General features: G+C 43.5%; 90 protein-coding genes (2 of these 90 cut by a window edge). 53 read left to right on the top strand and 37 right to left on the bottom strand.

All coding sequences use genetic code 11. The annotated features are described in order from the left end of the window. Window positions 1–2,091, bottom strand: partial view of a SusC/RagA family TonB-linked outer membrane protein gene (locus DXN04_RS15540; RefSeq protein ID WP_116854261.1) — the 5' portion only. The gene continues 1,167 nt to the left of window position 1, outside the view; only the first 2,091 of its 3,258 coding nucleotides appear in the window; its start codon is at window positions 2,089–2,091; its stop codon lies off the left edge, out of view. Window positions 2,092–2,620: 529 nt separating this feature from the next. Here DXN04_RS15540 and DXN04_RS15535 point away from each other — a divergent pair. Both DXN04_RS15535 and DXN04_RS15530 read left to right on the top strand, forming a co-directional pair. Then, the gene (locus DXN04_RS15535) at window positions 2,621–3,163 is read left to right on the top strand and encodes an RNA polymerase sigma factor (RefSeq protein WP_116854260.1); all 543 of its coding nucleotides are present in this window, start codon (window positions 2,621–2,623) and stop codon (window positions 3,161–3,163) included. A gap of 50 nt (window positions 3,164–3,213) precedes the next feature. Beyond that, window positions 3,214–4,302 carry a FecR family protein gene (locus tag DXN04_RS15530; RefSeq protein WP_116854259.1) on the top strand — a complete coding sequence of 363 codons (1,089 nt, stop codon included), beginning with the start codon at window positions 3,214–3,216 and terminating at the stop codon, window positions 4,300–4,302. Window positions 4,303–4,321: 19 nt separating this feature from the next. Here DXN04_RS15530 and DXN04_RS15525 read toward each other — a convergent pair whose 3' ends face one another. Next, entirely contained in the window at window positions 4,322–7,018 is a 2,697-nt protein-coding gene (locus DXN04_RS15525) for a TonB-dependent receptor (RefSeq protein ID WP_116854258.1), read from the bottom strand. A gap of 127 nt (window positions 7,019–7,145) precedes the next feature. On the opposite strand from DXN04_RS15525, the gene DXN04_RS15520 reads away from it, so the two are divergent. Continuing rightward, window positions 7,146–7,334, top strand: a complete 189-nt coding sequence (locus DXN04_RS15520) for a hypothetical protein (RefSeq protein ID WP_116854257.1) — start codon at window positions 7,146–7,148, stop codon at window positions 7,332–7,334. Window positions 7,335–7,692: 358 nt separating this feature from the next. Here DXN04_RS15520 and DXN04_RS15515 read toward each other — a convergent pair whose 3' ends face one another. Continuing rightward, entirely contained in the window at window positions 7,693–8,040 is a 348-nt protein-coding gene (locus DXN04_RS15515) for a hypothetical protein (RefSeq protein ID WP_116854256.1), read from the bottom strand. Then, window positions 8,037–8,561: a DUF6232 family protein gene (locus tag DXN04_RS15510; protein WP_116854255.1), complete on the bottom strand. Its 525-nt coding sequence runs from the start codon at window positions 8,559–8,561 to the stop codon at window positions 8,037–8,039. The genes DXN04_RS15515 and DXN04_RS15510 overlap by 4 nt, the downstream gene beginning before the upstream one ends. A 446-nt stretch (window positions 8,562–9,007) precedes the next feature. On the opposite strand from DXN04_RS15510, the gene DXN04_RS15505 reads away from it, so the two are divergent. Beyond that, window positions 9,008–11,377, top strand: coding sequence for a glycoside hydrolase family 2 protein (locus DXN04_RS15505; RefSeq protein ID WP_116854254.1), 2,370 nt, complete (start codon window positions 9,008–9,010; stop codon window positions 11,375–11,377). A gap of 349 nt (window positions 11,378–11,726) precedes the next feature. On the opposite strand, the gene DXN04_RS15500 is transcribed toward DXN04_RS15505, so the two are convergent. The 3 genes from DXN04_RS15500 to DXN04_RS15490 are packed head-to-tail and all read right to left on the bottom strand — an operon-like array spanning window position 11,727 to window position 17,634. Continuing rightward, window positions 11,727–13,349 (bottom strand): type I restriction-modification system subunit M, encoded by a 1,623-nt coding sequence (locus DXN04_RS15500; RefSeq protein ID WP_116854253.1) that lies wholly within the window; start codon window positions 13,347–13,349, stop codon window positions 11,727–11,729. Between the two features lie 42 nt (window positions 13,350–13,391). Then, the gene (locus DXN04_RS15495) at window positions 13,392–14,699 is read right to left on the bottom strand and encodes a restriction endonuclease subunit S (RefSeq protein ID WP_199415048.1); all 1,308 of its coding nucleotides are present in this window, start codon (window positions 14,697–14,699) and stop codon (window positions 13,392–13,394) included. Then, window positions 14,662–17,634: a type I restriction endonuclease subunit R gene (locus tag DXN04_RS15490; protein ID WP_116854252.1), complete on the bottom strand. Its 2,973-nt coding sequence runs from the start codon at window positions 17,632–17,634 to the stop codon at window positions 14,662–14,664. Before DXN04_RS15490 ends, DXN04_RS15495 begins: the two co-directional genes overlap by 38 nt. Before the next feature lie 644 nt (window positions 17,635–18,278). On the opposite strand from DXN04_RS15490, the gene DXN04_RS15485 reads away from it, so the two are divergent. The 6 genes from DXN04_RS15485 to DXN04_RS15460 all read left to right on the top strand — a co-directional run bounded on the left by DXN04_RS15485 (window position 18,279) and on the right by DXN04_RS15460 (window position 26,104). Further along, a complete protein-coding gene (locus DXN04_RS15485; protein WP_116854251.1) occupies window positions 18,279–20,648 on the top strand; it encodes a hypothetical protein in 2,370 nt (789 codons plus the stop codon). A 12-nt stretch (window positions 20,649–20,660) separates the two neighbouring features. Beyond that, the gene (locus DXN04_RS15480; protein WP_116854250.1) at window positions 20,661–22,814 is read left to right on the top strand and encodes a hypothetical protein; all 2,154 of its coding nucleotides are present in this window, start codon (window positions 20,661–20,663) and stop codon (window positions 22,812–22,814) included. After that, complete coding sequence (locus tag DXN04_RS15475; protein WP_116854249.1) at window positions 22,804–23,571, top strand: toll/interleukin-1 receptor domain-containing protein; 768 nt, start codon at window positions 22,804–22,806, stop codon at window positions 23,569–23,571. The genes DXN04_RS15480 and DXN04_RS15475 overlap by 11 nt, the downstream gene beginning before the upstream one ends. Before the next feature lie 47 nt (window positions 23,572–23,618). Continuing rightward, a complete protein-coding gene (locus DXN04_RS15470) occupies window positions 23,619–24,893 on the top strand; it encodes a TRAFs-binding domain-containing protein (protein ID WP_116854248.1) in 1,275 nt (424 codons plus the stop codon). Window positions 24,894–24,895: 2 nt separating this feature from the next. Beyond that, the gene (locus tag DXN04_RS15465) at window positions 24,896–25,384 is read left to right on the top strand and encodes a TIR domain-containing protein (protein ID WP_116854247.1); all 489 of its coding nucleotides are present in this window, start codon (window positions 24,896–24,898) and stop codon (window positions 25,382–25,384) included. Between the two features lie 174 nt (window positions 25,385–25,558). Next, on the top strand, window positions 25,559–26,104 hold the full coding sequence (locus tag DXN04_RS15460; RefSeq protein ID WP_116854246.1) for a hypothetical protein: 546 nt from the start codon (window positions 25,559–25,561) through the stop codon (window positions 26,102–26,104). A 62-nt stretch (window positions 26,105–26,166) separates the two neighbouring features. Here the strand turns inward: DXN04_RS15460 and DXN04_RS15455 are convergent, their stop codons facing one another. Beyond that, the gene (locus DXN04_RS15455) at window positions 26,167–29,283 is read right to left on the bottom strand and encodes a serine protease (protein WP_116854245.1); all 3,117 of its coding nucleotides are present in this window, start codon (window positions 29,281–29,283) and stop codon (window positions 26,167–26,169) included. 498 nt (window positions 29,284–29,781) lie between these two features. On the opposite strand from DXN04_RS15455, the gene DXN04_RS15450 reads away from it, so the two are divergent. Beyond that, on the top strand, window positions 29,782–30,510 hold the full coding sequence (locus DXN04_RS15450) for a LuxR C-terminal-related transcriptional regulator (RefSeq protein ID WP_116854244.1): 729 nt from the start codon (window positions 29,782–29,784) through the stop codon (window positions 30,508–30,510). 221 nt (window positions 30,511–30,731) lie between these two features. Here DXN04_RS15450 and DXN04_RS15445 read toward each other — a convergent pair whose 3' ends face one another. The 7 genes from DXN04_RS15445 to DXN04_RS15410 form a co-directional block, all read right to left on the bottom strand. Continuing rightward, entirely contained in the window at window positions 30,732–31,745 is a 1,014-nt protein-coding gene (locus tag DXN04_RS15445; protein WP_199415047.1) for a P-loop NTPase family protein, read from the bottom strand. Window positions 31,746–32,056: 311 nt separating this feature from the next. Further along, complete coding sequence (locus DXN04_RS35780; protein WP_158569034.1) at window positions 32,057–32,215, bottom strand: helix-turn-helix transcriptional regulator; 159 nt, start codon at window positions 32,213–32,215, stop codon at window positions 32,057–32,059. A gap of 396 nt (window positions 32,216–32,611) precedes the next feature. Then, window positions 32,612–33,280: a hypothetical protein gene (locus DXN04_RS15435; RefSeq protein ID WP_116854241.1), complete on the bottom strand. Its 669-nt coding sequence runs from the start codon at window positions 33,278–33,280 to the stop codon at window positions 32,612–32,614. Between the two features lie 167 nt (window positions 33,281–33,447). Next, the gene (locus DXN04_RS15430; protein WP_116854240.1) at window positions 33,448–33,759 is read right to left on the bottom strand and encodes a DUF6804 family protein; all 312 of its coding nucleotides are present in this window, start codon (window positions 33,757–33,759) and stop codon (window positions 33,448–33,450) included. A gap of 37 nt (window positions 33,760–33,796) precedes the next feature. Next, window positions 33,797–34,453 carry a response regulator gene (locus DXN04_RS15425; protein WP_116854239.1) on the bottom strand — a complete coding sequence of 219 codons (657 nt, stop codon included), beginning with the start codon at window positions 34,451–34,453 and terminating at the stop codon, window positions 33,797–33,799. Continuing rightward, on the bottom strand, window positions 34,450–35,268 hold the full coding sequence (locus DXN04_RS15420) for a sensor histidine kinase (RefSeq protein ID WP_116854238.1): 819 nt from the start codon (window positions 35,266–35,268) through the stop codon (window positions 34,450–34,452). Before DXN04_RS15420 ends, DXN04_RS15425 begins: the two co-directional genes overlap by 4 nt. A 653-nt stretch (window positions 35,269–35,921) precedes the next feature. Continuing rightward, window positions 35,922–36,386, bottom strand: coding sequence for a hypothetical protein (locus DXN04_RS15410; protein WP_116854236.1), 465 nt, complete (start codon window positions 36,384–36,386; stop codon window positions 35,922–35,924). A gap of 247 nt (window positions 36,387–36,633) precedes the next feature. On the opposite strand from DXN04_RS15410, the gene DXN04_RS15405 reads away from it, so the two are divergent. The 14 genes from DXN04_RS15405 to DXN04_RS15340 all read left to right on the top strand — a co-directional run bounded on the left by DXN04_RS15405 (window position 36,634) and on the right by DXN04_RS15340 (window position 49,740). Continuing rightward, on the top strand, window positions 36,634–37,572 hold the full coding sequence (locus tag DXN04_RS15405; protein ID WP_116854235.1) for a caspase family protein: 939 nt from the start codon (window positions 36,634–36,636) through the stop codon (window positions 37,570–37,572). After that, the gene (locus DXN04_RS15400) at window positions 37,569–38,615 is read left to right on the top strand and encodes an SUMF1/EgtB/PvdO family nonheme iron enzyme (RefSeq protein ID WP_116854234.1); all 1,047 of its coding nucleotides are present in this window, start codon (window positions 37,569–37,571) and stop codon (window positions 38,613–38,615) included. Before DXN04_RS15405 ends, DXN04_RS15400 begins: the two co-directional genes overlap by 4 nt. Before the next feature lie 110 nt (window positions 38,616–38,725). Continuing rightward, window positions 38,726–38,899 (top strand): hypothetical protein, encoded by a 174-nt coding sequence (locus DXN04_RS34795; RefSeq protein WP_158569033.1) that lies wholly within the window; start codon window positions 38,726–38,728, stop codon window positions 38,897–38,899. A gap of 17 nt (window positions 38,900–38,916) precedes the next feature. Continuing rightward, on the top strand, window positions 38,917–40,011 hold the full coding sequence (locus DXN04_RS15395; RefSeq protein ID WP_116854233.1) for a DUF4236 domain-containing protein: 1,095 nt from the start codon (window positions 38,917–38,919) through the stop codon (window positions 40,009–40,011). Window positions 40,012–40,335: 324 nt separating this feature from the next. Then, a complete protein-coding gene (locus DXN04_RS15390) occupies window positions 40,336–41,565 on the top strand; it encodes a PepSY-associated TM helix domain-containing protein (protein ID WP_116854232.1) in 1,230 nt (409 codons plus the stop codon). Between the two features lie 436 nt (window positions 41,566–42,001). After that, the gene (locus tag DXN04_RS15385; protein WP_116854231.1) at window positions 42,002–43,630 is read left to right on the top strand and encodes a M28 family metallopeptidase; all 1,629 of its coding nucleotides are present in this window, start codon (window positions 42,002–42,004) and stop codon (window positions 43,628–43,630) included. Window positions 43,631–43,854: 224 nt separating this feature from the next. Beyond that, window positions 43,855–44,091, top strand: a complete 237-nt coding sequence (locus tag DXN04_RS15380) for a DUF7683 domain-containing protein (RefSeq protein ID WP_116854230.1) — start codon at window positions 43,855–43,857, stop codon at window positions 44,089–44,091. Between the two features lie 93 nt (window positions 44,092–44,184). After that, window positions 44,185–44,499 (top strand): hypothetical protein, encoded by a 315-nt coding sequence (locus DXN04_RS15375; protein WP_147319939.1) that lies wholly within the window; start codon window positions 44,185–44,187, stop codon window positions 44,497–44,499. 762 nt (window positions 44,500–45,261) lie between these two features. After that, window positions 45,262–45,771, top strand: a complete 510-nt coding sequence (locus tag DXN04_RS15365; protein ID WP_116854227.1) for a hypothetical protein — start codon at window positions 45,262–45,264, stop codon at window positions 45,769–45,771. A 429-nt stretch (window positions 45,772–46,200) separates the two neighbouring features. After that, a complete protein-coding gene (locus tag DXN04_RS15360) occupies window positions 46,201–46,686 on the top strand; it encodes a hypothetical protein (RefSeq protein WP_116854226.1) in 486 nt (161 codons plus the stop codon). Between the two features lie 67 nt (window positions 46,687–46,753). Continuing rightward, a complete protein-coding gene (locus DXN04_RS15355; protein ID WP_116854225.1) occupies window positions 46,754–47,374 on the top strand; it encodes a hypothetical protein in 621 nt (206 codons plus the stop codon). Window position 47,375: 1 nt separating this feature from the next. Next, window positions 47,376–48,377: a hypothetical protein gene (locus tag DXN04_RS15350; protein WP_116854224.1), complete on the top strand. Its 1,002-nt coding sequence runs from the start codon at window positions 47,376–47,378 to the stop codon at window positions 48,375–48,377. Window positions 48,378–48,805: 428 nt separating this feature from the next. After that, the gene (locus DXN04_RS15345; RefSeq protein ID WP_116854223.1) at window positions 48,806–49,261 is read left to right on the top strand and encodes a hypothetical protein; all 456 of its coding nucleotides are present in this window, start codon (window positions 48,806–48,808) and stop codon (window positions 49,259–49,261) included. Window positions 49,262–49,263: 2 nt separating this feature from the next. Continuing rightward, complete coding sequence (locus DXN04_RS15340; RefSeq protein WP_147319938.1) at window positions 49,264–49,740, top strand: hypothetical protein; 477 nt, start codon at window positions 49,264–49,266, stop codon at window positions 49,738–49,740. A gap of 274 nt (window positions 49,741–50,014) precedes the next feature. Here the strand turns inward: DXN04_RS15340 and DXN04_RS15335 are convergent, their stop codons facing one another. The 9 genes from DXN04_RS15335 to dnaA all read right to left on the bottom strand — a co-directional run bounded on the left by DXN04_RS15335 (window position 50,015) and on the right by dnaA (window position 63,796). Beyond that, entirely contained in the window at window positions 50,015–51,871 is a 1,857-nt protein-coding gene (locus tag DXN04_RS15335; RefSeq protein WP_116854221.1) for a glycoside hydrolase family 2 protein, read from the bottom strand. Between the two features lie 305 nt (window positions 51,872–52,176). Continuing rightward, complete coding sequence (locus DXN04_RS15330; RefSeq protein ID WP_116854220.1) at window positions 52,177–52,845, bottom strand: DUF6928 family protein; 669 nt, start codon at window positions 52,843–52,845, stop codon at window positions 52,177–52,179. 4 nt (window positions 52,846–52,849) lie between these two features. Next, window positions 52,850–53,266: a DUF3828 domain-containing protein gene (locus tag DXN04_RS15325; protein WP_116854219.1), complete on the bottom strand. Its 417-nt coding sequence runs from the start codon at window positions 53,264–53,266 to the stop codon at window positions 52,850–52,852. Between the two features lie 200 nt (window positions 53,267–53,466). Next, window positions 53,467–55,371 carry an alkaline phosphatase gene (locus DXN04_RS15320; protein WP_116854218.1) on the bottom strand — a complete coding sequence of 635 codons (1,905 nt, stop codon included), beginning with the start codon at window positions 55,369–55,371 and terminating at the stop codon, window positions 53,467–53,469. A 61-nt stretch (window positions 55,372–55,432) separates the two neighbouring features. Then, window positions 55,433–56,935 carry a RagB/SusD family nutrient uptake outer membrane protein gene (locus DXN04_RS15315; protein WP_116854217.1) on the bottom strand — a complete coding sequence of 501 codons (1,503 nt, stop codon included), beginning with the start codon at window positions 56,933–56,935 and terminating at the stop codon, window positions 55,433–55,435. A 23-nt stretch (window positions 56,936–56,958) separates the two neighbouring features. Continuing rightward, on the bottom strand, window positions 56,959–60,351 hold the full coding sequence (locus tag DXN04_RS15310; RefSeq protein ID WP_116854216.1) for a SusC/RagA family TonB-linked outer membrane protein: 3,393 nt from the start codon (window positions 60,349–60,351) through the stop codon (window positions 56,959–56,961). A 173-nt stretch (window positions 60,352–60,524) separates the two neighbouring features. Further along, window positions 60,525–61,445, bottom strand: a complete 921-nt coding sequence (locus DXN04_RS15305; protein WP_116854215.1) for a FecR family protein — start codon at window positions 61,443–61,445, stop codon at window positions 60,525–60,527. Window positions 61,446–61,500: 55 nt separating this feature from the next. After that, window positions 61,501–62,046: an RNA polymerase sigma-70 factor gene (locus tag DXN04_RS15300; protein WP_158569032.1), complete on the bottom strand. Its 546-nt coding sequence runs from the start codon at window positions 62,044–62,046 to the stop codon at window positions 61,501–61,503. A 316-nt stretch (window positions 62,047–62,362) separates the two neighbouring features. After that, window positions 62,363–63,796, bottom strand: coding sequence for a chromosomal replication initiator protein DnaA (gene dnaA, locus DXN04_RS15290; protein ID WP_116854212.1), 1,434 nt, complete (start codon window positions 63,794–63,796; stop codon window positions 62,363–62,365). A 671-nt stretch (window positions 63,797–64,467) separates the two neighbouring features. Here dnaA and DXN04_RS15285 point away from each other — a divergent pair. The 4 genes from DXN04_RS15285 to DXN04_RS15270 all read left to right on the top strand — a co-directional run bounded on the left by DXN04_RS15285 (window position 64,468) and on the right by DXN04_RS15270 (window position 69,027). Next, window positions 64,468–64,857: a DUF3127 domain-containing protein gene (locus tag DXN04_RS15285; protein ID WP_116854211.1), complete on the top strand. Its 390-nt coding sequence runs from the start codon at window positions 64,468–64,470 to the stop codon at window positions 64,855–64,857. Between the two features lie 324 nt (window positions 64,858–65,181). Next, window positions 65,182–66,744 carry an NAD(P)/FAD-dependent oxidoreductase gene (locus tag DXN04_RS15280; protein ID WP_116854210.1) on the top strand — a complete coding sequence of 521 codons (1,563 nt, stop codon included), beginning with the start codon at window positions 65,182–65,184 and terminating at the stop codon, window positions 66,742–66,744. A gap of 67 nt (window positions 66,745–66,811) precedes the next feature. Then, window positions 66,812–68,338, top strand: coding sequence for a sensor histidine kinase (locus DXN04_RS15275; protein WP_116854209.1), 1,527 nt, complete (start codon window positions 66,812–66,814; stop codon window positions 68,336–68,338). Further along, a complete protein-coding gene (locus DXN04_RS15270) occupies window positions 68,335–69,027 on the top strand; it encodes a LytR/AlgR family response regulator transcription factor (RefSeq protein ID WP_116854208.1) in 693 nt (230 codons plus the stop codon). The genes DXN04_RS15275 and DXN04_RS15270 overlap by 4 nt, the downstream gene beginning before the upstream one ends. Before the next feature lie 114 nt (window positions 69,028–69,141). Here DXN04_RS15270 and DXN04_RS15265 read toward each other — a convergent pair whose 3' ends face one another. The 3 genes from DXN04_RS15265 to DXN04_RS15255 all read right to left on the bottom strand — a co-directional run bounded on the left by DXN04_RS15265 (window position 69,142) and on the right by DXN04_RS15255 (window position 75,301). After that, window positions 69,142–70,608, bottom strand: a complete 1,467-nt coding sequence (locus tag DXN04_RS15265; protein ID WP_116854207.1) for an RICIN domain-containing protein — start codon at window positions 70,606–70,608, stop codon at window positions 69,142–69,144. A 100-nt stretch (window positions 70,609–70,708) separates the two neighbouring features. After that, window positions 70,709–72,262, bottom strand: a complete 1,554-nt coding sequence (locus DXN04_RS15260) for a RagB/SusD family nutrient uptake outer membrane protein (RefSeq protein WP_116854206.1) — start codon at window positions 72,260–72,262, stop codon at window positions 70,709–70,711. Window positions 72,263–72,274: 12 nt separating this feature from the next. Next, window positions 72,275–75,301 (bottom strand): SusC/RagA family TonB-linked outer membrane protein, encoded by a 3,027-nt coding sequence (locus DXN04_RS15255; protein ID WP_116854205.1) that lies wholly within the window; start codon window positions 75,299–75,301, stop codon window positions 72,275–72,277. 464 nt (window positions 75,302–75,765) lie between these two features. On the opposite strand from DXN04_RS15255, the gene DXN04_RS15250 reads away from it, so the two are divergent. Both DXN04_RS15250 and DXN04_RS15245 read left to right on the top strand, forming a co-directional pair. Then, window positions 75,766–76,686: an ABC transporter ATP-binding protein gene (locus DXN04_RS15250; RefSeq protein WP_116854204.1), complete on the top strand. Its 921-nt coding sequence runs from the start codon at window positions 75,766–75,768 to the stop codon at window positions 76,684–76,686. Between the two features lie 4 nt (window positions 76,687–76,690). Next, a complete protein-coding gene (locus DXN04_RS15245; protein ID WP_116854203.1) occupies window positions 76,691–77,971 on the top strand; it encodes an ABC transporter permease in 1,281 nt (426 codons plus the stop codon). Window positions 77,972–78,021: 50 nt separating this feature from the next. Here DXN04_RS15245 and DXN04_RS15240 read toward each other — a convergent pair whose 3' ends face one another. Both DXN04_RS15240 and DXN04_RS15235 read right to left on the bottom strand, forming a co-directional pair. Beyond that, window positions 78,022–78,963, bottom strand: coding sequence for an NAD(P)H-dependent flavin oxidoreductase (locus DXN04_RS15240; RefSeq protein ID WP_116854202.1), 942 nt, complete (start codon window positions 78,961–78,963; stop codon window positions 78,022–78,024). Window positions 78,964–79,152: 189 nt separating this feature from the next. Further along, complete coding sequence (locus DXN04_RS15235) at window positions 79,153–80,145, bottom strand: sugar phosphate nucleotidyltransferase (RefSeq protein ID WP_116854338.1); 993 nt, start codon at window positions 80,143–80,145, stop codon at window positions 79,153–79,155. 235 nt (window positions 80,146–80,380) lie between these two features. Between DXN04_RS15235 and DXN04_RS15230 the strand changes: the two genes are divergently transcribed. Continuing rightward, on the top strand, window positions 80,381–81,658 hold the full coding sequence (locus DXN04_RS15230; RefSeq protein ID WP_116854201.1) for a serine hydroxymethyltransferase: 1,278 nt from the start codon (window positions 80,381–80,383) through the stop codon (window positions 81,656–81,658). 136 nt (window positions 81,659–81,794) lie between these two features. On the opposite strand, the gene DXN04_RS15225 is transcribed toward DXN04_RS15230, so the two are convergent. Next, a complete protein-coding gene (locus DXN04_RS15225; protein ID WP_116854200.1) occupies window positions 81,795–82,838 on the bottom strand; it encodes a hypothetical protein in 1,044 nt (347 codons plus the stop codon). A gap of 254 nt (window positions 82,839–83,092) precedes the next feature. On the opposite strand from DXN04_RS15225, the gene DXN04_RS15220 reads away from it, so the two are divergent. From DXN04_RS15220 to DXN04_RS15205, 4 genes are read left to right on the top strand one after another with little or no spacing between them, the layout of a single operon-like run. Then, window positions 83,093–83,923 carry an ABC transporter ATP-binding protein gene (locus DXN04_RS15220; RefSeq protein ID WP_116854199.1) on the top strand — a complete coding sequence of 277 codons (831 nt, stop codon included), beginning with the start codon at window positions 83,093–83,095 and terminating at the stop codon, window positions 83,921–83,923. An 8-nt stretch (window positions 83,924–83,931) separates the two neighbouring features. Further along, window positions 83,932–84,753: a hypothetical protein gene (locus tag DXN04_RS15215; RefSeq protein ID WP_147319937.1), complete on the top strand. Its 822-nt coding sequence runs from the start codon at window positions 83,932–83,934 to the stop codon at window positions 84,751–84,753. An 11-nt stretch (window positions 84,754–84,764) separates the two neighbouring features. Continuing rightward, on the top strand, window positions 84,765–85,136 hold the full coding sequence (locus DXN04_RS15210) for a GntR family transcriptional regulator (protein ID WP_116854197.1): 372 nt from the start codon (window positions 84,765–84,767) through the stop codon (window positions 85,134–85,136). Between the two features lie 15 nt (window positions 85,137–85,151). Further along, window positions 85,152–85,841, top strand: coding sequence for a hypothetical protein (locus DXN04_RS15205; protein WP_147319936.1), 690 nt, complete (start codon window positions 85,152–85,154; stop codon window positions 85,839–85,841). A 74-nt stretch (window positions 85,842–85,915) separates the two neighbouring features. Here DXN04_RS15205 and DXN04_RS15200 read toward each other — a convergent pair whose 3' ends face one another. From DXN04_RS15200 to deoC, 3 genes are read right to left on the bottom strand one after another with little or no spacing between them, the layout of a single operon-like run. Beyond that, window positions 85,916–87,091: a M20 metallopeptidase family protein gene (locus DXN04_RS15200; RefSeq protein WP_116854195.1), complete on the bottom strand. Its 1,176-nt coding sequence runs from the start codon at window positions 87,089–87,091 to the stop codon at window positions 85,916–85,918. Further along, window positions 87,075–87,521 carry an SPOR domain-containing protein gene (locus DXN04_RS15195; RefSeq protein WP_116854194.1) on the bottom strand — a complete coding sequence of 149 codons (447 nt, stop codon included), beginning with the start codon at window positions 87,519–87,521 and terminating at the stop codon, window positions 87,075–87,077. Before DXN04_RS15195 ends, DXN04_RS15200 begins: the two co-directional genes overlap by 17 nt. 29 nt (window positions 87,522–87,550) lie before the next feature. Beyond that, window positions 87,551–88,243 (bottom strand): deoxyribose-phosphate aldolase, encoded by a 693-nt coding sequence (deoC, locus tag DXN04_RS15190; RefSeq protein WP_116854193.1) that lies wholly within the window; start codon window positions 88,241–88,243, stop codon window positions 87,551–87,553. Window positions 88,244–88,428: 185 nt separating this feature from the next. Here deoC and DXN04_RS15185 point away from each other — a divergent pair, with 185 nt between their 5' ends. Genes DXN04_RS15185 through DXN04_RS15175 form a run of 3 tightly spaced genes read left to right on the top strand, consistent with a single transcriptional unit; the run spans window position 88,429 to window position 89,507 of the window. Then, the gene (locus DXN04_RS15185; protein ID WP_116854192.1) at window positions 88,429–88,620 is read left to right on the top strand and encodes a hypothetical protein; all 192 of its coding nucleotides are present in this window, start codon (window positions 88,429–88,431) and stop codon (window positions 88,618–88,620) included. Between the two features lie 50 nt (window positions 88,621–88,670). After that, on the top strand, window positions 88,671–88,862 hold the full coding sequence (locus tag DXN04_RS15180; RefSeq protein ID WP_116854191.1) for a hypothetical protein: 192 nt from the start codon (window positions 88,671–88,673) through the stop codon (window positions 88,860–88,862). A gap of 15 nt (window positions 88,863–88,877) precedes the next feature. Further along, window positions 88,878–89,507: a hypothetical protein gene (locus DXN04_RS15175; RefSeq protein ID WP_116854190.1), complete on the top strand. Its 630-nt coding sequence runs from the start codon at window positions 88,878–88,880 to the stop codon at window positions 89,505–89,507. Between the two features lie 68 nt (window positions 89,508–89,575). On the opposite strand, the gene secA is transcribed toward DXN04_RS15175, so the two are convergent. Together secA and DXN04_RS15165 are read right to left on the bottom strand one after the other, a co-directional pair. Next, entirely contained in the window at window positions 89,576–92,923 is a 3,348-nt protein-coding gene (gene secA, locus DXN04_RS15170) for a preprotein translocase subunit SecA (RefSeq protein WP_116854189.1), read from the bottom strand. 216 nt (window positions 92,924–93,139) lie between these two features. Beyond that, the gene (locus DXN04_RS15165; RefSeq protein ID WP_116854188.1) at window positions 93,140–93,763 is read right to left on the bottom strand and encodes a DUF4253 domain-containing protein; all 624 of its coding nucleotides are present in this window, start codon (window positions 93,761–93,763) and stop codon (window positions 93,140–93,142) included. 598 nt (window positions 93,764–94,361) lie between these two features. Between DXN04_RS15165 and DXN04_RS15160 the strand changes: the two genes are divergently transcribed. The 7 genes from DXN04_RS15160 to DXN04_RS15130 all read left to right on the top strand — a co-directional run bounded on the left by DXN04_RS15160 (window position 94,362) and on the right by DXN04_RS15130 (window position 102,909). Further along, on the top strand, window positions 94,362–95,525 hold the full coding sequence (locus tag DXN04_RS15160; protein WP_116854187.1) for a Gfo/Idh/MocA family protein: 1,164 nt from the start codon (window positions 94,362–94,364) through the stop codon (window positions 95,523–95,525). 6 nt (window positions 95,526–95,531) lie between these two features. Beyond that, complete coding sequence (locus tag DXN04_RS15155) at window positions 95,532–96,587, top strand: sugar phosphate isomerase/epimerase family protein (RefSeq protein WP_116854186.1); 1,056 nt, start codon at window positions 95,532–95,534, stop codon at window positions 96,585–96,587. A gap of 105 nt (window positions 96,588–96,692) precedes the next feature. Continuing rightward, a complete protein-coding gene (locus tag DXN04_RS15150; protein ID WP_116854337.1) occupies window positions 96,693–97,109 on the top strand; it encodes a c-type cytochrome in 417 nt (138 codons plus the stop codon). Between the two features lie 161 nt (window positions 97,110–97,270). Continuing rightward, window positions 97,271–97,975: a 3-keto-disaccharide hydrolase gene (locus tag DXN04_RS15145; RefSeq protein ID WP_116854185.1), complete on the top strand. Its 705-nt coding sequence runs from the start codon at window positions 97,271–97,273 to the stop codon at window positions 97,973–97,975. Between the two features lie 5 nt (window positions 97,976–97,980). Then, complete coding sequence (locus tag DXN04_RS15140; RefSeq protein WP_116854184.1) at window positions 97,981–98,754, top strand: ThuA domain-containing protein; 774 nt, start codon at window positions 97,981–97,983, stop codon at window positions 98,752–98,754. 137 nt (window positions 98,755–98,891) lie between these two features. Beyond that, window positions 98,892–102,287, top strand: coding sequence for a ThuA domain-containing protein (locus DXN04_RS15135; RefSeq protein WP_116854183.1), 3,396 nt, complete (start codon window positions 98,892–98,894; stop codon window positions 102,285–102,287). Between the two features lie 70 nt (window positions 102,288–102,357). Further along, the gene (locus DXN04_RS15130; RefSeq protein ID WP_116854182.1) at window positions 102,358–102,909 is read left to right on the top strand and encodes a hypothetical protein; all 552 of its coding nucleotides are present in this window, start codon (window positions 102,358–102,360) and stop codon (window positions 102,907–102,909) included. A gap of 83 nt (window positions 102,910–102,992) precedes the next feature. On the opposite strand, the gene DXN04_RS15125 is transcribed toward DXN04_RS15130, so the two are convergent. Then, window positions 102,993–103,373 (bottom strand): transmembrane 220 family protein, encoded by a 381-nt coding sequence (locus tag DXN04_RS15125; protein ID WP_116854181.1) that lies wholly within the window; start codon window positions 103,371–103,373, stop codon window positions 102,993–102,995. 203 nt (window positions 103,374–103,576) lie between these two features. Between DXN04_RS15125 and DXN04_RS15120 the strand changes: the two genes are divergently transcribed. From DXN04_RS15120 to DXN04_RS15085, 7 genes are all read left to right on the top strand, one after another. Beyond that, window positions 103,577–104,977, top strand: a complete 1,401-nt coding sequence (locus tag DXN04_RS15120) for an RtcB family protein (protein WP_116854180.1) — start codon at window positions 103,577–103,579, stop codon at window positions 104,975–104,977. Window positions 104,978–104,980: 3 nt separating this feature from the next. After that, window positions 104,981–105,592 carry a peptide chain release factor H gene (gene prfH / locus DXN04_RS15115; protein WP_116854179.1) on the top strand — a complete coding sequence of 204 codons (612 nt, stop codon included), beginning with the start codon at window positions 104,981–104,983 and terminating at the stop codon, window positions 105,590–105,592. A 579-nt stretch (window positions 105,593–106,171) separates the two neighbouring features. Beyond that, entirely contained in the window at window positions 106,172–109,417 is a 3,246-nt protein-coding gene (locus DXN04_RS15105; protein ID WP_116854177.1) for a SusC/RagA family TonB-linked outer membrane protein, read from the top strand. A 21-nt stretch (window positions 109,418–109,438) separates the two neighbouring features. Beyond that, window positions 109,439–111,223, top strand: coding sequence for a RagB/SusD family nutrient uptake outer membrane protein (locus DXN04_RS15100; RefSeq protein WP_116854176.1), 1,785 nt, complete (start codon window positions 109,439–109,441; stop codon window positions 111,221–111,223). Window positions 111,224–111,353: 130 nt separating this feature from the next. Beyond that, entirely contained in the window at window positions 111,354–112,793 is a 1,440-nt protein-coding gene (locus DXN04_RS15095; protein ID WP_116854175.1) for an FG-GAP repeat domain-containing protein, read from the top strand. A gap of 421 nt (window positions 112,794–113,214) precedes the next feature. Beyond that, on the top strand, window positions 113,215–114,093 hold the full coding sequence (locus DXN04_RS15090; RefSeq protein WP_116854174.1) for an EboA domain-containing protein: 879 nt from the start codon (window positions 113,215–113,217) through the stop codon (window positions 114,091–114,093). 210 nt (window positions 114,094–114,303) lie between these two features. Beyond that, entirely contained in the window at window positions 114,304–115,287 is a 984-nt protein-coding gene (locus tag DXN04_RS15085) for a TatD family hydrolase (protein ID WP_116854173.1), read from the top strand. Here DXN04_RS15085 and DXN04_RS34790 read toward each other — a convergent pair. Continuing rightward, window positions 115,284–115,343 carry the 3' portion of a hypothetical protein gene (locus DXN04_RS34790; protein ID WP_158569031.1) on the bottom strand. The gene runs 105 nt beyond the window's last position, so the window shows 60 of its 165 coding nt (coding positions 106–165); the start codon falls outside the window, past its right edge; its stop codon occupies window positions 115,284–115,286. The genes DXN04_RS15085 and DXN04_RS34790 overlap by 4 nt on opposite strands.

Genomic DNA, 115,343 nt, shown 5'->3' with positions numbered 1-115,343 from the left:
ACCGAACCGGCTGCTGCCATCTCTCCGGGCCGTGAGGTTGACAAGATATTTACCTTTCAGGTTGTAGGTGGCTCTGCCAAAAAATGCCTGGTATCTGTAATCAATGATATTAGTATACGAGGTAACAGATGTCGCAAATGCTGCAGCTGTAATGAGTTCATCATTCGGGAAGCCGGAAGCCAATATCCTGCTTTGGTCGGTTAAGGTTTTTTGAATGGTGCTACCTAAGAGGAAATCGATCTTACTGTTATTGATATTGAAAGAATAGTTCAACTGCGGTTCGATAATCCATGTCGTGGTGGATGTGTTGCCAAATGTAGCTGAAGCAACTGGAAAGAGGTTGGGATTTTGCGCTTTGACGGGGTTGGTAAACAATTGATTCACTTGCAGGAAATTGAAACCACCATTTACTTTCAGGTCCAGGCCCGGAATGATATTATATTTTAAATTAGCAGAACTGATCAGGTTATTGGTAACTGTTTTATTCTTACTGACCAGGTATGCTAAGGGATTATTGAAGGTGCCGCCTTTTTCTGACCAGCTTAATCTGCCCAGGCTATCGTAGAGTGATGGATTGTTGGGCAGTAACATAATAAGGTTGGTCAGGTCCAGGGTGGGCAATTCGTTTTTGTCGTTGGTATATGAAGTATTTAAGGAGGCGGAAAACTTATTGTTGCCCGAACGGTGCGTTAAATTAAAATAGCCGCCTCCACGGTTATCAGCAAGGCTGGTGGGATAGACGGTTGTTTGATGGTTATAATTTGCTCCAATTAAAAATTGGGTGTTTTCATTTCCTCCTGATAAGGTAATATTGCCGTTGGTGATATGAGACGTGTTACCAATTAATTCTTTTTGCCAGTCTGTATACCTTGTGGTATCCCACAGTAACAAATCTCTGGCAGCTGCTCCTGATGGAGTAAGGCCATCATTTTTATAGGCTTCCCGGCGCATTTGAAGGTATTGGGGCGTATTGAGCATTTTTATCATGTTGGTCACATGGCCTATACCGGAATAGATATTTGCATCTACTTTTGTGCGGCCGGCATGGCCTTTTTTGGTGGTGATCAGCACAACACCATTTGCACCCCTGCTCCCGTAAATAGCGGTGGCATCTGCATCTTTCAATATTTCTATAGATTCAATGTCCGCCGGATTGATACTGGCGAAGGGGCTTTGACCACCATTTGCGCTCAAGAGGGTAACCTCCTGTGCACCGGCATAGCTATTAGAAAACGGTACGCCATCGATAAGAAACAGGGGCGCACTACCTTGTGAAATGGAGTTATTACCCCTGATTTGGATATTTACAGCACCACCTGCGTTTCCATTACTTTGAGTGATGACCATACCTGAAACTCTCCCTTCCAGTGCGGCTAAGGGGTTGCTGACAGGTTGCGTTTCGATTTCCTCGGCTTTTACTTTGGCAACCGTACCTGTATTCACGCGTTGGGTGGTGGTGCCGTAGGCGATGACAACAGTTTCATCAAGTTTGTTTTCTGCGATGGAGAGTGTGATGTTTATTGTTTTATTCCCACCGAGAAAGATTTCCTTAGTTAAATATCCAGTATAAGTAACGATGAGCTTATCATCCGGGCGGGCTCCCCTGATAGAGAAGCGACCATTCAAATCGGTGATGGCACCTCTGCCGGAGCCCTTGATGGCAACTGAAGCCCCTATCAGGGCATTGTTGTTGACATCGGTAACATGACCGGAAATATTGAAGGAGGTGTCGGAAGGAGAAATGGGTTGCTTATCCGTTTGTTGATTTTTCCTGATAGCAATCACATTAGTACTTACGTCAGTCCAGGCTAAACCGCGGGAATCCAATAGCTCATGAAAAAGGTCGGAAATTGGTTTGTTTTGAACCTGAACAGTCACATGTGTAAAAGTGTTGAGATCTTCGTCCTGGAAATAAATAATGATACCAGTTAATTTTGTGATTTGTCGAATGATGTAGGATAAAGATGCATTTTTGACATTCATTGTGACAGCTGTAGGGTTTCTGTTTGTCTGCGCCTTTGCTGGCAGACTTACAGAAATCGTCAAGACAAGGTAAAGGCAGACCAGGCTCGGTTTGAGATGTTTGGACATAATAGTACAGCGATTTTTGTTCTAAAATGGTTGATCAGAATTGGCTAATATAACCCTGGTGCAATTGATGTTGCTTGCTGGCTATGATTAGGCATATACAGTCAAACCGGCATTATTGCCGGTGAATTTTGGTTGTACTAACGTGTGTCTTTTTAAAGGCAATCGGGAATTATCTTGTAGATAACATTCTTTGAAAGGCATGGTTTATAATACCTTCACATGACTTTTGTCCCCTCTAGCTTTTTAAAGTAAATTTTTATAAAAAAGTAACCTGCCGGTGTAAAATTTATTTTTTGTGAAATGTTTGAGTATTAAAACTCATATATATTAATTATTGTATTGCTATAAATTCTGTTTCAATTATTAGTTTTGTTTTTTGGGATGGTTTAAAAATCTTAACTTAAGAATAATATTATTCGTTTCGGGGTGCAATTAATCTTCAAGTAGATTTTCCTTCTAAAATTACCATTTTGAATTGTGTCTGCCATTAGGCAGTCAATGAAAATCTATTATATATCGGGTATATGTTATGGAAGTTAGCAATCAGGAGGATTTCTTATTAAATAGGTTAAAGCAACATGATGAGGCTGCTTTAAAAGAGCTGGTATGTTTATATCAGCCGGCGATGATATTGGAGGCGTATTATATATTGAAAGATTTCCAGGAGGCGGAGGATATTGTTCAGGAAGTATGGATCCGGTTTTGGCAGCTTCGTGCTACCATAGAATTAAAGCCTTCTCTTGCCGCCTATTTGCAAAGGGCTACCCGTAATGAGAGCATTATTTATCTGAAAAAGAAAAATGTGCGGGCTAAGCGTCAGGCACAATATGATTATTTCCTGGAGCCAAGTATTCGTTTACAGCCTTTCGAAAATGAAGAGCTGGGTAAGCGTTTACACCATGCTATTAATGCAATACCACCTGCTGCACGTAAATCATTTATCCTATCTTATCTGGATGATAAAAATCAGAAAGCGATCGCAACCGAACAGAATATCAGTTTACAGGTAGTGAAAAATAATATCAGCAAAGCCCTGAAGATTTTGCGACAGGTATTGCATACCTCGAAATAAGCGTTTGAAGCACATTACTTTTTCAATTGTTTTTACTTATTAATGATGATATGGACGATAAACAGGAGGAAATACGTCAGCTGGTCTTTAAGGAGATGCTTGGTACCATTACGGTAGCCGAGAAAGAATTATTATATGCGGAGTTGGGTAGAAATGCAATGGCGAGAAAAATGTGGGAGGAGATGAACACCCCGGAGGTAAGGGAATACCTCGCAAGGAATAGTGCTGCAGATTTTGCAGAAAGGGTATTGGATAAGGTGAGGGATCATCGCAAAAGGAGTATTTGGAAAGGTGTTGCTGTGGCTGCCATCATGTTTGGATTTATTGCAGGTACGGTGTGGTTGCTTGGTGGAAAAAAACAGGAGAGTATCAGTTTAAATAAAGTTCAATTGCTGTTACCTGGAGGACAACGGGTTGCATTGGAAGAGGCCCGGGGAGATGTCAGTGCAGGAGGTGTACGCATTAATAATAGTCATAAACGCATGAGTTATCAAACGGCTGCGGAATTGAATAATCAGTTTGCTGTGCTGTATGTGCCTTCGGGCAAGGATTATACCATTACTTTATCAGATGGAACGGTGGTACAATTGAATGCAGCGAGTAAGTTGCGATTTCCTTTGAATTTTGGTAATCAGTCCAGGGAAATATTTGTAGAAGGAGAAGCATATTTAGAAGTTAAAAAGGATGCAAAGCGGCCTTTTACTGTACACTTGCCGGCATCCAATATACAAGTTTTGGGAACTGCCTTTAATGTAAATACATATGATAATAAGAAGGAGAAGGTTGCGTTGGTGGAGGGGGCTGTAAGGCTGGTAAGCAAGCAGGATAGTGTGCTTTTGAACCCTGGTGAAGAAGCTGTAGCCGATGGGCAGATTAGCGTGGAGAGGTTCGATGAGTATGAGACACTGAGTTGGAGGGAAGGGAAGTTTGTGATGAATAATGTAAGGATGGCAGATGTATGTAAGGTAATCCCAAGGTTGTTTGGAGTGGAAATGGCGATGGATAATAAGGAAGTAGGAGAGAAGCGTTTTTCTGGTTTGATAGATAGAAATCGCCCGGTAGAAGAATTGATGAAGGGGCTGACGGCAACGAATGGGATTGATTATTATTGGCAGGATGGGATGGTGCATATAAGGTGAAATAATATAAACAGGTAAATTATCCTTCTTTTTCTTTACCTGCTGGGTAGTTCTTAAAGAACCAGGTAAAGCTCAGCATCATATAAGGTTGTAAAATTGTTTGTCGAACGTCTTCTATATAGTTATCAACTGTATTTCTGGTGATGCTTACATTTTGATGCACCAGGTCGTAAGCATATAATTTAATTAAAGCTTGTTTCTGTTTGAATACCCCTTTGGAAATATAACCATTAAGAAGGGCAGTATTGTTGTTGTAACCTTCAGCACGCCCTCTGTTCACGATATAACGAAGATCATTACCAATCATGAACCCTCCGGGTAGATAAATACTGTAATTAAATAACAGGTTATAATTGAGGTAATTAGTATTGCTTGTGGATAAAGCTCCATACCGACTGCCATTATAGGTTACCTGCAGCGCAGTGGATAATTCCAGCAGTGATTTATACCTGTAATTAAAATTGACAGTTTGATTCAGGCTGATAATATGCGTATAGGATTTGATATTTTCCTTATCAATATTCGTGAATGTGATGTCTTTATTATAAGAAACACCAGATGACAGATTAAGTGTAGAATGGATAGATTTAATGGGCAGGCTATTAGTGATAAACCCATTAAAACCCAATGCGCCGTTTGCATTTACAGGGATAGTATATTGATGCCCTGTGCTATCATACCAGTTTATATTTACAATCTTATTCCTGATAATTTCAGTATTCAAACCCATGAAAATTCCACGGAAAGTCGTTCTGTTCATGGCATTATAGCCCAAACTTAAGTTATGCCGGAAACCTGGTTTAAGATCCGGATTCCCTTGCTGGATAAGCAGGGAATTTGCCAGGTTGGGCAAGGGCTGTAATTGTTGCGCAGTAGGGGTGATGGTACTGCCCTCATACGATAAACGGAGGTTTTTCTCTTTTGATAATGCAATATTCAAACTTGCGCTTGGGAACAGGTTGAGGAAGTGCTTATGAAATGACGGCAAATTGCTGTTTTCATTATTTGTATTGTTCAACTGGGCGTTTAGACCGATAGTATAATCATACCCTTGTTTATTGGTGCGTAAGTTGATACCTGCTGATTGAATACCAGCATGATTTTTTGAGATATTGCTAAGGCTATCGTTGGAATGGATATATTTTCCTGAGATAGAATCGATATCGTATGTGTTATTTATAATATTATTCCGTTGCTGGTTCCAGGCATAGAATAATTGAAAAAAGCGATCTTTTGATAAGGGTGTGGTGTAACTCAGGCGTACTTGGATATTGTTATTGGTATTATTGGTTTTTGTTAATCTATTATAAGTGGATAAAGAGTCCAATATCAGGTAATGATCTTCGGTTTGAAAAGTGTTTTTACCTATGCTTTGATTGTGTTGTATAGAGAAATCAGCACTAAACGTCTGCCCCTTCTTCTTAAATCGTTTTCTATAAAGACCATGAACGTTGATACTGGGAGCTGACTCGCTACTGGTATTCAATGCCTGTCCGGAGATGCTGGTATCTTTATATTTATTGAGAGACTCATATTTATTGTTCTGGATATTATCACTTTTATTAAAAGACAATTCAGGGTTAATCAGCAAAGACTGCGACTCATCCAATTTATAATTCAGCCGGGTATGCAGCGCATGGCTAACGCTATGATTGCTGGTATTATTCTGTTGGTTGTAATACCAGGTAGTATCCGGAAGAAATGTCTGCCTGAAATTGGTACTATTATTTTGAGCATGGTTATCCACAACATCATAACTTACATCCAGTTTTAATCTCTTTTTATCCTCCATGTTATAGTTGACCGCGCCGGACCTGCTATTAGATAACCCGTTCCCAGGTTGCATACCGGCACGGGTATTCCCGGGATTAAAGTTCCGATCGTTTAAATTATTGCCATTAGCAACGGCGGATAAGCGGTCTTGCTCATTAAAACTATTCACATTGCCACTGATCGCATAACGGTCATTAGTCCCAAAACCTGCGGAAGTAGCAGCCGTCGTACCCCGCCGCCGGTTCTTTTTGAGGGTGATATTGATGATTTTTTCATGGTTGCCATCATCAAAACCGGTAAACTGTGCCTGGTCGGATTTGGCATCGATCAATTGAATTTTATCAATAATTTCTGCAGGTAGGTTCTGGGTGCTGAAGGAAGTATTGTTCCCAAAGAATGGTTTGCCATCTACGAGGATTCTTTTCACGGTTTCCTCCTGGGCGGTGATTTTGCCATTGGGATCGATGGAAACACCCGGAACATGTTTCAGCAGTTCTTCCACAACGGCGTTCGGCCTTGTTTTAACAGCATTAGCATTAAATTCTAATGTGTCTTTCTTAAGGGTAATAGGAGGAATGGATTGTTTAACTTCAATTGTATTGAGCGTAATGGATTTATTCCTGATAAGGATTTTACCGAGGCTAAGGGGTGATTGTGATACCTGGATGGGGGCATGATAAGCCTGGTATCCTGTGAGGGATATATAGAGCTGGTAGTTTCCCGAAGGCAGCTCCTTCAAATTGAAGATGCCTTGCTGATCGGAAAAGGAAGTTGCGATCGCCTTATTGTCTTTTAAAATATAAATAGTAGCGTCCTGCACTGGTTTGCCAGTGGCAGAATCAGCTACTATACCGTGTACGGCTTGTTTCTGGGCTAGGGACAATAAGGGGAAAAGTAGCAAAAATAAGATGAGCTGAAAGATCCTTTTAGGGATTTTCATCATTATTGAGACCTGTTTAATTGGTGGCTAATTGCAGAGAAGGGAAGTCTGTAACATAAATGGATGATATTTTTTCGATAAGAGGGAGAGTATTACATTTGATATTCACACAATCAAAACTGGAAATTTTATGCCCTCAAAAGCAGTATTTATAGACCATGATGAAAACGAGATGGAATGGTATATAAATAATACCGGATTATTACAGATGGAAGTCAGTTCAGAAATAGATACGCCAGGTCATGCGTTGATGACTTTGGATAAGTTGGATGTGCAGAAATTGATAAAGATGTTGACGGAGATAGAGAAGGATATGTAGGTGTAAGATCGTCTGAAATAAGAACAGCAACAGTTGCCTGTTGCTGTTCTATAATGAATCGTTGAGCGAGAAACGGTGAAAACCAATTATACTACGGGCAAATAATTATTACTTTGTTATCTGGAATCAAATGTAATATAAAATGTTTATTGTAATAAGTATTTAACATGAGATTAACCGGAAGTATGCCCCAGGTGCATTAGCTTCGTGATCGAAATTGATGTTTACTTTCGAATTCAATAAAGACAGTTTATCCCCTAATTGTTACATTCAATTAGGTTGTAATTGAAGCAGACTTTTCCAGGTCTGCTAAATTTTTTGTTCATTGCCTGGAACGCAATTGTGCTGTGAGAGGAACTTACTGCGTAATGATACTCGCTACTACATTCACCCCAATATCACGGGCCAGGTTGAATACCCAGGTGCCTAATTTCTTCAGGTGTGTAGTCATGGCAGGACCGTCTTCATTCCTGGCCGCATCTTCCGCATGAATAACGGCGGATAAGGCAATGATCTGCTCATCATTTTGCGGGGCCGTATACAAAGCATTTTTAAGCTTTTGAAGTTCCTCTAATATAATAGGGTAGTCATATTTTTCTTTTGATGTGCTGACAGGTCCGTAATTGACAGCACCTCTGCCCATTGCGCCAATGGCGGAGTTATGTACGCTTATTTTATCCCCCATGATGATGTCATTCTTTTTCATGATACCTCTGGATTATTATTAAAAGATCCCATTTTTTCAATGGTAGAATTGTTGGCTTCATATTTATCTCCATTGATGTGATCGCCAAAGACTATCTTATCACTTTGGAAGGTGACAGTAGTATTGACAGGGGTGTCACTGGTCATAGCCTGGGAAATACGGCGATGTACTTCAAAGATCCCTGCCTTGTCTTTGCTGCTTAAGACATGTTGGGAGCCTGAGTTCATTTCAATAAACAAGGCATATAATTTAGGTATAAAATATTCATAAATGCCATAACCGACAATGGCCCCTGCCACCAGGTAAAGCAAGGTGATTTTATATGTAAAAGTGACCAGGAAGATAATACCGGCGATAATCATAGCGGGAATCGTCACCCGTTTACGGCGGATCACTTCATGTGTAGAAAACCTGCTGACATTTCTTAACTGGATCGTGGTGCCGTAAAACGTAAGCGTTTGATTCGTGAAAATTAATGAGCCTAAGTAGGGTGAGTTTGGGTTATTGCTGTTAGAACGCATGCGGTGTGCTTTTAGGTTAAAAAATAAAGATGTTGGTACATTCAATTTACGGCAATTAATTTAATCAGGTATGGCAGAGTATGTTAGTCTATTTTGTAAATAAACTGTAAACAAAGAAAGGAGACAGTAACACCGAAGATGTTACTGCTCCTTTTTACGTTGAGCTGTTGGGGGTGCTGATATGCTTTTAATGGATCAAGGGCTGGGGTTATAATATTTTCATTCTTATTGCGCAATGGAACAACCTGTAATATAAATAGCTGAGTATTTTTTTAGAATGTTAGCTTCTCATCCTTTTTGCAACTATATAATAATGATCAGCTGGTGATGGAGAATATTATTCTTTAACCTCGGGTTAACGGATTTCCGTGATATACTATCCTAACTTCGCCAGCCTTCATATTATTTACTTAATTATTTAAGATCCCAAACTTGATAACCAGTTTATGAAGAGCTTATTTTCAACAGTAGCTTTTAGTGCGCTCTTTGCTATCCATGCGGATGCGCAGGATGTATATAAGATGCAGCCAGTGGCCATTCAGACCCGCTGGGCAAAGGAAGTATCACCCACAAATGCTTTAAAGGAGTATCCACGACCACAGCTGGTAAGAGCGCAGTGGCAGAACCTGAACGGCCTCTGGTCGTATGCTATTACAGCGAAAGATGCAGCTATGCCTGGAACATGGGACGGGCAGATCTTAGTACCTTATCCTTTGGAATCGGCGTTGTCTGGCGTGAAGAAGGCATTACAGCCAGACCAGTTACTCTGGTATAAGAAAACGATTGCAAAACCGGCAGGTGAGAAAATATTACTGCATTTTGGTGCAGTAGATTTTCAGGCGACCATCTTTGTAAATGGAAAAGAGGTAGGTAGTCATAGTGGCGGGTATGAAGCTTTCACCATCGATATTACCAACGCATTAAAGACCGGGGATAATGAGCTGGTCGTAAAAGTATATGATCCCACAGATCAGGGTGTAGGACCTCATGGCAAGCAGGTCCTGCATCCAGCTAGTATTTATTATACACCCACCTCCGGAATCTGGCAGACGGTATGGTTAGAGGCCGTACCCAAGACTTATATTGAAGGCCTGGTATTGACACCGGATATTGACAAAGGTGTGCTTTATGTAAAGGTAAACGCCCCCGCAGGTAGTGCAGTGGAGCTTACCGCGCTGGATGGATCCCAGGTAGTGGGCAAAGTAAAAGGTAAGGCGGGTGCTGTATTGGCCCTGCCGGTGAAGAATGCGAAGTTATGGTCACCGGAAAAGCCGTTTTTATATGACCTGGTAGTTCGGCTGAAAGGAGATGAGGTGAAGAGTTACTTTGGCATGAGGAAGGTCTCTTTGGGGAAAGATGAGAAGGGATTTGTAAGGATCTTTTTGAACAACAAACCCTATTTTAACTTAGGTACCCTGGACCAGGGCTTTTGGCCGGATGGTTTATATACCGCTCCTACGGATGAAGCTTTGAAATTTGATATTGAGGCGATCAAGGCAATGGGCTTTAATACGATCCGTAAGCATATTAAAGTGGAACCAGCCCGTTGGTATTATCATGCGGATAAGATCGGGATGCTGGTATGGCAGGATTTTGTAAATCCGAACCAGGGACTGCCGGAAGGGGCGAAGCCTGAGTTTGAAAAGGAGAGTAAGGAGATATTGGAGCAGTTGCATAATGCGCCGAGTATTGTGACCTGGGTGCTATTTAATGAGCAGTGGGGTAGTTATGACCAGGAGCGACTCACGAAGTGGGTGAAACAAACAGATCCGAGCAGGTTGGTGAATGGGCATACGGGAGAGTATATCTTTATTAATGAAAATGAGATTAAGTCAGGGAAGGATAATTGGGTAGCGAGTGATATCGTCGATTTACATTCTTATCCTAACCCGATGAATGCACCGGCGCAGGAAGGGATGGCAAGGGTAGTAGGAGAGTTTGGCGGTATTGGGGTGTTTATTCCGGATCATCAGTGGAATCCATTGAATGCGTGGGGGTATATTCAGGAGAAACCGGCCGCTTTGCAGAGTAAGTTTGCGATCATGGCGCAGCATCTGAGATTGCTGCAGCAGGATGGCTTGAGTGCTTCTATCTATACACAGCCTTTTGATGTGGAAGGAGAGCAGAATGGGTTGATGACGTATGATAGGGAAGTGGTGAAGATCCCTTTTGAGGCGTTGAGGAAGATTCATGGGCCGTTGAATACTTCTCTTGCTACGGAAGTAGTGCCACCCGTGGTGGCGCAGAATGCGGATTTGACGGAGCCGGCGGAGTTGTATGCAAGGATGCTGGAGGAGTATATTAATGGAAAGAGAGAGCGGGCGTTTTTGTTGAAACTGGCGATGGCTGCGAAGCAGGTGGGGGATGCGCCAGGGGCGGATATGGCAGGAAATGCGTATATAGCGGGGTTGAAGGAGCCATTGAGTGAGGAGGATATCAGGATTGTGGGGCAGTTTGCGAAGAGTTCGAAGGATGCGGGGTTTGGGTTGATGAGGCAACATCCGGAGGAGTTTAAGAAGGTGTTGGGAGAAAGGCAGTACCAGGTGAATATGATGAATATGGTGTTTAAAGGGGTGATGGAGCCGATGATGAAGGAGCATAAGGATTGGAGTGAGATAGAGCGTGTGATGAAGGGGTATGGTGCGCCAGGGGAGGAGATGTATTTGAGGGCGAAGACGGTGTCGTCGCTGAATGCGAAGGATTGGGCGGTGTATGTGCCGGCTGCGGAGGAGTATTTGAGGAAGTATGGGGAGGGGATGAAGGAGGAGGAGAAGAGTATGTTTATGGGGGCGTTGGAGCAGGCGAGGAAGAATTAGGGTATTCGTTAGTTGTTGAAGATAGGGCAGGCTTCCGGGAGGGGGCCTGCTTTTTTATTATGATTCGTTAACGATATAAGAAATTGTCTTGGACTACTCCCATCTTGAATATTGTTTCATTTCATTATATCAAGATGACCTCCTACACTATATCCTGCATCCAGTAAAACCGCATATTGCAAGAAGATTTGTTTAATAGTAATAAGTTCATCTAATTTAATTAGATAGAGGTATTATCATGCGGATTTTACATAGAAAGTTGGTTTCCTATTTCAATTATATTATATAAAAGAGGCATCTTCTAACGGTAAGATGCCCCTTTAATTTTTTTTGGTTCATAAAAATCATCCTATATCAAAGGCAAGCCTAACTCCTTCAAAAACGCATTATGCTTACCTGCTGCCTCATCTGCTTTTTTCCTTATCGCCACTATTTGCTTGTTCACCTCCATAAGATCTACAATCTCCTCCTCCATAGCAGTACTCACATACCTTGATATATTAAGGTTATACCCGTTCTTCTCAATTTCAGCCATTGAAACCTTTTTGGAATAGCGATCCTGGTCATTCCGTTTTTTATAAGTGTCAATAATTTTTTGAATATCGTTTGGTTCTCCACCTTCTCCATTGCGCAGACGATTTTGTTTCTTCCCTTTTTCGTAATATTCAGCTGCATTGATAAATAATACATCATCAAATTTCTTGCATTTCTTCAATACGATTATACATACGGGGATGCCAGTTGAGAAAAATAAGTTAGCAGGTAAACCTATTATTGTATCAATATGACCATCCTTCAGCAGTTTAGTCCTGATACGTTGTTCGGCACCGCCGCGGAACAATACACCAAGGGGTAGAATAATAGCCATTGTCCCCTCTTTGCTCAGAAAATGAAAGCCATGGAGAAGAAAGGCGAAGTCTGCCGCCGATTTAGGGGCAACCCCATGACTTTTGAATCGGAAATCATTCGCTAATGTATCGCTGGGATCCCAGCGGAAGCTGAATGGAGGATTCGCAACAATAGCATCAAATTCCAGCTTTTTAGCTGGATTCATTTCGTTTAGAATATCCCAGTCATTCTTAAGTGAATCGCCGTGATGTATTTCAAATTCTGTATCCTTTACACCATGCAGCAACATATTCATACGTGCCAGGTTGTAAGTCGTGATGTTAGTCTCCTGTCCGTAAATTTTCCCTATTCCATTTGCACCCATCTGGCGGCGTACATTTAAGAGCAAGGAGCCGGAACCACAGGCAAAATCCAGTACTTTATCTAACTTTTTCTTTTTACCCAGCCCTGGATTCTGACTATCGAGAGTTACTATTTCTGAGAGTACGGTAGAGATTTGTTGAGGTGTATAAAACTCGCCTGCTTTTTTACCACTACCTGCAGCAAATTGGCCAATCAGGTATTCATATGCATCGCCGAGTGTATCTATGTCAGTTGAAAACTTTGCTATTCCTTCTGCTATTTTCTGGAGAATGATACAAAGTCTTGCATTGCGGTCCGGATAACTCCTGCCTAATTTTTCAGAGTCGAGATTGATCTCGGAGAATAGGCCCTGGAAATTACTTTCAAAGGACTGGTTTTCTATGTATTTAAAGCCTTTTTGAAGGGTTAATAACAAATCTTTGTCCTGTTTGCGCGCGAGTTCTGAAATATTGCTCCATAAAAACTGAGGCTCGATCACATAGTGCACTTTTCGACGCATTTGCTTTTCAAATGCTTCTATATCAGCGGAGTTTGCGGCGTACCAAATGCTAAGGGGGCTAAGTCTTTCCTCGTTTTTCAATACAGGATAGTCTGCACCCAATTCCCTCTTTGCTGCTACTTCATAGTTGTCAGACAGGTAACGTAAAAAAAGGAAGGATAACATGTAATCCCTGAAATCATCAGCATTCATATTGCCACGCAGTTCATCTGCAATTGCCCAAAGCGTGTTACCTAATTGTTGTTGTGCTAATCCCGTCATAATTATGTTGTTTCTGCTCTTTACATGAAAAGGAATGGTATATTAAAAAGGAAATAATTGCTGCACAAGTCCTTTCTTATGCAGTTTCAGTGCTTCAATTTTTTCTGTTTGTACGGATATCTCTTCGTCCATGGAAGAAAGACAATCTGCAATCTTTTGTTGTTCTGGCAGGGAGGGGAAAGTCACCGTAAGAGTTAGCAGATCCTTTGTGTAGATGGCTGCAACACTTGTTGTTCCGGTAGCCATACTTCTTAATGAGGAAATGGTACTTTGCGTATTGAAGAAGTAATTCATAAAGACATTTGAGGCGATATAATCTTTATGAAAGCTTAGCCGCAATAAGTTAGAATTATATAATGCAACAGGAAGCTCGTTCTTCCATATTGCAACCTTTCCCACCAGCTCTAAGGTATTTCTTGTATTGAATAGAAGATCATTGTTCTTTAGAATATCCTCTTTGTTGTATGCTGATTCATTTGGTAAATATTGGAGCTTTTTTACATTCATTTGCCCCCTTTCTAAATTACCCATTTTGATAACAGGCATCCCTGAAATAGCGTCGGAATTTTCATAATTTCCTCCTAATCTTCCTTCAACAAGAATCTCGTGAAGCGATTTTTCATTCCATTCCTCACTGTCCTTAAACTCCGGAAACCGCATTAGAGGGGCCATTTCACCAGGAAGGGGAAAAAGATTTTGCATGAGCCCTTTTTTGTAGGCTTTGAGTGCTCCCAGGTGTTCGGTTTCTGCTGTTATTAAGTTATCTAATGATGAAAGGCAATCTGCAATTTTTTGTTGTTCTTCCGGATGAGGATAAGGTAATGGCATCTCCATAAAAACAGTTGGAGTAATGCTCATCCTATCAAATCTTGCTCCTGTATTAGAGACAGCATGCAGGTATTTATGCCAGGCGGTAGTCTTAAAATATTGCTCAAAAAAGTCGTTATTGTTATTACTGAATCTAAATACGGTGTAAAGCGGAGACATGACCCCCATTGCTATTTTGTTCCTTGAGATAGGGCCAACTGGTGCAGCTGTTGATATACGTGGATTATACACATAATCGCCGTAATCCACAATATAATACCCTTCCAAATTGCTTTTATTCGCAATATCTTTATCAAAATAATCCCTTTGATCTACGATGCCGTCAGCTGCTGAATTGGTCAGAACGCGGCTGATATTGTTTAACTTATTTTTTTTTGTAACAAGTTTTGCTATTTTGGAAAGTTTTGTTTCTTCCCAATGTGGAAAAGGCTGGTTATTGGATAAGCTGAAACGCAATTCAGGCTCCATGCCTATTTTTTTCTCTTTACTCATAAACAGATAATCCTGATATTTCGTGGCCATTGGCCAATTTTTTTAATTGCGGCGCTAAGTCTTCCATGAGCGCCAGTTCTTTCTTACCCCTCTCTTTCCAGCCGAGTTCCAGCGGAGCCAGAAGCTCATTCAGTTGCTCATCGTTAAAGATCATTCTGTTAATGACATTATCAGTAAAATCTTTTAATGCTTTTATTTCCAGTCCGTGCTTTTGTGCAATCGTGGCTAACTCAATATGATGTTTTTCATCTTTGAAAGATTCATAGCCTGCCTTAATCTCTTTTTCAGAAAGAACTTTTCCTGATTCCAAACTATTTATATAGTCTGCAATATCGTTGCGTTCTTCCATCAGGTTGGAGCTACTACCCATCAAGTTAATCAACTGTTCGCGGCTCATTTTCTGTTTAGAAGGTTCTTTCTGTGTATACTTTGCAATCAACGACATAATGTAATCATAATCTATTACAGCGGAAGCAAATAATACAAATTCAAAATCAAGTTGCTGTACTTCAGGACTTGCAGCATCGCCTTCTTTACTTTGTTTTTCTTTCAATCTTTTTGCGGTATCAAGGTACGCGCTTTTAAAAGATCGCAGGTCCTCTGTCGCCAGCAATTGCTCTATCTTCTCCTTATTTTCTGTTTCAAGGTCAGTATATTGATCTAGCTGGGTCTTTAATCTCTGTACTTCTTTAAAGTGGTTGATGAACTCTGCTCTTGCTGTGTCTCCTTTCAGATTGTGGACTTCTTCCGGCGCGCATTTCAGTCCACGACTTTGCATAAACTGTCCTAAAGCAATTACAGCTTTCTCGTATTTGGCAATTACTACCGGAGCAGCATCCACGAGCCAGATTTCCCTGGCTTTACCCGTTTCTTCACCTGAGAATAATGCAATAGCTTCTTCTACGGCCTTCTGTTGGTTGCGGAAGTCCAGTATATTTCCATATGGTTTACTGTCATTCAGGATACGGTTGGTTCGTGAAAATGCCTGTATAAGTCCATGGTACCTCAGATTTTTGTCTACATACAGGGTGTTGAGATACTTGGAATCAAAACCTGTCAATAGCATATCAACTACTATCACAATATCTATCTTCTCCGCATGTGGCAGATCTGCATTTGAATATTGCTGGTCCTTTATACGTTTTTGTACATCCTGGTAATACGAGTCAAATTCATTAATGCTATGATTCGTTTTATATTGCAAATTGTATTCTCCGATAATCTCTTTTAAGGCACGTTTCTTTTCATCTGGTGCCACCTCATTATCTGCTTTTTCCTGGGGCAGATCTTCCTGTATCTGTTTTACATCGGGATTACCCTCGGCTGGTGGAGAAAATACACAGGCAATATTTAAAGGAATGAAATTTTCATCTTCCTTTTTCCGCTGTGCTTGTGTTTTTTTAAAGAGCCGGAAGTATTCTATTGCACTATTAATTGATTCCGTTGCTAAAATCGCATTAAAACGACGTGAGTTTGTCGCACCATTATGCTTATTCAATATAGCTTCTACTACAGCCTGCTGTGCAATCACCTCGCCAGCGCCAGGTATACAATTGCCTGTACCCTTAAAATATTCGATGTGAAAACGCAGTACGTTCCTGTCTTCAATCGCATGGGTAATTGTATAGGGGTTCAGGCGATTCTTAAATATATCTTCTGTGGTCTGGTAAGAGGCCTGTTTCCCGTCAATTTTTGTATATGCAGCATTTTGTTCAAATATGGGTGTACCCGTAAATCCAAAAAGCTGCGCATTGGGGAAAAACTGTTTAATGGCCTTATGGTTTTCACCAAACTGAGACCGATGACATTCGTCAAAAATGAAAACCAGGCGTTTTTTGCTTAGTGGTGCCAGTTTTTCTATGTAGTTCCTGCGATTATCAGGATCAAGTGCAAGACCGAGTTTCTGAATAGTTGTTACGATTACCTTATTCGCATAGTCATCTGAAAGCATGCGTTGAACCAGGGTTTCTGTATCAGTATTTTCTTCTACACAACCCTCCTGGAATTTATTAAACTCCTGACGTGTTTGACGATCAAGATCTTTTCGATCTACTACGAATAAACATTTTTCTATATCAGGATTATCTTTTAGTAGTGTCGATGCTTTGAAAGAGGTAAGTGTTTTACCGCTGCCGGTAGTATGCCATATATATCCATTACCCCGGTTTTGGTGAATGCTGTTAACAATTCCTTCTACCGCATAGATCTGGTAGGGGCGCATTACCAATAGTTTTTGCTCACTTTCTACCAGCACCATGTAGCGGCTGATCATTTCTCCCAATTTACACTTTGCCAGGAATCGTTCAGAGAATTCATTCAGATGAGTGATTTTCCTGTTATCCTCGCTAGCCCACTGGTAAACTGGCAGAAATTGTTCGTCCGCATTAAAACTAAAGTGCTGGTTACGGTTATTAGCAAAATAGTATGTATTTGAACGATTACTTACTATAAATAGCTGCATAAAGCAGAGCAATGTATTATTGTAGCCATTCCCTGGTTCATTTTTATAGTCTACAATTTGCTGTATGGCTCTGCGAGGACTGATTTCCAGCGTCTTTAGCTCAATCTGCACAATGGGAAGTCCATTAATCAGAATTAAAACATCGTAACGTTGATTACTATTTTCAGTGTTTATTCTTAATTGATTGATAACTTCAAACTCATTTTTGCACCAATCTTTAATATTTACCAGTGTGTACTGAAGTGAGGAACCGTCTTCACGCTGAAAGGTATTACGTTGGCGCAGGATCTTTGACGCAATAAACACGTCGGAATTGATAATTTCATCCCGCAGGCGGACAAATTCCGAATTCGTTAATTGGACTCCATTTAAGGTATTAAATTTTTCGCGAAAGTTTGCCTCCAGCGATTTCCTGTCCCGGATGTCGTTGCGATAGGTATATTTTAAATCGGTCAAAAGCTCAACGAATCCCTTTTCTAATTTTGATTCAGCAACACTTGACATTATTAACAGCTATTTGGGTCTTATAAATAGATAAAGTCTGAGTGCATTCGCAGTATTATTCCTGAATACGCAACTTTGTATATTAAAATTTATCAATATGAATTTAGTTGCATTACAACTTGTGAAATTACAATATATATCGTGTAATATCAAAATAGGATATTGTAGAATCAACCAGCGTACATTGTCCTTGACATAAGCATGACAATATTGGATTTTTCACTGCTTTACCATTTTGTTAGCATAAAAAAACAGGATTTTTCCCCTGCCCCAAATCCCATCTTACTCCCATTTGCTCCCTAAATTTGATATCAATTCTTCCACCCCCAAAAAATAATAACTATGACAATAGTCACTTACTCCCCAACTGTTAACGTCTCATTAATTTCCCCCTCATCCCCATGTTACCAACATACACCGAAGTGCAATTATTACCTGCCTTCTGAACATCAAAGAATTATTTAGTATCTATCAATATCATAAATACAAATGATTTCTTATACTTCCGGAGGCCTACCACCCTTCCTACATACCGAGCACCTAATCACAATCCTAATTTATCCATTTCTAAATGGTCAGGAGCTGCTATCTCCATCCCGATAATTTAGCAAACTCTTAATAACCATTTGTTAACAATCACAGGCATGAGCAACACTAACGACGCACCATCAACACCAATAGAGAAGATTGTTGAAACGCCCCCAAAGGATTACATCAGCAAATCCCTGGTATCCCGGCAGTCTCCATCCACCGACCAGATTTCATTCGAAAAGATCCTCGAAAGAGTCGTTGTAGACAATTCCTTCATTTGGCATGAAAACAGGCAACATACTGAATACATCATCCAGCGCCTCAAAGAAAAAAGAGTCCTGTTTATCCGTGCCCCTGAAAGCTATTGGCTGCGGCATGCCGCACTGAGATTAGCTACCGTACTAAATAGTAGTATTAATAGGTTATGGCCTAATTGTGACGGCGTATACAGGTTGAATGGTACGGAGAAATTTGCTTTCTCCTGCTGGGAAAAACAGGAATTTGAGAAGACGAAGCTGATCATCGTTCCCCGGAAACATACCGCTGAGTACCTGGATAGATTGCTAAACACCGATTGGGATACCGCCCACCATACATGGCTCTCCAGTCTGCATAAAGCGAATATCTGCCTGGTCATTCCCGTTCCTAATAACGAAGGTTTTAATAATTATTTTAATACCGCAGAAGATCTATTGAGGACTGAATATGCAGTCTGGGATCTGCAGGTCATCTCGCTTGAATTAACCCGGCTTCATTACAACCAGGGACTCAGCTTCTACGAAGAGCTTAAAATAACTTCATCATACAATGCATGTAATATCAATAGCCTCTTACGTCACCTGGCAGCCATTGGAGAGGCAGATAATGGTTTTGATGAATTTAAGATACAGGTCACAGACGCAATTGTTAATTATAATAAGGTCCGGGACGAAGATGAACAACACATTATTCAGCTCCTAAAAGAAAAAGACTCCTTAAAGGTTATCATCATTTTTATTGCTGCATTTTTTGAAAACATCACCATCGGGGATTTCCAATTATTAGTCACTCTTATGATTGGGAATAGAGAAATCCCTCCTGCTCATAAGGATGAAAACAGGCCAGCCTCTGTAAAGCTCTATAAAGATATATGGTCCGATTTCCTGCAGGTTGAAATATACAGAGAGGATTGCAGGTTACAGACCTTCGTTGAAAATAATATTACTTATGTACGTTTTAGAAGCAATGACCTGGCTGGTAGAATACAGCAATATTTCCTGACAGAGAATAGAATGATGTTTTCCCTGTTGTATAAAGACCTTTCTTCGAACGATATCTTATTTAATAATTCATTAAGTAAAGACTTTTATCCATCGCTTGTTAAAGTAATTTTGACAAATGCCTCCCAGAATATTACTGACCATGATGAACTTTGGCTGGTAGATCTCCTGAGGAAACAAGCCATTGTAATGCATGCAAATGCATCTAATGCCGATTCTGTCAATGATATTTTGGATGCCGTTCATCCGGATATTGTAGCCCGGTATGTTGAATTTGTCCAGCAGCGACTGGTCCTATTAATGCAGCATATGCTGATGCGGAAGGAGGAGAAATTTACCCATATCATTAATGAGTTTTTCCGCCTGTTATTGGACAACCTGGATAAAAAGGACCTCGCCATTAAGTTAGCGATCCGCTTGTACAATGAATTGAAAGACCGCGAGAAATTTTCGGCTACCCAGGTCTTTACTTATTTCAGACAGGCGCTGAATGAGAGTGAAGAAGAGGAGCGTTTCCTGATCTATGATCAGATGCACTACAATTTCGATAAACAGGATATGTATCAAAAAACTGATGCATGGATTAAAGACCCTATTGATCAGAAGCTTAATAAGCATTCACGACAATATGCATGGTTATTCAGGTTAGACTACTGCATCCTGTCATTCCATGAATATATCACAAAAGGTGCAGATGCAGAGGATAGGTACAACCTGTATACCCCTACTTTGGAAGGAGAACCTTTTACACGTTCATTTATTCAGCTCTTAGAAGATATATGTAATAAGGAATGCCTGGAAAGCTGGTACGAGTTATTAAACTTTAAGCAATTGTTCCTCGGACGGTTTAAGATATTGGAAAGCATTATTACAGGCGAACAGCAGCTCATCGGCAGGGATGAAGAAAAGATGTGTACAGTGATCACCCTGGCTGCCGATATCTATGAAAACTGGTTTTACATCATCTCCACCTGCAATACAGATGAAACATTGAGAGCCAGCAAGCAGCAGGAATTCGGCAAGGAACTGCGTAATGTTTTATCGAAAGATCACCTTGTGGAAATTAAATCTTATTGGTTAGAAAAGAACGATGATATATATGAGAAGACCATTTTATCGCTTGGGAAAATACCCGGAAATATAAGGGAGGACAAGATCCGTTTTGAAAAGTTAAAGACCAGGAGAGAAAAGTTAAAGGACTTATTGGTGAATGTTAATGCATAAAAAGATATTCTTATGAATAAAATAAATTACCATTTAGAAACCATAAAAGTAGAAGGATTTGACAAGTTGATTTGTGAAGTTGTGCAGGAAAGTAAGGTACCCGAGCGTTCATTGAGTGATCAAATAATTGTGAGCTACGATCGTGGTAATAAGAAAGCTGTTGTTTATAAGAAAAAGCTATGGGATAAATGGTTGCCTGCAAGAGAAAAGTACCTGATTGATACCTTTGAACAGGTAACAAAAAAGCAGGCATGCAAATTTGAATCTACTGAGTATGGGGATGTGGAAGTGGAGTTTTGTCATAAAATGAAGGTCATACCCGGTAAGGAGACGCTCTTTACTACGAAGATGGTAGGTAGGAATAATCCACAGGTGACTATCTCCCAGGAATTAAACAGCATCATGACTGAACTGATTCAACACCATGCCGGCGAAATTTATGCTAATCCGGAATCCCTCAGGTCGCTGGTTAAGACGAGTATGGCTACACTTGGGGACAACCTGGGCCTTGAAATCCTCACTACACTTACTTTGCTCACAAAGATCCATGTGCCCAAATCACAGGAGATCTCTGAAACAAAAGCCCGGGTACAACCTAAGAATTACAATGGATATGTGAACCTGAATTTTGAGTTAACCCTGGTGCCTGACGGATCACCGCAAAAAGAGTTGTTGGCATCCCAGGCTTTTAAACAGCAGGAAGAATTTGAGACGATTTTAGTCGCCTCGTTAAAGTCATATATCAGTGCGCAGGTCACTTATAACGACCTGATCCAACAGATCAATGATAAAGTCAGGACCGACCTTATTCAACATTGGAACGAGGAATTGAGCCGGGCTAATAAAGCATGGAAAATTGGAGATGTAACGCTTGAATTGCCTGATGCCATACCACAACATTACAGGAAAGACCAGCTGGAGGTAGGGGCTACCCTGAATAACGCCGAAATCCTGCTGAAAAATACATTGACGCTAAACCTGGAAAACCCCGAGAAGTTTAAGCTTTCACGTATCAATGATATGGAAGAATGGGTGAAGGGTAAGCTGCAACAAGCTACCCAGAGCGTAGTTTCAAACCTGACTTACGCCGAACTGATCTATCAGTTCAGGAATTTGTCGAATAGGATTTGCGAGCGTTTTGGACAGGATACAAAGGACATCGGGTACCAGATTAATAGTTTCCTGATTTCAGATTTGCTGGATGCAACAAAGCTGGATGTTCAGTTGCTGATCGATGAGCAGGATGCAATGTTCACCACACAGATTAAAGATATCGTGAGACTTTCACTCACTATCAATGGTCGGATCAGGGATTTAAACAATGATACATGGCAGTCACAGTTGAGGCCGGATTCTATTCCTTCGGAAATGATTAAGACGGGAGTGATTAAATTTTTGTCGGATAAAATTGCTGCTTTTTCCAGTGATAACTTTTACGATGACTTTAACAGCATCAATTTTAAAAGAAATATTGAGTCAACACTGAAAGACTATCTCAAAAAGACATTTAACGTGGACGAAAATGTGAATATCAATTTATTGATAGGTCATACCGCACTTACAGAAAGACTCAATACGCTTAGCAGGGGCTTTAAGCAAGTTACCCTGTCTTTTTTGGATGGGGAGGCAGAGTTCAGGGTGTATTACCAGATTACAGGGGTAGACTCCCACCTGTTTGGTGCCTTTGCGGGGAATAACTTCCCGGATATTGAAGACGAGTTAAATAGGATCAATGAGTCATTGGAGATTTGCCTTTATGAGCATATCAACCTCCAGGTGGAAAGACTAAAAAATGGTGCTAAGGCTGCACAGTATATTAAGAGTAAAGCGGAAGAAGCTGGTATCCGGTGGATCAAAGAGCGTTTCTACCTCAATATTCAAATTATCCAGGTGAAACAGGTCAAGAATACATTTAGTAATGCAGGTAGCCATATCTGGACACAGGTATGGGAGGACGATATGGAGCGCATCAAGGAGCGTATTTATGAACTGAAAAAGAAATTGTTTAATGCCAAAGACGGACTTTATACGCCTGAAGAAATTGCGCTGTGGAAAAAGGAATTGGAAGAATTAATGCTACAGTTTATCCCGACATATAATGAACCGGAAGCGGAGCCTGTAACAATATTGTTGACCGAACCTAAAGATATTGCTCATGATGCATGATGAACTCCTGGAGGATCTTAAAACAAAAAGTAGAGACAGTTGGCACGTCTCATTGTTATTATATGACTTTATCAATGAGAAAAAGTTGTATGACAATGGGATGGTTGAGCAGGCCTATTGGGATAATTATCTCACAGAGATAACCGGTAGATTGAAGCAATTGGAAAAGGATGCTTACGAATCCAATGAGGCTGTTGCCAGTCGGCGGATCTTCATCTCTTATAGTTGGAAGGACCGGGAGATGGCAGAGAAGATCTATAATTACCTGCGGAATTATAAGGTAAATACTTTCTGGGATGTGATTTCGATGGAAGCAGGAGAGGAAATAGAAAACCGGTTGGAGTTGGAAATACAGTCAGCGGAGTTTTTTTTGATTATTGTGTCTGAAAATAGTCTTCGATCTTCCTGGGTGAATAAAGAGGCGATGATGGCGCGGATGAATATTGAAAATGGCCTGGGTTCCAGAATCATACCAATTGTTATAGAAGAGCGATTTTATGATAATGATGATTCTTTAGTTAAGGATATCCTGGATTATTTTGATGAGAAGATAAGCCGGCAGTCAAGGTGGATGAAGGAAAGGATTGATAAAGATTCAGGGGAGGATATATTTCTGTCACAGCGGGCTGAATACAAATTACAGCGGGATAATTTTTGGAAGATCATGAAGACATTAAAAGAGCGGGCTACCGTGAGATTGACTGATGGGCATTTTGAGTCCGGGATGCAGCGGATCATACACCTCTTCAATAAATAGATAATTGCGAAAACTCACTATAAGATTAACCTCTAATAATTATCATTATGAATAACGAAGCATTGAAACAGGGAACCGTGGAAAAAACCTGTTTCGTCATCATAGGCTTTGGAAAGAAAATGGATCATGCCAATGGCCGGGAGATAGACCTGGATAAAACTTATAAGTATATCATCGAACCCGTATTTAAGAAGTTAGGTTTCTTTTGTTTTCGTGCGTGTGACATCGCACATAGCGGAGTAATTGATCAGCCAATGTATGATAATATCCTGAAAGCAGATTTTGTGGTGGCTGACCTGACTACCTTCAACCCTAATGTACTGTATGAATTAGGTGTCAGACATGCTGTGAGAAAGCATACCACTATTGTGATTTCTGATGATAAGAATGTATTACCATTCGATCTGAGCCATGTGAATATTGATAAATATCAACACATGGGTAATGGTATTGACCATGGAGAAGTAACCCGGTTCTGTGATTACCTGGAAGAAAAAGTAAGGCAATTGATGGCCGCACCGGCAGTGGATAGTCCATTGTATGCCTTGTATCCCAGTTTGCAGGTGCCGGTGTTTACACCGAAAGAAGTGAATGAAATCAAGGAGAATATCAAGGAGATTGGTTCCTTGTCTGACTACATTACCATGGCAGAAGATTTCAAGCGTTCGAAAGATTATACTGCTGCTATAAAAGTATTAAGGCAGGCGAAGAAATTGAACCAGGACAATGTGCTTGTAACACAAAGACTGGCGCTATGTACGTATAAGTCGGAATTGCCGGATGCGAAGCAGGCATTGGAAGACGCAGCAAAGATCCTGGAGGAATTACATCCGGATACATCTACAGACCTGGAGACACTAGGATTGTGTGGTGCCATTAATAAGCGCCTGTATGCTGTGACGGGGGAGATGGAGTACCTGAACAAGGCAGCCTGGTTTTACGACAAAGGGTTTTATATAGGTAGCGACTATTATAATGGTATAAATGCGGCTTATATATTTAATGTGCTGGCGAACCTGGAACAGGACTTTTATGAATCGAATGCGCATTTTGGCAATGCGAGGAAGATCAGGAAGCGGGTGATTGAGATTTGTAAAGGACTGATGGCTGATGAGAAATGGGAGGGCAGGGAGGATAAGGAGTGGGTATATCTTACTATGGCAGAGGCGTATGTGGGTTTGGATGAGCCAGGGGTAGAAGAGGAATGGTTAGAGAAGGTGAGGAAGGTGGCGAACGGGGAGTTTAGTATGCAGTCTTATTTGGAGCAAAGGGCGAAGTTGCAGAAGGAGTTGGATCAGTTTAAAAACAAGATAATACTTTAACTATGGCAAGGAAGGTATTTTTTAGCTTTCATTATGGTAATGATGTGAGCAGGGCGATGGTCGTTCGTAATAGTGGGATGACGAAGAATGGTATCCAGGAGGCTGGGTTTATTGATCATGCTGATTTCATGAAGTTGGAGAAGACGGGGGATGCTGCTATTAAAAGGTGGATTAATGAGCAGTTGGATGGATCTACTGTGACGGCGGTGTTGATTGGGGCGGATACTTTAGAAAGGCCATATGTACAGTATGAGATAAGGGAAAGTTATAAGCGGGGGAATGCCATTATTGGGATCTTTATTGATGGAATTAAAGATTTGAATGGTTATACATCTTCCAGATGTAGTGTGTTCGGATTGAAGATAGGTGAGAAAGATGGGCAGGATGTCTATTTTTCTGGTGTGCCGGTTTACAGTTGGACGGATGATAATGGGTATGAGAATCTGGGTAAGTGGGTGGAGGATGCGGCAATTAAAGCAGGAAAGAAGTAATTGGGTGTGGAGAAAAGGTCAGCGTCTTTTAAGGTGTCGACAATACGGATGTGATGGATGAATTGGTGAAAGAAAGGATCCGGGTACTGAGGCAGGTATTCATATAAATCAGGCAAGCCAGATCAATAGCATATTTTTTATAGTTATGATGATTTTTTCATCTATCTTTTGACCATGAAAAAACTGCCTTTCTTCATTTTAATAATACTTATCAGTTTTCAATGTAAAAATGCTAAACCATCTGAAAATCAAGCAACTGTTGATTCCAATAAAATCGAGCAAGCTGTTTCAGGCCCAGCGCCCGTGGTTCAACAACCGCAGGTTGAACCAACTGCACCAACCTCACCTAAAACCTTTAGTGATACCGCTGTCATTATTACCGACACTACCACTATTGAAATAGGCCCCGTGAAAAAGTACGGTGTCGATGAGGATGCTGATAAGCAATACCTATCAAGATGTAAGAAATGGAATCTTGATTCAGCGACCATAGATAAACTGCTAAGGAATATGGAACCCCTGGATGGCATAGGCTGGGATTTAGCCTATAGCCACCTGGATTGTAAGTTATATTCAAAGGTTAAGATAAGTGGCAAGTCTTATCTGCTGGAAATTAATGCAGGATCCTGGTTAGAACTAACTACTAAAGATACAACGTACCTATTTATCCCTAAAGACAGATCATTTGATAAATATTTCATTCTACACGTAGGCGAGTAAAAATAATCGGGTGTCTCATTAATAAAACAGGACACCCGATTTATTAAACTGTTAAACCCAATTTAAACCTTGACCAGCGCTTTCATCTGCTCATCATTTGCCAGGTCATGATATATTGATAAATTTTTCTTCTTACACTTCTTCAACACCGCATCATAAAACTGATCAGATTCCTTCAATGTCAACAATATCGTTGGTTTGATCAACTCCAGAATCTTAGCTTCATCTGTAATGATTTCCATATTCAGCACAAGAACCACTAAATTACACAGCTGCCGTTCCGGTAAGTTCTCAAATCCCCACATAATCCATTTTATCTTATCCGCACGTTTTTGTTTGTTTTTCTCTTCCCGGCAGAGGTATATTAAAGTATGATACCAGGAATGCATATTCCTGTTCAATAAAACAGGTATCATGGCTAATAAAGTTTGATAGGCTGCTGAAGAGGGAGCGAGGATATAGAGGCCTAATACCAGGCTCCTGGTAAAGTGAGTGTCAAAGTCAGAGCCGCGCTGGATGAGAGCTGCCAGATGATTGGCCAGGATGCGGTTTTGCACCTCGTTCTTTCCAAATTGAAACAGGATGGGAATACATTCTTTTCTTACCGGGTAGTCTCTACCATATTTAATATACTTGACGAGCATAGGCACCATTAGTTCAAAGATGCCATCCTGTGTCACATAAGCGCCCAATTCTTTTGAGAGCCTATCAGGCACTTTCCCTTCTTTGAACAGGAAGAGTATTTCATTGATCATTTCTTTCCGGTATTCCGGAATCCTCAATAACCAAATTGTCATATCCACCTTCTTTTCATTAGCAGGTAAACGTTTGTACACATTGAGCAGGATCGGCGGCAGACTTTTGGAATAGGCATCTATATCCTCAAAAACAAGTTTTTTAGTACCTCTTTGTTGACTCAGTTCCTCGTAGACCTGTTCTACCAGGGATTCTTTTGCTATTAAGATCAGCGAAATCATCACTTTTATGATCATCGCCTGCGTGGGCGTATCCTGTATCCATGGATTGAAAGGGATTTTATGCGGACTGTATTGTTGGTAAATGATGATACATGCAATGATATTGATCATACTTATCTCCTGGTCCTTGCAGTCGTATAGCCATTCAGTGATGTGTGCTATAGTCTTTCCGGGGTCAGTAAACAGGTATCTCCCAAGGGCTAATTTGGTTGGCCGTCCGGATGGCTGGGCAAGGTATATATGTTTTTCATGGAAGTTATTACTGAGATATGACATGATTTCTGATGGCTGGAGTTTTTCGTTGGATAGGCAGATTTTGAATAGTTTCAATTGATTAGGAAAAGAGAGGTGCGAATTGTAAATAACTGGTCCCATCCTAATATCGAAGATGTACCCATTAGTAAGGAGAACGGTGAAGGATTCTATGATAGTAAAGTATTTATCGGGATAAGATAGATGTCTTACGATATCAGCAAATATGACGGTGGCATTGAAATAATGATGATCGCTTTTCAAAATATAGATCAGCAGCTTATTTAGGGTGTGTGAAAGGTCTTGTCCTAAGAAGGATTTTTTGGCAATGAGCCATGGAAGACCTCCTCTTAGTGTGGCAGTGCTGACAGGTATTAATTGTTCCCAGTCGATGTCGGTATCTGCAGGGAATGTTTCGCCGATGAGGAAATCTGCTAACCAGTTCTGAGTGATCCTGATACCATTGACGGATTCAATAAAAAGATTTTCGTGGATAAGAATGGAAGCCAGCTGCGGATAATCTTTCAGGAAGTGCTGGTATGCTTCCATAGAGAGCCAGTAGTCGTTGCTTGTAACAAAGTGTTTTGCGATATCAATTAAGAGAGAATGAATGAGGGATGATGATACCTGTGTACGTGCTGCTATGGCGGTACATTTTCTTGATAACCAGGTAGCCAGCAAAGGATAGTCATCGAGTGGAGCGGATAGTTGCTGGCCGCCGAGGTCATAATGAAGGCGCAATAACAGGGGCTGATTGAGCCTGGAGATCTTACTGAATTTTTCAGGTAGCTGGTAGGCTATGATAGCTTGTTTCATTTGTTTGCCGGTGAAGCCATCTATCAGGAAACCGTTTTGGAAAGTAGGTGTATCAGTGCCTGTGATGATCAGTTTTAAACCCATACCTCTTACCCAGCGGATAGATCTGGTAAACCAGTCATCGAATACTTTAGGGGAAGTGCGTGGTATTTTATTCAATCCATCGATAACGATCAGGCATTTCTCAGGATGTTGATATAGAAGGTTCATGACATCATCGATAGTGATGGTATCATGGGGATGAGTGATTAATGTCTGGGTGATATACGCTTTTATTTTGGCGGGTAGGCTGGAGAGTCGCGGGTCGAGGTCCTGGCCGGCAATAAATAAGGTGCATAATTTCCCGGTGAAAATTGGTAGCTCACGGATCAGGTAGTTTGTTTTGCCGATACCACTTTCCCCGAGGAGACAACAGACACGAGCCGATTGTTCCTTAAAATTATTCAGTACAGACTCAATTCTGGGTTCATTGCAGAAGTTGTTGGGTAAGAGTATTTTTTGTTCAGTCAGATTTCTGACGGCGCGACGTACTTGTGAGTTGCAGAATGTTTTTAATTCCCTGTATTTAGGATCGGGTTCTTCGGAGCAGTATTTATCTGAAAGATATTGAAAGAGTAGCTGAAGTTGTGCTGATTTTGGGGTGGCCTGAAAGATTGCCAGACTGGGTAAATTCCTGTAGTTGGCAACAGATAACATGCCGACTGCCATGATGGTGCCGGTACTTGTAATGGGAAGGCCGTGAGACGATGGTGGATGAGAGGGATTGGTAACTTTATGTAACAGGATGTCTTCAAATTCAAAGGCGGAATGATTCACGTTGATAACCGTCATTTCTTTTCCTATATACGTTGTTATAGGAAGTGGGAGGAATGTAGGTGTCGCTGTAGGAACCTGGAGAATGGCGATGTCAGAAAATTCTGCACCGTATTGGGTGTGATAATCGTCTATTGTTGCAATGAATTCATTTCCATCGTGATCGCGGATGCGGATCGGGGTGAGATGTACGATGGTGTGATAACAGGTGATGGCGGTTCCATGTGGGTCGATGTAGAAACCGTAGCCTATGATTTCGTTATCGGGATTGAGGATGGAAATAATAGACTGCTCAATGTGGGCTGCATGTGGGTTTGACATAGGTCCTGGGTGAATAGGTTGAGGGAATGGGTTATTCGTGTATCTGTACACGGGTCTGTTATCAAATTAAGATTTTTTATTGAATAATTGTGGGGGTGCTGTTGAAAAATAGCGGATGCTGATTATCTGTCCCGTCGTATCGTAAACGTTGCATAAGACATGGTTATCTGAGCACGTCATCTTGTAAACATTGCAAAGGACATGGTAATCAACGAAGAATACTGTGGTACATTGCGTGGTATCGCTACTTCAGTGTAAAAAGGAGATTACTATTCTTAGTAGTATTTGGGTCCAGTGGTAAGGGCAAGCGAAGGTTTATTGCCTGCCCTGTACCTGGCACTAGAAAAGTTGTAGTACTAAAGGGGTTAATGATATTGGGGTCTCTAAAGAAATGGTTGAAAGGTTCCGCAAAAATAACCCGGTTTTTATCGGTTGTCAACTGCGAAATTCCGCAGTTTGGGAAGGAAATGCTTAAATTAGAGGAATTAAAAATTTGTCATGTCTAATCCCGGGGAGTTTTCCAGATCTATGATCACAGCTTTGCCTGCAGATTTGAACAGTGAACAGGCGATGAGTTTAAGACGTACCATACAAAGGTTTCCTGAGGAAGCAATATATGTGTATTCCTTTAAGGAGAACAGGATGGTGTATGCTGATGGGTGGGAAGAAGTGTTGGGATATGATGATAGTGAGATCAATATGCTGAGTATTGTGGATATCACTACGCCGGAGTATAAACCGTTTTCATTTGAGTTGAATGATAAGGCGTTGATGTTTATTATGAGTCGGTCGGAGGAGTTGGAGAAGTATAGTTTTACGATAGAGTTGAAGAAGCTGCATAAGAATGGGAAGGCGGTGCCTTTGATTGTGCGGGTGGGGGTGTTTAAGTCAGAGAATGGGCGGGTGACGGAGATTATTGGGAGGAACCAGGTGAGTTATCGGTTGAAGTTGGGGAAGGTGATGCAGTATGCGGCGTATGGGCCGGAGAAGGCGGAGTTTGAGGAGGAGTTGAATAAGAATTTGTTTCATTATTATGCGATTTCGAATAAGGAGAAGGAGGCGTTGGGGATGTTGGCGCAGGGGAAGTCGTTTAAGGAGATTGCGCATGAGTTGAATGTGACGCAGTCGGCGATAGAGAAAAGGATTATTCCGTTGTATAAGAGATTTAATGTGAAGAGTTTGACGCATTTGGTGACGTTTGCGTATGAGAATCATATATTGCCGTGAAGGATTACATGTTCATTTGCGGCAGGTAAATAAGTAGTTAGACTTATTGTCATGAAGGATTACATCTTCTGCTGCGGCAGTTAAATAGCAGCTACACTTATTGTTGTAAATGATTACATCTTCTGCTGCGGCAGGTAAATAGCAGCTACACTTATTGCCATAATGGATTACATCTCCGCCTGTGGCAGGTAAATAGCAACTACACTTATTGTTGTAAAGAATTACATTTTTGCCTGCGGCAGGTAAACAGCACTTACACTTTCTGTTGATACCCCGATATTATGGAGCATTTGTTGCCATTCAGGGTAGGTTGTATCATCCCCCAGGATCCAGATTACATTTTTATTTTTTAATGCGCGGCGGTTATCCTCGCTGTGCATGAAGTGCTCGAATTGCTGTGCGGTCACGATATCTTTAGGAATAGGTTGTCCGGGGTTGATATCGTCGATAACCAGGAGGGATGTCGTGCGCCATGTCCAGCCGTTTGGTTCTTCATTTAGAATTTCTTCGTCTGAGAGAGCAAAGAGGGTGTAGAGTTTCATGGCGGTGGTATAGAGACAGGCTTTGTGTTTGATGGCTGATTCGGTAGCCAGGCCGATGCCGAGGGCGGTTTTGCCGCTGCCTTTGCCGCCGAAGATAAATAGGTGTTTGCCGGTGATGGTGTCGGGGTGGACGGTGGCATTGAGGAAGGAGTAGACTTTTTCTTTGTCAGCCTCTTTGATGGAAAGGTTCCATTGACTGAGGCGGAATTGGGTGGGGAGGCAGGCTTGCTGGAGGTACATTTTGGTAGGGTACCAGTAGCAGATGGGGTAGATGAGTATGATGGTGATGATAGAGATGTTCATGAGGGTGTGGTGGCCCAGGAGGAGGCTGGCGGCGAAAGCACCGAGCCAGAAGAAGCAGAGGTCCGTGAAGGTGTCGAAGGCGATGTTGCCCCAGGTAGGAGGGAAGGTGTATTTTTTATGTGAGGGGACATATAGTGCTTTGGATTCGGTGTGTTTTTGTAGTAATAGGGGGCCTAAGAAGTTGTATGTTTCAAAGAGTGTCCAGGCGATGGCCACGATCCAGGGGGCGTTGTGGTGGGGAATTAATAAAGTAGGGATGAAGCCAAGGGAGAAATGCCCGAATTGGTTGGCTAGCCAGGTGTAGGTGAGGGTGACGCCGCGGTAGGAGTCTTTGCCAATCAGATCGGCTTTGAGTTGTTTGAAGATGTTGAGTAGGGAAATGTGGTGCATAATGGGTAGGGAGTTAGTGTTGTGATGTTCGATTTGCTAGTTAGTGAATATTAGGGAAAAATTTGTTAATGGGTGGTTAATATTAGAGGATGATAGTTATGTTAAGCCATTGAGAGAGCTTGTCGTATTATTAAGTTACCATAAAAGATAGGAGGTGTTTAGTAAGCGCCTTTCATTTTATATTATTGACTTTTTCGGTTCAATACACTATTGACATAATGTCGGCTCAGCTTTATGGTAATTATGACCAGTTTCTCAGTAAGATAAATAAAATGCAATTAAATTAGTTGGATCCCTATTGCTGTTTCTATTTAAGTAATTGTCTGTACGGTAAAGTTCTCCTTACCTTTTAAGATTTCACTTACTTGTTGTGATGACACGCCTAATTTTTCTGCCAATAATTTTTGAGAGATATTTTTGTCGCGTAACCCTTCTAATATTCTTACAACAATTGCCTGTGAATGTTTCAACCAATCCTGGTTGTTTTTTCTAAAAAGGGCTTTCTCCTTCCATGTTGATGGCTGAGCCCCAGTAACTGCATCTAGTTTTTTTGTAAGTCCATAGGTATGGATTTAAAATTGTGGCCATTTAAAAGGTTATCATCGCGTAAGAATACTTTTCCGAAATTAAGGATTGTTATGCGCAAATAGCGCAATAGCAGGTAAGAATTATTGAATACTATCTCAATCGGCGAAGCAAAGGTAGAAACGTGGACTTGATGTGGAGCTGGATTTCGGATCTATTTTAAAATATTGAAATTGGAAACGCAATAACTGTTTGTCCACAGTGTTCATGCTGAGGTTAATAATACATATTTCAATAGGGATTTTTTTGCTACCAATTATTCCTTGTATGACAAACAGCGATCATTCTAAAAGAACTATCAATGGCATCGCAGGTACATTATCATATACATAACATGATTCAACAGGCCTCCTACAAACCGCCTGTGTCTCCTCCACTGCAATGACCACTGCGCTGTCATTTACACACAACGTTGTAATCAATGTCCCTGTCCCAGGTACACATGCACAAAGTTCCGCACCTTCAAATTTTTGAGAAGTATCAATATTGATCTCAGCTGTATTGCTACCTATCACCTTCCTGGATTGTAAATCAATACGGACAGCGATTAATTTGATGGATAAATGCCGAATGCCTTTTGGAAAGGCCTGTGCCGGAATGCGTAATACGCCATTATTCCCTGGTACTGGTAATTTGGAGAAATGTGATGAAGTACGTTTCGATTTATTGAATTGCAAGCCTATGAGGGTATTAAGATCGACACCCGCAGAGGGAATGAGCAACCTGGTAACCCTGTTCACATGCCCCCCATCACCCCTTATCCCCAATGCCTTTCTTATAAATGCCCCTGTACGGCTAGCCTGTCCAAAGCGCTGTGCAGCCCGTTTCATATTGGGAGTATGCCGAATCCCATCAGGGCGATTTCGAAAGTAATGCTTCCCATTCCGCCTGAAACCAGTTAACTCCCCCAACCTGCCAGTGAATGTCAGTATCGAAGTTTGCTTTGCCATAAAAAAATAATTGGTAAGGGATAAATGTAATTATCCTTTACCAATAATATTTGTAGGCCAATTATAGAAATTGCAAGCCAGCCTTATAGCTGTATTGAATAATAACTAAGAGCAAGTTAAAGCAGACATGAAAAACTGTTAATAAACCAGCCCGCTTTTTCGAAAAATTAAATAACTTCTTCCTCCTCCAATTTCCCCCACTTAAATACCTTTACTAAAAACACAATCCCAAAGAAAATATCAAACATGATCCACCCGGCATTCATGTAATAAGTGGCAGGAATAAATGGATTATACAACACTATCGACACCAGGAATAAAACAAAAAATGCATTTTGCAGCTTCTGGTAACTATCATACAGCAGGTATAATGCACATGCCGGCACGATGTAATGCATCTTCTCAAAATGTTGGATATCCAATTTGAAAATAGCTGGCAATAAGAATAGGGCGGGGATTAACGCAGTCAATCTTCTCATAGTGTATAAGGGTTTGCTGCGAAGATATAATATAAAATTATAATTCTACCAATCCGTGTTTGACCGCATATAATGCCAGTGTGACCCTTGTTTTTACCCCCAATTTCTTGAATAGTGCTTCCCTATAACCATCAATAGTTTTTACACTTAGATTCATCTTATCCGCTATCTGCTGATAGGTAAGATCAGTGGTGGCCCACTTTATAAACTCCCGCTCATTCTCTGATAAATGCACTTTATTTCCCGACCGCTCCAGCCCATTTAAATTCTGCTGCAATACCTCGGAAGCGGCTTCGGAATAATAAAAGCCATTAGCAGCGATTGTCTCGAGGGCCGCCTGGAGTTCTTCTACCTCTATATCTTTGTGGATATAGCCACGTACGCCCATGCGCAGCATACGTAGGATCGCCGACTCGGATTCCAGCATCGTCATCACCAGTACTTTTACATCTCCATGGGTGCGTTGTAGCCACTCCACCGCCTCAAAGCCATCTACTTCCGGCATATCAATATCCATCAAAATGATATCCGGAAATGGTGGTGTCACCATTTTATCTTTGAACTGGTTGCCATTATCCGCTTCGAAAAGGATATGATACCGCTGTTGCGTATCGCCCATATTAATCAACCTGATCAGGCCTTTGCGGAACAGGTTATGATCATCTACCAGTGCAATATTGATCTTATTTATCATTGAATAGATTTAAGAATCTGAGGTTGTGGAATTTTTATGATCACCATCGTACCAGTGCCATTCCGGCTTGTTATCAGCAACTCTGCATTGATCAGCGAAGCCCGCTTATTCATATTCAGCAGACCGGTACTTTGTTTCTCACCACTGTTATCCAGCGCATCCTGTACATTGAAGCCTGTGCCATTGTCTGCAAGGACAAGCGCAAACTCATCCCTGGAAAAATTGATGGAAGCTGTGACTTCAGAGGCCTTTGCATATTTGACAATATTGTTCAGCACTTCCTGGCACAGGCGGAACAGAATGATCTCATGCTCGGGTAAGATGCGGTATTCTTCACCTGCCTTTGTGATCACGACTTCATATTTCTTTGTTTTAGCAAGGCGATTCAGTTCATTCTCCAATGCTTTGACAAAGCCGATGTGGATAATGTGATCTGTATTGAGATTGGCGGAGAGTGCTTTGAGTTCACTCATCAATTGCTTTGCCAGTGATTTTGTCTCAATAATGTTTTCTCTCTGATCGACTGGTGTTTGTGGCAGGATCTCCTGCAAATTGATATTGATCAAAGATACCAGATGACTAAAATTAGCATGCAGTTCTTTGCTGATATGATCCAATGTCTGTTCCTGGATAGCCAGTCTTGATTGTAAAAGTACCTGGTTAAATGCTTCACGCATTTCAAGAATTTCCTGTTGATGTCGGAATTTCTTTTTCTGATATAGAAATAAAAAATACACGACGGAGGTACAGAGTCCTAATACAACAAGGGTGGATATGACAAGCGTCAGAGAGGTTGTGAGTATTGAGGTTTCCATAAAAAGCTAATTAGATAACAGGAGCACAATAAGAAGTTAAGGGCTTCATTGATGGGAAAAAAGTAGACTGTCAGCCGATAGTTTTGAAGGTTAAAAAAGCCCAGGTTGATTAAGAATGGCAATGACACGGCATGATAAAAGAAAAGGCCGATGACCATCCAGAACAAGGGCTCTTTTTGAATGGCGATAATGCCGGGCTCCTGCAATAATTGTCGGAAATACAACAGGCATAATGTGATGATACAAATATGGGTTAGAATCATACTATAGGTATTAAACTGGAGTGGCCCATGGATAAGGACGTAGTCCAGTAAACCAAACAAAAAGATGATGCCGCCAATGAGCGGGATAAGTTTGTGTTGATAGAGTGTCAGATTAAAGATCATTGCCAGCAATCCAAAGCGGAGAATGAGAAAGAAATTGTAGATCCAGAAATTATTTTGTGAATAATTGAAGGATCCCCAATGGTATAATTCCCATTTCCACGCAAGGGCTGCTACTTCTGTGAAAAGAGATAAGAGCAGCATCCATGCATATAGTCTATATGGCCTAGGCCATTTTTGTCTGAATGCTCTCAGACTAAAAATGGCGCTAAGCAGTAGTGGAATGAGATATAAAAACCTATGATTTAACAATCTGTACATGTATGGATCTTATTTTGGACCACCATCATTGCAGAATGGAGGACATGGTGAGCCCAGGTTAAAGTCCCTGACAATTGGGTCTTCGCCCGGGAAAAGGATGATGTCTCTTTCCTGTGCAGAACGTTCTGCGAAGTCTGGTTCGTTTTCCAGAATTACATTGGTGTGGGTGATAGTGCCGCCGACAACCGCTTCCCTTGTAGTGTTGAATAAGAGGCAGGTCTGCCCTTCGTACTGATGGCCTTGTTCATACATACCAAAGCTGATACGGATGCCATCGCCATTAGCGAATTCTATTTCTTCCAGCAATTTTACGAAATGTTCCTTTGAATACCATACGGAACAGGTGTCTGGTTTGCCGAGGGCCTGTGTGAGGAGAGGGTGTTTTTGTGTCTTAAAACTGTTGATTCTTTCATTGGTAATAGTTTGTCCCACATAGAAGAAAGGTAGGGGCTTTACTGTGCAATGCTGTTGCATAATGAATAAATTTTTTGGTGTTAAGGAAAAATATGCTTGTTGTAAACCGTTTACGGTTGCGAAGCTATCGTTTCCTTAGCCTTCAAAAATCAACGGAAATCAAATAGGGGAAAAATCCTCTTTTCAGGGAGGGAATTAGCCCCCGGGTTTAAAAAAGGGGATTTTTCCCCTGTGGTACAGGTTTTTTCCTAATGGTATTATAACAACCTTTGGGGAGAAATGTTGAATCCCTTAAATCCCTTTTTACATGAGAAGAGCATTGGTTGTCGGTATTAATGATTATCCAGGTGCGAGATTGTATGGCTGTGTGAATGATGCGACTAATATTGCGCAATTATTAAGTTCCAATGAAGACGAGTCCCCGAATTTTGAGGTCATGCTGATGGTACAGGATCAGCGGAAGCCGGTGTTAAGAGCCCGCTTGCTGGAGTTGTTCAGCGGGGACGATGAGATGCATTTATTTTACTTTTCAGGACATGGTTTGGTCAATGAGATGGGTGGATACATTGTTACGGTGGATTGCCAGCGGAACGATGAGGGGATTTCTATGGATGATATTCTTACGATGGCGAGTTTGTCGAAGGCGAGGCAGAAGGTGATTATATTGGATTGTTGTCATGCGGGGGCGATGGGGGCACCGGCTTTGATGGGGAATGGTACGGCCGTGTTGGGACAGGGAGTAGTGGTGCTGGCTTCGAGCAGGGATACGGAGACATCGAAGGAGGTAGCGGGGATGGGGGTGTTTACGAATTTGTTGTTGAAGGCCTTGCGGGGTGGTGCGGCGGATATTGTGGGTGGGGTAACGGCGGGGAGTATTTATAATTATGTGGATAGAGGATTGGGGGGATGGCAGCAAAGGCCGATGTTTAAGGCGAATATAGCCAGGTCTATGAATTTGAGGAGGGTGAAGCCGGTGTTGGATGTAGGGGAGTTGAGGAAACTAAGGGTATATTTCCCGGCGATGGAGGATGAGAAGCAGTTGGATCCGAGTTATGAGTATACGGCAAAGGAGGCGGTGGAGGAGAATGTGAAGGTGTTTAAGGCCTTGCGGGTGATGCAGGGACTGGGATTGGTGGAGACGATCGGGGAGGAGTATATGTATTTTGTGGCGATGAATAGTGGAAGGTGTAGGTTGACACCGTTGGGAATGTATTATTGGCAGATGATTAAAGAGGGGAGGATATGAGGAAGTATGATGTGGCTATTTCGGTGGCGGAGGAGGATACGTTAGTGGCGGATTTAATTGCGGAGCAGTTAAAGAGATTACATGTACGGTATTACTATTATAAAGATGAGAGAGGGAATTGGGGGCAACATTTGATTGACCTGACCAGAGATGTGTACGGTAAGCAGACGAAGTATGTATTGTTGATAACGGGTAAGAATTGTGTGAACAAGTATTGGTCGGGAATGGAGCGTCAGACGGCTTTGTCTAAATTGGCAAAGGGGAATGTGCTGCAATTAAGATTGGATGATACCCGGATTGATGGATTATCGACGGATATTATTTATAAGGATTGGAAGGATAATCCGGAGGAGATAGCGAAGTTGCTGAAGGAGAAAGTGGTGAGGATGAGGCGTGTGGTGAGAGGAAGGTTTTTAAGAATATGTACGGTATTGGGAATTTTTGGGGTGACAGTATTCCTGTGGTATTGGATTTATATGTGTTGGGTGCAAATGCATATGCTTAGGCAGCAGTATGTGTCCGTGCCAGGGCCCGGGAAAACATTTTTTATTAGTAATGTTGAAGTGACAGTGGCTGCTTACAGGAAGTATTGTATGCGTACGGGTAAGGTGTTTCCTGAGCAGCCCTTCAACTCTGTTGACTCTATGCCTGTGCGAAATGTGACATGGGAAGAGGCGAAAGCGTATTGTGAATATGAGAAAGGTAGGTTGCCCAATGAGTTGGAATGGACGATGGCTGCGCTGGCAGGGAAGAGTACAATATATAGTGGCGGTACATCGGCAGCTGAGGTGGCGGTGTATCACAGGGTGAAGCCTTGTTTTGTGGGGCGTAAGAAAGCGAATGATCTTGGTATATACGATATGAGTGGGAATGTAGCGGAGTGGTGTGAGGATTGGGCAGATTCGGCGAAGACGATGAAGTTGGTGAAGGGAGGTGGGTATGATAGTGAGGTGGGAGAGCTGGCTGTGAGTAGCAGGCGGGAGGAGCGGCCGGAGGCGCGTTTGAAGGATGTGGGTTTTAGGGTAGTGAAAGATCTGCAGTAATAAGTTTTAGTTGACAGTATTTATTTATAACTGGTTCTATTTATCTTTATTTAGTTCTATTTATCCCCAAAGTATTTTTTATCCCTCAATGTTTTAAAATAAAATCTACAATGAAAAGACTACTATTCTGTACTGCATTACTGGTATCTATGTTGGCCTGCAATATGATAGACTGTACTTATAATGGGCATAAGTTGTATAAAGGCACAAGGGGAGGATGTTATTACCTGAATAAGAATGGGAATAAGACCTATGTAGACCGGTCTTATTGTGATTGTAAGTAACCCTTAATTTTATTTTTATGGCCTGGTCCTATCGAAAACGAATCAAAATCATTCCCGGTGTTCATTTAAATATCAGCAGAAAAGGCATTAGTACAAACATCGGGGTCAAAGGTGCGAGTGTTACTTTTGGACATGATGCTACTTATGTAAATACCGTATCGGGCAGACATAAAGTACCACCGCCAAGACCTGTGAAGTCTGTGGCTTCACCTGCTGTTGTTACATTGCCCCAGGGAAATATCTTTAGCATTGCTCCTGCTGAAATTACGAACCAGGACATGCAGGGTGTGAAAGAGGCTATCTTATCCGCACATCAGCAACGCAGAGAATTAAATCATGACCTGCAGCAGATAAAGCTTGCGTTGAAAGGTTCCCAATCCCAACTTACGCTTAGTTATGTTTTTTTGTATGGTTTGATTGTGCCATCTATCGCAAAGAAAATCAAAGAAAGAATTGCAGCGCAGAAGATGGCTATTGAGGAGATCAACCAGGAGTTGGAGAAGAGCAGGATGGAGTTGGATATTTCTTTTGATGCTGATATCCTGCAGAAATATGAAGCGGTAAAAGCGGCGTTTGTTCAACTTTCTCATTCAAAGAAGATCTGGGATGTGACCAGTGCAATGCAGGAGAACAGAAGGGTTACACGTTCGGCTGCTTCTACAGTTGTGGATAAGCGGGAGGTGAGAATAGGGATTCAATCTATTGAAGATATTTATGCGAATGTGGAACCACTTTGGTTTAAGAATGCAAATGGGGCTGACTTGTATTTCTATCCGGGCTTTATCATCATGTACGATACAAAAGACCGGTTCGGTATTATCGATATGAAGGAGTTACAGTTTAATTTCCTGCCGGTCAGGTTCATTGAAAGAGGGGTCGTACCATCAGATGCTAAGGTCATAGATTATACCTGGGATAAGGTCAATAAGAATGGGGCACCGGATAAGCGGTTTCGGGATAACTTCCAGATCCCGATTGTGAGATATGGTGCTATTACATTGCGAACGGCCGCCGGGGTGAATGAGGAATATGAGTTTAGCAATTATGAAGCTGCGGAATTGTTTAGTGAGGCTTTTATCGATTTCCAGAAGGTAATAAAAGGGGGATATTGATCCTCCTTTTTTTTGAATATAGTTTTCATCCCCTTTGGTGAATACCCTCTTTCTTGAATGTTGTTGTTCTGAAAATAGCTTCATCCCCATTGGTGAATACCCTCTTTCTTGAATGTTTTGTTTTACTGAAAATAGTTTCATCCCCATTGGTGAATACCCTCTTTCATAAATGTTTGGTTTTTGGGGAGATTAGTGAGTGGATAAATTTCCCTTTCCCGTAAAATAATTTCCCGATCCGTCTCGGTCATTCCCCTGTTATTCTCCAATTTTGCTAGCGTGGTTAACCATAACCATTTCTATATCAACTGATAAGGGCGAAGCAACATGAATAAACAAACTCAGCCAACAGGGAAAAAGGGGAAATCGTGGCGGGCAAAACTCAATGCCTGGCTACATTTATGGCTTGGATTAGCATCCGGGATTGTTGTGTTTATTGTAAGCGTGACGGGTTGTTTGTTCACTTTTCAGAAAGAGATTTCTGAATGGGTACACCATGATATCATGTTTGTACAGCCTCAGCAGAAAGCGACCCTGCCTATCAGCACCCTCATGGATAATGCGCAGCGCGCCATGGGGCCGGAGAAAAAGATCAATTACATTACGACTTTCACCGATAAGGACAGGGCCTGGGAGTTTATGGCTTATCAGGCCGGGGATCCGAAGGCGATCACATATTTTGGTGGGGTGAAGCATTATGAAGCCGTATTCATGAACCCTTATACCGGTCAGCTGGTTGGGCACCATGACTTTAAATATGACTTTTTTGCTATTGTGAAAATGATCCACTGGAGTCTCTTGCTGAATGGTGATATCGGTCAGCAGATTGTAGGGTGGAGCGTGTTCGTGTTTGTAATATTGTTGATAACCGGTCTGATCCTGTGGTGGCCAAAGAAATGGACGAAAGCCACAAGGGACCAGAGCTTTAAAGTGAAGTGGAAAGCGAGTTTTAAGAGAGTCAATTACGACCTGCACAATGTACTGGGTTTTTATGCCATGGCGATAGCCCTGGTATTGGCATTGACAGGGATGGTGTGGTCTTTTAAATGGTTTCAGAATACGGTGTATGTAGTGGCTTCCAGGAGTATTACACCACCGGCGCATAAGAATGGAGCCTCTGATACCACCCTGGTAGGTACGCCACAGAAGGGATTGGATATTGCGTTTGAAACTGTGAGGAGGGATATGCCTGCGGTTAGGAGGATTGGACTGAGTGCACCGGATACCGGGAAAGCAGCAGTGGTGTATATGTCGGCGTATTGGGGGAATGAAGTGTATTATGACAGAGATGATTTGCAGTTCGATAAGTATAATGGGAAAATGCTGGCGAGGGTGACGAAAAAGGATAGGAATGCAGGGGAGAAATTGATCGGGATGAATTATGATATACATGTGGGTGCGATAGGTGGAATCCCTGGGAAAATTATTGCTTTTATTGTAAGCCTGATTTGTGCGAGCTTGCCGGTGACGGGTTTTATCGTTTGGTGGGGGAAAGGGAAAAAGAAGGAGAAGAAGAAGATGGTGAAGGCGGCGAAAGTGGAGCCGGTGGTGGTGTAGAGAGTATGGCAGGAGGGGGGAAAGAAGGGGAAAAATAAAGTGGTTGTGGATTAATAGAGCAGGGTTGAAGTAGCGGAGTGATAAAGAGGGGCTGATGTAGTGGAGTGATAAAGTGTTAGTAGATTAATAATAAAGGAGGGTTGAAATAGCGGAGTGATAAAGAGGGGCTGAGGTAGTGGAGTGATAAAGTGTTAGTAGATTAATAAAGGGGAGTTGAATGTAGCAGGGTAATAAAGTGGTAGTAGATTAATAAGCAGGGTTGAATGTAGTGGAATAATATAGAAAAGTTGAAAGTAGCGGAGTATATAGCATTTCCTGCCGCAGTACAATATTATCATATATAATTATTATAAAGGGTCCTGTATATAACAGGGCCCTTTTCTATTAAAAGTGCCTTATCTTAGTCCGCAAAAGCAAATCTAAAACGTTAGGCTGCATGAAATATTTCTATCGTATAATCCCCCTGATAGGCCTTTTTGCTTGTCATGGAGCAGGGCAGAAGCAAGCGGCTACAGATTCCATAGCCATTAAAAGCATAGACTCAGCTAGTATTGCCCGTGACATCACTGTATTATCTTCTGATGTCTTTCAGGGACGGAAACCCTTCACTATCGGCGAAGACAAGACCATCAAATACCTGGAAGAGCGTTTCTCGGAAATCGGTTTACAACCAGGGAATGGGGATAGCTATTTCCAGGAAGTGCCTATGGTGGAGATCATCTCCAAGCCAAATGGGCCTATGGTGATCAAGGGAAAGACGGGGAGTGTGAGTTTGCCATACCTGGATGAATATGTGATTGCTACCCGCAGGGTAAAAGAGAAGGTGAATGTGGATAACTCTGAACTGGTATTTGCCGGTTTCGGAATTGATGCACCTGAATATAAATGGAATGACTATGAAGGGCTGGATGTAAAAGGGAAGACGGTAGTTGTAATGGTGAATGATCCTGGGTTTTATGACAGCACATTATTCAAGGGTAAGACGATGACTTACTACGGTCGCTGGACGTATAAATTTGAAGAGGCTGCACGGAAAGGTGCTACCGGTGTGATTATCATTCATGATGATCTGGCTGCCAGTTATCACTGGACGGTGGTGAGGAGCGGTTGGTCTAAGCCAAGACTCGATCTGCAGACGGCTGATGATAATATGTCGAGAGCTGCGATAGAGGGATGGATTACGGCAGAATCTGCAAAGAAGGTTTTTGAGTTGGCGGGGGTATCTCCAGATGTTATGGAGAAGGCGAAGCATCCGGGATTTAAGGCGGTGCCGCTGGGTGTGACGACCAGTATGGAGATTACGAATAAGATTAAGAAGTCTACTTCTCATAATGTCATTGCACAGTTGCCGGGTACTGACAGGAAAAATGAATACATTATTTACTCTGCGCACTGGGATCACCTGGGCGTAGGCGAGGTAATCAAAGGGGATTCTATCTATAATGGTGCGGCGGATAATGCAAGTGGTACGGCGGCTTTGTTAAGTCTGGCAACGGCTTTCAAAAAACTGCCGCAGGCACCCAAGAGGTCTGTGCTGTTTATTGCTTTGACCGGGGAAGAGCAGGGATTGTTGGGGTCTGAGTATTATGCAACGCATCCTTTGTTTCCAGTGAAGTCTACAGTAGCGGATATTAATATGGATGTGATGAATACTTTTGGCCGGACTACGGATATTACCATCATTGGAAAGGGACAGTCTGAGCTGGATGATTATGCGGAGAAGGCGGCGAAGAAGCAGGGCAGGACGATAATTCCGGAGGCGAATCCTTCAGGAGGATGGTTCTTCCGTTCTGATCATTTTAATTTTGCGAAGGTGGGGATTCCTTCATTGTATCCTGGGGCCGGGGAACATTCGTTGTTGCATGATTCTGCGTGGGTGCCGAATCATAGGGCGTATTATGGAAGGGAGAGGTATCATTCACCATTTGATCAGTTTGATGATACGTGGGAATTGTCAGGGATGGTGGAGGATATAAGGTTTTTGTTTGATGTGGGGGTAACGTTGGCGAATGAGGAGCGGTTCCCGGAGTGGAGGAAGAGTTCGGAGTTTAGGAGTAAGCGGTAGTGTAGGGGAAGGAAGGAATGTTTGGAATTGGAAGGTGATAGTGGAAGTAAAGGTGAGGTTAGGAGATAAAGGCGATGTTTAGAGTGAAAGGTGATGTTAAGACCTAAAAGCTTATGTTTCCGTTGTAAAAGACAATGTTTGCAACTAAAAGATAATAAATTGCAGCCGGCTTTTAATTGGGCCGGCTGTTTTAATTTTAATGTGTACCGATTAAATTTATTCATATGGAAAGAACGATTGCCTATTATTTGAAAGGGACAGAGGATTTTGTGAGTGAGTACCTTGTAGAACTGGATGTAGCTGAGATCAGCAAAATTTGGGAAGCGGAAGAAGGGGATCCGGAATACCTGAATATTTACCCGGTGGAGGAAGCGCAGAAAGCGGCGGTGGAGAAGTTGTTGGGAGAGAAGCTGGAGCTGAATAAGTATGATTATTACCTGGAGACGCATCAGGAGGGATAAGTACTTTATTAGTAAAGCATAAGGAGGTTTACAAGACCTCCTTTATATTACCTAATGGACCCGATAGCAATATGGGATGAAAAATTCCATATTATGAAAACAGAGGTATCGATTGCAGGAAGAGGATTAGAAAGACTATACCAATTCCTGGAAGATAATGGAATAGAAGCTGATGTAAAGTATCACTTTAATCACTGGTTCTTATCTGCTGAAATAGCGGCTGTTAAGTTATGCGGAGATAGGGAGGAGATTATTGCTATCCTTTTGGATTATTATGAAGAGAGAAAGGGGAAGGATGTGGAGGTGACGATTAATAATGAAGAAACGGTTTCTTTTAAGGGGAAGGATATTGCTGCTATCAGGCAGGAGTTGAATGTGAGTAAGCAGGAGTTGGCTGAGAGTATGTAATAGTTGGCTGTAAGAGGCAGAAGTTGAATGTAAGCAGGCTGAGTTGAAGGTGAGTAAACAGGCGTTGGTTGTGAGTATGTAGTAGTTGACTGTAAGAGGCAGGAGTTGAATGTGAGTAAGCAGGAGTTGGTTGTGGGTATGTAATAGTTGGCTGTAAGCTGACAGAAGTTGACTGTAAGCAGGCAGGAGTTGAATGTGAGTAAGCAGGAGTTGGTTGTGAGTATGTAGTAGTTGGCTGTAAACAGACAGTAGTTGGCTGTAAGAGGCAGAAAGTTGAAGGTAAGTAAACAGGAGTTATTAACAACCTGTTGAACACCTTGTTGATATGATGCACCCCAATATATTCAATGAACCTTTTTCCCGGTTCGAAGCAGTAGTTTGTTACCTGTTTTACTAAAAATTTATATATGGGCGGGCATGGAGTTGGGATGATTCCTTTCCTGGTAGCTTCTTTTTTAATGCCTTTCAGTTGTTTGGAAGGTTTTAGGAGATTGGAGATTGCGATTGGATTGGGTATTGACATTACCAGGGCGGCGCTTATATTATCGATCACTGCCTTATTGTGGTTTGATAGAAAATCGATAATCCGGAATAATTAGGTAGAAGGAGGATTGTATATCCTGTAATTATGTTTTATCTTGTATGAAGGGGAGGGGATAATACCTATGTTTGTTATAGCGGTAATGACTATACCTTATTGGATAATGCTTTATCAAATTCAGGATTGGTAGTGGGGAATGCAACCTGATTAAATTCATACTTATGGAGCAGTCAACTATTTTCGGGGGACAGTTTGAAACGGAGTTGCTAATACGCAGGCGAGATCTCATGTCTGTGTTGTTTAAAATCTATCTCTGTATTGGTTTTTTATTTTTCTTATTCTGCATGGGGAGCCTGATCTTCTTGCTTTTAGGGCGGAAAGGTGAATTTAGAATATACCAGCTAAGGGACCCGCAGGAAATGATTAGGATTTTCCTTGGTTTAATATTATTGATGGTAGGTGCTTTTATTTCATCTGCTTCATTGTGGTGGGAGAAGAAGTGGGCTGTGCAGGTTAATTTGATTTTATTGGGCGCGTATTTCCTGATGCAGATAGGGAATTTTTTTTATTTGTTGTATACGAGTGGCCTTTCTTTGATAAATACTGCAGGATTATTTGTTGTGGGTTTGGGAGTACCTTATTGGATACTGTTGTTTAGAATTCGGCATCGTTGGGAGAATGAGGCTGTGTCGAAGAAGGAGTTGGAGGCGAAAGGCATGTCTAACAAATAATAATTATGCTCGCTATTAAAAAGGAATGATACCCAGTCAATAGCAATTATGCTCGCTATTAAAAAGGAATGATACCCAGTCAATAGCAATTATGCTCGCTATTAAATAGAAATGATACCCATTCAATAGCAATATGCTCGCTGTTAAATAGAAATGATACCCATTCAATAGCAATATGCTCGCTGTTAAATAGTAATGATACCCAATCAATAGCAATTTATGCTCGCTATTAAATAGCAATGATACCCAGTCAATAGCAATTATGCTCGCTGTTAAATAGCAATGATACCCCAGTCAAATAATAATTATGCTCACTATCAAATAGCAATGATTCCCCTATCAAAGCAATTATGTTCCCTAACCATATAACAATGATACCCCCTATGAAATAGCTATTGTATTGCGTATATTTGCAATATAATAATACCTATGGAGCAACCAACTATTTTCGAGGAATCATTCGGGACGGAATTGCTTATACGCCGTCGGAGCCTCCTGCCTGTTTTTCTTAAAGTGTATATCTGGATTGGGATTGTCATTTCCATCTTATTTTTTATAGCTGTTCTGATAGGATTAGGATTTTCGGCAGCGGTGCTCAGGAGGGAAAGCGTTGCTGGCTGGGGCTATGGTATTGCTGGTTTGGCTAGTATGGCCTTTTTATTTTCCGGGGTTATATTTTCAAATACTGCTACGCTTTGGTTTGAGTTGAAATGGGCGATCCGTTTTAACTGGGTCATGGGAGCGATATGGGGTGTGCTTTTGTTGCTGGGATTATTTATGCGGACTACGGGGATTGGATCGTTTTTGATAGTGGCGTTGACGATTCCTTATTGGGTGATGATATATAAAATCCAGTATCAGTGGGAGAATGAAGGCGTTTCAAAGAGGGAGCTGAATAAGAAGAGTATACAATAAATTACCGGCCCCTAAAAGGCAGTCACTTTACCACAACAATACCTAACCGATTACATTGTCTTATACCATGAATGCACAATTTATCTATCTGCTCGTTTTTATCTTAGGAGTCGTAATGGCCGTCTGGATGCAAAAGCGTTTCTGTATTCTTTGCGATGCCAGTAGTATAGACCCTAAACCATTTAGTTATGCCAGATTACAATTACTCTGGTGGACCTTTATTATCCTGGTGTCTTTCATCAGTATTCTTGCTGCGACAGGAAAGATGCCTACTTTCGATACTTCTACCTTATTACTCCTGGGTATCGGAGCGCTGACTACCGCCTCTGCACGTATTGTAGATGTGGCAGATGATAACAAATACAAAGAAGCTGTAACTGAAGCTACTGCTGAGGATGAGGCTACACCGCCAAAAAACTCCAAAGATATGAAGAGTGAAGGTTTCTGGCTGGATATCCTGTCAGATAAAACAGGCATTAGTATTCCACGTTTTCAGGCGGTGGTGTTCAACCTGTTTTTCGGGATCTGGTTTATCTGGAGAACGGTGATTAATCTGCATCAGGCAGGCTTTGGTTCTTCTGATGAAGTGATCGATAAAATTATGCCTATCATACCACTCAATAATCTCATTTTATTAGGCATCAGTGCAGGTACTTATGTGGCGCTGAAGTCGTCCGAAAATAAGTAGTATGAAGTCATTACCGGAAAGACAGCTGGAGTTTTTGCAGTTGCTGAAGAAACAGCCCCGGTGGATTACGGGTCCTTTGCACATGCGGGGGATCAATGACTTGCTGGCTTACCTGGTGATGGATCTGGGTGGGGCAGTGAGTGTTGTGCATTTTTCCCTGGAAGAGGAGAATCAGCTGACCATGGTGGCGAAGAAGGTAGATGCGCTGTCATTTGAGGAGCGAATGCATGAGCAGGAGAAAATCTTTTTCCATCTCATGTTGATTGCGCTTTGTGAGGCGGTGACGGTTAGGGTGGATCACTTTTTGTTGCAGGCATTTCAGGGGGAGTGTACGTATAGTGTACTGGAGGATTCTACAAGGGGAGAGCTAACGACGAAGTTTAAATTCAGGAGGGATATTTTGGGGGAGTATGAGCTGGACTTTGCATCGTTGAGTTATGGAGCACAGCAGTTGGCTTATCTTACGCCGGGGTTGAAAGTGTTGATGGAGCAAGGATATGGGGAGCGGCAGCGGAATGTGTATTGTTATCCCAAGGGAGTGTTGGATTTTATGGATTATGAGTTGAACCTGAAGGGGAGTTTTTATCAGTATACGTTTTCGAGGCAATATGTGGAGGAGGTGGTGGATGGGTATCATTATCGTATTGGGATTTGTTTTGGAAGTACAGGGCAGTTCAGGACGTTTACGAATTATAGGGAGTTGAAGCGTGGAGGGGCGATTGAGGAGGGGGTATTGAAAGGGTTGATGATGGGGATTCAGGAGGTGGCGAGGAGGGAGGATATAGAGATTATTATTGGAAAGAGTTTATTGCTAAAAAGGTTATATTGTATTGCGGCGGTGGCGGGGAAGGAGTTTAGTTTTATTGAGCGAGAGGCACCTGATCATGTGTTGGATATGCCAGAGTTGGAAGAGGTGGTGAGTAGGGTTGTGTATGAGGCGGTGTTGGAGTTGGAGGATAGTGAGAGTGTGGGGATGGTGAAATTGTTTAAGAGGCAGGTGTAGAAATAAGAAGCAGGTGTAGAAATGAGTGGAAGGTAGAGATATAAGTGGCAGGTATAGAAGTGAGTGGCCGGTATAGAAATGAGTGACAAGTGTAGAAATGATTGGCAGGCATCGAAGTGAGCGGCAAGTGTAGAAATGAGTGGAAGGTATAGAAATGTGTGGCAGGCATGGAAGTGAGTGGCAAGTGTAGAAATGATTGGCAGGCATGGAAGTAAGTGGCAAGTGTAGAAATTAGTGGCAGGCATAGAAGTAAGTGGCAAGTGTAGAAATTAGTGGCAGGCATAGAAATGAGTGACAGGTATAAAAATGAGTTGCAGGTATAGAAATGAGTGAGGAGAGTAATGGTTGAAGGAGGTGTTTCGAAAGAATGCAATGTAAGTTGGCTTGGATTGAAGCAGTGCCAGCAATTAAGACGTAATAAAGCAACGATGGAACAGAACACCATTTTCGATAAAGCCTTTGAGGAAGAAATCAGCATACGCAGACGCGACCTTATGTCTATATGGTTAAAGATCTATGTATGGGGTGGAATGATTATCGGTGCTGCTATGGTGATCACATTGATTGCAACCATTTGTTATTTATGGAGTACCGAGGGGACGAACGGCACCTGGATAACTTACCTGTCTTATGTGTTTTTTCTGGTAGTGATTTTATCATTCTTTTTGAAACACTACCTGATGTGGATGGAAGCAAAGCAGGCAATCGTGTGGAATATTATTATTGGCATACTCTGGTTTGTTATCGTTCAATTTATTTTGTGGATGAACTTTATGAGTTTGTTAGTTTTGTTGGAAGTATTAATCCCAATCCCTTACTGGATCATGTTGTTTCGTATTAAATATAAATGGGAGCATGTAGCTGTAGCGGGGAGAAAAAAATGAATATGCAGGAAGAGAGTATTTTTGATAAAGAGTTTGAAAGATCGCTTTTAGTGCGGCGGAAAAAGATAATGCCCTTCTTGTTGAAGGTGTACATCTGGATGGGGATAGCATTGGGAATTGTACTGGGTTTGATATTGTTTCCTTCGATTCCTGATAAGGAACAGCCGGGTATTGCGTTTTATTTATCTGCTCTTGGATTTGCTATTGCGATGGTAGGTTTGTATATCCTGAAGTATGTTTTATTATTACTGGAGGTTAAGTCTGCAATCAGGTGGAATTGGTGGGTAGGTGGCTTTTGGAATTTGTTTTTGATATTGGTGTTTGTGAATGCCGAGCCTGATTATTATATATATATTATTGTACAGTTGGTTGTGAGTGTCCCTTATTGGGTGATGTTATTTAAGATGCAAAGAAAGTGGGAGCACGAGGCGGTTTCCCGGAGAAGGTTCAAATTTAATTTTAATGAACAGAAGAATTAAGGAGTGCTTTTACCAGGCAGTTTTATTATAGTCAGTAATGTATTATTGATCGCTTTTACCAGAAAGTTTTATTGCAGATAGTAATGAATCATTAATTGCTTTTACCAGGCAGTTTTATTGCAGTCAGTAATGAATCATTGATCGTTTTTACCAGGCAGTTTTTATTATAGTCAGTAATGAATCATTGATCGCTTTTACCAGGCAATTTTATTGCAGATAGTAATGAATCATTGATCATTTTTACCAGGCAGTTTTATTTGCAGATAGTAATGAGTTATTGACCGCTTTTACCAGGCAGTTTTATTGAAGATAGTAATGAATCATTGATCGCTTTTACCAATGGTACAGGTATTTTGACCACTTTTCTATCATAAGTGATTAACCCATTTTCTTCTCTTTCTACATCAAAAGGTTGTGTATAAATAGCCCCTGACAAACCCGCCTTTTCATACAAATACAATAATTGCATGAGTGCCTGGTAATAATCAGGAAAATCCGCACGGGTGATATCGAGATAACTATAAGATTTTGACGGATCCCAGCGATGCCCCTCTATACTTACACCCAGCCCGCCCCATTCGCCGAGTACTGCCGCTTTTTGAGGGAGTGCGGGGCCAATGGAAGGACCAGGATATTTATGGACATCTACAAAATCACTTCCTTCCCACATGATGGAAGGATAACCTGCATTGTATTCATCCATATTGGCACCGGAATGGGCGTTGAGCAGGCGACCGGGATTGTATTTTTTTAGTTGGGTGGCGAGGCGTAACTGGTCGTAAGCACCCCAGCCTTCATTGAATAATGTCCAGACGATGATGGAGGGAAAGTTGTACAATTGCTGTAACAGTTTGGGGCTTTCATCTTCAAATGCACTGGCATCCGCCGCCGTGAAACCTGCCGGTGGGATGAGGTCCTGCCATACGAGCATGCCGAGTTTGTCGCAGTAGTAATACCATCGGTCGGGTTCGATTTTGATGTGTTTGCGGATGGTGTTGAAGCCCATTTGTTTGATGATCCTGATGTCATAAGCGAGGGCGCTGTCAGTAGGGGCGGTGTAGATGCCGTCAGGCCAGTAGCCCTGGTCGAGGACACCGAGGTTAAATGTGTAGTGGTGATTGAGGTAGATGCGGGGATGGCCGGATGGGTCTTTTTCTAAGCTAATCTTGCGCATGGCAAAATAGCTGGTGATGCTGTCGGTGACTATGCCGTTTTGTAGTAGGCGGATGGTAAGGGGGTAAAGGTATGGATCTTCGGGGCTCCAGGCGTGAGGAGAGGGGATGTGAAGCGTAAGGGTGTCGGATGCAAGACTGTCGGAATTAGGTAAAGCATTTTTATCGAAGCTGCTATTAGCAATTAAATTGTTGGAAATTGCCTGAAGAGTATATTGGCCACCAGTAGATGACAGCGATACTTTAATCTTTAGCTCACCTGCATCCAGATCCGGCGTAAGTGTGAAACCGGCAATGTAAGTATCGGGTACTGTTTCTAACCATACGGTTTGCCAAATGCCGCTGCAGGCCGTGTACAATATTCTTCCTGGATATAGACTTTGTTTGCCATGAGGATTGTTGCCCTGGGAGGTAGGGTCGTAGACGCTGACGAGCAGTTCATTGTTGCCAGGTTGAAGAAAAGAGGTAATATCATAGGAGAAGTGATGATAGCCGCCAAGGTGTGAGCCGAGGAGCTGGCCATTCAGGTATACGGTCGCTTTCCAGTCGATGGCACCGAAATGAAGAAGGGTGCGTTGTGTTAGATTAGCAGAACGATGTGGTTGAAAGGTGGTATGGTACCAGAGGCGCTGTTTGGGCAGCAGGGCTTGTTGTACGCCTGAGAGCGCGGATTCTATGGGAAATGGAACCAGGATTTTTCCCTGGTAACTGGTAGGAGCCGTTGCGTCCCAGTTGGTGATAGCGTAATCCCAGAGGCCGTTGAGGTTCTGCCATTCGCTGCGAACCATTTGAGGGCGTGGGTATTCAGGGAGTGGGTGAATGGGGGAGACTTGTGAGGCCCAGGGAGATTGAATGGGGATTGACTGCATGTGCCAGGCAGAGATGGGGCGGGCTTTGACATGCAGGAAGGTGTTGTAAATGAGCAGGAGGGTTAAAATTTGGAGGATCCTGGGTTTCATTGAAGGTAAATATAGGGGATGGGTTGAGGGAGGAGTTAGGAGATAGGAGAATTTATTGGTAGATAATGACAGTTTTATGTATGGATACTGCTGCGATTTTTGATGATGAGTTTTTGTCCGACCTGAAAGTCAGAAGAGGGCAATGATGCCGATAACATTGAAAGTATATTTCTGATTAGTAGTAGTTTTGAGGGGTATTTAGAAAAAAGTGCGGGTACCATTGAGATTTGTTATGTGAGGGTCGTTATGGTACCCTTTAGAGTTTGCCAGATTTTCCACGATGGTTTTTAGTACCCTTTAGATGTTTACCAGATTTTCCACCATGGTTTTTTAGTAGTAAGTGTGGATGTGGATAAAGGTTTTTTTACTGAGCCAGGTTTAGGCGTTTCAAATCCCATTAGGTTAAATTCAAAAATTCCATCATCCTCAAAAAGATTCACACCAGTGTACCTTTTATATATTTCAGCGACAAAATTTTCACCTACCTGGCATTCTTCATAAGGCTCTTTACCATCTAAATAGTACATTCTTTTTTCACCTTCCAGCTTAGATTTTGATAAGAGTGCAAGTTCTTCCTGCAATGGCTCACCGAAGTCAATGATAGTACCTTCATCTGCATTTCCACATCTTACTCGAATCTTTTCTCCGTTCTTTATGAGCGCATATCCCCAGTGGTTTACGCCGCTATGCAATTGCATTGTACAAATTTCAGAAGCTGGGAACAAGGCCGTGAGTACCTGTTCATATTTTGATAATTCTTTACTGAAGGAAAGCTCAGTGATTTGCCAGGAAGAAATGACCAGATGCTGGTGGTATATACCAACGAAGATCTGTTGTTCTTTAGGGTAGATCGCTACATCATATGGTTCGTCCCCGGTTTTTTTAAATTGTTCAATACCCAGTTCTTGTAGAAGCTTTTCAGCATCGACAGTGGTGACATTACTGATGATTAATGAAGCAGTTTTCCATCCCATGATATTAGCTTTTAAATCCGCTGATTTTGTATTTGTTTCCTTCTTTTGTTACAAAGAGTCTTACAAATCTTCTTTTCTTTTCGAAGTTATCGAAAAATGATACATTATATAAGTTAGGCGTTTTAGCATCTTTTTCGATACGAATTGTTTTTAGCCAATCCTGATCTGCATCTTGTGCATTTACATAAGGATCGCAATCCATTTCTTCCTGTATTCGTGGTAAAGAAGCAATTAACTTAGCCGTACTATATTTTTTCTGAATTTTTTCTGAAGCAGCAATTCCATCCATTTCAAATGTAGAAATATATGCCTTATAGAAATTCGACAACATTAGTTTAGCACTGTCTGTTTGCGCGTGTGCTACCTTAGCAAATAACAATACATGCAGCGAGAATAGGTAGAGAATATTTTTAATTTTCATGGGGTAAATTTACTTAAATGCTGTTTAATAAATTTGAAGCCGGTGTTAAATAAACAAGCCGCCCAAAATGAGCGGCTTGCTATCAATGATTTGATAATATCAGTGTTTAGGACTCTTGTGCATCTGAAATTTTACGCCCGGTCAGGTGCTGCCTGTTTAGGTTAATGAATGGGACCTGCCATTATAGGAGCCCTTTGTTTTTATTTCAGTAAATCAACTATCTTCTTAAAGATCTCGGTATTCTCATACACCCCTCTAAACAATAATGAATTCGGCCCATATGCAAATACTGGTACCATCACGGCTGTATGATCATTTGTACTAAAATGACCGTCTACCTGCCCTTTTGCAATATCACCATCTAAAAGAGACAATCCCCCTGTTTCATGATCAGCAGTAACAATCACCAGCGTATGCCCATCTTCATCTGCAAATTTCATAGCCTCACCTATGGCTTTGTCAAAGTCCATCATCTCAGCTACTACATAAGGTACCCTGTTAGCATGGCCACCATAGTCTATTTGCGCACCTTCCGCCATAATAAAAAAGCCTTTCTTATTTTCATTCAGGGTACGGATTGTTTTGGTCAATGCTTTTGTCAGGAACTCACCGCGACCTTTTTCCATTGACAGCTCTGCCTGGGTAGTCAGGTTGATATATTTTGAAGATTGAATGGTATCGAGGTCTGCTAAGTTCGTGGTAAAGCTGTAACCTTTCTCTTTTAACAATGCAGGCAGATCCATCTTATCGGCACGGGCATTGAAATGACGAGGTGCACCACCGATTAATACTGATACAGGGCTTTGGAGGAAATCCTTTGCAATAGCATCTTCATAGCTTCTATCCTGTGCATGGGCATAGAATGCAGCCGGCGTAGCATCTGTGATATCACCGGCGCTGATGATGCCTGATACATATCCTTTGGGCGCGATGATATCAGGAATAGCTGGCATTGCAACGCCTGTGGCATCTACACCTATATAGCGGTTATTGGTTTTCTTGCCGGATGCCATGGCGGTACCGCCGGCAGCAGAATCGGTAATATAGCTATCCGCAGAGTAGGTTTTAGAGAAGCCGATGTTCAGCATCTCTAATAGGTTCAGCTGACCGCGGTTGCCTGTGAAGCCGGAGTAGATCTGGGTCAGTCCCATCCCATCACCAATCAGCAGGATCACTTTATTGATGGTGATCAGGCTATCGTTATTCACATATTTTGCCTGGTAAATAGTGTGTGGCAATGCATCGCCATTGAACTCAACATTCTTACGGTTGGAGAGGAAGTCAGCGATTGCTTCTACCTTGTCCGTATTGATATAGTTCACACCCATGTTCATGAATGTCTTCCAGGTATTTGGATTATCAGGGGTATCCCAGAAACGAACTTTTTTACCAAGTGTATGTACGCTATCGATCCAGTGTTGAATGCGGTCATGTTCAGGCTTTACGATGATCCCTTTCCCGTTCCACTGGGTAAAGTTTTTCAGGTCAGTACTGTACATGGGAATACGTTTGACAGCATCGGCAGGATAATGCCCTTCACGCTTGCCATCGAATAAAATATAGGAGGGGTAGGTGTGCCAGAGTTTAGGATCGGGCTGATTGCCGCTGATCACGATCTGGATAGTAGGATTGTTGGTAATAGCGGGATACTTAGCCAGGATCTTGATGAGCGCTGTCATCGTGGCGATGCTGTCTGTTTTAAAATCGATCAGGAGCTGGAGTGTGTCGGTGGAATTTGGATAAGCGGTACCCTTATTCTTTTTAATGTTGTTTTGTAGGGGAATGAGGTAGAGGGATTCGAGTGTGCGGTCAGCAGTCAGTTCTTTTGACTCGTGGGCCACCCAGAGGGAGTTGTTTTGGGTGTATACATCGGCTTCGATGCTACCGAAGTGACGGGTGTAAGCGGAGAGGAAGGGAATGGGTTGTTCGTAGTCGTTGTGGGAGTGGGCGTTGATGGGCGTGTAGGTATAAGTCTTGGGATTAGATTTGGTTTTAGAGCTGGTGTTAGTATTAGTGTTAGTGTTAATGTTGGTCTGGGCCTGCGCCTGGGTTTCCTGGGTTTCGAAGGTTGCAAAAAGCAGTGAAGCTAAAAGTAGTTTTTTCATTGATAAAAGTTTGAAGATCCCGCTCCCCTGCATGGGAAGCGGAATCATATAATTTAAAGATTTATTCCCATCCGGCATTCTGGGTGACTACCCCATTGCTGCTCGTTACTTCGGTTCTTGGTACCGGCCATACATTGTGTACGGAAGGGTTGAAGTTACGTGCAGGCCATACTACAGCACCTGAATAACCGTGCAGTGGTTGTGCATAAGCTGCTTTTGCATCACCCCATCTTACCAGGTCTTCGTGACGGTTTGCCCATTCACCTGCCAGTTCTGAACGACGTTGTTTTTTCAGTTCGGTCATGTCAGCATTTGTTACGCTTGACAAGCCAGCACGGTTACGGATCATGTTGATCTCCACATCTGCATTCTTACCCTGCATCAGTTTTGCTTCTGCTTTGATCAGAATCACTTCTGCATAGCGGATCAGTGGCAGGTTCAGGTCAGTGGTTGGATGATCACCGTTCGGGCTCACGTGTGTCTTGTTAGCATAGGAGAATGGCTCCATATACTTGCGGAACTGATAACCAGACAAGCTGTTTGTAGAAGCATAGGTCCTGGCTTCACCGAAGTAAGTAAAGGCATCTCCTGGTTTCAGGATAGTGGCTTCTCTGCGTTTGTCACCTGCTTCGTAGGAGTCATACAGCTCTTTGGTTGGCATATAATAGCCCCAGCCGTTGTATTCCCCCCATCCTTTGTTCTCCAGCATTACACCTGGCAGAATGCTACCCCAGCCACTTGGTGACTGAGAGTTTGAATATACAGACCAAATATATTCACTGGTCCAGTTATTAGCAATAGTAAATACATCAGCGAAATTTGCCAGCAATGCATGCTTGCCACTGTTGATCACGGAGTCAGCGTATTTTTCTGCATTTGCATAGTCCTTTTTGTAGAGGTACATTTTGCTCAGGAATGCCCATGCCGCTGTCTTGTGAGGACGGCCATACTCAGTAGTTGCGTAGGTGTCGAAGTAAGGGAGGTGGTTAGCTGCCTGTTGCAATTCTTTTGCAACATAGTCATATACCACGTCTACATTGGCAGCACGGGGAATAGGAGCATCGCCTATTGTGCTGTCGCGGTTTACGATAGGTACACCTGCGCGTGCATCGCCGTAAGTGTAAGCCAGTTCGAAGTACATGAGGCCACTGAAGAAGTAGGCTTCACCGAGGATCCGGTTTTTCAGGGATTCATTCATGTCGATACCGGGTACGTGTTTGATCACATCGTTTGCACGTTTGATCACGATGTAACGCATTTTCCACTGGCCTTCGGTGTAGGAGCCACCGATAAAGCTGCTGTTGAAGTTCTTGATGTTGTCACCTTCTGCTTTTACACGACCGGTTACCATGTCGTCACTGGCGTTGATGAACCACCAGTAGCCACGGCCATAGAAGTTTTCGTCGTCGAACTCGGAGTACATGGCGTTTGCACCGGAGAGCGCGTCGTTCTCATTTTGCCAGAAGTTACCACTGGTAGGGGTACCTGCCGGGGTGATGTCCAGCTTTTTGTTACAAGCCGCGAGCAGAACGATGGATAATGATAAAGATATAAGACGTTTCATTATTGTTGTATTAGTTGCCTTGATTAGAAGTTTACGTTTAAGCCCAATAAAAAGCTCCTTGATTGTGGATAACGTGCTACGTCGATACCGTAGTTATCCATACCTACTTCAGGATCATATCCTTTGTATTTGGTAAAAGTGAGCAGGTTGTTTGCAGTAGCGTAAACACGTACAGCACCGATCTTCGCCATGTTAGTGAGGCGAACAGGCAGCGTATAACCAAGCGTTACGTTTTTGATACGGAGATAAGAACCATCTTCGATATACCAGTCAGATGTATTACCATAGTTACCATTCAGGTCGGTAGAGATAATACGTGTTACATCGGTATTGGTGTGAGTTGGTGTCCATGCATCCAGGATACCTCTCAGCATGTTGTAGTTAGTACCGATGCTTGGGTTCATGTTTGTATACTTCAGTGCATTGAAGATCTTGTTTCCATGTACACCCTGTGCAAAGATGTTCAGGTCAAAACCTTTGTAGTTTGCATTCAGGCTCAGGCCATATGTGAAGCCAGGGTAGAAGCTACCTACGATCTGACGGTCATTGTTGTCAATTTTGCCATCGTGGTTGTTGTCTACGAACTTACGGTCACCAGGTTTTGCGTTAGGCTGGATCTTGGTAACACCATCAGGTCCCAGGTAGTTATCAATTTCCTGCTGTGTCTGGAAGATACCTGCAGTCTTGATCACGTTGAAGGAATATTGTGGATTACCTACCCGTGTTACCAGTGGAGTCAATGAACTACGGATGTTGGTAGCGCCTACGCTTACTACTTCGTTCAGACCAGATTGGAGTGACAACAGTTTGTTGGTTACTTTGGTCATGGTACCACCTACGCTGTAGGTAAAGTCTTTACCAAGGGAACCGTTATAAGTAAGACCCAGTTCAATACCTTTATCGCGTGCCTGACCCATGTTCTTGTACATACCTGTGCTCACACCAGCGGTGCTTGGTGGGTTCACCTGCAGGATCATGTTGTCAGTGGTTTTGATGAAATAGTCAGCCGTTAATGACAGGGCATTTTTGAAGAAGGCGAGGTCCGCACCGAAGTTAGCTTGTTTGGACTGTGCCCATTTCAGGTTTGGATTAGACAGTGCATCTTCAGCAAGACCTGTAGAGAGGGTACCTTCAGCACCTGTGTAAACTGATACAGAAGTCAGGTTTACGTTGATGGCATTGGTAGGAAGGCTACCCAGGTTACCCAGTACACCGTAGCTGGCACGGAGTTTCGCGATGCTCAGCCAGTCGATGTTCTTCAGGAAGTTTTCGTTGGTCAATACCCAGCCGCCAGATACGGAGTAGTAGTTTGCATAGCGGTTCTGTGGTGCTACACGGGAACTACCATCACGACGACCCAGTACGGTGAAGAGGTATTTGCTGTTGTAGTCATAGTTCACACGAGCCAGGAAAGATTCAACGGCATCTTCCTGGATACCGCTGCTTGGTTTGATCCATGCACCGGCATTGTCGAAATAACGATATACATCACGCTCATCGCTGAATGAGTTTGCAGTAGCGATCAGGTATTTGTAGGTATGATGTTGATAAGTGTAACCTGCTACAGCATTTATGTTATGCAGACCGAAACGGTGTGTATAGTTTAGTGTTTGTTCTGAGAGGATATCGGAGTAATCTTCTACAGTTTCAACCAGTGAGTTGTTGCTGTTGATCTTACCGATTTCCAGTGCGCGGGTGGTGAAGGTTTTCTGATCGCTGAAAGACTTTGTCACGCTGAAGTTGGATCGGAATGTCAGGTCTTTGGTCAGGGTTACTTCAGCATACGGGTTGATGTTGATCCTGTTCACCGGCGTTTTAGAATCCAGGCGCATCAGGGTAGCAACCGGGTTGGCGAGGTCACCATAAGAACCTGCATAAGCAGCTGGCAGACCGCTGAAGGCACCGGTGGCAGTATAAGGTGTCACGTTACGGGGGTAACCCAGTGCGGTGAAGATAACGCCAGTATAGGGGCTGGTGGTGTTAGCACCGTTACCATTGCTGTAAGTATAGTTCATGTTTTCACCGACTTTCAGCCATGGTTTGATCTGTGCATCGCTGTTCAGGCGGAAGGTATAACGCTCACTGTTTGTGTTCAGGAGGATCCCATCGTTCTTGCGGTAGCCGAAGCCCATATAGTAATGGTTTTTTTCAGTACCACCGTTTGCACTGATGTTATAATCCTGTGTTTTACCGGTACGGAAAATAGCATCCTGCCAGTCGGTACGGGTGATTTGTCCATCAGGATAGATCGTAGGATTGAAGGCATCGGCGCGGTTGATACCAGCAGCATCGTAAGCCTGGTTTTCAACGTCTGCAAATTCTTTTGCAGTCAGTACGTCGAGTTTTTTAGCAGCCCACTGCCAGCCGGTTTTAGCATCTACGTTGATCACCGCTGTACCTGCTTTACCTTTCTTGGTAGTGATGAGGATCACACCGCCAGATGCACGTGCACCGTAGATAGCGGCAGATGCATCTTTCAGTACGTTCATAGATTCGATATCGTTGGGGTTGATAGGGCCACCGGTATAGATGGAACCATCTACTACATACAATGGTTCTTCACCGTTGATACCACCGAGACCACGGATATAAACTGTAGGTTTCGCGGTAGGATCGCCACCGTTGTTAGATACGATTACGCCGGCAGCTTTACCTTGCAGGGCTTCGGTAACATCGTTCAGGGAGCGGGAAGAGAGTTTATCCAGTTGAACGTCGGCAACGGCACCGGAGACGGTGGCTTTGCGCTGGGTACCATAACCTACCACTACGAGTTGGTTGAGGTTGAGGCTGTTTTCCTGTAATACGATGTTGAAGCTGCGTTCAGCACCAACGTTTATTTCTGCTGATTTGTAACCAATCATTGTTACAGTGATGGTTGCATTTTCAGGGACGTTTAATTTGAAGTGACCACTGGGATCGGTATGGGTACCATTGGTTGTACCTTTTACGAAAACGGTGGCACCGATGAGGGGGCCATTGTTGTCAGACACGGTACCGGTGATGGTGATGTCGGCGGCAGCTTTCTGCTGGAGGCTATTGCTAGTGCGGGCCAGGGTAGCAGTGCTGTCATAGATTAAGATGGTGTTGTAGCGTTCTTCGAATTTTAAGGAAGACTGGCTGAGGAGGTCCTGGAGGATGGCTACTACAGCGGTTTTGCGGTAGGTGTTAGCGTGAACCTGGACTTTCCTGAGTGCATCTTCATCGTAGGCAAGACTGATCTGAGCGGCCGATTCCAGTTGTTTGAGTGCAGCGGAGAGGCTGCCTTGTTGAACCTGGAAGCGTTGTAGCATTTTGTGCAGTTCCTGCCTGGTGGTGGATGGCCGGGCCATGGCAGAGGTAACCAGCAGTAGCAGGGCCATTGTGGCTGCGAATGCGTGTTTGACGCGGGTTGAGAAAAGTGCTTTGTCTGTGTGCATATATAGTGTTTGTTAAGGCAATAGTTTGTGTGTGATGGATAGATTTTTTTGTGATGCGAATAATTTGATTGTATGGTAGTAGTTGTATTTTTTAGGCAATACTTTTCCCTACTGGTGTAAGACACCGGTTTAAATTGATCGATAGTAATGATTTTTGTTGCTACAGCTTCATGCTACTCAATGCTCAGTTGATCCTGCTGTAGTTTGAAATGAACTTTTGGTTTATACGATATTTTCTCCACCACTTCCAGGAGTGCCGGTAAAGGCATTTTGTCAGAGATACGGAGATTATAGCTCCCTTTCCGGGTATCCAGTTTTGTACTGGCAGTGATGCCGTAATGTTCCCTGATAGCGAGTATCAGGTCATAGAGGGAAGCGTTGCGCAGGATGGTTTCTCCTTTTGTCCATGCTAAGAGATCGGCGGAGGAGACAACATCCCTGCTCACGGTTCCTTTGTTGCAGGTAAGGCGTTGATCTGGTTCCAGCACTGTTTTGCGGGCACCGCTTTGTACGCTTACTTTACCTGTGGCGACTGCGATACGGGATACCTTGTTATTGTATTCGGCTATAAACGAGGTGCCGAGTACGGTGGTGCGCACACCGCTGGCATCGGATACAATAAATGGTTGGGCAGGATTGGTCCTGACATCGAAGAAGGCTTTTCCTTCTTTTAATATTACTTTCCTTGAGCTATTATATTGCAAGGTGCTGTAGGCACCGAGATATACGACAGAGCTATCTGGCAGCCATAATTTTTGGATCCGGTGGCCGGTGTTGCTGATGGTGTGCCAGTCAGCCGCCAGTTGTGATTTTTGCTGGCGTGGCCAGAGGAGCCAGGTGCCTACTATTAGCGGGACCAGGGCAGCTGCGGCTTTGAGCCAGGTATAGCGTTTTTTGTGTGTTGTGAGGACAGGGATCTCTTCCATCATAGAGCGGCGGATGGCTTCCATGTCAGTAGCATTAAGGGGAGCTACTTCGTTGGAGGCATCAGCTTCGAGGGCATCGAGCCAGTCAAAGAGAAGTTGTTCTTCTTCTTTGGTGCAGGTGCCCTGCTGGTATTTTTTTAGGAGTGATGAAAGGTCGTTTTTGTCCATTTGATAGTAAGACACGGAAGATGGGGGGAGTAACTATTGGGGAGGGAATTTTTTTTTATTCTACAATAAAAACGTGTTTGATGCGCTGGAGGGCGGTATTGAGTTGGTTGCGGATGGTTTGCGGACTGGAGCCGAGTTTGATCGCTATTTCAGCGACAGTCAGGTTTTCGATCCTGTTCATGTAAAAGACTTCCTTCATGCGTTCGGGAAGCCGGTTAATAGACAGCATGAGTTGTTGTTCGGTTTCTTTGAGGTGGAGTTGTTCGTGGGCGGGGTTTGCGTGGTGGTTGTTGGCTACCTGTTGGAAGGTGTCGACATGTTTTTGATAAAGGTTTTCATCGCGCATAGCGTTGAGGAGGCGGTGTTTGAGGGCGGTGCGGAGGTAGGGGAGGATGGCGGTAACTGCCGGGAGGGAGGCGTGTTTTTCCCAGAGGTGTATGAACACACTTTGGACCGCGTCCTGTGCCGTGGCCGGATCGCGGGTGATTCTGCAGGCGTAGGTGAAGAGGTCCTGCCAGTGCAGCTCGAAGAGCTGACGGAAAGCGTCTTCATTACCTGAACGGATAGAATCCCAGTGTGTATGTTGACAATCTCTTGGCATAAGGTGAACTAATAGGTGCAAAGGTATTGGTTGTTCCTTATGGTGTTTAATTATCAAATTGTTAAGCGGAGGCTGCTGATCATAGTTCTTCATCTGCTGATCATAGATACCGTCTTTTGTTCATCGATGGATCTCTGGTTGATGTTTACTGTTTCATTGAACAGATTATTTGTTTGATGGTTGATTACTGGTCCACTATTATACAGGCGAAAATTATAACGGGAATAAGATATAAAATCCATTTCATAAATGAAGATAAAAAAAAATCCCAGGCTTTTACTGCCTGGGAAATAATAAGGTTCATATAGGGGCTTCATTACATCGCAGCCAGCTGCACTTTTTGTTGCAGTTCGATAACGTTGTCGCGGAAAGTATTATCGGTATCCATCAGGTCTTTCACTGTCTGGCAGGAGTGGATCACAGTGGTGTGGTCGCGTCCGCCGAAGTGTTCGCCGATAGTTTTTAATGAGTTCTTGGTAAAAGACTTTGCGAGGTACATTGTGATTTGTCTGGCCTGTACGATTTCACGTTTACGTGTTTTCTGCAGGAGCTTATCATAAGGTACATCAAAGTATTCGCAAACCATTTTCTGGATGCTTTCGATGGTAATTTCTTTTGAAGAAGTTTTAACGAAAGATTTCAGTACTCGTTTAGCGAGTTCAAGATCGATTTCTTTTCTGTTGAGAGAAGATTGTGCGAGGAGGGAGATGAGTGCACCTTCCAGTTCGCGTACGTTGCTTTGGATATTATATGCAACATACTTGACTACTTCTTTCGGCATTTCGAGGCCATCGTTCTTCATCTTCATTTCGAGGATTTCCATACGTGTCTCGAAGTCCGGCATTTGCATGTCGGCGCTCAGGCCCCAGCGGAAGCGGCTCAGTAATCTTTCCTGCAGGCCATCCAGATCTTTGGGTGACTTATCGGATGTTAATATGAGTTGCTTACCGGATTGATGCAGGTGGTTGAAGATAGCGAAGAACGCATCCTGTGTTTTTTCTGCACGGGCAAAGAACTGTATGTCATCTACGATCAGCACATCGATGAGCTGGTAGAAGTGAATGAAGTCATTGATGATACTATTCTTAGAGTGATCAATGAACTGATTGATGAATTTCTCAGCGCTTACATACAGCACTGCTTTGTTGGGATGAAGGCGTTTTACTTCATTACCGATTGCCTGCGCCAGATGCGTTTTCCCCAAACCAACAGATCCATATATAACTAATGGGTTGAAAGATGTACCACCTGGTTTTTCAGAAACTGTTTTACCAGCTCTGCGTGCCACGCGATTACAATCGCCTTCGATGTAAGCATCGAAAGTGTAATGTGGATTCAGCTGTGAGTCTATCTGTACGCGTTTGATACCCGGTATCACGAAAGGGTTCTTTACCGGATTTTGTATCGTAAGCGGAAAATCTACTTCGCTGTCTTTCTTGGCCTTGGTGAACTGCCCGGGCATGTTCACAGTTTTAGGATGTTGATGGGGTGTTCCGTTCTCAACTACTATGCGATACTCCAGCCTCGCTTCTTTTCCCAGTTCACGCTTGATTGTCTTGCCTAATAATCCAACGTAATGTTCCTCGAGATATTCATAAAAGAACTGACTAGGTACTTGAATCGTTAAAACATTGTTTTCAAGCTGGATCGGTTTAATAGGTTCAAACCAGGTTTTAAATGGCTGCCATTCCACAATATCCCTAATTATATTAAGACACCTTTCCCAAACTTGTTCGCAAGTTTTATTCATTGAGCTATTGTAAATTAATGTTGTTTGAATTAAGGATTGTTTCTCGAATTTTAAATTTTCCAACGTGGGGAGTTGAAAAATTTTCAGACAGGGCAACGAATATCTGCACAAATTGTTGAAAAAAAAAATTTTTCTACCCTTGTTTTATACCGCCCAACACCAGTATCGTTACCTTGTTTTTATTGTATTTTTTTCTGTTATCACGCACGGTTTCCCGACGCAAAAACGTCATTAAAATTAATACCACACTTCTTTGATATCCAGGATATTCCAGTTGACATTAACATGTTTGTCATAGATATGTGTTAGCGAGTGATAAAATAATATTGTACAGAGAACTAATGTCGGGTAATAGCCATCTTTTATGGTGTAGCCCGATGTTAATAATTCCGTACGGGCGTGCAAAACTATGTTAGTAATTGTAATTAAAAAAATGTGGTTAAGTTTATCAAATACCATGCAAATTTCTTAATATCCGCGCAAGCGAGCGCGAAGGGGCCAGACTAATGAAATCTTACCTGTAAAAGGCTCGCAGCCAGACTATAGAGGTAAACGCCACCCGATTAAATCCAGACTATACAGATAAACAGTGGCAGACTAAATTTTATTGCGTGTGATTGAAGCTAAAAAACCTATCTTTGACCTCTTGAAAAAAAGTTAAATTTAATTATATGAGTTTTGAAATAACCGGAAAACTGATCGTGAAATATAATACGATGCAACGTAGCGAAACCTTTAAGACACGGGAGTTCGTTATTGAAAAGTCTGACGATATCAATGGCCGCGTTATAAACAACTATATCAAGTTCCAGGCGGTACAGGACAGAACAGCTATCGTAGACCGCTTTAATGAAGGTGAAACTGTAAAAGTTTACTTCAATATCAGAGGTACACGTTGGGAAAAAGATGGTCGTGTCAATTATATCACCAACCTGGATGCATGGCGCATGGAATCAGTAGTAGCGGGCGCTCCAGGCCAGGATGCAATGCCTAACTACAACACTTCCCAGGAAATGTCTTCCCCGGGTGGTGCAGGAGCGGCTGATGATCTGCCTTTCTAATCTGACAATAACAACTCATTAACAAAAAATAGTGAAACGGGTACCTGTGTGAACGGGTACCCGTTACTTTTCAGCAGTAAAATATCCCGGAATTCAGGGAGCTATAAAATTTAGAGACGCTTTTTTTCTGAAAACAAGTTTTCATGCCGGTTGGTATATTCCCTCTTTCATGAATGTTTTATACCTTAAGGTTGCTCGATGGGTCCGTATGACTGGCTTTATTTTTATTCCTTAAAGTTGCCCGATGGGGCCTTATGGCTGGCTTTCATTCAGGAATAGCGTCCATACCAAAATGTTTTAGGATAATTACCTAACCTGACGATCATGATTGAACAAGTATCTTTGAAGTTATTGCCATCTCAGGCAGATAACGAACGTGCTATCACGCAAGCAGCCGCTGCAGCACTCAGTGTTTCCCCAAATGCTATCACAGGCTTTCATGTACTGAAACGCTCTATTGACGCACGTTCCAAACAGGTGTATTTCATGCTGACCCTCAAGGTGTTTGTGAATGAGCCATTCCACGAGCGGGAGAAATTCATACCAATATATGAGAGTTTAGCACCAGCAGCACCTGTTGCTATCGTGATCGGTGCAGGGCCTGCAGGACTCTTTGCCGCACTACACCTTATTGAAGCAGGTATCAAACCCATCGTACTGGAAAGAGGAAAAGATGTCAGGTCAAGAAGGCGTGACCTTGCAGCCCTTAATAAGACAGGCGTGGTAAACCCTGATTCCAACTATTGTTTCGGCGAAGGCGGTGCGGGTACTTACTCTGATGGCAAGCTCTATACACGTTCTAATAAGAGAGGTGATATCAATCGTATTCTCAGCATCTTTGTCCATTTTGGTGCGACTGAAAAAATATTATACGAAGCCCATCCACATATAGGTACTAACAAGCTGCCGCACATCATTGTAGCGATGCGGGAGCAGATCATTAACAGCGGTGGTGAAGTGCACTTTGATCAGAAGGTGACTGACTTTATTATTAAAGATAATCATATCAGGGGCGTGAAAACCGCTTCCGGTGCAACTTTCGATGCCTCACAGGTGATACTGGCCACAGGTCATTCTGCCCGCGACATCTTCCGCTTATTGCATGATAAACAAATTCTCATCAGTGCAAAACCTTTTGCATTGGGAGTACGGGTAGAACATCCGCAGGAACTCATTGACAGTGCACAGTATCATTGTGCTGTGAGAGGAGAACATTTGCCACCGGCGAGTTATAGCCTGGTAGAACAGGTTGATGGCCGTGGTGTGTTTTCATTCTGTATGTGCCCCGGTGGCATCATTGCGCCTGCTGCTACTGATCCCGGTGAACTGGTGGTGAATGGCTGGTCTCCATCCAAGAGAGATAACCCTTTTGCAAATTCAGGAATGGTGGTGACGGTGGATGAGAGTGACTTTGAACTCTTTGCCGACAAAGGTCCACTGGCTGCCATGTACTTTCAACAGATGGTGGAGCAACAGGCATTTCAGGCAGGTGGGGGACACTTTGTGGCGCCGGCGCAACGCATGACGGATTTTGTCCACAACAAAGTTTCTACAACTTTACCCGCTTGTTCTTATGTACCAGGTGTGAAAAGTACTCATCTGAAGGAGGTGTTACCACCCAGTGTACATACAAGATTATCACAGGCTTTCATTGCTTTTGGCAAGAAGATGAAAGGCTATTATACCAATGATGCGATCCTGGTAGCGACTGAATCACGCACTTCTTCGCCGGTTCGTATTCCCAGGAATGATGAAGACCTGATGCACCCGCAGATCAAAGGATTGTATCCATGTGGTGAAGGAGCTGGTTATGCGGGAGGTATTGTCTCTGCTGCGATGGATGGAGAACGTGTAGCAGCCCGCATTATTGGATTTTATCACGGATAGTGGTATTTTGATCACATATATTTAATTAGTGCAGAGGGGATAACTATCATTGCTGAAAGTTTTTTCCATGAATAAGATCAGAAGAACTGAGTTCGGGATTGCTAGCGGCATTTTCCTGTTGCTCCTGTTTTCATTGCTTTACAAGAGTATAGCTTATAATGTTTTTGACTTGCAGCGTGACTATGGCTGGAAGTTCGCACGTTATCACCAGGTGTTTGATTACTATAAACATTACCTGTTCCCTTTATTAGCACAAATTGCTATTGTATACTTTTCTTTTGTGCTTGTGCATGGTGTGCTTGTACCCCGGTTTTATGAGAAACAAAGGTATCTGCTGGGGGGATTGTTGTCATTTCCTGTCATGATGATCTTGTTTGTCACCATTTGGGTGTCTGATACCTGGTTGTATGGATACCTGTTTGGGGTATACAAAACTGTGCGGGGTGTACATACACATTGTGCGAAGTCTGCTTTCCTACTGACGATCTTTTATGTCGTGTTATACCTTATTTATTATGCAGGCAGGTACCTTTTTTTACAATATGCGTATGAGCGGATGGTAAATAAGCCCTGGTTCAGGCAGTCATTAATCGATGGTACTGTAATAGCCGGGATTATAGCGTTTTGGATCATGCTCACCATGAGTGGGGACAGGGGATTTTCGATCATGATTTTTTGTGTCGGGATCTTTTGTGGGTTTATGTACTTTGTAGCGATGCACAGGTTGTATCCACGATACCTGGTGCACAAGAATAAGAAGATCTTATTCCAGGAAGCAGCGGGCTTCTGGGCAATTTCATTGGTATGGATGCTGGTGGTAGGACTACAGGCGCGGTATAATAGTGGTGGCATGTATGCTGCAGGTGTGGTTACTTCAACACTGGTAACGGTAATTGCTATTCTGCCTGCTGCCTGGTGGATCTTTACTGCCAGGAATACAAGAGCTTCGACATTGATGGGCTTGCGACAAGCATTGACGCATACGGAAGCAGGGCTGGATTTTTTACGCTGGCAGATCAATCCGCATTTCTTATTTAATGCACTCAATACATTGTATGGGACAGCTTTGCAGGAGCAGGCTACGGCAACAGGGCAGGGTATTCAGCAATTAGGAGATATGATGCGGTTTATGTTGCATGATAATACACTGGAGAGCATTCCTTTGGAGAAAGAAATTGCTTACCTGCAGAACTACATCGCTTTGCAGCGACTGCGTACGCAGGGTACACCAGATATTATCATCGATGTAAATATAGATGAAGCTTTATGTGAGCATAACATTGCACCTATGTTGCTGATCCCGTTTGTAGAGAATGCGTTTAAGTATGGGATCAGTCAGCGGAATAAGTCCAGGATAAATTTATCCTTGTCTTGTACGAATGATAAGATCTATTTTGATGTGTACAATAGTATTCATGCGAACAAGAGTGTGGAGATTGAAAATGAGAGTATGGGTATAGGGATCAATAATGTAAGACAGCGGTTGAATTTGCTGTATCCGGGCAAGCATGATCTGAATATACGTGAGACGGGGACAGAGTTTTTTGTACATCTGACATTGGTAGTGGATGAACCTAAAAATGATGTGATATGAGACTGACAGCGATTGCGATTGATGATGAACAGGTAGCGCTGTCTGTGATTCGTACGCATGCACAACAGGTAGAGTTCCTGGATATGCAGGGGTATTTTACAGATCCGTTTGCAGCGTTGGCTTATCTTGAAAAGGAGCCGGTGGATCTGATTTTTTTGGATATAAAGATGCCGGATATATCGGGATTGGAATTGATGACTACGCTGCCGGGTGGGCCCCTGGTGATCTTTACCACGGCATATAGTGAACATGCGGTGCAGAGTTTCGAGCTGGATGCGGTGGATTATTTGCTGAAACCATTTTCGGAAGAAAGGTTCCTGAAGGCTTGTAATAAGGCGAAGGGATTACTGGAGATGATGGAGAAAAGTGCACGGGCGGATGCGCCGAACTATGTGATGGTGAAGAGTGGATATGAGCAGTATAAGATTTTGCTGAGGGATATATTGTACCTGGAGAGTGCGGGGAATTATATTTCATTTGTGACGAAGGAGAAGAAGGTGTTGTCGAGGTTGTCGATGCAGGAGGCATTGGCATTGTTGCCACAGGCCTTGTTTACCAGGGTGCATCGGAGTTTTATAGTGGCGAATGAGAAGGTGACGCGGGCGGATAGGAGTAGTTTATATGTGGGAGAGTTGGTAGTGCCGATAGGTGCGGCGTATGCAGAGGCGGTGAGCCAGGTACTGAAGTAAAGGTTTGTTATTGGCAGGAGGGTGACAGCTAATTTAGTTAAGAATATATAGCTCTTGGGGAGAGCTATATATTCTTATTTTTTTTGTGGGCATTCAGTCCTTGAAGATGTATGATTATAACTGGATAAATTTCCACTGCTGGTTGTAGCTGGAGCCGCCGGCCCATTGTTGCAGGGATGAACCGTTGGTCGTCTGCCCACCGGTATCGAGGCATTTACCAGTCACCAGGTTAACCACTTTATAATAACCATCGCCGGTAGCAACAAATGTCCATCGTTGGCTATTATTTGAAAAACTTAGTGCTTTTTGTAGCACAGCAGAACCATCGCTGGTATTGCTACCTACGTCCAGACAATTCTTCCCGGTTACGCAACTCAGGGTATAATAACCATCAGTATAACTTACATTCCATTGCTGGTTGGCACTTGATCCATCCTGCCATTGTGCTACACTGGCCCCATCTGTTGTACTACCAAGATTATCGAGCATCAGGTTGCTTGCCCGGTTTTGCAGTTTAAATCTGCCATCAGCGATTGGGCCTCTCCATTTTGGTGATGCAGTAAGGCCCCATGACCATCTGAACATATTGGCGCAACCAGGATTTACTTCCACCAGGTTACTATTGGCTGAGAACCAGCGGTAGGTATCAATATCATTGACACCTGACCAGGCGATAGTGCCTATCATATTATCTTTTGAATAAGTCAGGGCTCCTGTCAGGAATGCCTGGTCTTCGTATACACCGGTATCCCACTGCCACCAGAAGCTGACTTTACGAAATGTTTCAACGCCCACTTCTGTGATGACTGTCCTGGAAGCGTATGATCCCACTTTCCCGGATACAATGTTGTAGTAACTTGACCATACATTATAAGATCCATAAAACCACCAGTAACAATGGAGGCCGAGATACTGACTGGTTAAGCGGCTATCATTACCTACAGAGATCACTTCTCCTGCATATCCTGTTCCATCCAGGATACATTTCCAGGAAGCGGCATTCAGCTGGTTTAAAAAATTAGCATACAAATTACAAAGATCAGTGCTGGAATAATCTACAGGTTCATTGATCGGTTCATACAGTACGGCAGCATTGTTCTTATAAACAGTATCTACTTTTTTCCACATGGTATACCATTGTGTGCTGTCAGGAACATGATGTACGCCTTCAGGCCAATAGCAGAGGATGACCTTACAACCTTCGGTCACGATGGCGTTGATAGCCGCCTGGTATACAGGCCAATAAGAAGTACTGCTGGCAGTAAGCGGCGTAATAGGCATTCGTATGGTAGTACCGCCGGCCTGCTTTAAAGAATCGGCAATTCGTTTTGCTACGGCCGCAGCATTTGCTGCCGTAATGGTAGCGGAGAGTCCGCTTGGTGTAACCACTCTTGAGGGTGCTTCATTGCCATTAGGATCCGCCCAGTTAATTCCCCGCAAACTATTTGTATTTGCCGGCGTGGTGGCAGTTACGGCAGCGAGGGAAGAAGCCTGGATCTTTTCGGGCATCAATTCCTTTTTTGAACAGGAAGTGAAGATAGTTAGTAAACAAAGGAGCAGAATAATTGGGTTTCTTTTCATAACGGAGATATTTGGGTTTGATTATAAAATTCATGTGGAACAAACTATTCAGCAGTGATCCGGGTGTTATATGTCCCGGATCACTGTGTTGCCAGGGTTATTAATATCCTGGATTATTAGGAAGCAAATTCTTATTGATATCTATATCAGCCTGAGGGATGGGCCACAACCATCCTTTTGATGCATTGAACGTTCTGGTTTCGATCTTTATTTGTTTAAAGGTCCATGTAGCGGGGCTGGCAGGGTTTGACAGCAGTGCTTTGTCATAACCATATACGTCATGCACAAGGGATTCATCTTTCCATCTGAGCATATCCCCATAGCGGGTCCCTTCGTTGTAAAACTCAACTCTTCTTTCGTGCCTTACAATATTCCTGAGCTGGGACTGATTCAAGCCGGTACCTTCAACGGATTCTACATTGGGCATATTTACCCGGGCTCTTACTTTATCGATCAGTGTATAAATTTCCTGGTCAGTGCTACCGGATTCGATGAGTGCTTCAGCCTTCATCAGGTAGATATCTGCATAGCGCATCAGGATAGTGTTAAGCGAGCAGTTGTTGACATCGGCAATGCCCAGTGCGGCATATTTGCGGGGTCTTGCGCCACATGGCACCTGGTCTACAGCAGGTATGAATGTAGATGACCCGAATGATGAACCCGGCAATACTACTGAAGCAGCCAAACGGGGATCGCGGTTTTTAAAAGGATCCTGGTCATTATAGCCTGAATTGGCATCGGTAATTGGCAGCCCGTTTGTCATGTAATAGGAGTTGATCAGGTCAGCAGTCACGTTTGCAGTAGGCCAGCTGCTGAGTGATAAAGCGGATGTAGGCCATGGCTGTGACTGTGTAGTAGGAATGTACTGGATATCAAAAATCACTTCTACATTATTTTCGTGTGCCTCATCAAACAAGGTCCCATAGTCTGAAAATAAGCTGTAGGCACCCAGGTCGATCACATCCTGGGCTGCCTGTGCAGCTTCGGCCCATTTCTCGTTATAGAGCAGGATTTTCGCTTTATAAGCAAGTGCTGCACCTTTTGTAGCACGACCTACATCAGTTCCGGAGTAGCTAATGGGCAGGTCGGTGGCTGCATCATTCAGATCAGCAAGGATCTGTGTAAGCACATCGCTTTTAGCAGTTCTTGATACGTAAGCTTCTGACAATGCCAGCACTTTAGTAATAAGTGGCACATCTCCGAAATAGGTGATCAGGTCGGCATAAGCGTATCCTCTAAGAAATTTTGCTTCAGCGGACATCTGTGTTTTTACTGTTTCACTTACTGATGCATTGCTGATGTCCTGGAGAAATTCGTTTGCCCTGGAGATGATGGTAAAATCCATGGTCCATTTAGTATTGGGGGCCCAGCTGGAAGTATTGGTGAGCCATTCCCCGACTTCCCTGGATCCCTGCCAGGAGTCCTGGCAGTAACCATTATCAGACATAAAATCGAACTGGTAAAAATGGGAAGGTGTTGCATTCGGCTGAATAGCATTATAGATGCCCATCAATGCCTGTTTACATTGCGACTCGTTTTGATAGAATGTAGCGGGAGAAAGCCTGTCCTTAGGTGTTTTATCAAGAAGATCTTTCTTACAACCCAGGATAGACAAAGCAAAGAAGAAAAGAGTTATTATATATATGTTTTTCATGAACTGCCCTTTTTAAAAGTTAACACTTGCACCCATTGTCATAATACGAACCTGTGGGAAAGCCTGCGCCCTGGTTTGATCAACTGTCTGCTCCGGATCAAAGCCTTTGAATTTTGTGATTGTAAAAGCGTTTTGCACGTTTCCATAGATCCGGAGTGAGCTGATACCTGCTCTGGAGAGAATCCTGGGGCTAACAGAGTAGCCCAGTTCAATATTTTTCATGCGCAGGTATGAAGCATTTTCCATGTAAAAAGAAGAATGGATATTATTTCGTGCGCCATCTAAAGTAAGCCGTGGCAGTGTATTGGATGGATTTTCAGGTGTCCATCTTTTCAGCCACCAGTCGCCCATATTTGCAAATCCGCTGAATGGAGTAGCAATTTCATAATAGGTATATCCCTGGATGCCCTGCACGCCCTGTAAGAACATACTGAGGTCAAATCCTTTGTACTCCATATTCACATTGAAACCATAAGTCAGCTTAGGAAACTGATTTCCGATGATGGTGCGGTCATTATTCATGTCCACTACTTTATCACCATTCAGGTCTTTATACTTGATATCACCTGGTTGTGCGGTGTAGTTGGATACCTGTACCACTCCAGGTTTCAGTGTATAGTTACGTTCGGCATAAGGGATGGACTGATCGCTGTTATTTTGCCAGGTAAAGTCTGATATCTGGTAAATACCGTCCATTTTGTAGCCGTAGAATGAATTGATGGCTGCACCGGTCTTAATGGCCTTGGGAGAAGTCAGTTGTTCGGCAACATCCATTTTTACAATCTTATTTACCATATGGGAGGCGTTGATGGTAGCCCTTAATTTGAACCCGTTAGAAAAGGTCGTTCTATAGGTGATGGCGGCTTCGATACCTTTGTTTTGTACTTCGCCTGCATTGGCATAGGGTGCTGATTGTGCCATCGTGAGTGGTATGGACTGGGTGAGCAGCAGATCCTTTGTCCTCTTGTCGAAATAATCGGCAGTGATTTCAAAGTTTTTCTTCAGGTACATATCGATACCAAAGTCAAGTTGCTGGGCTGTTTCCCAGGTGAGGTTTTTATTGGTCATGGCAGTAACGGCTACGCCAGAATACAAAGTACCACCCAGTGAATAGTTTTGTCCGGATGTGAGGATATCACTTCCATTGTAATAATTGCTGATGTTCTGGTTGCCCAGGCGGCCCCAGGAAGCCCGAAGTTTAAGCAGGTCGATCCAGGTCAGGTTTTGCATAAAGCTCTCTTTTGAGATGACCCATCCTGCGGAGAAAGAGGGGAATGTGCCCCAGCGGTGTTCTTTTGCAAACCTGGAGGAGCCATCTTTCCTGATGTTAGCTTCAAAGAGGTATTTCCCGTCAAAGACATAATTCAGGCGGCCAAAATAGGAGCGCAGGCCCAGGTCGTAACTGCCCGCATTATTTGTTTGGGTAGAAGGATCGCCGAGGTTGAGCACACGTTGTGTATTATTAACAAATCCTGAACGGTAAGCGCTTTCCCAATCGTAGGTAAATTCTTCTTCAGAATAACCGGCCAGTAAGTTAAACTCATGTTTGCCCAGCACTTTGTTGTATTTCAACAAGGAGGTCAGCAAGGATTGCACGTCCGTTTCGTTCGTCACATTCAGATTGGAGACCAGGTTGGTTGTGGTGCCGCTTTCATTGTATAATGAAACATTTGCGTGAAATGCATTGGCTTTGGAAGTCATTACATTATAACCGTAAGTGACCTGGGCACTCAGTCCATCGATTATTTTGTATTCAGCTTCCACCTGGCCGTTGAAATTGTATCGTTTTGTCAAAGAGGTGCTACCTTCTTTAATTTCCCCATAGTAGTTTCGTTCACCGTTCACAGACACCCATTGTCCGGCGGCGTTTCGCAAAGGGTGAATAGGGGCAAGTGTTGCATACCATTCTGCACTCCACAGGTCTGTCGGTTCATTTTTTACACCCAGGTTGCCGGCTAACTTTCCTGAGAACCGGAGCCGTTTGTTTTTCAGGAAATAGGCATCAATATTGGACCTGAAATCTGTTTTCTTGTAACTGGTGCCTACCAGGATACCATCCTGATTCAGGCGGCCCAGCATAAATGCATAGTTCACATTATCGTTTCCCCCGGAGATGCTGAGTCGGTGATTTTGAATATTGGCATTGCCATAGTACACTTTGAAATAGTTGATATCCGGATACATTACATCATCGTGGGCGGCGTATTTGGCGATGACATCATCTGTATATTTGGCTGTTCCGCCGGAATTGACGGATGCTTCATTATAAAGTGTGGTATAATCTACAGCGTTCAAAACATGTGGCAGGCGGGTAGGGTTTTGCGAACCATAATAGGCTGTGTAATTCACCCGTAATTTACCTGCAACGCCTTTTTTAGTGGTGATCAGGATAACACCGTTGGCAGCCCTGTTACCATAGATAGCGGAAGAAGCGGCATCCTTTAAAACGGAGATGGATTGTATATCATTGGCATTGACATCATTGATCTTACCTGGAAAGCCATCAATTAAAACCAGGGGTGTATTGTCGCCAAATGTACCTACCCCACGGATATCGAGGACAGCGCCATCATCGCCGGGTTTCCCGGAGCTTTGCAAAGCGTATACCCCTGCTACGGTACCCTGCAAGGCCTGACCGGGATTGGTCAATGGCCGGCTCTCCATGTCTTCCATTTTAACAACACCAACTGCACCTGTCAGGTTTGCTTTTTTCTGTGTACCATAGCCTACCACCACTACTTCGTTCACATTCTGGCTGGCAGACATCAGCGATACAGTCATGGTACTGTTGCCATTTGCCGGGATCTCCCTTGTAAGAAAAGAGATATGATTGAATACCAGGGTATCGCCGGTAGCTGCCGTCAGGGTGAACTGACCTTTACTATCAGTTACTGTTCCCTGGCTGGAGTGTTTAATTCTGACTGTCACCCCAGGTAATGGGTCCGTACCGGAAACCACCTTGCCAGTAATCTTCGATTGCTGGGCAAAAAGTGTCATGTACGGAAATAGGAAAAGAAAGATGCTTAGAAATCTTTTCATAACGAGAATTTGTTTAAGTAGGTTAAAATGAAATAGTAAGTCCCCCGAATTATTGAGCCCAGAATATATAGGGACGGTTACAAAGCAAGGATTAAATTCATTGGTAGGAACAGGGGTAATTCGTATAAAATGGGGGGTAAAATCATTTATTTTTTCAGGTCCTGTATGTGCTCTTTTTTAGGGGGTTCTTTAAGTGTCTTGATTTTCATGTCTAAATGACAATTAAAGATGATGAATCTCTTTTTTGGTGAGTATGGGGTGTTTTGGATTGAAAATTATACGGGAAAAATAACAGGTCAATTTTGAATTTTAACTAAAGGCAAAATTAAGCAGTTTACGGCAGAGTTTTTTTACAGCAGTATCAGCTAAATGAATTATTTTATTTTTTCATATACATGAGGAAGGATAAATTTGTTATCTAAGCCAGTCGGATTTTTTGTAATTTACTTCCGTAATTTAGAATTATGGGCTTGCTCGAAGTTAGAAATTTACGTAAAGATTATGCCTCGCATACAGCTGTAGATGATATTAGTTTTGTTATCCCCGAGGGTAGCATCTTTGGGCTGCTTGGACCCAATGGCGCAGGAAAAACCACCCTGCTCCGAATGATCACCGGCATTTTTTATCCTGACAAGGGAGATATACTTTTCAAAGGCAAACCTTTCAACCCGGAAAATGATGTGCATTCCATCGGCTATATGCCGGAGGAAAGGGGGCTGTACAAAAAAATGAAGGTAGGAGAACAAGCGCTTTACCTTGCGCAGCTCAAAGGCATGACGGAAAAGGAAGCCAAAGAAAAGATCAAATATTGGTTCGATAAGTTTGATATCAACGCATGGTATAATAAGAAAGTGGAGGAGTTGAGTAAAGGCATGCAACAAAAGGTGCAATTCATTTCCACCATTATTCATGAGCCATCGTTGTTAATACTGGATGAGCCCTTCTCAGGCTTAGATCCGATTAACTCTAACCTGATTAAGCAGGAGATCTTTGACCTGGCATTGAACGGTACCACTATCATCTTCTCTACCCACCGTATGGAACAGGTAGAAGAGATCTGTGACCGCATCATGCTGGTGAATAAGGGGAAGAAGATCCTTGATGGAGAAGTGAAACAGATCAGGCACGATTTCAAACAAGACCTGTTCCGGATAGGACTGGCCAGAGTACCTAACTTTGCAGAAGTAATGACCTATCATTTTACGATTGTCTCACAGGAAGAGAGCGGTTACATTGTGAAGCTCACTGAAGGTAGTACGACAAATGATATACTGGCGCATTTTATCCGGCAGGAAATCCCTATTACATCCTTCCAGGAGATTCTACCGAGTATCAATGAAGTGTTTATACAGCAGGTACAGCAAATAGAAGAACCAATTAATTAATCCTATGAACAAAATCTGGCTCATCATCAAAAGAGAGTTCACTTTCCGCGTGCGCAAGCGGTCTTTTCTCGTTGTCACCCTGTTGGTGCCGCTGTTCTTTGCGGCTATGATTGTAGTGCCGGTGCTGATAGCGACCAGTGCTAACGAAGAACAGCGGATAGCGGTGATAGATGATAGTCATTTGTTTCTGAATAAACTGCCTGATGAGAAAGGGATTTATTTTAAGTTCCTGACGGAGACGGCGATTGATACTTTCAGTAAGCATTATGAGGAATATGGTTATTCTGGTGTGTTGTATATTCCTGCGATTGATATAAACAGGCCTTTGGGCATCACTTATTATAGTGGTGGTCAGCCGGGGCTGGGGGTAGAAAGTCATCTGAACAGGTACCTGAATAACAGGATTGAAGAGGTGCGGATGGAGAAGGCGAATATTGATATCTCACAGATCAAAGGGTTTAAATCTGATATCAGTATTGACTTTAGATCCGGGAAGGAAGAGAAGAAGGGGAGTTCTGTGATAGCTTATGCAGTAGGGTATTCCAGCGGGTTTATTATTTATATTATCCTGATGTTTTTTGGGATGTCGGTGATGAGAGGGGTGATGGAAGAGAAGGTGAATCGTGTGGCGGAGGTGATGGTATCGAGTGTGAAACCGTTTCAGCTGATGATGGGAAAGATTGTAGGGATTGCAGGTGTAGGTTTGTTACAGTTTTGTATCTGGGTAGTGTTGATAAGTATGTTGCGTTTGGTGATCCCTTCGGAGATAATGAATAGTGCGGCGCAGAATAATGGGAGTAGTAATGCGGCGATGATAGAGGCGGCATCACATGTAAGGTATGTGATGGATAGTATTAACTGGGGATTGATTATTAGTTGTTTTATATTTTATTTCCTGGGTGGATATTTGTTTTATGCGGCATTGTTTGCGGCGGTGGGGAGCCTGGTAAATGAAGATCCTACGGATGTGCAGGGCTTGACTTTCCCGATTACATTGCCGATTATTATTGGGATTATGGTGATGATTGCAGCCGTGCAGCATCCGAATAGTCAGATGGCGTTTTGGGGAAGTATCATTCCGTTTACCTCACCGATGGTGATGATGGCAAGGATACCGTATGGAGTGCCGGGGACGGTGCCTATCTGGCAGTTAGGTTTGTCGATGGGATTGTTGATAATTGGGTTCCTGGCGACGACCTGGATGGCGGGGAAGATTTATAGAACGGGAATCCTGATGTATGGAAAGAAGATAACGTGGAAAGAGGCGATAAAGTGGATAAGATAATATTAAAAAAGGCCGCTCACCTGAGCGGCCTTTTTTATGTGTTGAATCTTTTATGTATTTAACCAGAGTTCTTTTTTAGTAGCCTGGAATTCATCCCATATTTCAGCGACTACATCTGCCGCAGGCATGATCTTATCAATGATGGCGCTGACCTGTCCAACTTCCAGTTCACCTTCTGCCATATCACCTTCGAACATTCCTTTTTTAGCACGACCTCTGCCTAGGAGTGTTTTCAGGGATTCATTGTCAGCACCACTATCTTCGGCTGCTTTGACATTGTTGAAAAATTCGTTTTTCAGCAACCTGACAGGTGTGAGTTTCTTCATGGACAGGAGGGTATCACCTTCTTTCGCAGCAAGTATAGCTTGTTTGAAATGATCATGAGAAGAAGCCTCGGGAGTAGCAATGAAGCGGCTACCTACCTGTACGCCACTGGCACCGAGAGCGAAGGCTGCTGTCATGGCTCTGCCTGTGGCAATACCGCCGGCAGCGATGACCGGAATTTTTACGGCCTGGCATACGCTGGGGATTAATACCATGGTGGTAGTTTCTTCCCTGCCATTGTGCCCACCTGCTTCAAAGCCTTCTGCTACTATAGCGTCTACGCCGGCAGCTTCGCTTTTGAGTGCGAAGGCAGCACTGGCAACTACGTGGACGACCTTAATACCTTCTGCTTTCAGGATGGAGGTCCAGGTTTTTGGATTGCCTGCGGAGGTGAAGACGATGGGTACTTTGTTGGCAATAATGATCTTAACGTGCTCCTCGATGTTAGGGTAGAGGAGGGGGAGGTTTACGCCAAAAGGTTTGTCAGTCGCCTGTTTGCATTTGGTGATGTGTTCCTGTAAGACATCAGGATACATGCTGCCTGCACCGAGGAGGCCCAGGCCACCGGCATTGCTCACGGCGCTGGCCAGTCGCCAGCCACTGGCCCAGATCATACCGGCTTGTATGATAGGGTATTCTATATGAAAGAGTTGAGAGATACGGTTCATGGCCGTAAATGTAAGGAGCTTATCTTAAACGGAAGGTGATGAGCATCAGGACAGAACAATTTCTGTGTTCTTCAAAATTTTCAGGACCCCGGATAACAGTGAAGGGATCATTACTATCGCCTGGTTGTTCCAGGTAGTATTAATCTCTCAGGGCCAGGAAGGAAAGATCACTGCCGTTTAGTGCGCATTTCATCCCAGGTCAATCTCTGTATTATCACCGATGTTCAGGCTTTGACTGAGTCCCCGGATATTCGCATCGCTCCCGATCAGGGAAGACTTCAGCACCACTTCGTACAGGTTACTGTAAGAACCGATGATAGAATCCTTGACGATAGAGTAATTGATCACGGTATTATCACCGATTGCGACATTGGGTCCGATAATAGAATTTTTGATATTGCAACCTTCGCCAATACTTACGGGAGGAATGATAATGGCATTCTCGTAAGGAAGCATGGGATTGGCGGGTACTTTATATTTACTGAGTAAGATAGCATTTGTTTCCAACAGGGTCTCCTTGCGGCCGCAGTCGAACCAGTTACTCACTTTGAAGGGGGTAAACTGCACCCCGTGTTCGATCATGCATTGCAGGGCATCGGTGAGCTGGAACTCATCATGTGAGCGTCTGTGTTCAGTCATATTTCTTTCCAGGCAATCAAACAGCTGGTCGGTTTCTTTGATTTTGTAGATCCCTACCAGGGCCAGGTTCGATTTTGGGATCTGTGGTTTTTCCACGACCCGCATGATATCTCCGGCATCATTCAGTTCGGCTACGCCAAAACTGCGGGGATCATCTACTTTCTTGAGGCCCAGTTGCGAGACGGGGGAGGCGATGAGTTCCCTGATATTTCCTTCACAGATGGTATCGCCCAGTACGATGAGTATTTCATCGTCACCCACTACTTTTTTGGTAAGCAGGATGGCGTGGCCGGTACCTTCGCGTACGTTTTGCTGTACGAAGTGACAGGTGAGGTGAGGATATTTCTTCTGCACATAGTGCTGGATTTTTTCTCCCAGGTAACCGATAACGAAGACGAATTCGGTGATGCCTGCTTCCTCCAGCTGATCAATAATAATACTGAGAATTGTTTTGCCCGCGAGCGGGATTAACGCTTTAGGCTGAGTATATGTATGTGGACGTAGCTTGGTGCCAGCACCGGCTACAGGTATAATGGCCTTCATGTACCGCAGCGATTTGATGTTTTTTAGTCTACCGAGGGCGTGAAGGTAGAACAAAATTTATAAATAGAATAGTAGAAAAGCCCCTACACAGGGAGGAATGCACTGTATGCAGTGCCTAAGCAGTTGAATTAACTGGCATAAACAGGTTTTATAGAAAAAAGTTCTAGTATATGTTAAAATTGAACTATTGACAATCCATAAAATCGATTAACTTTGTCGCAAATTTTCAATGTAAATGCAAAGAGATCAGCAAATATTTAATATCATCGGCCAGGAGCTGGAGCGTCAGCGTCATGGTATAGAATTGATTGCATCGGAGAACTTTACCAGCTTGCAGGTAATACAGGCAATGGGTACTGTACTGACTAACAAATATGCAGAAGGTTATCCCGGACGTAGATATTATGGTGGCTGTGAAATTGTAGACCTGAGTGAACAGCTGGCTATTGACAGGGCGAAAGAGATCTTTGGTGTGGAGTACGTAAACGTACAGCCTCACTCTGGTGCGCAGGCGAATGCTGCCGTATTGCTGGCGATTCTGAAACCAGGTGATAAGATCCTGGGTCTGGATTTGAGCATGGGTGGTCACCTGACACACGGTTCTCCTGTAAACTTTTCTGGTAAACTGTACCAGCCTTTCTCTTATGGAGTGAACAAGGAGACTGGTCTGATCGAGTATGATAAGATGGAAGAGATTGCGCTGAAAGAGAAGCCACAGGTGATAATTTGTGGAGCTTCTGCTTACAGCCGTGACTGGGATTACAAACGCATCCGTGCGATCGCTGACCAGGTAGGTGCTTTTGTAATGGCAGATATTGCACACCCTGCTGGTTTAATTGCGAAAGGGCTGTTGAACTCTCCGTTTGAACATTGTCATTTCGTAACGACTACTACCCATAAGACATTGCGTGGACCTCGTGGTGGTATGATTATGCTGGGTAAAGATTTTGAAAATCCGTTTGGTCTGAAGACACCGAAGGGGGAGATCCGTATGATGAGCAATCTGATTGATACAGCGGTGTTCCCTGGTATTCAGGGTGGTCCGTTGGAGCATGTGATTGCTGCGAAGGCGGTATCTTTCTTTGAGATTTTGTCTGACGATTATACAGTGTATGCTAAGCAGATCATCAAGAATGCACAGGCGATGTCTAAGGCGTTGGTTGAAAAAGGTTACCAGATTGTATCTGGAGGTACTGATAACCACCTGATGCTGATTGATCTGCGTAATAAGAATATTTCCGGTAAGAAGGCTGAGCAGGTGTTGGTGAAGGCGGATATTACGGTGAATAAGAATATGGTGCCATTTGATGATAAGTCTGCGTTTGTGACATCAGGTATTCGTGTGGGTGTTCCTGCGATTACTACCCGTGGTTTGAAGGAAGAGCATATGGGCCAGGTGGTATCATGGATTGATGAGTTGCTGATGGATGCGGATAATGAGGCGAAGATTGCGTCAGTGAGAGGGGCGGTGAATGAGTTTATGAAGCAGTTCCCGTTGTATCCGGAGTTGTAGGATGAATGTGAATTAAAATGTTGTATAGTGAGAAAGCCTCCTGTTTGGGAGGCTTTTTCTATGAGTTTGATATTGACCTGCGGCAGCAAGGAAATAAGGCTTTTATTCGGCTGGGGCCGTGGGTTGGGAATTGCTTCTACTCCTTCATTGATTTTGCAAAATTCCGGATGTCTTCATTGCGGATTTTCCGAAACCCAACAATTGATTTCCCCATTTTAGGAATCAGCGAGTATCCCCATGCCTGAAACATTTCATCACTGATATCCGTGTGGCAAAGCGGCATCCCATTAACAGGATCTATGACCACCGGTACATGTACTTCCATGCTAGGGGTATTTTTGTCAAAAGTAGAAAACACACCTGCAGGTACATAGGCCATCACTGTTCCGGCAAATCCATCTTTCCTGAAAAGCCCTTCCAGGTCTTCGTAGTTGACGTATTTGATGGGATAAGGATAATCGGTGCCTGCTTTCCCTTTTTCAAAATCATCATCCAGCCAGTTATTGCAAAGGATCAGGGTCCTGTCTTTCAGGAAGATCGCATTGTGCTTACTGGTGGATTGCATCATGGCTTTGGCTGCTTTATCATCCACATGTTCAGAAAACACATAGGTGGATAGGCGGATGCCTACGGCCAGGTCCAGGAAATCAGGGAACCGTTCCGACATATTCTGGATATAGAATGGTCGTGTTACATCATTTTCAATGAAGTACATGTTAATGACCGGTACACTCAGATCTTTCGCATCACTTTTCCACACAAGATCAGATGTAAATGTTTGTGCGGACTTGGCATAATGGCTTTTACTGGGTTTCACATGCAGCGATTGACAATCCATTACGATGTAGCTTCTATCGTTCTTTTTGCGGAGCTTTTCGACTTCTTTTTCTGTTCTCTGTTCAATTGTAGCTGTGACTCCATCGACGTTCCAGAATTGTCTGACAACTTCAGGGAAATCCAGGTTTAACTGTTTAATGGCTTGCTTATACTCTTCTGCTTCTGCATGGCTATGGCGACGTAGTTGTTTTAGAATACTCTTATCAGGGACTTCTTTTACTACGATAATTTTAGTCCGTTTTTTCAATTTCTCCAGGTCTTTTGATTTTACGAACTGTGCGGAGGCCACGAATGCAGTTAACAAGAGGCTTAAACTAAGCAAGGCGGATATGGTACCTTTCATAGGGAATAGTTTTAATTTAAACCACGGTGGCAAATATAATTTATTAAAAATTCCTAATGTGTAGAAATGCCGCTACAAATATTTTTTTAACATTTTGGCAGGCCAGCTGGGTTTTAATGAGGGGAAAGTGTGGTCCAGCTGCATTGGTGGCTGAAAAACGCATTATTAAAAATTCTCTTATTGAAATTTGGAATTATCATTTGCTTCTCTATCTTTGTAGTGTACTAGGTAAGTAGTACACTAAATCACTTAATATGATCACTATCCAAAATCTACATTTCCACTACAAAAAGGGTAGGCCATTGTTTGAGGGGTTGAATTTAGAGTTGGAAGCGGGCCACGTTTACGGCTTGCTGGGCAAAAACGGGGCGGGGAAATCCAGTTTGCTGAAACAGATTGCCGGTTTGCTTTTTCCCAGGCTTGGGACATGTAAAGTAATGGGCTACGAATCCAGGCTTCGTCAGCCATCGTTTCTCAGTAACCTTTTCCTGGTGCCTGAAGAGTTTTACCTGCCACAGGTAAGTATTGACCGTTATGTGAAGACCTATGCTCCTTTTTATCCCAATTTCGATGAGAAAGCATTTCAGCAGTACCTGGATGAGTTCCAGGTGCCCCGAAATCAAAAGCTCACAGAGATGAGTTATGGTCAAAAGAAAAAGGTTATCATCAGTTTTGGCTTGGCTACCAATACAAAATGCCTGATCATGGATGAACCTACGAATGGCCTGGATATCCCGTCCAAGAGCCAGTTTCGCAAAGTTATTGCTGCCGCGGTGAATGAAGAGAAATGCATTGTGATTTCTACGCACCAGGTGAGGGATCTGGATAACCTGATTGATAATATAGTGGTGATTGATAATCATAAGATTATTTTCAAGCAGGATGTGGAAACGGTGACAGAACGACTGAGTTTCAGGAGTGTGAAACAACTGGAGGATGCGGAGAATGTGGTGTTTTCCGAAAGTTCTGTGCTGGGGCATGCTGTGATTACTGAAAATGCGGGTGGTACACCAGGCAGGTTAGATATGGAACTGCTCTTTAATGCCGTGCTGGAGCCATCCGGACGGATTAACCAACTCTTTTAATTTCCTTTATGCAAACGAGTAATGTATTTCATGCGCCGAGGTTTGGGGCGTATTTTAAAAAGCATATTGTTGATAATCTGAGATTGTATCTGATGTCGATGGTGGTATTGGTAGGTGTGTTGATTGCTATAGGGTTGATTGGTGTTTTTACCACCAGTAAAAGAGAAATTATTGACGCGAACTTTGTTTTCCCTTTTTACGGCATTCTTTTGTTTGGTGCGGGTTTGATCTTTGCCGGATTTTCATTTATTCAATTAGGTGATAAGTCCAGAGGCATTGATTATTTGCTGTTGCCAGCTTCGCATCTGGAAAAATTTCTTACTACGCTGTTGATTACTACGGTCGGATTTTTACTGGTGTATCATATTGCCTTTTCTGCAGCTACGTTCATTGGTGCGGGGATTGTATCCTTATCAAGGGGAAAACATACGATTAATGGTTATTTCCCTGATGATTTAAAAAATGATATGACGCAGCTTTACCACTGGTGGTTTATGGCGCAGGGTATCATACTGTTGGGATCTGCATACTTCCCTAAATACAGTGTAATAAAAACCTTGTTCGCTGTATTCATTATTGTTTTGCTGATTGGAATAGTAAATATTGCGTTTATGAGCATTTTATTCCATGGTCATTTAATGCATTGGGCAGCATCAGCACCATTCTTTGGAGTTGCGATTGTTGAACATCAGCAAGTGGAAACCTATCGTTCCGTATTTCTGGAGTCTCCGAAATGGATGCGGGATGTGCTGTATTTCTTTTGGAGGTTTATTCTCCCACCCGCATTGTGGGTGTTGGCGTATTTCAGGTTAAAGGATAAGGAGATTTAAATTTTTAACTCATGGAATTTAAAGAATCACAGGCTATATACCTGCAGATTGCGGATTATATATGCGAACAGATCCTGTTGGATAAGTGGAAGGCTGATGACAGGCTGCCATCCGTTAGGGAGCTGGCTGTGCAGACGGAAGTCAATCCCAATACGGTGATGCGTACATGCGAATATTTACAGCAATATGAGATCATCTATAATAAAAGAGGGATTGGGTATTTCGTGGCATCGGATGCGATGAAGCGGATAAAGCAGCTGAAGAAAGAGCGGTTCATGGAGAATGAGTTGCCGCAGTTCTTTCGGAATCTCTACTTGCTGGATATTGAGCTGGATGAGCTGAAGACGCATTATGAGAAGTATAAGCGTTCACATTTCAGGTAATTAAATTTTACAATTATGAAGACTAGTATAAAAATGTTGCTTGGTTTTGCTGGCATCGTATTGTTCCTGGTGCTGGCATCTGATGTAGTGTTGTGGGCGTATTTTAAGAAGGGGATCAATGGGGACGGGACGGTGTTGCGGTTCCCGAAGAAGGGAGAAGACTTATATAATGAGAAGAGGTTTGCTTTACATCCCTTCAAGGCGATTGTGATCAATACTGATGACATACAGATTGTGTATGGTAAGGACAATGACAGTATAGGTATTAGGGAAGCGGATGGTCAGGTTAGTGCCAATTATTATAAGCTGGCAGGAGATACTTTATACATCCTGCCTGTACCTGGTGGCGGAATTTCAGTGTATTGCAAGGAGGTTCAGTATATCAAAATTGCAAAGGATAGTGTGCGTTTGAATGTCATTGATTTAAAACAACCTACGTTGGAGCTTACAGCTATGAATGATTGCTATGTGGATATGACAGGAATAGAAGTAAAGAACTTCACCTATAAAGGTGGCAGTAATAACAGGGTTGTAGCTTATCTGAAAGGGAAATTGGATAACGTAGATATGCAATTAGGTGAATATGGAAGTGTAAACCTGCAGGATATAGCGATTAAAAATTTTGCTCTTAAAGCAGATAAGATGCGGGAATTTTCGTTGGACGAAATAGTATTGTTGAATTTAACGCAGTTTAAAAGAAATTAGATCTGACAATTGATTTTGTTATAAGCAAAGCCATGTTGATAGAGCCCGCTTTTCGGCGGGCTCTTTATATTTTGTTAGATCTGTGTCGCTAAATAAGCCATCGTTCCAATTCCAGTCTCAATCGCGCGTTCATCGATATCAAATGTAGGTGTATGCACACCGGATGTGATACCTCTTGCTGCATTGCCTGTTCCTAAGCGGAAGAAACAAGCCGGGATGATCTGGCTGTAAAAGGCGAAGTCCTCAGCCCCCATTCTCACTTCGGTATCCTGTACATTTTCCTGTCCAAGATATTCTCCGGCTAAGGTCCTGGAGCGTTCGGTTACTTCTTCGTTATTATACAGGCAGGGATAACCTACCAATATATCAATTTCGATCTCTGCGCCCATAGCATGTGCTAATTCAGTCGCCTGTTTTTTGATGATCTCATGGGCTTTAAAGCGCCAGGTTTCATCCATGGCTCTGAATGTACCCATCAGCTTTACTTCGCTGGGGATAACATTGGTCGTATATCCGCCATTGAAAGCACAAATACTGAGTACAGAAGGAGAGAAAGGATTATTGTTACGGCTGATGACCTGTTGTAAGCTCACGACCAGGTGTGATGCCACCAGGATGGTATCGGTGGTGAGGTGAGGTTGTGCAGCGTGACCGCCTTTGCCTTTGATGGTGATATAGATTTCATCGGCACTTGCCATGTACTGACCGGCACGGAAACCCAGTAAGCCGGCTTCCATAGATGGCTGTACGTGCATACCGAGGATGGCATCGGGGCGTGGATTTTCCAGTGCGCCGTCTTTGATCATAAGACTGGCTCCGCCAGGGTGTTTTTCTTCACCAGGCTGGAAGAGGATCTTGATCGTGCCTTCAAATTCATCTTTCAGCTCCTGGAGGATGCGGGTCGCACCCAATACGCAGGTAGTATGTACATCATGGCCACAGGCGTGCATCACACCGGTATTCAATGATTTGTAAGGTACATCGTTTGCTTCTGTGATGGGGAGGGCATCGATATCGGCACGGAGTGCGATGGTTTTTTTAGAAGGATTTTTGCCTTCGATGATCGCTACGATACCGGTTCCGGCTATGCCGGCAGTATATTTCACCCCGAAAGTATCCAGTTGTTGCTGAATGTACTTTGACGTTTCAAATTCCTGGAAGGACAGTTCGGGATTTGCGTGAATATGTCTTCTGATAGCAATGAACTCAGGCGCGTACTTGTGCGCGAGTTCTTTAATACGATTCTTCATTCCCTGCTTCTTTCTCTGGTTGTAGATTAATAATAGCAGGTACGACGAATACGCCGCCAGTGAAGCTGGAAGATAATTTTTCTCTCAGGTCGGCCGCTTCATCCCGGGTTTTGAAATCACCTACGCGTACTTTGAAATAGGGTGCCTGGTAGTCCAGGTAAGTACGGTAGTCAGGGTAGAGTTGCATGACCCTGGCTTTCATGTCGGTTGCTTCATTTCTCTTGTTGGTAGAAATGACCTGTACCCTGAAACCCGGTTGGTTACGGATAGCGAGGGTATTAATATAGATCTGTTTTTTGATCAGCAGGTCGAGCCGGCTGTCTTTTACCACTTTCACACCGCCAGTGTTGGCAGCGGTAAGGGTATTGTCCTGAGCGGAAGCGAGGGTGCCGATCAGTAATCCGGATAATAATATGATTATGTGTTTCATGTTCAGTCTTTTAGCCGATTGGGGTGTGGTTAATATGTGCCTGTGGCACCGTTAGTAGCCTCCCCTTTAGCCTCTTTCATGAGGGCCACGCCGCTGGAAGTTCCCAACCTGGTGGCACCGGCAGCGATCAGCTCCTGGGCGAAGGCAAATGTACGAACTCCACCTGAAGCTTTTATCTGAATATTTTGTGGCAGATGGGCCCGCATCAGTTTTACGGCTTCAACGGAGGCACCTTTTTCGGCGTATCCGGTGGAGGTTTTAACGAAGTCTACACCGTATTTAGCATATATTTCACAACACTTTATGATCTCTTCTTCCAATAATATGCCACTTTCTATGATCACTTTCAGGACTACCTTGCGGGCCTGGTTGCGGATTACGGCCATGATATTGCTGATTTCTTTTTCGATATAGTCCCAGTCTTTGTTTCGGATGGCGAGGAGGTTGGCAACCATGTCGACTTCGTCGGCTTCGTCAACGATGGCGAGGACGAGTTCGGCTAGTTTAGCTTCGATGGCCGAGTAGCCGAATGGGAAGCCGATGACGGTGGCTACTTTGGTGGTGGTGCTGCTGGTAAACGTTTTGGCTACCTTCACGAAGGGTGGGGGAACGCATACTGCGGCGAAGTCGTATTCAACGGCTTCCATGCAGAGGTTTTTGATGTCTTCGAGGGTGGTGGTAGGTTTGAGGACCGTGTGGTCGATGTATTTGTTCAGCTGCATAGTGAAGTGGTTTTCGGGTGCGAAGGTAGGGAAAATTGTAGGATTGTCGGGAATGAACGGGAATGGTTAAAGTGACAAAAAGTTTATGCAGAATGAACAAAAATGGATCGCTGAAACCTAGGCTGGGAGAGGGGAAGGGGCTAACTTTGTGATGTAAATTATTATTCACTATTAAAACACGATGTATGTACGATTTTTTTTCAGATGATTACCAGATCAGGAGGCTTCAGGCGATCCTGGCTAAGGCCCGGGAGGAAACGGCCAAACGTACGCCGGAGGAAAAATTGAAGTATCTCCAAAGTTTTGGGATTGTTGACGAAAATGGTAATCCCAATCCCGGCTATGAATTTTTATGGCGTGACGATAACAATGATTAATTCTAAAAACTTATTTATGTATCTGATTATTCACAATTAAAGCGAGAAGTATGTACGATTTTTTTTCAGATGATTACCAAATAAGGAGGATCCAGGCGAACCTGGACAGAGATAGAGCCATCACAGCAAGACGTACGCCGGAGGAAAAGTTGGCATTCCTCAAAAAGTATGGCATTGTTGATGAAAATGGGAATGTCAATCCCGGGTACGAATTTTTATGGCGTGACGATAACAACGATTAATTCTAAAACTTATCTATGTATCAAATCAAAAAACATCTTATCCTGGGTTTCCACGGTTGTGATGAGGCCATCTGCCAGCAATTAATCAATGCTCCCAATGATTTCCATTTTAATACTAATCCTTACGACTGGTTGGGGCATGGAATGTACTTTTGGGAGGATAATGAGCGGAGAGCCTGGCAATGGGCGCATGAAAAATGTAAACAGGGTAAAATTAAGCGGCCGGCGGTGTTGGGTGCTGTTATTAATCCTGGTCATTGTTGTAATTTCCTGGATTCCAAGTATACTGAGAATTTAGCCGGGTATTATTATAATATGATAGACAATAAGGATGATGTACCTAAAAACAAGGATATTAAATCAGATCCATATAATGATAAATTACTGAGGGAGTTAGATTGCAAGGTAATTGAATATATGCATGAGGATATCAGACGGAATCAGCAAATGGAAAGGGAAAAATTAGGCTTCATCCTTACGCCTGGCTTTGACACTGTCCGCTGTGCATTTCTCGAAGGAGCTCCCGCTTTTCCCGGTGCCGGTATCAAACTCAAAAGCCATATCCAAATCTGCGTTCGTAACCCCAACAGTATCCTCGCTTTCTTCCGTCCTCGTCACACTCACTCCCTTCATCTAGCTGCGTAATCTTTTTTATACAAACAAAAAAGGGTGCCTCAGCCGAGACACCCTTTACTATTTTGATCATGCCAGGATTACAAATCCTTGCCATGACAGTTTTTAAACTTCTTCCCACTTCCACAAGGGCAAGGATCATTTCTCCCTACCTTAGGGCCTACTTTCACCGGATCCTGTTTCATTGGTTCTGCATTCGTAGCATACTCCTGCGCTTCGTGGCCATTGGTAGTTTCAAAATCCTGGTGTGTCGCTTTCAGCTTGCTCATATCAGTACGTTGCTGCTGCTCTCTCGCCTCTCTGATTTGTGCCTGCTGACGCTGTTGCTGCTGCTGTTGTGCACGTCCACCATCGTCCTGCACCGGAATACCACATTTACACAGGAAAGATACAATCTCTTTACTTGTCTCTGCAGTCACTTCTTTAAACAGGTTGAATGCTTCGAACTTATAAATCAGCAAAGGATCTTTCTGTTCCCATACTGCACTCTGTACAGATTGTTTCAGGTCGTCCATTGCACGCAGGTGCTCTTTCCAGGCATCATCAATCAGTGACAGGGTGATATTGCGCTCCAGGGAGTTGATGGTTTCAAAGCCATTGCTGTCTACTACTTTCTGCAGGTTGGCCAGTACGTTTACACCTCTCTTACCGTCAGTGAATGGGATAGAGATGTTCTCGATGTGGTGGCCCTGCTCATCGTAGATCTGTTTGATTACAGGCAGTGTATTCTGTGCGATATCCTGCACTTTACGATGGTAGTTGTCTTTTGCTGCATGATACAGTTTAGATGCCAGTGCATTTACATCACCTTTGGTCAGTTCATCCTGTGTTACATCTACATCGATCGCGAAGTTGAGGATCGCATCCAGTTTCAGTGCTTCCAGGTCACCGGTTTCCCTGTGAGTAGTTGCAATGCTTTCTGCTACATCATAGAATGAGTTGTCGATATCGATCGCCAGGCGTTCGCCAAACAATGCGTGATTACGTTTAGCGTAGATCACAGTACGTTGTTTGTTCATTACGTCATCGTATTCGAGGAGACGTTTACGGATACCGAAGTTATTTTCTTCTACTTTCTTCTGCGCTCTTTCGATGGAACGGGTGATCATGCTGTGCTGGATCACTTCACCTTCTTTATAACCCATACGGTCCATCAGGCCTGCGATACGATCGGAACCGAACATACGCATCAGGTCATCTTCCAGGGATACAAAGAACTGAGAGGTACCCGGATCACCCTGACGACCGGCACGACCACGTAACTGGCGGTCTACACGGCGGCTTTCATGGCGTTCTGTACCGATGATGGCCAGACCACCTGCATCTTTCACACCTGGTCCAAGCTTGATATCCGTACCACGGCCTGCCATGTTGGTAGCGATGGTTACGGCACCTTTCAGACCGGCTTCTGCAACGATTTGTGCTTCACGGGCGTGTTGTTTTGCGTTCAATACATTGTGAGGCACTTTTTCGAAGGTCAGCATCTTGCTCAGCAACTCGGAAACTTCTACGGAGGTAGTACCTACCAGTACCGGGCGGCCTTCTGCCTGCAGTTTCTTCACTTCTTCGATGACTGCCCTGTATTTGTCACGCTTTGTTTTATATACTAAGTCCTCATTATCCTTACGGGTAATAGGGAGGTTAGTAGGGATGGTAACAACATCCAGTTTGTAGATTTCCCAGAACTCACCGGCTTCTGTCACCGCTGTACCGGTCATACCTGCCAGCTTGTGATACATACGGAAGTAGTTCTGCAGGGTTACGGTAGCGAATGTTTGTGTAGCAGCTTCTACTTTTACGTTTTCTTTCGCTTCTATCGCCTGGTGTAAGCCATCGGAATAACGGCGGCCATCCAGGATACGACCTGTCTGTTCATCTACGATCTTCACTTTTCCATCCATTACCACATATTCCACATCTTTATCGAAGAGGGTGTATGCTTTCAGCAATTGCTGTACGGAGTGGATACGGTCAGATTTCTGTGCGAAGTCCTGCAGCAGGGCATCTTTACGATGCAGTTTCTCATCGGCAGTGATGTCCATCTTTTCGATCTCAGCGATCTCAGAGCCTACATCAGGCATGATGAAGAAGTTTGGATCTTCACCGGATTGAGTGATCAGGTGAATACCTTTATCTGTCAGGTCAACGGTGTTGTTTTTTTCGTCGATGCTGAAGTACAGTTCCTCGTCTACCTTTGGCATTTCGCGCTGTTGGTCGGCGAGGTAATAGTTTTCAGCTTTCTGTAATAATACTTTGATACCTGGTTCGCTCAGATATTTGATCAGCGCACCATTTTTAGGTAAACCACGCCATGCACGCATCAGGGCCAGACCTCCTGTTTTAGGATCGTCTTTACCTTCAGCGATCAGTTTCTTAGCTTCGAGCAGGTATTGGTTGGTAGCCTGGCGTTGTGCTTCGATCAGGCGCTGGATGCGGGGTTTTAATACATGGAACTCCTGTTCTTCACCACGGGGGATAGGACCGGAGATGATGAGTGGGGTACGGGCATCGTCCACCAATACGCTATCCACCTCATCCACCATGGCAAAGTGGTGCTTACGTTGCACCATTTCGTCTGGTGTATGCACCATGTTATCACGGAGGTAGTCAAAACCAAATTCGTTGTTGGTACCATAGGTAATGTCAGCCAGGTAGGCGGCACGACGATCAGCGGTGTTAGGCTGGTGCTTGTCGATACAATCTACGGTGATACCCAGGAATTCGAAGAGAGGGCCGTTCCATTCGGAGTCACGACGAGCGAGGTAATCGTTCACAGTTACTACGTGTACGCCTTCGCCAGCCAGTGCATTCAGGTAAGCAGGCAGGGTAGAAACGAGGGTTTTACCTTCACCTGTAGCCATTTCGGAGATCTTACCTTCGTGGAGTACGATACCACCGATGAGCTGTACATCATAATGTACCATGTTCCAGGTTACCTGGCTACCAGCAGCAGTCCAGGTATTCTTCCACGTCACTTTGTCACCTTCAATGCTCAGGTAATCTTTTTTTACTGCCAGGTCTCTGTCCAGCTGAGTAGCTGTGGCAGTGATGGTTGGATTATTGGTGAGGCGGTGTGCGGTTTCTTTAACAACGGCAAATGCTTCAGGCAAAATTTCCTTCAGTATTTCTTCGATTTGTTTATCTCTGTCTTTCTTCAGCTTATCTACTTCCTGATAGATAGTATCTTTTGCAGTTACTTCTTCAGTCTGTTCAGCTTCCGCCTGTTTCTCAGCAATTACACCGTCAATCTTCGACAAATGGGCTTTGATCCGTTGGCGAAAATCCTGCGTTTTGTTACGCAGCTGGTCTACAGGCAGGGATTGCAGTTTTTCATACTCCTCGTTGATCTTCTTCACCACAGGCATGATCGTGTTGATGTCTCGCTCCGACTTATGCCCGCCAAAAAGTTTTGTTAAAAAACCTAACATGTCTAGTTTATTACGAATGATTGTTAAAATAGTTGTAGGGCCATAGGATGCCTATGCTCCATTCCGTTTCCTTACCCAAATATTATGCTTGGAAAGCGACCGATGACAAGGTGTCAGCTGTTCGGGTTTCTGGCAAGGCCCGTAAAATTAGGAATTATTTGCACATAGTGAAGCTGTAATGCCGTAGGATGACAGTTAAACCAGAAAAAATAAATTTTAATCCCACCAGAGGTACAATGTTTTGGTGTCTTTCAGCTCCTGGACCAGATCTTCCACATTTCCAACACCTTCTTCTGCTATATCCGGACAAAAAGCATGGATCTCCCTGGCAAATCCTTCGAGTTCCGCAGGGGGAATATGGACTATACGGGCTTCAAACCAGTCGTTGCCTGCTCCAAGTATTTCCAGTGAATAGCGCCTATGCCAGTCATGCAGTCTGATCAGCAGACTATCATTAGAAATATCATAATTAGGAGCAGCCGTACATTTTATCTTAATAATGTCAAACTGATCTTTGGATTTAATCAATGCATACTGGTCAGGAAGATTGCCATAATTCTCTTCGGATTTAAAGAGGAGATAACCTGCTGACAGCAGCTTTTTGCGGATGCGCTCATATTTTTCAGGCTTTGGGTGATATTCAAACTCCAGTCCTGCGTCTTCTCCCAGGACATGTAAGGGTGCCGTGGTCAGGGTGCGGATAGCGGATAGAGCGCTCCGCTCAATATGAAGGGAATCAGCCAAAATACGATCCTGTTCACTGATAGGTACCTCTTTTCCCATGTAGGTGCAGGAAAAAAGGAGGATGGCAGCTGCAAAGGATACAAGAACTTTGCTCATAGGTAATATTATATAGTTCTCAATGTACAAAATTGAGTATAACCGGACAAGCCCATGTATAAACTGATTTGAACCCAGGTAATTAAAATCAGCGCTACTCAAAACGCCCGCTTATGCCCCATATAATCAATTCCTTTATTTGTATTATACTGGTTGTAATAGTATGAGACGTAAAAAGTACACGTTAAAAAAAAGATATTATTAACGACCGTTTAACACCTTCATTTGTTACAACAGTCTACCTTTACAGTATTAGGGTTTTCATAGGATAGTAAAACAAGAGCCGGATAGTCTTATCAGGCTCTTTTTTTTTATATAAAAAATTGTTTGTTAGTTGTTTACATTCTTTCTGCTTACATTCTTCCTTAAGCTTCACTATAACATTTTTATATTACAATAACGAGTTTGAATCAACGGGAATACAGCTATTTCCTGCAAATGTGAAATTTCATGACGAAATTTCCCCGGAGTTTTCTACATTTAAAAGCTGTGGAGTAATGACGTTATGAGATAAAATCACGTGCACAAGGTCCCGTTTCATGCTGCGGGATGCGAAAAACAACTCAAACCTATCATAAAGAACAAAAAGTTATTGCAAATGAACCGTAAGTTAAGAATGGGTATGATTGGGGGCGGAAAGAATGCCTTCATCGGTGCTATTCACAGAATCGCAGCGAATATGGATGGTCTGATTGAACTAAAAGCAGGTGCCTTCAGTTCTGACCCGGAGATCTCCAAAGCCTCCGGTGAAATGTTATTCCTTCACCCCGACAGGACTTATCCTGACTACAAGACGATGCTGGAAGCGGAAGCTAATAAACCGGCAGATGAAAAACTGGATTTTATTGCCATTGTTACACCCAACCATGTGCACTTTGAACCAGCGATGCTCGCCCTTGAAAAGGGGTTCCATGTAGCGATTGACAAGCCCATCACATTTACCCTGGAAGAAGCCAAACAACTGAAAGCAAAGGTGGATGCTACAGGTCTCTCCCTGCTGCTCACCCATACTTACACTGGTTATCCCATGGTAAAGCAGGCAAAGCAAATGGTGAAAAATGGTGTGTTCGGAAAAATCAGGAAGGTATATGTTGAATATCCCCAGGGCTGGCTCAGCACCTTTTCTGAGAAAGACAGTAAGGGCGCTGCATGGCGTACAGACCCCAGCCGCTCCGGAAAGGCAGGCTGTATGGGCGATATTGGTACACATGCTGCCAATCTGGCTGAGTATATCAGTGGATTGAAAATCGACAAACTGTGTGCTGATCTCAATATTGTGGTACCAGGTCGTGCCCTGGATGATGATGGAGGTGTGTTACTGAAATTTGATAATGGTGCTTCCGGTGTGCTCATCGCCTCCCAGGTAGCTGCCGGTGAAGAGAACAACCTTACTATCAGAGTATATGGTGAAAAAGGAGGTATTGAATGGCACCAGATGGAACCTAATACCCTGCTGGTAAAATGGCTGGATAAACCGACGGAAATCTATCGCGCCGGTAATGGCTATGGGTCGCTGCAAAGCAGTTTTGCTATCCACAATACCCGTACTCCCGGCGGACATCCGGAAGGATACCTCGAAGCCTTTGGGAATTTGTATCGCAACTTCGCACTCACGTTGCAGGCTAAACTGAAAGGTGAAACACCTGCTCCTGAAGCACTTGATTTTCCTGGTGCGGAAGACGGCGTGAGAGGCATGGCCTTCATTGAGAATGTTGTGAAATCGGGACAGAGCAATGAAAAATGGACAAAATTTGAAATCTAATCTATTATGAAAACTATCAAAGGACCTGGAATATTCCTGGCGCAGTTCCTCGGTGATACTGCCCCATTCAATACACTGGAGAACATCTGTAAGTGGGCTGCAGGCCTTGGCTTTAAAGGCGTACAGATTCCTACTTCGGATCCCAAAATATTCGATCTGCAAAAAGCTGCTGAAAGCAAAACTTATGCTGATGAAATAAAAGGCCTGGTGCAATCTGCCGGCCTGGAAATCACTGAACTCTCAACGCATTTACAGGGGCAGCTGGTAGCTGTGCACCCTGCATTCAGTGACCTGTTCGATGCTTTTGCGCCTGCCGATAAAAGAGGTAAACCTGCTGCACGTACGGAATGGGCGATCCAGCAATTGAAGTATGCTGCGCAGGCAAGCCGTAACCTGGGCCTGAATGCACATGCTACTTTCAGTGGCGCATTGCTCTGGCATACGGTATATCCATGGCCACAGCGCCCTGCGGGCCTGGTGGAGACCGGTTTTAAAGAACTGGCAAACCGCTGGCTGCCTATCCTCAATGAATTTGAAGAAAATGGTGTAGACCTCTGTTATGAAATTCATCCTGGTGAAGACCTGCATGATGGTGCTACTTACGAGCGTTTCCTGGAGGCTACGGGCAATCATAAACGTGCTTGTCTGCTCTACGATCCAAGCCATTTTGTATTACAATGCCTGGATTACCTGGAGTACATCGATATCTATCATGAGCGAATAAAAATGTTCCATGTAAAGGACGCTGAATTCAATCCTACAGGCCGTTCCGGTGTATATGGCGGTTACCAGGGTTGGGTAGACCGGCCGGGCAGATTCCGTTCCCTGGGAGATGGCCAGGTAGATTTCAAGGCGGTGTTCAGCAAACTGACACAATATGATTTCTCAGGCTGGGCAGTGATGGAGTGGGAGTGCTGTCTGAAGCATCCGGAAGATGGTGCGAGAGAAGGGGCACCGTTCATCAAAGATCACATCATTCGTGTCACAGAAAAGGCGTTCGATGATTTTGCCAGTGCTGGTGCGGACGAAAGCCTGAACAGGAAAGTGCTCGGCCTGGAATAAGGGGCATTTCATCATAATTATAGTATTTAAAGTAGAAGGTTGCTTATATTACACAATCTGTATTTTGTCATAATCTGAAACAGGACTTATAAAATGGAATCTAAAATGAGAATGCGTTATCTGGCACCATTTGTATTAAGTGCATTTTTCTTAGCCTCATGTGGTGGCAGCGATAACAGCAGCGAGAAAAAAGACACATCAGCAAGCAGCAGCAATGAAGCGCCTGTTGATAATTCAATGGTGAAACAAGGAGCGGCAGAAGCAGCAGCTTCGAAAGGTGCAGGCCTGATTGCACAGTCGGACTGCCTGACCTGTCACAAAGTAGACATGAAAGTGGTAGGCCCGGCTTACAAAGAGGTAGCAGCCAAGTATGAACCCACTGATGCAAACATTGCTATGCTGGCAGACAAGATCATCTCTGGCGGTAGTGGCCATTGGGGCGAAGTTCCCATGCAGGCACACCCTAATGTAACGAAGGAAGATGCCACCGAAATGGTGAAATACATTCTGTCTTTAAAGTAGTTTAAATAATTATCCGTAGCGGATTACGGATAGAATAAATTTACGGGTCTCAACTATGTCATTCTGTGGGTGATCTGCGGAACCATTGTATGCCACGTATATTGATTCTTTCGTAATCCGCTTTTGCTAAAATTCCAAACCCAAACAAATCCATTAATCATATGAAATTGCTCATTCCCGTTTTGGTGCTCAGTCTTTCGTCGGCCGCTGTTTTCGCGCAACAACCCAACACTTTAACTGCAAAGGAACAAAAGGACGGCTGGAAATTATTATTTGACGGCAAGACAACCAATGGCTGGCATTCTTACCTGAAAGAATCGGCTACTGACAGGTGGAAAGTACAGGACGGTGCTTTTGTACTGGATACCGCTGTGAAGAAAGGTGGTGGCGACCTCGTGACCAACGATGAATTTGAAAATTACGACTTTACCTACGAATGGAAAATCTCCGAAGGTGGCAATAGTGGCCTGATCTTCAGTGTACACGAAGATCCAAAATATGGTGCTACTTACCTGACAGGTGCTGAAATGCAGGTGCTGGACGATGCCCGTCATCCTGATGGTAAGTATCCTAAACATAATTCCGGCGATTTGTATGACCTGAAAAAGGCTACCAAAAACGCTGCAAAACCAGTAGGAGAGTGGAACAAAGCGCGCATCCTGAAGAAAGACGGTCACCTCACTTTCTGGCTCAATGGCACCAAAACCATTGAAACCACTGTTGGCAGCGATGAATGGAAAGAGCTGTTAGCCAATAGTAAATTTAAAACCTGGGAAGGGTTTATGAAGTTCTCCAAAGGACACATCGCGCTGCAGGACCATGGCAACGTAGTGAGCTATCGCAGTATCAAGATCAAAACACTGTAATTAATATGAAAAAACTGTTTGTTGGTATGATATGTACCACGGCATTGTTGATGCTGTATCCTATGACCCGGCTCATGGCCGCGGCACGCCCACGTTTGCTGGTGTTTTCCAAAACAATGGGCTTTCGGCATGATTGTATTCCGGTGGCCAAAGTGGCCATGATACAACTGGGACAGGAAAATGGCTTTGATGTGGATACTACTGAAGATGCCGCTGCCTTTGAATACAAAAATCTAAAAAAGTATGCGGCTGTGTTATTTTTAAACACTACAGGCAACGTATTAGACGATAAGCAACAGGCCGCTATGGAGAAGTATATTCACAAAGGCGGTGGGTTCATGGGTATTCATGCTGCTACTGATACAGAGTATGACTGGCCATGGTACAACAAGCTGGTGGGTGCATGGTTCACCAGTCATCCAAAACAACAAACAGCTACCCTCAATGTGGTGGATAAAAACAATGATGCCACCCGTCACCTGGGCGATACATGGTCCAGATGGGATGAGTGGTACAATTTCAAAGATCTGAACCCGGATGTACATGTGCTCATAAAAATAGATGAGCACAGCTACGAAGGTGGAAAGAACGGCGATAACCACCCGATGGCATGGTATCATGATTTTGAAGGTGGCAGAGCTTTTTATACGGAACTGGGGCATACCAAAGAATCGTATAGCGATAAGACGTACATGCGGCATGTGCTGGGTGGACTCAGATATGTGATGGGCTTGAAAGCTGCTGATGCTGATGCCGGAAAATCAGGGACCTATTACTAATCATAAGGAGGAGGTTGTATCAAAAGTAATTTGATGGTGCTGAGTATTTGTTAAAAGAAAATACGCTCCATCACTTACCCGGGCCCAACCGGGTAAATATACTTTTGATATAACCTCTTTTAACGAAAACAACTATCATGCAATTGAGGTATGCTATTTACCTGGCTGCGCTATGCGGAATCATCCTTTCCGGTTGCCAGTCAAAGACCAGACCCGGTAATCCCAGGGTGCTGGTATTCTCGAAAACTGCCGGATTCCACCACGCCTCTATTCCTGCCGGTATTGCGGCTATTGAAAAACTGGGTAAGGAAAACGGATTCGATGTAGACACGACTACGAATGCCGATATGTTTGTAGAAGATACCCTGCAGAAATATGCTGCTGTCATCTTCCTTAACACCACCGGTGATGTATTGAACAATTACCAGGAAGCGGATTTTGAAAGATATATACAGTCCGGCGGCGGTTATGTAGGTGTACATGCTGCAACTGATACTGAGTATGAATGGGGATGGTATGGCGGCCTGGCAGGTGCTTACTTTGATAACCATCCTGCCGGTACACACAAGGCAACCCTGACTGTAAAAGATAAATCATTTGGTCAGTTGCCCGATAAATGGGAACACGAAGATGAGTGGTATAATTTCAAAAAGATTAGTCCCAATATCAAAGTTATTATGACTGTGGATGAGAAGACTTATGAAGGTGGAAAGAATGGTGATAATCATCCTATCAGCTGGTACCATGAATATGATGGTGGCCGTGCGTTCTACACAGAACTTGGGCATACGGATGCTACTTATAAAGAAGAGAATTTCCTGAAACTGCTCCTGAGCGGTATTAAATACGCCATTGGCAAAAACCAGGTACTTGATTACAACGTGGCTACTACGCTGAGAGTGCCTGATGAAGACCGTTTCACAAAAAATACTCTTACCTCAGGTGAATTCTTTGAGCCTACGGAAATGACTATTCTGCCTGATCTCAATATTCTTATCGCACAGCGCAGGGGTGAGATCATGTACTTTGATCAGCAGGCGCATAAGCTGACGCAGGCGGGCTTTTTAAGGGTATATTATAAAACAGAAGTTCCTAATGTAAACGCGGAAGAAGGGGTACTGGGTATCAGTGCTGATCCTGACTTTGCGACGAATCATTTCGTGTATATTTATTATTCACCGGTAGATACATCTGTGAACAGGCTGAGTCGTTTTACTTTTGAAAATGGTAAGATTGACAGTGCTTCTGAGAAGGTTGTACTGCAGCTGTATTCTCAGCGTAATATTTGTTGCCATACAGGAGGGTCTATTGCTTTTGGTGCAGACCACCTGCTCTACCTTTCTACTGGTGATAACTCTACGCCATTCGATGAACCTGGCCAGCAATATGTATCCAAAGGCTATGGTCCGCTGGATGACCGCCCGGGGCACCTGAATTATGACGGCCGTCGCACCTCTGCGAATACCAATGACCTGAGAGGAAAGATCCTGCGTATTAAGATTAATCCGGATGGTACCTATACCATTCCTGATGGCAACCTCTTTAAGAAGGGTACTGATAGGACCCGTCCTGAAATTTATGCAATGGGTACCCGTAATCCCTACCGTATTTCTGTCGATCGTAAGACGGGCTATGTGTATTGGGGTGAAGTAGGACCTGATGCAAACAATGATGATCCTGAACGTGGTCCGAGAGGCTATGACGAGATCAACCAGGCGAAGAAGCCGGGTAATTTTGGTTATCCTATGTTTGTAGGTAATAACTATCCTTATCATCGTTATGATTATGAAACAGGTAAAGCAGGTGCTCCTTTTGATGCTGCAAAACCTGTGAATGATTCACGTAATAATACCGGTATCAGGGATTTACCACCGGCTACACCGCCTATGATCTGGTATCCGTATGATAAGTCGCCTGACTTCCCATCAATGGGTAGTGGTGGACGTAATGCGATGGCGGGGCCTGTGTATTACAATGAGTTTTATCCACAGGAAACCCGGTTCCCTGATTATTACAATGGTAAGTTCTTCATTTACGATTGGGTAAGGGGCTGGATTAAAGCGGTGACGTTTGACAAAGACGGTAATCTCTCCAAGACGGAGCCTTTCATGCCACATACCAAATTCAATGCGATCATTGATATGGAAATGGGACCTGATGGCAGGATTTATGTATTGGAATATGGTAATGGCTGGTTTAGCAAGAACAAAGATGCAGGGTTGTCAAGAATCGACTACAATGGCGGCAATCGTGCACCTGTAGCGAAGATCCAGGCCAGCAAACTATCAGGTGGTTTACCATTCAAAGTGAAACTGAGTGCAAAGGGATCTTCTGATCCTGACCACGATCCGCTTACTTACATCTGGTACCTGGGGAATGGAAATAAGAAAGAGACCAAAGAACCAGAAACAGAAGTGACTTATACGGTAGCCGGTGAATACGCGGTATCTGTAGAAGTGGTGGATGATAAGGGGACCAGCACAAAGAGTGAAGGCATTGCCCTGTATGCGGGTAATGAAACACCTGAGGTGAAGATCAACCTGACTGGCAACAAGACATTCTACTTCCCCGGCAAACAGGTAGCGTACGATGTGCAGGTGGCAGATAAGGAAGATGCGGCGAATATCAAACCAGAGAATATGTACATCCGTGCAGAATACCTGGAAGGGAATGACCAGGCAGGCATTCCCCAGCAAGGGCACCAGATTATCACAGGTGTAATAGCGGGCAAGAACCTGTTTGAATCAGGTGATTGTAAAACCTGTCATAAACTGGATGAAAAATCGATCGGACCAGCTTTCAAACAGGTAGCTGAGAAATATAAAGATGATCCGAATGCGAAGGATTACCTGGCCAATAAGATCATCAAAGGTGGTGGTGGTGTATGGGGTGAGACAGCTATGTCAGCGCATCCTACTCTTACACAAAGTGAAGCGCATGAGCTGGCGGAGTATGTGATGTCTCAGGGGGCAGCTAACAAGGTGGCGGCATCCCTGCCACAGAAAGGAACAGTTTCACCTACTGCCGGCAAGCCGGAGAAAGACAATGGCATCCTGTACCTGATAGCTAGTTATACAGACCAGGGAGGACCTAATATTCGTCCGCTAACGGGTACGGCTACTGCTACTTTGAGAAGTCCTAAGCTGGTGGCAGCAAATTATGATCAGTCTTTTGGTGTGACGACTTTTGAGGCAGATGCTATCAAGTTCCTGATTCCGACTGCGAATAGCTGGGTGTCATATAATAACCTGGATCTCACTGGTGTGACGGGGGTTGGTATTGCTTACTATACACAGGAGGCTTTGCAATATGGGTATACTGTGCAGGTGTTCCTGGATAAGGATGGCGGTACTAAGCTGGGAGAAGTGTTGATAGGACCGGGAGCGAAGGTGAAAGCGCCGAATGCAGCTACGATCAATTTTGCGCCGGTAGCTGATGGCAAGCTGCATAATCTGTATATTAAGATTACTGCGGCAGATCCGGCGGAAAAAACATCGTTCGGTATCAGCAGATTTGAGTTGTTATCAAAATAGTTTCTTTACACTTCAATTTCATCTAAAAAGCTTTTGTCAGTAATGGCAAAAGCTTTTTTATTTTTGAAATATGTTAACTATCTCACTGTTAGATTTTATAAGAACTGGTTGTTTTGGTTCAATTACCTTAGGATCCCATGTGGATGAAGTGAAGGAATTGTTGGGTGGCGATGAGGATTTCGGCGATTTTGGTGAAACTCAGATAATCAAGTATGGCTGGTATGAGTTTTTTTACTGGACGGATACCGGGATCATATTCGGTATTCAGAATGATCATTTACAGGCTGATTGTGCAAATCATGGGGACATGATTTTCTTTTCGAATGATACCTGGATCATGGATGTGGGTTTTCTGAAAGAGAATGAGAATATTACTTTCAGGCAGGTACGGCAAATGCTGGAGGAGCAAAATATTGCTTTTGTAATAGAACCGGTATACGAGGGGTGTGAGGAGCAGCTGATCAGGTGTGTGGATACCAATGTGAAATTTGACTTTGATGATGTATATAGTTTTGCGGAATTTGATGGAGGGGGTAATTTCAGTGGGTTTATTAATACACCATTGCAGCACCAGGATGATTATATTTTAAATGGCATTCGCTTATTCAATCTTGAAAGGTAATTACTTACCTTTCAAGAATCTATATTAACAGTTTCGTTGCTCAGGTCCGGGCACAATGAAAAATTCGGGCATACACTCTTACCTTATCTCCCTGCTTTTTTACGCCCGGCATAGATGTAATTAATGGCCAGTACAGCGATCAGGATGAAGAGTCCAAAGAACTCCCTGGTTTCTTCAATCCATGGCTGCGAAGCTTTCATTGTTTCTGCAATGTTTTCTCCATGATGTTTGGTGGCCCAGTCCAATACGCCATTCTGGTCAAAGAACTTATACACTGCGTAGCAGATGTATACAATGATACCTGCGATGTAAGCCTTCCTGTAGAATTTTCCCCTGGCTGCCAGTGCGCAACATGTAGCACCATATAGATAGATCGGCATCCAGACATATGGATCCGGGTCGTTGTATTGCAATCCTGCGAAGATGATGAAAAGGATGCACCAGATGATATTGAATAATTTCATTTCACCAATATATAAAAAAAATATACCTTTGCGCCGAATTCCTTATTTCATCACTTTTTAAAACACAAGGAATCATGCTGAACTGTACCCACATATCACCCATCGATCTTGCCGCTTAGTCCGGCAGGACACCCCGTTTCCCAATTAATTTTTCCTGAATAAAATTTAGTTGCGGCATTGCTATGCCCGCACGAAGCATTCTTATGAGCAGTTTAAAAGCTAAAGAGCTCAGCAGGATCGGCTATACAGACGATCGTGCCCGGAGCCTTGTTATTAATATATTTTCCAAACATTTTAAACATCATTCAAAGGAAGCGGCTATTGCGCTTTTGAATGATATTAAAGAGCGCCCCGCTACATATCGTGACGATGAGGTACTGGGGAAAATAGCAGCTACTTTCCTGGATGAAGTACCTGTAAAAACATTCCGTGCGCACACATTGCTGGAAGATGCAGGTGATGTGAAAGTATATGGTGCCAAAGAGATAGAAGCAGGTGCCAGAAGACAAATGGAAACAGCGATGACGCTGCCGGTAGCGGTGCAGGGAGCTTTGATGCCTGATGCGCATACCGGGTATGGATTGCCTATTGGTGGTGTACTTGCTACACACAATGCGGTGATTCCATATGCAGTAGGTATTGATATCGGGTGCAGAATGGCACTCTCTATTTTAGATACCGGTGAAAGTTTTATGAAGCGATATGCTTTCCAGCTGAAAACTGCATTGAAAGAATTCACTCACTTCGGACTGGAGGGTGGATTGGATATTGAGCAGGAACATGCGGTATTGGATCATCCTACATTCCAGGCAACAGCATTGCTGAGAAAACTGCAGGGCAAGGCTGCCAGGCAGTTAGGTACTTCAGGTACCGGCAATCACTTTGTGGAATTTGGCCTTATTTCTTTGCATGAGGGCAATGCGCTGGGGATTGCTGCCGGTGAATACCTCGCGCTGTTATCCCACTCAGGTAGCAGGGGATTAGGAGCCAGCGTTGCGCAGCATTATACAAAGATTGCGATGGACACCTGTAAGTTACCCAGGGAAGCGCAGCAACTGGCGTGGTTAGATATGGACACGGAAGCAGGGCAGGAGTATTGGATGAGTATGCAGCTGGCAGGAGATTATGCTAAAGCATGTCATGACAGGATTCATGCAAATCTGCTGAAGGCAACGGGTTTGCAGGCGCTGGCCACTATCGAAAACCATCACAATTTTGCCTGGGAAGATACTTTGGCCGATGGTCGTAAAGTGATCATTCATCGTAAGGGAGCTACTCCCGCACATGCTGGTGAATTGGGGATCATACCTGGCAGTATGACGACTCCTGCTTACCTGGTATCAGGGAAAGGCGTACCCGCTTCCTTATATTCTGCTTCACATGGTGCAGGCAGGGCGATGAGCCGGAAGCGTGCAAAAGAGAACGTCACCATGTCTGCCCTGAAGAAGATGCTGGCTGATGCCAACGTCACGCTTATTGGTGGTAGCGTGGAAGAAAATCCGCTGGCATACAAAGATATTGAGCGTGTGATAGATGCACAGCAGGAGCTGGTAAACATTGAGGGAAGATTCATTCCCCGTATTGTAAGAATGTATAAAGAATAAGTAATGGACAAAGCCATCATACAAATTACCTCCGGCAGGGGGCCTGCGGAATGTAGCAGGGTGGTAGCCAGGGTAACTGAAAAGTTATTTGCACAATGCCGTAAAGCCGGAATTGAAATTGAATTACTGGATAGTACACCGGGTGACCTGAAAGGCACTTTCTTATCCACATTGTTGTCCGTGAGCGGTGATATCGATAACTTATATAAGGAGTGGGCGGGTACTGTTCAATGGATTGCCCGTAGTCCGTATAGAAAGTTTCACAAGCGAAAGAACTGGTTTGTGGGGGTTGCTTTTTTTGACATCGCAAAGCAAATGCAGTTCAATATGGCTGATGTGAGAATGGAAACATGCAGGGCATCGGGTCCGGGTGGGCAGAACGTGAATAAGGTGGAAACAGCGGTTCGCGGTACGTATCTTCCTTCCGGCATACAGGTGCTGGCTATGGATAGCCGTTCTCAATGGGAGAACAAGCAACTTTGTCTGAAAAGACTGGAAGCAAAAGTACGAGCCTGGCAGGGCGAGAAACTCGTTCAACAGCAGCAGGAACAGTGGCAGGAGCACAATGAACTGGAGCGTGGGCGTGCTGTGAAGACGATTGAAGAAGCGCTGTAAGGAATACTTAGTAAATTGAGTAATTGTACAAAGGAGATGATTGCAAAATCGTTGTAAGGATTGCTTACTGCCTTTAGTAATTGTACAAAGAATACTATTGAAAAATTGTTGTAAGGATTACTTAGTTAATTGATAACTGTACAAAATACATTTAATAATTGCCCGCTTTCACCGTATGGTAAAAGTGGGCATTTTGTTTATTAAAAAAAATTCTTTGCATAAAACAAATGAATGTGTTAATTTGGTAAATGTAACCAAAGTCTAATCCACAATTTTTATAAACGTTATGACATGACAACAAGCTGTAGTATGTAGTTTGAAAGCCTGTGCTTTGTGCCCACCCGAATTAGTGCTGTAGTAAATACCCTTTAATATAAACCTTGACCGGAATTGTAACACATTTTTCACTGCGTTCGCGGGCAGTGCGATGAGCATTAGTATCTCAAAGATTGGCATTATTGCAAACCCTTTTAATTACCCGGATTATGCTGTAACCGGCTCTTATCGCTGTGTCTTTTTCTCAACAAAAGGACCCCGATCAGGCCATTCATTCACCTAAAAAAAACAACGTTTCACGTTATGAAGAAACATGTATGCCGCACCATTATATGGTGCTGGGCCTTGTTGCTGCTTGCCGGTAACGTCCTCGCCCAAACCCGTATAACTGGTAAAGTTACTGACAAAGCCACCGGTAATCCCTTGCCCGGTGTAACTGTTGCAGTAAAAGGTTCTAACAGAGGTGGTGCCACCGATCCCAATGGCCATTACGCTTTACAGGCTAAAAAAGGCGATGTCCTCGTCTTCTCTTTCGTCGGCTATAATTCCCAGGAAGTTCCCGTAGGTGATGGACCTACAGTCGACGCTGTGCTGGCAGAAAAAATCGGTTCTCTTGATGAAGTAGTTGTGACAGGTTATGCTGTGCAACGTAAAAAAGACCTGACAGGTGCTGTATCTGTTGTAAACGTAGAACAGATCACACGTCAACCCACTGCACAGGTGAGCAACCAATTGCAGGGCCAGGTATCCGGTATCATGGTGCTCGGTTCCGGTCAGCCCGGAGAAGAGCCACAGGTACGTATCCGTGGTGTGAATACTTTTGGTAATAACACCCCGCTCTATGTAATTGATGGAGTACCTACTCAAAACATTGTGGACATCAACCCGAATGATGTGGAGTCCATGCAGGTACTGAAAGATGCAGGTTCTGCCTCCATCTATGGTGCCAGGGCGGCAAACGGTGTAATCATCATTACTACTAAAAAAGGAAAGGCCGGCAAAGTAAGAGTGACATACGATGCTTACTATGGTCGCCAGGTTCCTAAAGGTGGCAATGTATGGCACCTGCTCAACTCACAGGAACAGGCTAACCTGAAATGGATGGCGCTGAAAAATACAGATCCGAATGTTGTATACAACGATGGATTGTATGGCTCCGGTGCTACTCCTGTATTACCTGATTACATTGCTCCCGGTGGTCTGAAAGAAGGTGACCCTGGTACGGATCCTTCTCTTTACAAGGTAGATCCATACTATAAAAACCCTTCAGACCTGGATGGTTTTTACCGTATTACCAGGGCGAATAAGCAAGGTACTGACTGGTTCCATGAAATCTTCAAACCTGCGCCAACTACCAGTCATAATATTTCTGTAAGTGGAGCAAGTGACCAGGGTAGTTACTTCCTCTCTTTCTATTATGCTAATCAGCAGGGTACTTTAAAAAATACTTACCTGAAGCGTTACTCCATCCGTTCTAACAGCAGCTTCAATATCGCAGAGCATGTGAGAATTGGGGAGAACCTCGAGTATTCTGTGATCGACAACCCACAGATCGATGCGCTGACTGAAGGTAGTGGTATTGGTATGGCATTCCGCGAACAGCCTATCATTCCTGTATATGACATCAAAGGCAACTATGGTGGTTCCTTCAGTACAAACAGTGCGCAGCTGGGTAACGCGCGTAACCCGGTTGCTATCCAGGATCGTATCCGCAATAATAAAGGTATAGGTAATCGCCTCCTGGGTAATGTGTACGTGGAAGCTGATGTACTGAAAGTATTCACACTCCGTACCTCATTCGGAGGTGAAGTCTTCTCCGCAAGTACACATACATTCACCTTCCCGGAATATGAAAATGCGGAAAACAATAAGGTGAATTCATTCACTGAAGGTGCCAGCAGTGGTTACAACTATACATGGACCAATACCCTGACTTATCATCAGAAATTTGGCAGACACAATGTTACTGCGCTGATCGGTTCTGAGGCTTATGATAACCATGGCCGTTCACTCACCGGTACTACGCAGAGTTACTTCATTTTCGATCCTAACTTTACCAATCTATCCACTGGTACAGGTACTGTGACCAATGGCAGTGGTACTTATTCAGATGGATTATTCTCCCTGTTTGGTCGTGTGGATTATAGCTACCACGATCGTTACCTGCTGGGTGCTGTGATTCGTCGTGATGGTTCCAGTAAGTTTGGTGACAACTTCCGCTATGGCTGGTTCCCGGCTGTGAGCGCAGGTTGGCGTATTTCTCAGGAGAATTTCCTGAAAGATGTTTCCTGGCTGTCTGATTTAAAAATCCGTGGTGGTTATGGTATCATGGGTAACCAGTTGAACGTGGAAAGTGCAAATGCATTTACACAATATGGTCTGAACAAAGGTTCTTCCTTCTATGACCTGAATGGTACATCTAACACACTTGTATCTGGTTTCACCAAAACGCATATTGGTAACCCGAATGCGAAATGGGAAAGCAATGTTAACTCCAATATCGGTATCGATGCGAGTTTCCTGAAAGGTAAACTTGAAATGAGTGTTGACTACTACAGCAAGAAAGTAAAAGACCTGCTGTACAAACCTGAGATCTCTGCTACTGCGGGTCGTACAGATCCTCCTACTGTGAACATTGCACAGATGGAGAACCATGGTATCGACCTCTCCTTAACAGCTACAGGTTTACACCTGACCAAGGACCTGACAATGAAAGCCAATGCAACGCTGACTACTTTCAAAAACAAGATCGTAGCTATTTCTTATGACGCGCCTTACTTTGACCAGGAGTCACGCCGTTTCAATGGTAGCTTTATCATCCGTAATGCAGTAGGTCAACCTGTATCCAGCTTCTATGGTTATAAGGTGATTGGTTTCTGGAATTCAACTGACGAGATCAATGCTGCCAATGATGAGGCAGAGAAAGCCACAGGTGTGACAGGTGCAGAATACCAGTCACAGGCAGCGCTGGGTCGTTTCCGTTATGCGGATAGCAACGGTGATGGTCATATTACTGAAGCTGACAGAACTTTCCTGGGTAATCCAAACCCGGATTTCAGCTATGGTCTGAACCTGGAACTCGATTATAAAAACTTTGATTTTACCATTTTCATGTATGGTGTACAGGGCAATGAGATCTGGAACCAGGTTCGCTGGTGGACTGACTTCTATGCAAACTTTGCAGGTGCAAAGAGTAAGACAGCCCTCTACGATTCATGGAGACCTGATCACCACAATGCTACAGCGCCTATCCAGGAAAATGGCAACTCTTTCAGTACGAACAACGTTCCTAACTCTTACCTCGTAGAAAATGGTTCTTACCTCAGAGCGAAGAACATTGGTCTGGGTTATACATTGCCTACTTCGGCATTAAAGAGAATAGGTATTGATCGCTTCCGCATCTATGTACAGGCAGCGAACCTGTTCACCATTACGAAGTATAAAGGTATAGATCCTGAGATCTCTGGTGGTACTACCAACTTCGGTCTGGATGAAGGTGCTTATCCTAATCAGCGTCAGTACCTGGTGGGTGTAAATGTTGGATTCTGAAACTGTTAAAAATCGCTAACAATGATAAAATCAAAATATATAGTCATAGCGGCAGTGATGTCAACTGCCATACTGGTAGATGCGTGCAGCAAGAGTTTCCTGGAGCGTAGTCCCCAGGGAGCATTGCAGGGTTCTGATCTGCAGAACAAAGACGGTATTGAAGCATTGCTTGTAGGTTCTTATGCTGCACTGGATGGGCAGAGCAGTGGTACTACCGCGCTGAATGGTGGTAACCCCTGGGAGGCTGCACCGAGTAACTGGATTTATGGTAGTGTAGCTGCCGGAGATGCGCATAAAGGTAGTGATGCGACTGACCAGCCGCCGGTGAGCCAGATTGCTGTGGGTAACTTTGATCCAAGCAATGGTTTCTTCAATACTAAATGGCAGGTTTTATTCGAAGGTGTATCCAGGGTAAATACATTGTTGTCTTTACTGCCTGATGCTACGGGTATGACGGATGCGGAGAAAACCGGTGTGAAAGCACAGGCATTGTTCCTGCGTGGTCATTACTACTTTGAACTGAAGAAGATGTATGACAAAGTTCCATGGATAGATGAGACGAACATGGAAGATTATAAGCAACCTAATAATGTGGATATCTGGCCTAAGATTGAAGCTGATTTCCAGTTTGCTTACGATAACCTGCCGGAAACACAGAGCAGTGTAGGTCGTGCTAACAAGTGGGCGGCTGCCTGTTATCTTGCTAAGACTTATGTATTCGAAGCAAAATGGACAGCTGCAAAACCTCTCTTTGATCTCATTACTACCAAGGGGCAGACATCCAATGGATTGCCTTATGGCCTGACAGATCGTTTTGAGGATAACTTCGATCCTGCTGCGAAGAATAATAAGGAATCCGTATTTGCCATCCAGATGACTGCCAATGATGGTACCGGCTCTATCGCCAATGCCAATCAGGGTGAGATGCTGAATTTCCCATACAACAGTCCATTTGGTTGCTGTGGATTCTATCAGCCTACACAGGACCTGGTGAACTCTTATCGTACAGATGCTACTGGTTTGCCTTACCTCGATGATTATAATGATCATGCTGTGAAGAATGATATGAAGATCTTATCTACAGAGCCATTCACACCAGATGCAGGTAACCTGGATCCAAGATTAGACTGGACGGTAGGTCGTAGGGGTATTCCTTACCTGGACTGGGGTAATCACCCTGGTCGTTCATGGGTACGTGACCAGGATTATGCGGGTCCGTATGCTCCTAAGAAGAATGTATACTGGCAGTATAACCAGGATAAGTACAAGGATCCGAATTCATGGGCACCGGGATCTGCACTGAACATTGTGTTGATTCGTTATTCAGATGTATTGCTGCAGGCAGCAGAGACAGAGGCTAACCTCGGTAACTTTGGTACAGCTGAGACTTATGTAAACCAGGTACGTACCAGGGCTGGTAAACCGGCTACTGCTGTGTACAAATACACCAATGATGCAACACCGATGGGTGGTTTCTCGACTACGCCGGCTGCTAATTATGTAGTAGCACCTTATCCTGCCGGTACCTTTGCTACTGGTGGTAAAGATTACGCCCTGAAGGCCATTTACTTTGAGCGTAAGCTGGAGCTGGCAATGGAAGGGCAGCGTTACTTTGACTTAGTACGCTGGGGTATTGCAGCTACTGAGCTGACCAAGTTCTTTGCGTATGAGTCCAAGATTACGACCGACATTACAGGTGGTAAGTTTGTGTCAGGCAGAAATGAGCACTACCCGGTTCCTCAACGTCAGATTGACCTGAGTGTGAGTGGTAGTTCAAAAACATTGGAACAAAATCAAGGTTATTAATAAAAAAAACTAAAAGTTCTCATTGAGTGATGAATGAGCCCGTCAATACGGGAGCCTCTTAATCCGGGGCAGTTGAATTACGAATGGCGGCCATGTGCTGCCATTCGTAATTTTATTTAACTTGTAATGTATGCTTAGATATATTCCCTTTTTATTCCTCGTTATTTTCATCTCTTGTAAAAGCAGGCCCAAAGGCGAGGTGCTGGCTGCTAAGTATTGTAGTAGCTGTCACATGAAGGTGTCTCCGGCTTTGTTGGATAAAGCTACCTGGTTAAAACATGTATTGCCGGCGATGGCACCTAAATTAGGCATTGGTGTGTGGGATGATAATAAGTATTATCCCGGAAAAGGAGGGATCTCTATTGCTGAATGGAATGAGATTGTGAATTACTATAAGGAGTTGGCACCTGATTCCCTGAAAGCTACGACACCTGCATTGAAAGCAGATACAGATCATTTTGTGGTGCATGCACCTGTTGTGGAAGACACGATTTACAGAGCCACTACTACCATGGTGTCCATTGATCCGTTTACGGGGAGGGTGTATTCCAGTGCTGAGAATGGTCATATAGCCGCATTGTATAAATGGGAAGGTGTTCAGTACCAAAAGGTGCTGGATCTGCAATCGACCGGGGTGGATCTGAACTGGATTGCTCCTGATACGGGTATTCTCACCTGTATTGGTAATCTGAGGGCGGTAGATCAGCTCTCAGGTGTCATCTGGAGGGTGAGCCCGCTTTCCCCGGAGGAGGAGAAGGTGCATACTATAGCGATGGGCTTGCCGAGGCCGGTGCAGACTATCCCGTTTGGGAAGGAGTATATCAGCCTGGGGTTTGGGCATAAGAGTGGGGGGCTGTATCTTTTAAATGAGGAAACCCGGAAAACGATCCGTGATGTGCCAGGTGCTATTCATGCGGAGGTCGGTGATTTCAACAAGGATGGTTATCCCGATGTCATGGCCTTGTTTGCATATGATGATGAGGGAATCTGGTTGTTCCTGAATGACAAAAAGGGTGGGTTTACGGGTGAGCCCCTGCTACGTTTTCCCCCGGTGTATGGTTCGACCAGTTTTCAATTGGCCGACCTGAACAAGGACGGCAAGCTGGATATCATCTATACGGCTGGTGACAATGGGGATTACTCGATGATTCTCAAGCCTTACCATGGGGTATATATCTTCCTGAACAAGGGAAATTTCAAATTTGATGTGGATAAACCTGATTTCTTCTACCCGGTGAATGGTTGTACCAGGGTGATTGCGGCTGATTTTGACCAGGATGGCGACCTGGACCTTGCAACGATTGCTTTCTTTGCGGACTTGAAAAACAACCCGGCGGAGAAGTTTATCTATTTTGAGCAGAAGAAGGCCTTATCATTTGAGCCTCATGCAGTTGCGGGACTTGCCTCCCAGGGTAGATGGCTTTGCATGGCGGCAGGAGATTATGATAAGGATGGGGATCTTGACCTGGCATTAGGCAGCTATTCGAGGGGATTTATCATCCAGGATGGCTATGAACCGGCCTGGAATATACATACGCCATTGGTCCTGCTGGAAAATAAGAAAAAATGAGCAGGCCCGGCCTTACTCATCAATTAAATAGTAACTTAAGTTGACATTTTTTTTACATGATAGATCACAGTTGTAACAAATAAATCCTTATATTGCATACACAACAACAGGTAAGAAATCTAAATCGTGGCTCGCTGACTAAGAGATTAGGCCCATGTATTGATTATATTTTCCTGGACACATATTGATAGCAACCTTGAACAATACGCTTGTATTGTTTAAACTATAAAGATACTCCTGATTGAACTGATCAGGTTTTAGAATGGCGGAAGGAGAGGCACAGTGTGCCTCTCTTTTATTTATAACTGATTTAAATAACCTATGATACAGCCATTTAAATTGCCACGCTACCTTTCGTAACTCTTTTATTATTTTACATCATATTCTGCTAACTTTAAAGTCAGACAATCAGGGTCTCAAGATGGAACCATACTATTATGACAGTGCGCTGGTAAGTAACCGAATACACGCCATCATCGCAGCGCACGCCACGCCACAGGCGCTTAACTGGTTGCAACAACAGTTAGCGTTACTGCAGGAAGCGAAGACTACTCAGCGCTTCAATATTACTTTCACGGCAATGCCTCGTTTCACGGGCAAAACACCTATACCGGATACACATATTCCCGAAGCGAATAACTTTTTCATTTATGGGTATACGTTAGATCGTCTTGCACGTATCTGGTGGTTGCTCCAGTTGCCTTCGGAGGACCGGTCACGTTATATCGCTGCTATTGAAGATCTTTTTTCGGCAGCAGATATGAATGAGCAGATCACACTGTATGGTGCATTGCCATTGCTGGCATACCCCGGGGAGTGGAAACTGCGTACGGCTGAAGGTGTCCGCTCAAACATAGGCGGGGTGCTGGAAGCGATCATGGTACACAATCCATATCCGGCAAAGTACCTGGATGAACCGGCCTGGAATCAGCTGGTGATGAAGGCGATCTTTACTGATAAGCCGGTACACCTGATCACGGGTCTTGATGAACGTGCTAATCTGCAACTGGCGCAGATCCTGCGTGATTATGCGCATGAACGCTGGGCAGCAGGCAGGAAGATTAACCCGATGTTATGGCGTTTGATTGCTCCTTTTATTGACAATGAGATGATGCCTGATATCAACCGGATCTGGGCATCGGACCAAATTGTAGATAAGGAAGCTGCTGCACTGGCCTGTGCTCATACGGGATTTGCACCTGCAAAAGCGTTGTTGCAACAATCGCCGGAACTGGCGGGTGCTATTGCCGATCAATCGTTGACATGGGTGACGGTTGCTGAAAAAGCAAGCGTATTGTAGCAGGTGAAAGCAAGGAATTAAAATAATCCACGAACAATCTGCAGTTAAACGGGCAAAGGTATAACCGGTTTTCATTATATCAACCTGCGAAAAACCGGAATTAATACCGAATAGCATAAACGTGTATCACACGTAAAATGTAGATCCTGTAAACTTGCATAGTTAACATTGATTTAAACTTATTCTCAGGTCTCAAGAAAATATTTTGACATGTGTTGTAGTCACGAACTGAAAGAAACAGCCCAACCATTAACGATGGTTCCCGCGTTTATGGAGCATATAAAAGGCATGCAATTCTTTGATCCGCATATCCATATGACAAGCCGCACCACTGATGATTATCAGGCAATGGCAGCGGCTGGTATTACTGCAGTGATAGAGCCGGCTTTCTGGTTGGGGCAGCCCCGTACCGGAGTGGATACTTTCAAGGATTATTTCAACAGCCTGATCGGCTGGGAGCGCTTCCGCTCTTCACAATTTGGGATCAAGCATTATTGCACGATTGGATTGAACAGCAAGGAAGCCAACAATGAAAAACTGGCGGAGGCTGTGATGGAAATATTGCCGCTTTTCATTTACAAGGAAGGGGTCGTAGGTGTGGGTGAAATTGGTTTTGACGACCAGACCCCGGCTGAAGAGAAATATTATCGTGCACAGTTGGAACTCGCTAAGGAAGCGGGTTTGCCAGTGCAGATCCATACGCCACACAGGGATAAAAAGAAAGGCACCACACGTAGTATGGACATCGCCATTGAGCATGGGATAGATCCTAAAATGGTAATTGTAGACCATAACAATGAAGAAACCGTAAAAGAAGTACTGGACAGGGGTTTCTGGGCTGCGTTTACTATTTATCCATTTACCAAAATGGGGAATGAGCGCATGGTGGAAGTTGTAAAACAGTATGGCAGTGAGCGGATTATGATCAATTCTGCTGCAGACTGGGGGATCAGTGATCCATTGGCTGTACCAAAAACAGCGGCCCTCATGCACGAAAGTGGTATTGACTCGAATGACATTCATTTGGTAACTTTCCGCAACGCTATAACAGCCTTTGCCCAAAGTGGGCAAATTAATGAAGCGGATTTTGAGATGGTAAAGCAGATAGACCAGAGCCTTAAGTTCAACGGAAGTACTGTTTTACGCGGTGGTCAACAACCTTTCCGTAACGCTCAGTCTACTATTATTAGTTAAACAGCAGTATTAAGAATGTGACGAATGTCCTGACTAAAGCCAGGCAGGTCGTAAGC

The sequence above is a fragment of the Chitinophaga silvisoli genome, from assembly GCF_003412465.1.
GTDB lineage: Bacteria > Bacteroidota > Bacteroidia > Chitinophagales > Chitinophagaceae > Chitinophaga > Chitinophaga silvisoli.
The sequence above is the reverse complement of the archived record's forward strand: the minus strand, read 5'-3'. Positions and strand labels throughout refer to the sequence as shown.

Excerpts from the sequence above, each read along its gene's own strand:
- DXN04_RS15405 (WP_116854235.1), top strand. The coding sequence starts at position 36,634 with ATGAGAAGAGCATTGGTTGTCGGTATTAATGATTATCCAGGTGCGAGA.
- DXN04_RS15325 (WP_116854219.1), bottom strand. The coding sequence starts at position 53,266 with ATGAAAATTAAAAATATTCTCTACCTATTCTCGCTGCATGTATTGTTA.
- DXN04_RS15150 (WP_116854337.1), top strand. The coding sequence starts at position 96,693 with ATGAGAATGCGTTATCTGGCACCATTTGTATTAAGTGCATTTTTCTTA.
- DXN04_RS15465 (WP_116854247.1), top strand. The coding sequence starts at position 24,896 with ATGGCAAGGAAGGTATTTTTTAGCTTTCATTATGGTAATGATGTGAGC.
- dnaA (WP_116854212.1), bottom strand. The coding sequence starts at position 63,796 with ATGAATAAAACTTGCGAACAAGTTTGGGAAAGGTGTCTTAATATAATT.
- DXN04_RS15155 (WP_116854186.1), top strand. The coding sequence starts at position 95,532 with ATGAAAACTATCAAAGGACCTGGAATATTCCTGGCGCAGTTCCTCGGT.
- DXN04_RS15340 (WP_147319938.1), top strand. The coding sequence starts at position 49,264 with ATGCAGGAAGAGAGTATTTTTGATAAAGAGTTTGAAAGATCGCTTTTA.
- DXN04_RS15225 (WP_116854200.1), bottom strand. The coding sequence starts at position 82,838 with ATGAAAGGTACCATATCCGCCTTGCTTAGTTTAAGCCTCTTGTTAACT.
- DXN04_RS15485 (WP_116854251.1), top strand. The coding sequence starts at position 18,279 with ATGAGCAACACTAACGACGCACCATCAACACCAATAGAGAAGATTGTT.
- DXN04_RS15130 (WP_116854182.1), top strand. The coding sequence starts at position 102,358 with ATGTTAACTATCTCACTGTTAGATTTTATAAGAACTGGTTGTTTTGGT.
- prfH (WP_116854179.1), top strand. The coding sequence starts at position 104,981 with ATGGACAAAGCCATCATACAAATTACCTCCGGCAGGGGGCCTGCGGAA.
- DXN04_RS15140 (WP_116854184.1), top strand. The coding sequence starts at position 97,981 with ATGAAAAAACTGTTTGTTGGTATGATATGTACCACGGCATTGTTGATG.
- DXN04_RS15460 (WP_116854246.1), top strand. The coding sequence starts at position 25,559 with ATGAAAAAACTGCCTTTCTTCATTTTAATAATACTTATCAGTTTTCAA.
- DXN04_RS15475 (WP_116854249.1), top strand. The coding sequence starts at position 22,804 with ATGATGCATGATGAACTCCTGGAGGATCTTAAAACAAAAAGTAGAGAC.
- DXN04_RS15335 (WP_116854221.1), bottom strand. The coding sequence starts at position 51,871 with ATGAAACCCAGGATCCTCCAAATTTTAACCCTCCTGCTCATTTACAAC.
- DXN04_RS15365 (WP_116854227.1), top strand. The coding sequence starts at position 45,262 with ATGGAGCAGTCAACTATTTTCGGGGGACAGTTTGAAACGGAGTTGCTA.
- DXN04_RS15320 (WP_116854218.1), bottom strand. The coding sequence starts at position 55,371 with ATGAAAAAACTACTTTTAGCTTCACTGCTTTTTGCAACCTTCGAAACC.
- DXN04_RS15500 (WP_116854253.1), bottom strand. The coding sequence starts at position 13,349 with ATGACGGGATTAGCACAACAACAATTAGGTAACACGCTTTGGGCAATT.
- DXN04_RS15205 (WP_147319936.1), top strand. The coding sequence starts at position 85,152 with ATGAAGACTAGTATAAAAATGTTGCTTGGTTTTGCTGGCATCGTATTG.
- DXN04_RS15180 (WP_116854191.1), top strand. The coding sequence starts at position 88,671 with ATGTACGATTTTTTTTCAGATGATTACCAAATAAGGAGGATCCAGGCG.
- DXN04_RS15400 (WP_116854234.1), top strand. The coding sequence starts at position 37,569 with ATGAGGAAGTATGATGTGGCTATTTCGGTGGCGGAGGAGGATACGTTA.
- DXN04_RS15240 (WP_116854202.1), bottom strand. The coding sequence starts at position 78,963 with ATGAACCGTATCTCTCAACTCTTTCATATAGAATACCCTATCATACAA.
- DXN04_RS15410 (WP_116854236.1), bottom strand. The coding sequence starts at position 36,386 with ATGCAACAGCATTGCACAGTAAAGCCCCTACCTTTCTTCTATGTGGGA.
- DXN04_RS15245 (WP_116854203.1), top strand. The coding sequence starts at position 76,691 with ATGAACAAAATCTGGCTCATCATCAAAAGAGAGTTCACTTTCCGCGTG.
- DXN04_RS15185 (WP_116854192.1), top strand. The coding sequence starts at position 88,429 with ATGTACGATTTTTTTTCAGATGATTACCAGATCAGGAGGCTTCAGGCG.
- DXN04_RS15380 (WP_116854230.1), top strand. The coding sequence starts at position 43,855 with ATGGAAAGAACGATTGCCTATTATTTGAAAGGGACAGAGGATTTTGTG.
- DXN04_RS15270 (WP_116854208.1), top strand. The coding sequence starts at position 68,335 with ATGAGACTGACAGCGATTGCGATTGATGATGAACAGGTAGCGCTGTCT.
- DXN04_RS15395 (WP_116854233.1), top strand. The coding sequence starts at position 38,917 with ATGGCCTGGTCCTATCGAAAACGAATCAAAATCATTCCCGGTGTTCAT.
- DXN04_RS15385 (WP_116854231.1), top strand. The coding sequence starts at position 42,002 with ATGAAATATTTCTATCGTATAATCCCCCTGATAGGCCTTTTTGCTTGT.
- DXN04_RS15510 (WP_116854255.1), bottom strand. The coding sequence starts at position 8,561 with ATGCGTTCTAACAGCAATAACCCAAACTCACCCTACTTAGGCTCATTA.
- DXN04_RS15435 (WP_116854241.1), bottom strand. The coding sequence starts at position 33,280 with ATGGCAAAGCAAACTTCGATACTGACATTCACTGGCAGGTTGGGGGAG.
- DXN04_RS15535 (WP_116854260.1), top strand. The coding sequence starts at position 2,621 with ATGGAAGTTAGCAATCAGGAGGATTTCTTATTAAATAGGTTAAAGCAA.
- DXN04_RS15350 (WP_116854224.1), top strand. The coding sequence starts at position 47,376 with ATGAAGTCATTACCGGAAAGACAGCTGGAGTTTTTGCAGTTGCTGAAG.
- DXN04_RS15250 (WP_116854204.1), top strand. The coding sequence starts at position 75,766 with ATGGGCTTGCTCGAAGTTAGAAATTTACGTAAAGATTATGCCTCGCAT.
- DXN04_RS15175 (WP_116854190.1), top strand. The coding sequence starts at position 88,878 with ATGTATCAAATCAAAAAACATCTTATCCTGGGTTTCCACGGTTGTGAT.
- DXN04_RS15330 (WP_116854220.1), bottom strand. The coding sequence starts at position 52,845 with ATGGGATGGAAAACTGCTTCATTAATCATCAGTAATGTCACCACTGTC.
- DXN04_RS15505 (WP_116854254.1), top strand. The coding sequence starts at position 9,008 with ATGAAGAGCTTATTTTCAACAGTAGCTTTTAGTGCGCTCTTTGCTATC.
- DXN04_RS15360 (WP_116854226.1), top strand. The coding sequence starts at position 46,201 with ATGGAGCAACCAACTATTTTCGAGGAATCATTCGGGACGGAATTGCTT.
- DXN04_RS15375 (WP_147319939.1), top strand. The coding sequence starts at position 44,185 with ATGAAAACAGAGGTATCGATTGCAGGAAGAGGATTAGAAAGACTATAC.
- DXN04_RS15105 (WP_116854177.1), top strand. The coding sequence starts at position 106,172 with ATGAAGAAACATGTATGCCGCACCATTATATGGTGCTGGGCCTTGTTG.
- DXN04_RS15355 (WP_116854225.1), top strand. The coding sequence starts at position 46,754 with ATGAATGCACAATTTATCTATCTGCTCGTTTTTATCTTAGGAGTCGTA.
- DXN04_RS15390 (WP_116854232.1), top strand. The coding sequence starts at position 40,336 with ATGAATAAACAAACTCAGCCAACAGGGAAAAAGGGGAAATCGTGGCGG.
- DXN04_RS15310 (WP_116854216.1), bottom strand. The coding sequence starts at position 60,351 with ATGCACACAGACAAAGCACTTTTCTCAACCCGCGTCAAACACGCATTC.
- DXN04_RS15495 (WP_199415048.1), bottom strand. The coding sequence starts at position 14,699 with ATGGCCACGAAATATCAGGATTATCTGTTTATGAGTAAAGAGAAAAAA.
- DXN04_RS15315 (WP_116854217.1), bottom strand. The coding sequence starts at position 56,935 with ATGAAACGTCTTATATCTTTATCATTATCCATCGTTCTGCTCGCGGCT.
- DXN04_RS15160 (WP_116854187.1), top strand. The coding sequence starts at position 94,362 with ATGAACCGTAAGTTAAGAATGGGTATGATTGGGGGCGGAAAGAATGCC.
- DXN04_RS15305 (WP_116854215.1), bottom strand. The coding sequence starts at position 61,445 with ATGGACAAAAACGACCTTTCATCACTCCTAAAAAAATACCAGCAGGGC.
- DXN04_RS15445 (WP_199415047.1), bottom strand. The coding sequence starts at position 31,745 with ATGCACCACATTTCCCTACTCAACATCTTCAAACAACTCAAAGCCGAT.
- DXN04_RS15275 (WP_116854209.1), top strand. The coding sequence starts at position 66,812 with ATGAATAAGATCAGAAGAACTGAGTTCGGGATTGCTAGCGGCATTTTC.
- DXN04_RS15450 (WP_116854244.1), top strand. The coding sequence starts at position 29,782 with ATGTCTAATCCCGGGGAGTTTTCCAGATCTATGATCACAGCTTTGCCT.
- DXN04_RS15100 (WP_116854176.1), top strand. The coding sequence starts at position 109,439 with ATGATAAAATCAAAATATATAGTCATAGCGGCAGTGATGTCAACTGCC.
- DXN04_RS15195 (WP_116854194.1), bottom strand. The coding sequence starts at position 87,521 with ATGAAACACATAATCATATTATTATCCGGATTACTGATCGGCACCCTC.
- DXN04_RS15285 (WP_116854211.1), top strand. The coding sequence starts at position 64,468 with ATGAGTTTTGAAATAACCGGAAAACTGATCGTGAAATATAATACGATG.
- DXN04_RS15300 (WP_158569032.1), bottom strand. The coding sequence starts at position 62,046 with ATGCCAAGAGATTGTCAACATACACACTGGGATTCTATCCGTTCAGGT.
- DXN04_RS15470 (WP_116854248.1), top strand. The coding sequence starts at position 23,619 with ATGAATAACGAAGCATTGAAACAGGGAACCGTGGAAAAAACCTGTTTC.
- DXN04_RS15265 (WP_116854207.1), bottom strand. The coding sequence starts at position 70,608 with ATGAAAAGAAACCCAATTATTCTGCTCCTTTGTTTACTAACTATCTTC.
- secA (WP_116854189.1), bottom strand. The coding sequence starts at position 92,923 with ATGTTAGGTTTTTTAACAAAACTTTTTGGCGGGCATAAGTCGGAGCGA.
- DXN04_RS15280 (WP_116854210.1), top strand. The coding sequence starts at position 65,182 with ATGATTGAACAAGTATCTTTGAAGTTATTGCCATCTCAGGCAGATAAC.
- DXN04_RS15200 (WP_116854195.1), bottom strand. The coding sequence starts at position 87,091 with ATGAAGAATCGTATTAAAGAACTCGCGCACAAGTACGCGCCTGAGTTC.
- DXN04_RS15085 (WP_116854173.1), top strand. The coding sequence starts at position 114,304 with ATGTGTTGTAGTCACGAACTGAAAGAAACAGCCCAACCATTAACGATG.
- DXN04_RS15480 (WP_116854250.1), top strand. The coding sequence starts at position 20,661 with ATGAATAAAATAAATTACCATTTAGAAACCATAAAAGTAGAAGGATTT.
- DXN04_RS15430 (WP_116854240.1), bottom strand. The coding sequence starts at position 33,759 with ATGAGAAGATTGACTGCGTTAATCCCCGCCCTATTCTTATTGCCAGCT.
- DXN04_RS34795 (WP_158569033.1), top strand. The coding sequence starts at position 38,726 with ATGAAAAGACTACTATTCTGTACTGCATTACTGGTATCTATGTTGGCC.
- DXN04_RS15230 (WP_116854201.1), top strand. The coding sequence starts at position 80,381 with ATGCAAAGAGATCAGCAAATATTTAATATCATCGGCCAGGAGCTGGAG.
- DXN04_RS15530 (WP_116854259.1), top strand. The coding sequence starts at position 3,214 with ATGGACGATAAACAGGAGGAAATACGTCAGCTGGTCTTTAAGGAGATG.
- DXN04_RS15235 (WP_116854338.1), bottom strand. The coding sequence starts at position 80,145 with ATGAAGGCCATTATACCTGTAGCCGGTGCTGGCACCAAGCTACGTCCA.
- DXN04_RS15420 (WP_116854238.1), bottom strand. The coding sequence starts at position 35,268 with ATGGAAACCTCAATACTCACAACCTCTCTGACGCTTGTCATATCCACC.
- DXN04_RS15220 (WP_116854199.1), top strand. The coding sequence starts at position 83,093 with ATGATCACTATCCAAAATCTACATTTCCACTACAAAAAGGGTAGGCCA.
- DXN04_RS15145 (WP_116854185.1), top strand. The coding sequence starts at position 97,271 with ATGAAATTGCTCATTCCCGTTTTGGTGCTCAGTCTTTCGTCGGCCGCT.
- DXN04_RS15520 (WP_116854257.1), top strand. The coding sequence starts at position 7,146 with ATGCCCTCAAAAGCAGTATTTATAGACCATGATGAAAACGAGATGGAA.
- DXN04_RS15165 (WP_116854188.1), bottom strand. The coding sequence starts at position 93,763 with ATGAGCAAAGTTCTTGTATCCTTTGCAGCTGCCATCCTCCTTTTTTCC.
- DXN04_RS15425 (WP_116854239.1), bottom strand. The coding sequence starts at position 34,453 with ATGATAAATAAGATCAATATTGCACTGGTAGATGATCATAACCTGTTC.
- deoC (WP_116854193.1), bottom strand. The coding sequence starts at position 88,243 with ATGCAGCTGAACAAATACATCGACCACACGGTCCTCAAACCTACCACC.
- DXN04_RS15525 (WP_116854258.1), bottom strand. The coding sequence starts at position 7,018 with ATGATGAAAATCCCTAAAAGGATCTTTCAGCTCATCTTATTTTTGCTA.
- DXN04_RS15515 (WP_116854256.1), bottom strand. The coding sequence starts at position 8,040 with ATGAAAAAGAATGACATCATCATGGGGGATAAAATAAGCGTACATAAC.
- DXN04_RS15135 (WP_116854183.1), top strand. The coding sequence starts at position 98,892 with ATGCAATTGAGGTATGCTATTTACCTGGCTGCGCTATGCGGAATCATC.
- DXN04_RS15215 (WP_147319937.1), top strand. The coding sequence starts at position 83,932 with ATGCAAACGAGTAATGTATTTCATGCGCCGAGGTTTGGGGCGTATTTT.
- DXN04_RS15125 (WP_116854181.1), bottom strand. The coding sequence starts at position 103,373 with ATGAAATTATTCAATATCATCTGGTGCATCCTTTTCATCATCTTCGCA.
- DXN04_RS15095 (WP_116854175.1), top strand. The coding sequence starts at position 111,354 with ATGCTTAGATATATTCCCTTTTTATTCCTCGTTATTTTCATCTCTTGT.
- DXN04_RS15255 (WP_116854205.1), bottom strand. The coding sequence starts at position 75,301 with ATGAAAAGATTTCTAAGCATCTTTCTTTTCCTATTTCCGTACATGACA.
- DXN04_RS15210 (WP_116854197.1), top strand. The coding sequence starts at position 84,765 with ATGGAATTTAAAGAATCACAGGCTATATACCTGCAGATTGCGGATTAT.
- DXN04_RS15490 (WP_116854252.1), bottom strand. The coding sequence starts at position 17,634 with ATGTCAAGTGTTGCTGAATCAAAATTAGAAAAGGGATTCGTTGAGCTT.
- DXN04_RS15090 (WP_116854174.1), top strand. The coding sequence starts at position 113,215 with ATGGAACCATACTATTATGACAGTGCGCTGGTAAGTAACCGAATACAC.
- DXN04_RS15345 (WP_116854223.1), top strand. The coding sequence starts at position 48,806 with ATGGAACAGAACACCATTTTCGATAAAGCCTTTGAGGAAGAAATCAGC.
- DXN04_RS15455 (WP_116854245.1), bottom strand. The coding sequence starts at position 29,283 with ATGTCAAACCCACATGCAGCCCACATTGAGCAGTCTATTATTTCCATC.
- DXN04_RS15260 (WP_116854206.1), bottom strand. The coding sequence starts at position 72,262 with ATGAAAAACATATATATAATAACTCTTTTCTTCTTTGCTTTGTCTATC.
- DXN04_RS15120 (WP_116854180.1), top strand. The coding sequence starts at position 103,577 with ATGAGCAGTTTAAAAGCTAAAGAGCTCAGCAGGATCGGCTATACAGAC.